At 37.1% G+C, this 90,686-nt stretch carries 88 protein-coding genes, 22 tRNA genes, 2 rRNA genes and 1 riboswitch; of the genes, 88 read left to right on the forward strand and 24 right to left on the reverse strand.

What is annotated here, in order from left to right; all coding sequences use genetic code 11:
* From DS745_RS08465 to DS745_RS08525, 13 genes are all read left to right on the forward strand, one after another.
* Positions 1–125: ribosomal RNA gene (locus tag DS745_RS08465) — 23S ribosomal RNA — on the forward strand; the annotation flags it as partial.
* A 216-nt stretch (positions 126–341) separates the two neighbouring features.
* A 5S ribosomal RNA gene (rrf, locus tag DS745_RS08470) occupies positions 342–457 on the forward strand.
* Between the two features lie 44 nt (positions 458–501).
* A tRNA-Asn gene (locus DS745_RS08475) sits at positions 502–576 on the forward strand.
* 1 nt (position 577) lies between these two features.
* A tRNA-Thr gene (locus DS745_RS08480) sits at positions 578–653 on the forward strand.
* A 12-nt stretch (positions 654–665) separates the two neighbouring features.
* Positions 666–740: transfer RNA gene (locus tag DS745_RS08485), tRNA-Glu, on the forward strand.
* A gap of 17 nt (positions 741–757) precedes the next feature.
* A tRNA-Val gene (locus DS745_RS08490) sits at positions 758–833 on the forward strand.
* A 32-nt stretch (positions 834–865) separates the two neighbouring features.
* A tRNA-Thr gene (locus DS745_RS08495) sits at positions 866–938 on the forward strand.
* A gap of 18 nt (positions 939–956) precedes the next feature.
* Positions 957–1,041: transfer RNA gene (locus tag DS745_RS08500), tRNA-Tyr, on the forward strand.
* A gap of 4 nt (positions 1,042–1,045) precedes the next feature.
* Positions 1,046–1,120 (forward strand) — tRNA-Gln (locus DS745_RS08505).
* Between the two features lie 6 nt (positions 1,121–1,126).
* A tRNA-Lys gene (locus DS745_RS08510) sits at positions 1,127–1,202 on the forward strand.
* 37 nt (positions 1,203–1,239) lie between these two features.
* Positions 1,240–1,314, forward strand: a tRNA-Gly gene (locus DS745_RS08515).
* A 95-nt stretch (positions 1,315–1,409) separates the two neighbouring features.
* Positions 1,410–1,483 (forward strand) — tRNA-Gly (locus tag DS745_RS08520).
* Between the two features lie 6 nt (positions 1,484–1,489).
* Positions 1,490–1,565: transfer RNA gene (locus DS745_RS08525), tRNA-Ala, on the forward strand.
* A gap of 36 nt (positions 1,566–1,601) precedes the next feature.
* On the opposite strand, the gene DS745_RS08530 is transcribed toward DS745_RS08525, so the two are convergent.
* Positions 1,602–1,772, reverse strand: coding sequence for an aspartyl-phosphate phosphatase Spo0E family protein (locus DS745_RS08530; protein WP_241657764.1), 171 nt, complete (start codon positions 1,770–1,772; stop codon positions 1,602–1,604).
* Between the two features lie 176 nt (positions 1,773–1,948).
* Between DS745_RS08530 and sigW the strand changes: the two genes are divergently transcribed.
* The 6 genes from sigW to glmS all read left to right on the forward strand — a co-directional run bounded on the left by sigW (position 1,949) and on the right by glmS (position 9,072).
* Positions 1,949–2,512 carry an RNA polymerase sigma factor SigW gene (gene sigW, locus DS745_RS08535; RefSeq protein WP_129077843.1) on the forward strand — a complete coding sequence of 188 codons (564 nt, stop codon included), beginning with the start codon at positions 1,949–1,951 and terminating at the stop codon, positions 2,510–2,512.
* 13 nt (positions 2,513–2,525) lie between these two features.
* The gene (locus DS745_RS08540) at positions 2,526–3,158 is read left to right on the forward strand and encodes an anti-sigma factor family protein (RefSeq protein WP_129077844.1); all 633 of its coding nucleotides are present in this window, start codon (positions 2,526–2,528) and stop codon (positions 3,156–3,158) included.
* A gap of 155 nt (positions 3,159–3,313) precedes the next feature.
* Entirely contained in the window at positions 3,314–4,138 is an 825-nt protein-coding gene (gene cdaA / locus DS745_RS08545) for a diadenylate cyclase CdaA (protein WP_421721807.1), read from the forward strand.
* Positions 4,131–5,405, forward strand: coding sequence for a CdaR family protein (locus DS745_RS08550; protein WP_129077845.1), 1,275 nt, complete (start codon positions 4,131–4,133; stop codon positions 5,403–5,405). Before cdaA ends, DS745_RS08550 begins: the two co-directional genes overlap by 8 nt.
* 56 nt (positions 5,406–5,461) lie before the next feature.
* Entirely contained in the window at positions 5,462–6,808 is a 1,347-nt protein-coding gene (gene glmM, locus DS745_RS08555) for a phosphoglucosamine mutase (RefSeq protein ID WP_129077846.1), read from the forward strand.
* Positions 6,809–7,269: 461 nt separating this feature from the next.
* Complete coding sequence (gene glmS / locus DS745_RS08560; RefSeq protein ID WP_129077847.1) at positions 7,270–9,072, forward strand: glutamine--fructose-6-phosphate transaminase (isomerizing); 1,803 nt, start codon at positions 7,270–7,272, stop codon at positions 9,070–9,072.
* Positions 9,073–9,106: 34 nt separating this feature from the next.
* On the opposite strand, the gene DS745_RS08565 is transcribed toward glmS, so the two are convergent.
* Positions 9,107–9,964: an MBL fold metallo-hydrolase gene (locus tag DS745_RS08565; protein WP_129077848.1), complete on the reverse strand. Its 858-nt coding sequence runs from the start codon at positions 9,962–9,964 to the stop codon at positions 9,107–9,109.
* A gap of 139 nt (positions 9,965–10,103) precedes the next feature.
* Here DS745_RS08565 and DS745_RS08570 point away from each other — a divergent pair, with 139 nt between their 5' ends.
* The gene (locus DS745_RS08570; RefSeq protein ID WP_129077849.1) at positions 10,104–10,673 is read left to right on the forward strand and encodes a hypothetical protein; all 570 of its coding nucleotides are present in this window, start codon (positions 10,104–10,106) and stop codon (positions 10,671–10,673) included.
* Between the two features lie 45 nt (positions 10,674–10,718).
* On the opposite strand, the gene DS745_RS08575 is transcribed toward DS745_RS08570, so the two are convergent.
* Positions 10,719–11,573, reverse strand: coding sequence for a manganese catalase (locus tag DS745_RS08575; protein WP_129077850.1), 855 nt, complete (start codon positions 11,571–11,573; stop codon positions 10,719–10,721).
* A gap of 181 nt (positions 11,574–11,754) precedes the next feature.
* Between DS745_RS08575 and DS745_RS08580 the strand changes: the two genes are divergently transcribed.
* Entirely contained in the window at positions 11,755–12,675 is a 921-nt protein-coding gene (locus DS745_RS08580; RefSeq protein WP_129077851.1) for an exopolyphosphatase, read from the forward strand.
* A 56-nt stretch (positions 12,676–12,731) separates the two neighbouring features.
* Here the strand turns inward: DS745_RS08580 and DS745_RS08585 are convergent, their stop codons facing one another.
* Both DS745_RS08585 and DS745_RS08590 read right to left on the reverse strand, forming a co-directional pair.
* A complete protein-coding gene (locus tag DS745_RS08585) occupies positions 12,732–13,289 on the reverse strand; it encodes a hypothetical protein (protein WP_129077852.1) in 558 nt (185 codons plus the stop codon).
* A gap of 45 nt (positions 13,290–13,334) precedes the next feature.
* Positions 13,335–13,544 (reverse strand): twin-arginine translocase TatA/TatE family subunit, encoded by a 210-nt coding sequence (locus tag DS745_RS08590; RefSeq protein ID WP_129077853.1) that lies wholly within the window; start codon positions 13,542–13,544, stop codon positions 13,335–13,337.
* Between the two features lie 290 nt (positions 13,545–13,834).
* On the opposite strand from DS745_RS08590, the gene fdhD reads away from it, so the two are divergent.
* The 17 genes from fdhD (at position 13,835) to DS745_RS08670 (ending at position 29,724) form a co-directional block, all read left to right on the forward strand.
* A complete protein-coding gene (gene fdhD / locus DS745_RS08595; RefSeq protein WP_129077854.1) occupies positions 13,835–14,575 on the forward strand; it encodes a formate dehydrogenase accessory sulfurtransferase FdhD in 741 nt (246 codons plus the stop codon).
* Between the two features lie 92 nt (positions 14,576–14,667).
* On the forward strand, positions 14,668–15,237 hold the full coding sequence (locus tag DS745_RS25565; protein ID WP_153188170.1) for a twin-arginine translocation signal domain-containing protein: 570 nt from the start codon (positions 14,668–14,670) through the stop codon (positions 15,235–15,237).
* A 12-nt stretch (positions 15,238–15,249) separates the two neighbouring features.
* The gene (fdnG, locus tag DS745_RS08600) at positions 15,250–17,814 is read left to right on the forward strand and encodes a formate dehydrogenase-N subunit alpha (RefSeq protein ID WP_153188171.1); all 2,565 of its coding nucleotides are present in this window, start codon (positions 15,250–15,252) and stop codon (positions 17,812–17,814) included.
* Between the two features lies 1 nt (position 17,815).
* Positions 17,816–18,625: a 4Fe-4S dicluster domain-containing protein gene (locus DS745_RS08605; RefSeq protein ID WP_129077856.1), complete on the forward strand. Its 810-nt coding sequence runs from the start codon at positions 17,816–17,818 to the stop codon at positions 18,623–18,625.
* Between the two features lie 16 nt (positions 18,626–18,641).
* Entirely contained in the window at positions 18,642–19,577 is a 936-nt protein-coding gene (gene nrfD, locus DS745_RS08610) for an NrfD/PsrC family molybdoenzyme membrane anchor subunit (protein WP_129077857.1), read from the forward strand.
* A gap of 363 nt (positions 19,578–19,940) precedes the next feature.
* Positions 19,941–20,801: a formate dehydrogenase accessory protein FdhE gene (locus tag DS745_RS08615; RefSeq protein ID WP_129077858.1), complete on the forward strand. Its 861-nt coding sequence runs from the start codon at positions 19,941–19,943 to the stop codon at positions 20,799–20,801.
* Between the two features lie 26 nt (positions 20,802–20,827).
* On the forward strand, positions 20,828–21,427 hold the full coding sequence (mobA, locus tag DS745_RS08620; protein WP_129077859.1) for a molybdenum cofactor guanylyltransferase: 600 nt from the start codon (positions 20,828–20,830) through the stop codon (positions 21,425–21,427).
* A gap of 356 nt (positions 21,428–21,783) precedes the next feature.
* Positions 21,784–21,870: riboswitch (cyclic di-GMP riboswitch) on the forward strand.
* A 127-nt stretch (positions 21,871–21,997) separates the two neighbouring features.
* Positions 21,998–22,375, forward strand: a complete 378-nt coding sequence (locus DS745_RS08625) for a DUF192 domain-containing protein (protein WP_241657765.1) — start codon at positions 21,998–22,000, stop codon at positions 22,373–22,375.
* Entirely contained in the window at positions 22,359–22,541 is a 183-nt protein-coding gene (locus DS745_RS08630; RefSeq protein WP_129077860.1) for a Flp family type IVb pilin, read from the forward strand. The genes DS745_RS08625 and DS745_RS08630 overlap by 17 nt, the downstream gene beginning before the upstream one ends.
* A 100-nt stretch (positions 22,542–22,641) precedes the next feature.
* The gene (locus tag DS745_RS08635) at positions 22,642–23,148 is read left to right on the forward strand and encodes an A24 family peptidase (RefSeq protein ID WP_129077861.1); all 507 of its coding nucleotides are present in this window, start codon (positions 22,642–22,644) and stop codon (positions 23,146–23,148) included.
* Positions 23,149–23,258: 110 nt separating this feature from the next.
* Entirely contained in the window at positions 23,259–23,642 is a 384-nt protein-coding gene (locus tag DS745_RS08640) for a TadE/TadG family type IV pilus assembly protein (RefSeq protein ID WP_129077862.1), read from the forward strand.
* 4 nt (positions 23,643–23,646) lie between these two features.
* On the forward strand, positions 23,647–24,600 hold the full coding sequence (locus DS745_RS08645; protein ID WP_129077863.1) for a TadE/TadG family type IV pilus assembly protein: 954 nt from the start codon (positions 23,647–23,649) through the stop codon (positions 24,598–24,600).
* Between the two features lie 71 nt (positions 24,601–24,671).
* Positions 24,672–25,364, forward strand: coding sequence for a Flp pilus assembly protein CpaB (cpaB, locus tag DS745_RS08650; protein WP_129077864.1), 693 nt, complete (start codon positions 24,672–24,674; stop codon positions 25,362–25,364).
* Positions 25,365–25,394: 30 nt separating this feature from the next.
* On the forward strand, positions 25,395–26,231 hold the full coding sequence (locus tag DS745_RS08655) for a CpaE/TadZ family protein (RefSeq protein WP_129077865.1): 837 nt from the start codon (positions 25,395–25,397) through the stop codon (positions 26,229–26,231).
* A 260-nt stretch (positions 26,232–26,491) separates the two neighbouring features.
* Entirely contained in the window at positions 26,492–27,829 is a 1,338-nt protein-coding gene (locus DS745_RS08660) for a TadA family conjugal transfer-associated ATPase (protein ID WP_129077922.1), read from the forward strand.
* Positions 27,829–28,794 (forward strand): type II secretion system F family protein, encoded by a 966-nt coding sequence (locus tag DS745_RS08665; protein WP_129077866.1) that lies wholly within the window; start codon positions 27,829–27,831, stop codon positions 28,792–28,794. The genes DS745_RS08660 and DS745_RS08665 overlap by 1 nt, the downstream gene beginning before the upstream one ends.
* A 3-nt stretch (positions 28,795–28,797) precedes the next feature.
* A complete protein-coding gene (locus DS745_RS08670; RefSeq protein ID WP_129077867.1) occupies positions 28,798–29,724 on the forward strand; it encodes a type II secretion system F family protein in 927 nt (308 codons plus the stop codon).
* 40 nt (positions 29,725–29,764) lie between these two features.
* On the opposite strand, the gene DS745_RS08675 is transcribed toward DS745_RS08670, so the two are convergent.
* From DS745_RS08675 to modA, 3 genes are read right to left on the reverse strand one after another with little or no spacing between them, the layout of a single operon-like run.
* Positions 29,765–30,796 (reverse strand): sulfate/molybdate ABC transporter ATP-binding protein, encoded by a 1,032-nt coding sequence (locus tag DS745_RS08675; protein WP_129077868.1) that lies wholly within the window; start codon positions 30,794–30,796, stop codon positions 29,765–29,767.
* Entirely contained in the window at positions 30,796–31,476 is a 681-nt protein-coding gene (modB, locus tag DS745_RS08680) for a molybdate ABC transporter permease subunit (RefSeq protein WP_129077869.1), read from the reverse strand. Before modB ends, DS745_RS08675 begins: the two co-directional genes overlap by 1 nt.
* 12 nt (positions 31,477–31,488) lie before the next feature.
* Positions 31,489–32,247, reverse strand: a complete 759-nt coding sequence (modA, locus tag DS745_RS08685; RefSeq protein ID WP_241657766.1) for a molybdate ABC transporter substrate-binding protein — start codon at positions 32,245–32,247, stop codon at positions 31,489–31,491.
* A 184-nt stretch (positions 32,248–32,431) separates the two neighbouring features.
* On the opposite strand from modA, the gene DS745_RS08690 reads away from it, so the two are divergent.
* The 7 genes from DS745_RS08690 (at position 32,432) to DS745_RS08720 (ending at position 41,562) form a co-directional block, all read left to right on the forward strand.
* Positions 32,432–34,042 (forward strand): response regulator, encoded by a 1,611-nt coding sequence (locus tag DS745_RS08690; RefSeq protein ID WP_129077870.1) that lies wholly within the window; start codon positions 32,432–32,434, stop codon positions 34,040–34,042.
* A gap of 3 nt (positions 34,043–34,045) precedes the next feature.
* Positions 34,046–35,101, forward strand: a complete 1,056-nt coding sequence (locus DS745_RS08695; protein ID WP_129077871.1) for a HEAT repeat domain-containing protein — start codon at positions 34,046–34,048, stop codon at positions 35,099–35,101.
* Positions 35,102–35,150: 49 nt separating this feature from the next.
* Positions 35,151–36,506, forward strand: coding sequence for a glycosyltransferase family 2 protein (locus DS745_RS08700; protein WP_129077872.1), 1,356 nt, complete (start codon positions 35,151–35,153; stop codon positions 36,504–36,506).
* Positions 36,507–36,615: 109 nt separating this feature from the next.
* Positions 36,616–36,981, forward strand: a complete 366-nt coding sequence (locus DS745_RS08705) for a response regulator (protein ID WP_129077873.1) — start codon at positions 36,616–36,618, stop codon at positions 36,979–36,981.
* The gene (locus tag DS745_RS08710) at positions 36,974–39,370 is read left to right on the forward strand and encodes an ATP-binding protein (protein ID WP_129077874.1); all 2,397 of its coding nucleotides are present in this window, start codon (positions 36,974–36,976) and stop codon (positions 39,368–39,370) included. Before DS745_RS08705 ends, DS745_RS08710 begins: the two co-directional genes overlap by 8 nt.
* A gap of 87 nt (positions 39,371–39,457) precedes the next feature.
* The gene (locus tag DS745_RS08715) at positions 39,458–40,156 is read left to right on the forward strand and encodes a response regulator transcription factor (RefSeq protein WP_129077875.1); all 699 of its coding nucleotides are present in this window, start codon (positions 39,458–39,460) and stop codon (positions 40,154–40,156) included.
* Between the two features lie 11 nt (positions 40,157–40,167).
* Positions 40,168–41,562 carry a sensor histidine kinase gene (locus DS745_RS08720; RefSeq protein WP_129077876.1) on the forward strand — a complete coding sequence of 465 codons (1,395 nt, stop codon included), beginning with the start codon at positions 40,168–40,170 and terminating at the stop codon, positions 41,560–41,562.
* 16 nt (positions 41,563–41,578) lie between these two features.
* Here the strand turns inward: DS745_RS08720 and DS745_RS08725 are convergent, their stop codons facing one another.
* Complete coding sequence (locus DS745_RS08725) at positions 41,579–42,136, reverse strand: flavin reductase family protein (RefSeq protein WP_129077877.1); 558 nt, start codon at positions 42,134–42,136, stop codon at positions 41,579–41,581.
* Between the two features lie 105 nt (positions 42,137–42,241).
* On the reverse strand, positions 42,242–42,865 hold the full coding sequence (locus DS745_RS08730; RefSeq protein ID WP_129077878.1) for a GerMN domain-containing protein: 624 nt from the start codon (positions 42,863–42,865) through the stop codon (positions 42,242–42,244).
* A 263-nt stretch (positions 42,866–43,128) separates the two neighbouring features.
* Here DS745_RS08730 and DS745_RS08735 point away from each other — a divergent pair, with 263 nt between their 5' ends.
* A complete protein-coding gene (locus tag DS745_RS08735) occupies positions 43,129–43,272 on the forward strand; it encodes a BH0509 family protein (RefSeq protein WP_129077879.1) in 144 nt (47 codons plus the stop codon).
* A gap of 121 nt (positions 43,273–43,393) precedes the next feature.
* On the opposite strand, the gene DS745_RS08740 is transcribed toward DS745_RS08735, so the two are convergent.
* The 4 genes from DS745_RS08740 to DS745_RS08755 all read right to left on the reverse strand — a co-directional run bounded on the left by DS745_RS08740 (position 43,394) and on the right by DS745_RS08755 (position 47,200).
* The gene (locus DS745_RS08740; protein WP_129077880.1) at positions 43,394–43,876 is read right to left on the reverse strand and encodes a DUF456 domain-containing protein; all 483 of its coding nucleotides are present in this window, start codon (positions 43,874–43,876) and stop codon (positions 43,394–43,396) included.
* A gap of 144 nt (positions 43,877–44,020) precedes the next feature.
* Positions 44,021–44,908, reverse strand: a complete 888-nt coding sequence (locus DS745_RS08745; RefSeq protein WP_129077881.1) for a glycine betaine ABC transporter substrate-binding protein — start codon at positions 44,906–44,908, stop codon at positions 44,021–44,023.
* 266 nt (positions 44,909–45,174) lie between these two features.
* A complete protein-coding gene (locus tag DS745_RS08750; RefSeq protein WP_129077882.1) occupies positions 45,175–46,017 on the reverse strand; it encodes an ABC transporter permease in 843 nt (280 codons plus the stop codon).
* Positions 45,986–47,200, reverse strand: a complete 1,215-nt coding sequence (locus DS745_RS08755; RefSeq protein WP_129077883.1) for a quaternary amine ABC transporter ATP-binding protein — start codon at positions 47,198–47,200, stop codon at positions 45,986–45,988. Before DS745_RS08755 ends, DS745_RS08750 begins: the two co-directional genes overlap by 32 nt.
* A gap of 290 nt (positions 47,201–47,490) precedes the next feature.
* Here DS745_RS08755 and DS745_RS08760 point away from each other — a divergent pair, with 290 nt between their 5' ends.
* From DS745_RS08760 to DS745_RS08780, 5 genes are all read left to right on the forward strand, one after another.
* Positions 47,491–48,042, forward strand: a complete 552-nt coding sequence (locus tag DS745_RS08760; RefSeq protein WP_338324533.1) for a GbsR/MarR family transcriptional regulator — start codon at positions 47,491–47,493, stop codon at positions 48,040–48,042.
* A gap of 187 nt (positions 48,043–48,229) precedes the next feature.
* The gene (sigX, locus tag DS745_RS08765; RefSeq protein ID WP_129077885.1) at positions 48,230–48,772 is read left to right on the forward strand and encodes an RNA polymerase sigma factor SigX; all 543 of its coding nucleotides are present in this window, start codon (positions 48,230–48,232) and stop codon (positions 48,770–48,772) included.
* Positions 48,769–49,980, forward strand: coding sequence for a hypothetical protein (locus tag DS745_RS08770; protein WP_129077886.1), 1,212 nt, complete (start codon positions 48,769–48,771; stop codon positions 49,978–49,980). Before sigX ends, DS745_RS08770 begins: the two co-directional genes overlap by 4 nt.
* A 197-nt stretch (positions 49,981–50,177) precedes the next feature.
* Positions 50,178–51,047, forward strand: a complete 870-nt coding sequence (locus DS745_RS08775) for a metal-dependent hydrolase (protein WP_129077887.1) — start codon at positions 50,178–50,180, stop codon at positions 51,045–51,047.
* 117 nt (positions 51,048–51,164) lie between these two features.
* On the forward strand, positions 51,165–52,883 hold the full coding sequence (locus tag DS745_RS08780; RefSeq protein WP_129077888.1) for a methyl-accepting chemotaxis protein: 1,719 nt from the start codon (positions 51,165–51,167) through the stop codon (positions 52,881–52,883).
* Between the two features lie 78 nt (positions 52,884–52,961).
* On the opposite strand, the gene DS745_RS08785 is transcribed toward DS745_RS08780, so the two are convergent.
* The 3 genes from DS745_RS08785 to DS745_RS08790 form a co-directional block, all read right to left on the reverse strand.
* Complete coding sequence (locus tag DS745_RS08785; protein ID WP_129077889.1) at positions 52,962–53,537, reverse strand: YitT family protein; 576 nt, start codon at positions 53,535–53,537, stop codon at positions 52,962–52,964.
* A gap of 130 nt (positions 53,538–53,667) precedes the next feature.
* On the reverse strand, positions 53,668–53,793 hold the full coding sequence (locus tag DS745_RS25360; RefSeq protein WP_277750909.1) for a hypothetical protein: 126 nt from the start codon (positions 53,791–53,793) through the stop codon (positions 53,668–53,670).
* A gap of 81 nt (positions 53,794–53,874) precedes the next feature.
* Entirely contained in the window at positions 53,875–55,281 is a 1,407-nt protein-coding gene (locus tag DS745_RS08790; RefSeq protein ID WP_129077890.1) for a sigma-54 interaction domain-containing protein, read from the reverse strand.
* Positions 55,282–55,500: 219 nt separating this feature from the next.
* On the opposite strand from DS745_RS08790, the gene pruA reads away from it, so the two are divergent.
* The 4 genes from pruA to rocF all read left to right on the forward strand — a co-directional run bounded on the left by pruA (position 55,501) and on the right by rocF (position 60,346).
* Complete coding sequence (gene pruA, locus DS745_RS08795; protein ID WP_129077891.1) at positions 55,501–57,048, forward strand: L-glutamate gamma-semialdehyde dehydrogenase; 1,548 nt, start codon at positions 55,501–55,503, stop codon at positions 57,046–57,048.
* 94 nt (positions 57,049–57,142) lie between these two features.
* A complete protein-coding gene (locus DS745_RS08800; RefSeq protein ID WP_129077892.1) occupies positions 57,143–58,336 on the forward strand; it encodes an ornithine--oxo-acid transaminase in 1,194 nt (397 codons plus the stop codon).
* Between the two features lie 173 nt (positions 58,337–58,509).
* A complete protein-coding gene (locus tag DS745_RS08805; RefSeq protein ID WP_129077924.1) occupies positions 58,510–59,412 on the forward strand; it encodes a proline dehydrogenase family protein in 903 nt (300 codons plus the stop codon).
* 31 nt (positions 59,413–59,443) lie between these two features.
* Positions 59,444–60,346 carry an arginase gene (gene rocF, locus DS745_RS08810; protein ID WP_129077893.1) on the forward strand — a complete coding sequence of 301 codons (903 nt, stop codon included), beginning with the start codon at positions 59,444–59,446 and terminating at the stop codon, positions 60,344–60,346.
* Between the two features lie 53 nt (positions 60,347–60,399).
* Here rocF and mgtE read toward each other — a convergent pair whose 3' ends face one another.
* Both mgtE and DS745_RS08820 read right to left on the reverse strand, forming a co-directional pair.
* On the reverse strand, positions 60,400–61,740 hold the full coding sequence (gene mgtE, locus DS745_RS08815; protein WP_129077894.1) for a magnesium transporter: 1,341 nt from the start codon (positions 61,738–61,740) through the stop codon (positions 60,400–60,402).
* A gap of 86 nt (positions 61,741–61,826) precedes the next feature.
* Positions 61,827–63,008 (reverse strand): MFS transporter, encoded by a 1,182-nt coding sequence (locus tag DS745_RS08820; RefSeq protein WP_129077895.1) that lies wholly within the window; start codon positions 63,006–63,008, stop codon positions 61,827–61,829.
* A 173-nt stretch (positions 63,009–63,181) separates the two neighbouring features.
* Between DS745_RS08820 and DS745_RS08825 the strand changes: the two genes are divergently transcribed.
* Entirely contained in the window at positions 63,182–63,586 is a 405-nt protein-coding gene (locus tag DS745_RS08825; RefSeq protein ID WP_241657767.1) for a rhodanese-like domain-containing protein, read from the forward strand.
* Between the two features lie 331 nt (positions 63,587–63,917).
* On the opposite strand, the gene DS745_RS08830 is transcribed toward DS745_RS08825, so the two are convergent.
* From DS745_RS08830 to DS745_RS08840, 3 genes are read right to left on the reverse strand one after another with little or no spacing between them, the layout of a single operon-like run.
* Positions 63,918–65,618 (reverse strand): b(o/a)3-type cytochrome-c oxidase subunit 1, encoded by a 1,701-nt coding sequence (locus tag DS745_RS08830; protein ID WP_129077896.1) that lies wholly within the window; start codon positions 65,616–65,618, stop codon positions 63,918–63,920.
* On the reverse strand, positions 65,618–66,085 hold the full coding sequence (locus DS745_RS08835; RefSeq protein WP_129077897.1) for a cytochrome c oxidase subunit II: 468 nt from the start codon (positions 66,083–66,085) through the stop codon (positions 65,618–65,620). Before DS745_RS08835 ends, DS745_RS08830 begins: the two co-directional genes overlap by 1 nt.
* 22 nt (positions 66,086–66,107) lie before the next feature.
* Positions 66,108–66,266 (reverse strand): cytochrome c oxidase subunit 2A, encoded by a 159-nt coding sequence (locus DS745_RS08840; RefSeq protein WP_129077898.1) that lies wholly within the window; start codon positions 66,264–66,266, stop codon positions 66,108–66,110.
* Positions 66,267–66,784: 518 nt separating this feature from the next.
* Between DS745_RS08840 and DS745_RS08845 the strand changes: the two genes are divergently transcribed.
* The 6 genes from DS745_RS08845 to DS745_RS08870 all read left to right on the forward strand — a co-directional run bounded on the left by DS745_RS08845 (position 66,785) and on the right by DS745_RS08870 (position 74,870).
* Positions 66,785–68,260 carry a spore germination protein gene (locus DS745_RS08845; RefSeq protein WP_129077899.1) on the forward strand — a complete coding sequence of 492 codons (1,476 nt, stop codon included), beginning with the start codon at positions 66,785–66,787 and terminating at the stop codon, positions 68,258–68,260.
* Positions 68,261–68,269: 9 nt separating this feature from the next.
* Positions 68,270–69,370 (forward strand): GerAB/ArcD/ProY family transporter, encoded by a 1,101-nt coding sequence (locus DS745_RS08850; RefSeq protein ID WP_129077900.1) that lies wholly within the window; start codon positions 68,270–68,272, stop codon positions 69,368–69,370.
* Entirely contained in the window at positions 69,357–70,523 is a 1,167-nt protein-coding gene (locus tag DS745_RS08855) for a Ger(x)C family spore germination protein (protein ID WP_129077901.1), read from the forward strand. The genes DS745_RS08850 and DS745_RS08855 overlap by 14 nt, the downstream gene beginning before the upstream one ends.
* Before the next feature lie 146 nt (positions 70,524–70,669).
* The gene (locus tag DS745_RS08860) at positions 70,670–71,728 is read left to right on the forward strand and encodes an ABC transporter ATP-binding protein (RefSeq protein WP_129077902.1); all 1,059 of its coding nucleotides are present in this window, start codon (positions 70,670–70,672) and stop codon (positions 71,726–71,728) included.
* Positions 71,729–71,945: 217 nt separating this feature from the next.
* Positions 71,946–73,058 (forward strand): Fe(3+) ABC transporter substrate-binding protein, encoded by a 1,113-nt coding sequence (locus DS745_RS08865; RefSeq protein ID WP_196121227.1) that lies wholly within the window; start codon positions 71,946–71,948, stop codon positions 73,056–73,058.
* Between the two features lie 168 nt (positions 73,059–73,226).
* Complete coding sequence (locus tag DS745_RS08870; protein ID WP_129077903.1) at positions 73,227–74,870, forward strand: ABC transporter permease; 1,644 nt, start codon at positions 73,227–73,229, stop codon at positions 74,868–74,870.
* A gap of 55 nt (positions 74,871–74,925) precedes the next feature.
* Here the strand turns inward: DS745_RS08870 and DS745_RS08875 are convergent, their stop codons facing one another.
* Positions 74,926–75,675, reverse strand: a complete 750-nt coding sequence (locus tag DS745_RS08875; RefSeq protein ID WP_129077904.1) for a rhomboid family intramembrane serine protease — start codon at positions 75,673–75,675, stop codon at positions 74,926–74,928.
* A 207-nt stretch (positions 75,676–75,882) separates the two neighbouring features.
* On the opposite strand from DS745_RS08875, the gene acpS reads away from it, so the two are divergent.
* The 14 genes from acpS (at position 75,883) to DS745_RS08945 (ending at position 88,329) form a co-directional block, all read left to right on the forward strand.
* Complete coding sequence (gene acpS / locus DS745_RS08880) at positions 75,883–76,236, forward strand: holo-ACP synthase (RefSeq protein WP_129077905.1); 354 nt, start codon at positions 75,883–75,885, stop codon at positions 76,234–76,236.
* 1,561 nt (positions 76,237–77,797) lie between these two features.
* Positions 77,798–78,823 carry an outer membrane lipoprotein-sorting protein gene (locus DS745_RS08885; protein WP_129077906.1) on the forward strand — a complete coding sequence of 342 codons (1,026 nt, stop codon included), beginning with the start codon at positions 77,798–77,800 and terminating at the stop codon, positions 78,821–78,823.
* 175 nt (positions 78,824–78,998) lie between these two features.
* Positions 78,999–80,159 (forward strand): alanine racemase, encoded by a 1,161-nt coding sequence (alr, locus tag DS745_RS08890; protein ID WP_129077927.1) that lies wholly within the window; start codon positions 78,999–79,001, stop codon positions 80,157–80,159.
* A 133-nt stretch (positions 80,160–80,292) separates the two neighbouring features.
* The gene (locus tag DS745_RS08895; RefSeq protein WP_129077907.1) at positions 80,293–80,592 is read left to right on the forward strand and encodes a CopG family ribbon-helix-helix protein; all 300 of its coding nucleotides are present in this window, start codon (positions 80,293–80,295) and stop codon (positions 80,590–80,592) included.
* 6 nt (positions 80,593–80,598) lie between these two features.
* Complete coding sequence (locus tag DS745_RS08900) at positions 80,599–80,949, forward strand: type II toxin-antitoxin system PemK/MazF family toxin (protein WP_071315458.1); 351 nt, start codon at positions 80,599–80,601, stop codon at positions 80,947–80,949.
* A 201-nt stretch (positions 80,950–81,150) separates the two neighbouring features.
* The gene (locus DS745_RS08905; RefSeq protein WP_129077908.1) at positions 81,151–81,978 is read left to right on the forward strand and encodes an STAS domain-containing protein; all 828 of its coding nucleotides are present in this window, start codon (positions 81,151–81,153) and stop codon (positions 81,976–81,978) included.
* 12 nt (positions 81,979–81,990) lie between these two features.
* On the forward strand, positions 81,991–82,347 hold the full coding sequence (locus tag DS745_RS08910; protein WP_129077909.1) for an STAS domain-containing protein: 357 nt from the start codon (positions 81,991–81,993) through the stop codon (positions 82,345–82,347).
* Complete coding sequence (locus tag DS745_RS08915; RefSeq protein WP_129077910.1) at positions 82,348–82,749, forward strand: anti-sigma regulatory factor; 402 nt, start codon at positions 82,348–82,350, stop codon at positions 82,747–82,749. It abuts the gene before it with no gap.
* Positions 82,750–82,762: 13 nt separating this feature from the next.
* Entirely contained in the window at positions 82,763–83,776 is a 1,014-nt protein-coding gene (locus DS745_RS08920) for a PP2C family protein-serine/threonine phosphatase (protein WP_129077911.1), read from the forward strand.
* 52 nt (positions 83,777–83,828) lie between these two features.
* Positions 83,829–84,161 (forward strand): STAS domain-containing protein, encoded by a 333-nt coding sequence (locus DS745_RS08925; RefSeq protein ID WP_129077912.1) that lies wholly within the window; start codon positions 83,829–83,831, stop codon positions 84,159–84,161.
* Positions 84,162–84,184: 23 nt separating this feature from the next.
* Entirely contained in the window at positions 84,185–84,646 is a 462-nt protein-coding gene (rsbW, locus tag DS745_RS08930) for an anti-sigma B factor RsbW (protein WP_421721808.1), read from the forward strand.
* Positions 84,606–85,391, forward strand: coding sequence for an RNA polymerase sigma factor SigB (sigB, locus tag DS745_RS08935; RefSeq protein WP_129077914.1), 786 nt, complete (start codon positions 84,606–84,608; stop codon positions 85,389–85,391). Before rsbW ends, sigB begins: the two co-directional genes overlap by 41 nt.
* A complete protein-coding gene (locus DS745_RS08940) occupies positions 85,392–85,997 on the forward strand; it encodes a PP2C family serine/threonine-protein phosphatase (protein WP_129077915.1) in 606 nt (201 codons plus the stop codon).
* Between the two features lie 157 nt (positions 85,998–86,154).
* Positions 86,155–88,329 (forward strand): Tex family protein, encoded by a 2,175-nt coding sequence (locus DS745_RS08945; protein WP_129077916.1) that lies wholly within the window; start codon positions 86,155–86,157, stop codon positions 88,327–88,329.
* Positions 88,330–88,355: 26 nt separating this feature from the next.
* Here DS745_RS08945 and cmpA read toward each other — a convergent pair whose 3' ends face one another.
* On the reverse strand, positions 88,356–88,496 hold the full coding sequence (gene cmpA, locus DS745_RS08950) for a cortex morphogenetic protein CmpA (RefSeq protein ID WP_129077917.1): 141 nt from the start codon (positions 88,494–88,496) through the stop codon (positions 88,356–88,358).
* A 136-nt stretch (positions 88,497–88,632) separates the two neighbouring features.
* Here cmpA and DS745_RS08955 point away from each other — a divergent pair, with 136 nt between their 5' ends.
* The 12 genes from DS745_RS08955 (at position 88,633) to DS745_RS09010 (ending at position 90,479) form a co-directional block, all read left to right on the forward strand.
* Positions 88,633–89,100, forward strand: coding sequence for a SprT family protein (locus DS745_RS08955; RefSeq protein WP_129077918.1), 468 nt, complete (start codon positions 88,633–88,635; stop codon positions 89,098–89,100).
* Between the two features lie 137 nt (positions 89,101–89,237).
* A tRNA-Asn gene (locus DS745_RS08960) sits at positions 89,238–89,312 on the forward strand.
* A gap of 2 nt (positions 89,313–89,314) precedes the next feature.
* Positions 89,315–89,406 (forward strand) — tRNA-Ser (locus DS745_RS08965).
* 12 nt (positions 89,407–89,418) lie between these two features.
* Positions 89,419–89,493 (forward strand) — tRNA-Glu (locus DS745_RS08970).
* An 18-nt stretch (positions 89,494–89,511) separates the two neighbouring features.
* Positions 89,512–89,587 (forward strand) — tRNA-Val (locus tag DS745_RS08975).
* Between the two features lie 8 nt (positions 89,588–89,595).
* A tRNA-Asp gene (locus DS745_RS08980) sits at positions 89,596–89,671 on the forward strand.
* Between the two features lie 20 nt (positions 89,672–89,691).
* Positions 89,692–89,775: transfer RNA gene (locus tag DS745_RS08985), tRNA-Leu, on the forward strand.
* Positions 89,776–89,819: 44 nt separating this feature from the next.
* Positions 89,820–89,902, forward strand: a tRNA-Leu gene (locus tag DS745_RS08990).
* A 174-nt stretch (positions 89,903–90,076) separates the two neighbouring features.
* Positions 90,077–90,153 (forward strand) — tRNA-Arg (locus DS745_RS08995).
* 85 nt (positions 90,154–90,238) lie between these two features.
* Positions 90,239–90,315, forward strand: a tRNA-Pro gene (locus DS745_RS09000).
* A gap of 9 nt (positions 90,316–90,324) precedes the next feature.
* A tRNA-Gly gene (locus tag DS745_RS09005) sits at positions 90,325–90,398 on the forward strand.
* Positions 90,399–90,402: 4 nt separating this feature from the next.
* Positions 90,403–90,479, forward strand: a tRNA-Ile gene (locus tag DS745_RS09010).
* Positions 90,480–90,686 lie beyond the last annotated feature (207 nt).

Here is a 90,686-nt window from a genome sequence, read left to right on the forward strand (position 1 = left end):
AGATGAGATTTCCCTTGGAGTTAATCCAGTAAGACCCCTTAAAGATGATGAGGTTGATAGGTCTCGGGTGGAAGCACGGCGACGTGTGGAGCTGAGAGATACTAATCGGTCGAGGACTTATCCTAAATAATGTAGAATGTAAAATTTAGAATGTAGAATGGTGAATGCTTTTTCAAAGAAGCAAAACTATATACAAACTAGCACATCTCTACTACGCGGATTGAATTATACTCAAGTCTTAAATGTGTGTTATCTAGTTTTCAGGGAATGAAAATTTTCTTGAACATCTTGACATAAATAATAAAATATATTAATATTTTTATTGTTATGTTACAGACAAGCTTGGTGGCGATAGCGAAGAGGTCACACTCGTTCCCATGCCGAACACGATCGTTAAGCTCTTCAGCGCCGATGGTAGTTGGGGGTTTCCCCCTGTGAGAGTAGGACGTTGCCAAGCGAACTTTTAAGTTCTATCTATATTGTTAATGGATTTACTAACATTCCACAGTAGCTCAGTGGTAGAGCAATCGGCTGTTAACCGATCGGTCGTAGGTTCGAGTCCTACCTGTGGAGCCATGCTTCCATAGCTCAGTAGGTAGAGCACTTCCATGGTAAGGAAGGGGTCGTCGGTTCAAATCCGGTTGGAAGCTCCATTTTTTACATCTGGCCCGTTGGTCAAGCGGTTAAGACACCGCCCTTTCACGGCGGTAACACGGGTTCGAATCCCGTACGGGTCACCAATTAAATTTACTTAAACGGAGGATTAGCTCAGCTGGGAGAGCACCTGCCTTACAAGCAGGGGGTCGGCGGTTCGAACCCGTCATCCTCCACCATTTTTCTCGTAAGAAAAACCTTATCTATATATGCCGGCCTAGCTCAATTGGTAGAGCAACTGACTTGTAATCAGTAGGTTGGGGGTTCAAGTCCTCTGGCCGGCACTCTTGAGGAATTTACGTGGAGGGGTAGCGAAGTGGCTAAACGCGGCGGACTGTAAATCCGCTCCCTCCGGGTTCGGCGGTTCGAATCCGTCCCCCTCCACCATTGTTGGGCTATAGCCAAGCGGTAAGGCAACGGACTTTGACTCCGTCATTCTCTGGTTCGAATCCAGATAGCCCAGCCATTTTAGGAGCCATTAGCTCAGTCGGTAGAGCATCTGACTTTTAATCAGAGGGTCGAAGGTTCGAATCCTTCATGGCTCACCATTTTTTTTAAACATTTAGCTTAGATAACTTTCCTTATGCGGAAGTAGTTCAGTGGTAGAACACCACCTTGCCAAGGTGGGGGTCGCGAGTTCGAGCCTCGTCTTCCGCTCCAAGTCTTCTACCTCGAATAGTCTTCCTCGCAGATTTGCGACGAGGATCGTTAGACCACAGGAGCAAATCACTAAGTAAATATGTAGCAAATATATTGCGGGTGTAGTTTAATGGTAAAACCTCAGCCTTCCAAGCTGATGTCGTCAGTTCGATTCTGATCACCCGCTCCAGACTATGGGGCCTTAGCTCAGCTGGGAGAGCGCCTGCCTTGCACGCAGGAGGTCAGCGGTTCGATCCCGCTAGGCTCCACCATACATACTATAAAGAAAAACCCTAGTATACTAGGGTTTATTTTCTGTATATGCAATTATTTATTGTATTTAGCAGCTTGTCCAACTTAGTACTAGCATCTATGACAACTTGAGAATTAAGGGGGTTTTCATAAGCTAGTTTGATCATATGCTTTCGTGCTTCTTCAATTTCCCCAAGTGTAGCACCCATATTTCCATATTTCTTCATGATATTCCCTCCTAAAATAGTATAGGAATTATATACCCTGGATAAAAAAAGTAAAACCTATTTTTTCAAATATGTGGAATTTTATTTTAATCGTGTTAAAATTAAATTTGTTTGAAACTTATTTCAGTGTTGTTCGTAAATAGAGTAACCGCATAGAAGCGGAGGTATAGAATAGTATGGACACATTAGTAGAGCGCATAATTAAAGATGTTAAAAAAGGCGATCAGCATGCCTTTGCCGAATTAGTTGAGCTGTATAAGGATAAAGTTTATCAAATTTCTTATCGGATGGTAGGAAACGTTCATGAAGCTCAAGACATTGCCCAAGAGGCATTTTTAAGGGCTTATATGAACATTGATTCATACGATACTAATCGAAAGTTTTCAACATGGTTATTTCGCATCGTAACAAATCTTTCAATTGATCGTCTTAGAAAGAAAAAGCCTGATTTTTACCTAGATCAAGAGGTTGGTGGGACAGAAGGCTTGACATTATCATCTCAAATTGCAGCAGCAGACGAGCTGCCAGAAGATATTATCATTACTCATGAATTACAAGATTGGATCCAAGGAGAAATCTTGAAGTTGCCAACCAAGTACCGGTCAGCTATTATTTTAAAGTACATTGAGGACTTATCGTTGAAGGAAATTAGCGAAATTTTAGATTTACCTATTGCAACTGTGAAAACTCGTATACACCGAGGTAGAGAAGCATTAAGAAAACGATTAAGTAATATATAAAGGAGAGAGAACAATGAACTGTGAAAAAGAAATAGTCTCCTTAATTCATAAGTATCTGGATGAAGAAATCACAGATAGCGAACGGAAGCAGCTAACGGTTCATTTAAAAAATTGTGAAAATTGCAGGACTCATATGAATGAATTGAAAAAATCAATTGCCTTCATTCAAAGTTCTTCTCATATCGAGGCACCTCCAAACTTTACTAGCCTTGTTATGAATAGTTTGCCCCAACAAAAGAAGTCGGTGAATTGGAAGCGTTGGATGAAGAACCACCCAATCTTAGTAGCTGCATCAATCTTCTTAGTATTTATGGCGATGAGTATATTTTCAAGTTGGGTGGATGTTGGAGAGCAGCTTTCAGTTTCGGGTCAAGCCAACGTAATCATTGACAAAGAGCGTAATGTGGTAGTGGTACCAGAGGGAGAAATTGTTGAAGGAGATATAGTAGTTAAAAACGCAAGTATTCAAGTAGATGGGCAAGTAAATGGTAATGTTACAGTTATAAATGGCCATAAATATATGGCATCTGCTGGTCAAGTGGCTGGAAATATTGAGGAAATTAATAAAGGATTGGATTGGATTTGGTATAATATAAAATCTTTCTTTTCTGAAGTTGTTAATATATTTGGAGAAGATAAGGATTAATGAGACTAAAGAAAGTGTCACTCTCAAGTGGGAGTAGACACTTTTTTAACCTATAAAAAATGATCCCAAGAGGTCTTGCTGATATACTAGTGCGGATATGTTATAATTAAAAAGTTATATACCCTCGTAATAAAGAAACTTTGTTTGGAGGAAAAATGATGCTGCCAGAAGATGTACAATTTCTTAACATATTAAGAATAGCTATAGATATATTACTTGTTACCTTTGTAATTTATAAAATTATAATGATCATTCGTGGCACAAAAGCAGTTCAGCTACTTAAAGGTATTACAGTTATATTAATTGTTTGGTTTTTAAGTGGGCAGTTAGGATTACATACGCTTAGATGGATAATGTCCCAAGCGGTTATATATGGATTATTAGCAATAATTATTCTTTTCCAACCGGAACTTAGAAGAGCACTCGAACAATTAGGGAGGGGGAAATTCCTTGCTAGAACGAGTTCCATAGATGACCAAGAAACAGAGAAAGCGATAGATGAAATTGTAAAAGCTTCTATCTACATGGGGAAGCGTCGTATTGGAGCGTTGATCTCAATCGAGAGAGAGACCGGTATGAATGACTATATTGAAACAGGAATTTCCGTAAGAGGAAAACTTTCATCTGAATTATTAATTAATATCTTTATACCGAATACCCCACTTCATGATGGAGCGGTTATCCTTAAAAATCATCAAATTATGGCTGCTGGTTGTTACTTACCTCTTTCGGAAGACCCTTTTATCTCTAAAGAATTAGGGACAAGGCATCGAGCAGCATTAGGCATTAGTGAAGTAACAGATAGTGTTACTTTGGTTGTTTCAGAAGAGACAGGAAGTATATCTGTAACCAAGAATGGAGAACTTCACCGTAATCTAGAGGAAGAAGCATTAAGAGAGTTATTAATGCAAGAGCTTGTTACAAATATAAAAACAAATTCAACTTCTCTTTGGCAGTGGGGGGGGAAGAAAAATGGATAAGTTATACAACAATTCATGGTTTGTTAAAGCAATTTCATTTTTTATAGCACTGATGTTATTTGCAATCGTTAACCTCGATAACGCAACTAATCAGCCCGGTGCTTTACAACCAATTACCAACGGTTCCTACACGATTGATGAAGTTCCTTTAACTGTCTATTATAACGAAGAGGAATTTGCTATTACTCAAATGGTTGAATATGTTCAGATTAACTTAAGAGGTCCACAAAATGTATTAACCTTATTTCAGTTTGCAAGACCTTCTTATGACGTATTTATAGACCTACGTAATTTAGGAGTAGGAACTCACGAAGTGGCTGTACAACATCGGAATTTTCCAAATGAGCTTACGGTGAATGTTCTACCCCAAACAGTCAAAGTTACGATTGAAGAAAAAAGAACAATTTCTATTCCAGTGGATATTGAAATTTTAAATAAAGCGGCCATAGCAGAGGGGTATACAGTTGGCACGCCAATTGTTGAACCTGTGAATGTGGAGATAACAGCTGCTGAAAGTATTATAAGTCAAGTAGGTTTTGCAAAGGGATTTGTCGATGTCAAAGATATGAATGAAACAGTAGAAAAGAGTGTACCAATTAAAGTATATGACCAACATGGGAATGAACTTTACATTGATGTAACTCCTACCATTGTCGATGTAAAAATACCTATTACTAGTCCTAATAAAGATGTTCCATTAAAAATTAGCCGTACTGGCGAGCTTCCAGAGGGATTAAGCATCAAAAGTATTAATTCTGAACCAAGTACTGTTAAGATTTTTGGACCTAGAACTATTATTAATCAAATTAATGTAATAGAGGGTATTAGTGTAGATCTAACTACCATCACTGAAAATACAATTCTCGAAGTGGAAGTTCCAGTTCCAGAGGGGGTTGAAAAAGTTACCCCGGCTACTGTAAGACTTATCATTGAGGTAGACGTCGAAGAGTCATTGGAGGTAACTGATATTCCAGTTGAAGTAGTTGGAATAGGGGAACAAATGGATGTGGCGTTTACCATACCTGAACAAGAAAGGATTACGTTAATTGTTAGGGGCTCGCCAGCAACAATTCAAAGAATACGTAATCAGGATATAAAAGTCTATATAGATGTAAGTGAGTTACCAATTGGTGAACATTCATTACCATTACAGATAACTGGCCCTCTAAATGTGAGATACACAAAGCCATTTAATGAATTATCAGTGACAATTTCTGAGGTACTAAGTGCTGAGGAAGAAGACAACGAGACTGAAACGAACGAGTAAAAAACACGTAACTAATAGTTTATAAATGCATGTAAAATTTAAGGAGAGATATTAAAATGGGTAAATACTTTGGAACAGATGGAGTCAGAGGTGTGGCTAATACTGAACTGACGCCGGAATTAGCATTTAAACTAGGAAGGTATGGCGGGTACGTCTTAACAAAGAGTTCTGAAAAACCAAAAGTTTTAATAGGACGTGACACACGTATTTCAGGTCACATGTTAGAAGGGGCATTAGTAGCTGGTTTGCTTTCCATTGGCGCTGAAGTAATGCGTTTAGGAGTGATTTCAACTCCAGGAGTAGCTTATTTAACAAAGGCAATTAGTGCTCAAGCGGGAGTTATGATTTCAGCTTCACATAACCCTGTTGAAGATAATGGAATTAAGTTTTTTGGACCAGATGGATTTAAATTATTAGATCATCAAGAAGAAGAAATTGAAAAGCTTTTAGATCAAGAGGAAGATAACCTCCCTCGTCCTGTTGGTGGAAACGTTGGACAAATAAATGATTACTTCGAAGGTGGTCAAAAGTATCTTCAATTTTTAAAGCAAACTGTTGAGGAAGACTTTACGGGTATTCATATTGCGCTTGACTGTGCAAATGGGGCAGCATCATCTTTAGCACCACATCTTTTTGCCGATTTAGAAGCAGATATTTCAACGATCGGAACAAATCCAAACGGCTTAAATATCAATGATGGTGTAGGTTCAACACATCCTGAAAAGTTAGCACAATTCGTCCTAGATAGAAAAGCTGATATTGGCTTAGCCTTTGATGGTGATGCAGATCGTTTAATTGCTATTGATGAAAATGGAACCATCGTTGATGGAGATCAAATTATGTTTATTTGTGCCAAGTACTTTAAAGAACAAGGCAGATTAAGACATCAAACTGTTGTTTCAACAGTCATGAGCAATTTAGGTTTTTATAAGGCGGTTGAAGAGGCAGGAATTGAAGCAAAACAAACAGCAGTTGGAGATCGTTATGTAATGGAAGAGATGAGAAAAGGTGGCTATAACCTAGGCGGAGAACAATCAGGCCATATCATTTTCTTAGACTATAATACTACTGGTGATGGATTGTTATCGGCGTTACAACTAGTTAATATTATGAAGGTAACGAAAAAGCCTTTATCCTTATTAGCTTCAGAAATGACAAAGTTCCCACAAAAGCTTGTAAACATTAGGGTGGAAGATAAACAAGCAATGCTAACCAATGAAGTTATTAATGATAAAATTCGCCGTGTAGAAGAAGCTATGGGTGGAGAAGGTCGTATCCTAGTTCGCCCTTCAGGAACAGAGCCTTTGGTACGTGTCATGGCAGAAGCTCCAACACAAGAACTATGCGATCAATATGTTCAAGAAATTGTTGATGTTGTAAAAAAAGAAATGGGTAACCAATAAGATTTTTATTTATATGCACGGAAGCACATGAAAAGTGTTCCGTGCATATCTTTGTATTAAGCAAACAATGCTGTTGGTTATAATTGTCTTACAAAAAAACGAAACAACAATTGACGTTTTTTGTAAGTATATAGTATGATTAAATTTGATTTTGGTAAATGAGAGGAGGATCGCGGGAAATATATTTTTGGAAAGCGCCTGAACTATTCAGACCGGGATAAAATGAATAGTTGACGAGGAAGAGGTTTATCGAAGAAATCGGCGGATGCCTCTCGGTTGAGACACCACAACCGCAAACTCTAGTAAGAAAACAAGAAGGTGACTTCTTGAACAAAGACTAAAGTAATGGTGCTCTGCGAAGACTAAAACGTAAAAGAGTGGGGGCAAGAATGCCCCAAGAAGCCTCTGCATAATGTATGCTTTTTATATTGCTTGCCCCCCATATGGGAGGAAATAATAATATGTGCGGAATCGTTGGATATGTAGGAAAAGAAGATGCAAAAGAAATTTTACTAAAAGGTTTAGAGAAATTAGAATATAGAGGATATGACTCAGCTGGTATCGCAATTGTAAATGACGAAGGCGTTCATCTTTTTAAAGAAAAAGGCCGTATTGCACAATTACGTGAGGTTGTAGATCAAAATGAAGCTGGTACAGTGGGAATTGGTCATACACGTTGGGCAACACATGGTGCTCCAAGTCGCGTAAATGCACATCCACATCAAAGTACTTCACATCGTTTTACGATTGTTCATAATGGTGTTATTGAAAATTACGAAGAAATTCAAAAAGAGTATCTTGCTGATGTTGAATTTGTTAGTGAAACTGACACAGAGGTTATCGTTCAATTAGTAGAACGTTCAATGGGAGAAGGAAATTCTGTGGAAAGAGCATTTAGACAGACTCTTTCTCTATTAAAAGGCTCTTATGCAATCGCCCTTTTAGATGAAACAGATCCAGATAAAATTTACGTTGGTAAAAATAAAAGCCCATTATTAGTAGGTCTAGGTGATGGTGTTAATGTTGTAGCGAGTGATGCGATGGCAATGCTGAACGTTACCAATGAGTTTGTTGAACTTATGGATAAGGAAATTGTTATTGTTACTCGTGACTCTGTAACGATTAAGAATTTAGCTGGAGTTACTGTCGCTAGAGATTCATTTATAGCTGAACTTGATGCAAGTGATATCGAAAAAGGCACGTATCCGCATTACATGTTAAAAGAAATTGATGAGCAGCCACTTGTTATTCGTAATATTATCTCAAAATATCAAGATGAAAATGGCGAAGTTACTTTAGATGATGAAATTCGTCACGCTATGAATGCTGCTGATCGAATTTATATTATTGCAGCTGGAACAAGTTATCACGCTGGTCTAGTAGGAAAACAATTGATTGAAACAATTGCTAAAAAACCAGTTGAAACGCATATTGCTAGTGAGTTCCTTTACAATATGCCGTTAATTTCAAACAACCCACTCTTTATTTTTATTTCACAAAGCGGTGAAACAGCAGATAGCCGCGGAGTATTGGTGAATGTAAAAAAATTAGGTCACCCTGCACTAACAATTACAAATGTTCCAGGGTCTACTCTTTCTCGTGAAGCTGATTTTACGCTTCACACTGTCGCTGGTCCTGAAATTGCAGTGGCATCAACAAAAGCTTACACAGCGCAAATGGCAGTTTTAGCATTGCTAGCAGTTGACACAGCCAAAGCTCAAGGTATAGCAGTAGAGTTTGATGCAATCAAAGAATTAAGTATTGTTGCTACAGTAATGGAAGCATTATGTGACCAAAAAGAAGCTCTTGAAAAAGTTGCTCGTGACTATTTAAGCACTACACGTAATTGTTTCTTTATCGGTCGTGCTTCTGACTACTATGTCGGTCTTGAAGGCGCCCTGAAGTTAAAAGAGATTTCATATATTCAAGCAGAAGGTTTTGCTGGTGGAGAATTAAAGCACGGAACAATTGCTTTGATTGAGGAAGGTACACCAGTTATTGCGTTAGCAACTCAAGAACATGTAAACTTAAGCATACGTGGAAATGTTAAGGAAGTAGCTGCACGTGGAGCTAATCCATGTATCATTAGCTTAGAGGGATTAAATTCAGAAAATGATCAATTTATTATTCCTAAAGTACATGACTATTTAACGCCACTTGTTGCAGTTATTCCACTACAACTTATTGCTTACTATGCTTCGTTACACAGAGGTTGTGACGTTGACAAACCAAGAAACTTAGCAAAAAGTGTAACTGTAGAATAGAGTGAAAACCCGAGAGATACTTCTCTCGGGTTTTTTAATGCAATTTAGCATCACCATTAACATATCGACCATAGTCAGGAATCGCTAATTTATCAAATTCGTTTACCAAGGTCTCTAAACTACTTGTAAGTAACTCTCCAGCCATAGGTAGACCATGGCCGGTAATTGCTACTGCTGGTTTAAGTGAAGCTAACCTTTTTACTGAGTCCCAGGCATCTTTCCAATCGGTTGTAAAGTATCTAGGTGGACCACTGATTTCTTGCTCTTGTGTCAAAACTTTGTAAAGAGAGTCTTGTTTTACTGTGACAAAGGCATCTCCAGCAATCAAAACACGATCATGTTCACGGAATAGCGAGATATGACCTGGTGTATGACCTGGAGTATGGTACCATTTCCAGCCAGTCATTGCAGGAATACTTCCATCTTCAGGAAGTGCTTTGACATGCTCTCCTAGATTTATCGCATCGTTCGGAAAAAGTGGTGATAATTTTGCTATTAAGCCGCCTTCAACAGTAGGATCAGGCTCTGGATAATCTGTTTTTCCTGTTAAGAACGGCAACTCTAACTGATGTGCATACACAGGAACCTTCCAATGTTCAATTAATTCGATAATAGCACCTACATGATCAAAATGGCCATGTGTTAAAATAATCGCTTCAGGTCTAGTGCCTTTACCATGAATTTCTTCAGTTACCTGAATGATTCCCTCGGCGGAATGAGGCATACCAGCATCTACTAGAACCCAACCTGAACTTTTACTAACGATACATATATTCACAACTTGAATGGTATGGCAAGTTACATCTGGCGCCACCACCTGCGTTACTCCACTACCAATTGAAGTAGTGGGGATGTATTTATAATCATCTCCGTATTGCATGTCTTTATCCATTTTCATCCCTCTTTTGCAATAATTCAGTACGGTCTTATCGTTTCACTTTTAGAGTGGTTTTATCAGAACATATTGAAACTTATGCAGAAATAAACCGACTATATGTAGGAGTAATGATCATAATGAGGAGAGATAGAATATGAAGAAAATTTTTTGTATCCTAGTAAGTTTTTTTATTCTTATAGGCTGTAATCAAGATGGTGAGACTCCCGTGAATGGAGAGGCTCAACCTATTAATGAAGAACTATTACACATGCAAGAAAAGCTATCTGCAGCTATTGAAAAAATCAAGGATATAGAGGGAATTATTGAAACAAATGTTCACAATACGAGACATGAACTTGATAGGTTGCACAGTGAAGTTCAAATGCTTAGCCATTTAATAAAAAACTCAAACCTTTTTCAAATTAAGCAAGCGTACATTAAAGATGTGATCATTACTGAGTCGGAAACACATTTAATAGTCGACTTCGCAGAATTCGTAATAGATGATACTATGCCAAACGGCTTTAGAATTGATAATGACGAAGTTGATTATGTAAAAGTTAGACTTGATAGTGATAGCGGTGTTTTTATACTTGATGATGTAAGTCTTCGCTATGCTAATGTTGAAGAACTAAAAATTCATCTCATTAGTCATGAACGTCTATTTAACTTTCATTATGCTGGTGAGCAGCTTGCGGCCATATCAGAACAATATCTTCCTTAAAAAAAAAAAGAACTGACGCATTTGTAAGCGTCAGTTCTTTCTATATTAGTACATGCTTGGTGGTGGATTATGTCGAGTTGTTTTTGGAAGCATTGTGTTATGTGTATACGGTGGTGGCGGATTTAATTTAGGTTTTTTTCCAAAAGGAAACGGTTCAGCAACATACGTAAATTGGCCCATACTGTCCATACTAGGTCCGCTTGCCCAACGCCCTTGACTACTTTCTTCGCCTCTTGATAAGTTGAAGAATGCATATGAAACCTCTTGCTTCTCTAATTGTCTAGGGAAAGTACTAGGTACAACGATATTCTCTTGTGCTTCTAGTTCTGCAATAGCTGCTTTCCACATGTTTTGATGCATCGTGTCTCTTGCAATTAACCATGAAAGCATATCCTTAACGCCACGGTCATTTGTCATTTCATAAAGTCTAACTGCTTGAAGTCTTCCGTGAGATTCATATGTTAAATTCATGCGAAAATCAGCTAATAAGTTACCGCTAGCATTAATGTAACTGGCTGTCCAGGGATTACCGACGCTATCAGCTGGCATTGCACCTAAGCCTGATACGATGGCATGCTGAGGATTCATTCCCCCTAAGATAGCCCCAATAACAGGATCTTTCGCAGCATCTTCTAGATCCCCAACAGGTGCACCATCAAGAAGACGTGCAATCATAGTTGATAACATTTCGATATGTGCTAATTCTTCAGTCCCCGTATCCATTAGAAGATCACGATATTTCTCATCACCACGGAAATTCCACCCTTGAAATAAATATTGAATGGCGACAGATATTTCTCCGAATTGTCCGCCAAGTATTTCTTGTAGCTTTCTTGCAAAAATTGGATCAGGCCTCTCAGGTTTTGCATGATATTGTAATTCTTTTACGTGATAAAACACATGTATCAATCCTCCTTTTCTCGCTACTACTATTAAATTCAGAGGATAAATTGTCTTATGACAACAATGATGATTTTTTTTGGAAATCTTAAAAAACATGACTAATTGCTAGATATAACATTTACAACCAAACGATTTAGATTCATAATAAAGTTAGCTTAAAATGTTGGAGGAAGATACGATGAGATTAGTAACAAGATCAGATTTTGATGGGCTAGTAACAGCAATGCTACTAAAAAAATTAGGTATGATAGAGGAAATGAAGTTTGTACATCCAAAAGATATGCAGGATGGAAAAGTTGAGATTACAAAAAATGATATCTTAACAAATGTACCATTCGTTGAAGGTTGTGGACTTTGGTTCGATCACCATGCAAGTGAGTTGCGTCGTTCTGAGGAAGAAGGGTTCGAATTTGAGGGTGAAGTTCGTATTGCTGATAGTGCAGCTAGAGTTGTTTATGAATATTACGGTGGACGAGAGAAGTTTGGTCCTAAATTAGACGACATTATGGAAGGCGTAGATAAAGCTGATGCAGCAAAATTCAGCAAGGAAGATATCTTAAATCCAAAGGGCTGGGATCTATTATCCTTTATTATGGATGCTAGAACAGGATTAGGCCGTTTTCATGATTACCGAATTAGCAACTACCAACTAATGGAGAAATTAGTTGACTTATGTTCTGATGCAACAGTTGAAGAGGTATTGGCTGACTATGACGTTCATGAACGTGTAAAGCGTTACTTTGAGCTTAATGAGCAGTTTAAAGATATGCTACTAGCACACACGAGAACTGAAGGTAATGTGATTATTACAGATGTTCGCGATGTTGAAACAATATTCCCGGGAAATAGATTTTTAATTTATGCATTATTTCCAGAACAAAATATTTCTTTGTGGGTCGTTGACGGCTTTCGTAAACAAAATTGTTCAATTGCATGTGGGCATAGCATTATTAATAAGACATCACAAACACATGTGGGCCATTTAATGAGAGAGTTCAATGGTGGTGGCCACCGTGCAGCTGGTACTTGTCAGGTTTCCTATGAAGATGCAGCAAATACAATTGAAACAATCGTCCAAACGATGAAACAGGACGGATAAGAAACGTAAAAAAGGTATGTGACTTACATAATGTCACATACCTTTTTTAATTAGGTCTAAATAAAAATAATGACCAAGTGAAGAATTAAAGACACTAAGAAAGTAAATGCAATCCATCGATGAACTTTTCTACTTAAAAATGGTGTTACCATTAAGCCAATTCCATCAATAGCCAAGATTAACAATGTAACTAAAGCAACAATTCCTGAAGCAATTAATACAGAGTTAAATACTCCGAACGTCATGTAGGCAAACCCATGAATAAACGCTAAACCTAACCCAACCATTCCCGTCATCATATGAAGTGGTTTTATTACTTTGATTGAGCTTGATAGGAACTGTTTTGTGCTCGAGCTTAAATTAAGTGATTGTCTTGTAATAACAAACCATAATAAGCCATGTAACGATGTAACACTAATTAAAACCACTGATGCCCAACCCATCATTTTTCCATTAACAGTCCAGCTAGGACTTGGGATCGGGGATACTAACCAAATACCAATAAGAATTAGTAGAAGTAATGTGTATAAAGCAATGCTATTTCCGTATTGTTCAGAGAAATTTACTAATTTCATATACTTAGGAGTTCTAATGTTTCTCTCATGATAACTCATTGTTCATCACAACCTTTTTTATATAGTCTCTAGTTCACAATATAATTATTGTTTTATATTTGTTGACTGAGTTTCATTCTGACTTTTTTGTTCTGTACTCTCATTATTGTTCATAATACCATTTACTGAATGTTTAAATTCTCTTAAAGTGCTTCCAATGGTTCTTCCTAACTCTGGTAATTTCTTGGGGCCAAAAATAAACAAAGCAATTACAATAATTAAAATTAGACCTGGCATGCCGATATTTGACAACATGTTTCAAGACCCCCTTTAATTTGCTAAAAAATGTTAGAACACTAGGATTTACCAAGATTTTTTATTCACAAACTCGTAACAATTTAGTTTACTAAATTTTAAAATGATGGTAATATACATTTGCACCTTGATTATATTATTAATTATATTAAACTTTTTCTAAATAAGAAACATTTTTGTTCTTCCTCATTTTTGAAATATTAACCATTTAAACTTTGAAACTTTTATAGCTGTTTTTTTGTGAAAGCGCTTAAGAAGGTTCTAAATATTCAAACTCTACGGGGGTAACTATGTTTAATAAAACGTGTCCAGAAGAGTATCCGATAAATTTGTATATAAATTCTCGTAATCTATTAACTATCCAATTAACAGAAGTTCATTTAGAGGATTGGGCTATTGGTTATATGTACGCTGAAGGTATTATCGATTCTCCAGATGAGGTTAAGTCAATAACCATTGATCCTTATCGAGGAAACATTCATGTTGATTTAGGTAATAGCATTGATATGGATGTCTTCTTACAAAAGAAAAAAACAATAACCGCTGGTTGTGGTAAAGGTGCTACCTTTCGATCAATAAAAGAAATGAGCAATTTCAAAAAGGTGCAGGAAGCGAGAAGTGTTTCTCCTGCTCTATTAAGACAGAAGATGAAAGAGATGTATAAATTAACGCCTCTTTATCATCAAACTGGTGGAATGCATGCTGCCTGTATTATTGACGAGCAAGGTGAAATGATTGTCAGAGAAGACATTGGAAGACATAATGCTGTCGATAAGGTTATTGGTGCGGCGTTGAAGAAAGGTCTAACTGGCAAGGAGTGTGTCATCATGACAACTGGCCGAATCTCCATGGAAATGTGCTCGAAAGTGGCTCGCTTTGGTATTGGAGTAGCTGCTTCAAGAACAGCTGCAACAAATCTTGCGGTGGCTTTGGCAAAAGAATTAAACGTTGATCTAGTAGGTTATGTAAGAGGTCAATCTGCATATGTTTATACTGATGGAAAGCGCATTCTTAAGTTAGTTAATGAGTAAATGTTGCAATAGCAACGATTTTCAGTATTTACTAAATAGCTCACACTATTTAGTTATATATATTCCTATCTAATCAATAAGGGGGAAAACAAATGATTACACGTCGCGACTTTCTGAAGCGTACTGGTGCTGTAACAGCTGGTGCAACAATTGCAGCTGTTGGTGGAATTAACGTAAAACCTGTTCAAGCACAAGTAACAAAAATTAAGCTTCAGGCGAAAGAAGGAAGACAGGTTCCTAGTGTATGTCCATACTGTTCAGTAGGCTGTGGTATGATCATCACTGAATCTGAAGGGAAAATCATCAACATTGAAGGAAACCCTGATAGCCCACTTAATTTAGGTTCTCTATGTCCAAAGGGAGCTGCAGCATTTCAGCTAGCAGTAAACGATGAAAGACCACAAAAGGTTTTATATCGTGCTCCACATGCCACGACTTGGGAAACTAAGCCACTTGACTGGGCAATGGAGCGTATCGCACAAAAGGTCAAAGAAGACCGAGATAACAGCTTTATCGAATCTCAAGATGGTAAGCTTGTAAACGTTAACCCGGCTTTAGCTTCTCTTGGTGGTTCAACATTAGAAAACGAATGGAACTACATTCATGCCAAATTAATGCGTGGTATTGGCGTCGTTAACGTTGAAAACCATGCCCGTATATGACACAGCTCTACAGTGCCCGGTCTGGGTGCAACGTATGGTCGCGGTGGTGCGACTTCAACAGCTAGAGACTTACAAGACGCTGACTGTATTGTTATTATGGGATCGAACTTTGCTGAGAACCATCCAGTAGCGTTCCGTTTTGTTTTAAGAGCACGTGATAAAGGTGCAAGAGTAATTCATATTGATCCACGTTTTACGCGTACTTCAGCAATGTCGTCTGAGTATGTACCAATGCGTTCAGGAACTGACATCGTGTTCTTAGGAGCTCTTATTAACTATGCGCTCCAAAATGATAAATATTTTAAAGAGTATGTTGTAAACTACACAAATGCCTCTTTCATAGTTAAAGACGAATTTAAAGATACTGAAGATCTAGACGGTATTTTCTCAGGGTTTGATCCAGAGAAGAAATCATATGACAATTCGAGTTGGGCATATGAGCGTGACGAAGTAGTTATGCCAGAAGGTGAACCTGCAAACCTATCAGAGCGTTTAGCTCGTGAAAAGTTAGTAGGAAGACCGAAGCGTGACGAATCACTTCAACATCCAAGAAGTGTCTTCCAAATCATGAAGAAACACTACTCTCGTTACACACCTGAAATGGTAGAAGATATCTGTGGGACTTCTAAAGAAGAATTCCTGATGGTTGCAGAAACAGTTACGGCTAACTCTAATCCAGAACGCACAACTTCATTCTGTTATGCAATGGGTTGGACTCAGCATACGTATGGTGTTCAATGTATCCGTGCTGGAGCAATTCTACAAGGATTACTTGGAAACATGGGACGTCCAGGTGGTGGTATCCTAGCTCTTCGTGGTCATGCGAACGTACAGGGAGCTACTGACTTATCAACATTATGGAACTCTTTACCAGGTTACTTAGATATGCCTGCTAAAGCTAGACCACATGACACGTTAGAGGATTTTTTACGTGCTCAGATGAGACCAACAAGCTTTTGGCAAAACTATCCTAAGTATTTAATCAGCTTATTAAAAGCTTGGTATGGTGATGCAGCTACACCTGCAAACAATTTTGGTTATGATGCGATTCCAAAAACACTTGGAAACCATTCACACTACAAAATGTTTGAGGATGCTTATAACGGGATCATCAAAGGTATGATCATTATGGGACAGAACCCTGCGGTTGGTGGCCAGAATGCTAGTTTCCATCGTAAAGCATTAGCAAATCTTGATTGGTTAGTAGTTAAGGATCCGTTCCTAATTGAAACAGCAACATTCTGGTATGAAGCTCCAGAAGTAAAGAATGGAACTGTTAAAGCTGAAGATATTGGTACAGAAGTATTCTATCTTCCTTCAAGCGTTTTTGCTGAAACAGAAGGAAGTTTCACAAATACTAGTCGTATTATACAGACAAAAGAAAAGGCTGCTGATCCTCCAGGAGACTGCCGTTCTGACCTTTGGTTTACGTATGAACTAGGTAAGAGATTAAAAGAATTATATAAAGATAGCACAGCGAAGCATGATTGGGGTATTAAGAACCTAACTTGGGATTATGAGCCAGATGTAAATCCCCGCTTTAAAATTCAAGAACCTAGTGAACATAAAATCATTAAAGAGATTAATGGTTATGATGTAGCAACTGGTGCACCATTAGGTGGTTTTGGAGCTTTACAAGATGATGGTTCAACAGCATGTGGATGCTGGATTTACACTGGAGTACTTCCTGAAGAGGATGTCAACCGTGGAGCAAATCGTCAAGGAGACGATTATCAAAGTTTAGATTGGGGCTTTGCATGGCCAGCTAACCGTCGTAACCTTTATAACCGTGCTTCAGCAAGACCAGATGGCCAACCTTGGTCTGAGCGTAAGAAATATGTATGGTGGGATGCAGCAGAGAAGAAGTGGACTGGATACGATGTTCCTGACTTCGCTGCAACAAAAGCACCAGATACACCGGCAGTACCTGGCGGAGTTGGTTTAGCATCTCAAAGTGGGAAAGATCCATTCTTAATGAATCCTGATGGTGTCATCCAACTATTTGCACCAACTGGTTTAGTAGATGGACCGCTTCCAACACACTATGAGCCACCAGATACACCTGTTTCAGGAAATAAATTATATCCAAAACACACTCACAGTCCAACAGCTGTTATCTTTGATAAAATTCCGAATAACAAAGTTCATGGTGCTAATAACTCAGACTATCCGTTTGTTATTACAACATACCGTGTAACAGAGCATCACTTAAGTGGAGCGATGACACGTTGGTTACCATGGCTGGCCGAGTTAATGCCTGAGTTATTCTTAGAAATAAGTCCAGAATTAGCTTCAGAACTAGGTGTTCAAAATAAGGACTTTGTAACAGTTGAAACAGCTCGTGGAAAAATTGAAGCGAAAGCACTTGTTACAAAACGCATGCGTCCATTAAAAATTGATGGCAAAGTGGTTCATACGGTTGGTATGCCAATTCACTGGGGTTACTCAGGAGTCTCAACAGGATCTGTACCAAACGATTTAAGTGCTATCGTAGCTGATCCTAACGTTTATATTCACTCTTCTAAAGCATTCACATGTAATGTGAAAAAAGGAAGATTACCAGGAGGGGTAGCATAATATGAGCCAATTTGAAAGTCAAAAAGGTATGTTTATTGATACAACCCTTTGTCACGGTTGTAAGGCTTGTGAAGTAGCATGTAAGCAGTGGAATGAAATCCCAGCAAACCCCGCTCCTTCGTTAACAGGTAATAGTTATGACAATACAGGTGGTCTTGATGGCCAAAACTGGCGTCATGTTAAATTTATTGAGGATATCTCTGATGATCGCTCAGATTCTCGTTGGTTATTCCTTTCTGACTCCTGTAAACACTGTACGTTAGCTGGATGTATGTCAGTATGTCCTACAAATGCAATTATTCGTACGGAGTTTGATACAGTTTACATTGACCACGATACTTGTATCGGCTGTAAATACTGTATTACAGGTTGTCCGTTTGGTGTAATCGGAATTGGCGACCTTAGCGGAACAGCTGAAAAATGTTCACTATGTTATGATCGTCTTCAAGTAGGTCAAGAGCCAGCATGTGCACAATCATGTCCAACTGACTCTATCGAATTCGGTGATGTAGAAGACTTAATGGTAATGGCTAGAAAAAGAGAAGAGTATCTACAATCAACTGGAAACTTTAAAGCAAAAGTTTATGGAGACTCCGACATTTTAGGTGGTTTAAATGTATTCTATTTACTTCAAGATACACCTGAAAAGTACGGACTTCCTAGCAACCCACAAATGCCGCAAAAAACAATGCTTGGTGGTTATTGGAGTAGTGTGTTCAGCTTATTTGCTGTAGGCCTAGTTTCCCTTCTAAGCTTCCGTTCGTATCGTGAACGCAAGTTGTTAGAAGAAAAAACCACGACAAGTGCGTAATTGGGGGGACTAAAAAATGTATAGTTATGAACTAACACAATTAAAAAGTCCAGATTTTCCTTTTATCATTATTTTCGACCTTTTCATTGGAGGTATCGCAGCAGGGGCATTCTTAATTACTGCCCTTCTGCTAGCCTTCGGTGGCAAAATAAATAAAGCAGGTTTACACCGTGCGTTTTACGTGACGATGGCTTTACTACCAGTATACGGGCTATTACTAATCCTTAAGCTAGATAAAAAAGAACGTTTCGTTAACGTTATGTGGCAATTTAGGGACGGAAATATCATGTTGAACTGGGAGTCGCCAATGTCACTAGGGGCTTGGGTATTAAATGGATTAGGTGTTTTCGCAGTATTCGGTGTTTTATATGCTCTTAAGAAAGACAACTTACTACAGCTTCCATGGGCTAAGAAATTATATGACTTAGCTACTTGGTTACATGAAGGACCAATTGCAAAAGCATACCTTTCTGTAGGTGCAATTGTTGCAGCATGGTTCTCAGTTTATTTAGGAGTTCTTGTAACAACGTCTCAACTTCCAGCTTGGAATGCTACACCATTAATTCCAACGTTATGGATCATTAGTGCAGTAATCACTGGCGTATCTGTTGTTATTTTATTACTTCTATTTACAAATCGTGGATCAATCCTTGATGAGTCAATTCAACGTTTAGATAACATTGTAAAATCAGTGATCGTTGTAAATGTTGCGATGATTATCGTGTTTGTTATCGCTTTAGGACAATGGAGCGAAACAGTAACAAGAGGAATGTTTGGAATTCTATTATGGGGTGGCGTAGTAGTGGTTGGATTATTAGTTCCACTATTGTTAAAACTAAAGCCAAATCTCCTTGGTGTTAAGAATTCTTTAATCTTCTCAAGTGTATTACTTTTAGTAGGTGGATTTATCCTACGTTACGTTGTAATGATGGGGCCAATGTCATTTTGGTAAAATGAAAGGTGTAGAGCGTCGGTTTAGCGGCGACAAGCAAATGTTCTGACAGAAAAAAGTGTGGTTTTTCACTTTTTCTCTGGCAGAACATTTGACCTCGAGCCGCTGACGCTCAGAACTAGACACAAAATTTCCATAAAAATCAAGGGAGATAGTGAGTCAATCTATTTGGCTTTCTTTCTCCTTTCTTTTACAATAAAACTGTAAACGTAAACATATTATACCTAATTGTGAATAAATGAACTTTTGTTATTTTTTGTAAAAGTTCATTTATTTTCAAAATGTTAAAAGAAAATAAAAAGAGTAAAATCGTAATGAAAATGAGCTTGAAGAATGCTATAAAAAAGAGGAAGAGGGGCGATTATGAGTAGTATTAGAGGAGTAAAAAACGTTTGGAGTCGCTTAATTGACAATAACAAAGATTTTAAAGCTGTTTCAAAAATTCATATTGATTTAGTTGAGAGACTAGAAAAAGTTGAGCCGTTAGTTGCAAGCTTAGAATTAAGTAATGATGACATTGCTGCTAAATTAGCAGAAGGGATTCCATACTTAGAAGGCCAAGAAGAGAAAATTGACCTACAGTTTGCGATGAAACATTTTCGTGAGCTATCTAATTGGACGGGACTAGGTGATTCGCGTTCTATCTTTAAGAAAATGGGTAAAAAGGCAACTGATAAAGAGGTAGAACAATTGTTAAGAGCGTGGTTAACTGGCGATAGCACAGTTATTGATCAATTCGCTAATCAATATAATCTACAGTTAGATGTTCTATTTGTGGTAGCTCGCTATAGCTTACTACCAACCCTAAACCAATACCGTTTAGAATTTGAAAAAACAAAAGTGTTCAATGAGGAAGAGTGGATGAAGGACTATTGCCCGGTATGTGGTGATCAACACGGTCTAGCTGAATATCGTGGTAGTGAAAGATTTCGTCACTTTAGATGCTTGTCCTGTGCGGGAGACTGGGTATTCTGGCGAATTGCTTGTCCACACTGTGACAACAAGGATCATAATAAACTAAGTACGTTAATGATTAAAGAAGAAAAGGCTTCATTTCAAATTGATACGTGTGAGGAATGTTATGGGTATGTGAAAGGAATAAACAAGTTAGATCCTTCTAGCCCGATGTTTTTGTTACTCGATGATTTTGCTACATTCCATTTAGATCTTCTAGCAAAAGAAAAAGGATATCACAGACAAGGTACCTCGACAACGCTGCAGTAGATAGAAAAAGAGGGAAGGGGATAAGCATGAATGCTGGGTTAATTTTATTATCAGGTGGAAAGTCAAGTAGAATGGGGACAAACAAAGCACTTTTACCTATTGAAGGAAAAGCAAATATCGAGCGTATTGTTGATAGCTTAGGTGATGAGTTTACTGATCGAGTGCTAGTAACAAATAGTCCAGATGAATATGCATTATTAAAAGAAAAAGTTAAAATTGTAACGGATATATATCCAGGCTTGGGACCACTTTCAGGCATACATGCTGGATTATTGGCTTCATCAGCAGAATATAATGTCGTTGTTGCTTGTGATATGCCGTTTGTCTCAAAAAAATTAGCACGACTATTAGTGGAGAAAAGCGTGGGATATCAAGCTGCCGTACCTCGTTTTAACGGTATGAGACAACCATTGTTTGCGGTATATCACAAGTCTATTGTTAGTGAAATTGAGCAGTTCCTTAAGGGGAATGATTTCCGAGTCAATAATTTATGGGGAAAAGTAAAGATGTTATGGGTTGAGGATGAAAGTTTACAGTCAATTCCGGAAGTCGAAAAAGCCTTTTTTAACATGAATTATCCAGAGGAATATGATCAGGTGAAAAAATGGGTGTCAAAAGAACTATAGTTATACAAATAAGAATATAATAGTTCGATTATCATTGGAGTTGATTACGATCAACTCTTTTTTTTATGGTATTGCTCTTACATAGTTAATTTAGAATGTATAATACCAATTTATTTTTCGCTACTTAGTATTTTGGTTGGAGAGAGTAGGAAGAGTGTACTGAATAAATAGTAGTATATAAAGTCATGTATGTTGGAGGAAACCGATTTAAGGACTTTCAGTTCTGAATTTTTTGATAGTATATAAGTCTCGATGTGAAAATTCAGAAAATGATATTTTTGTTGGATAGGCTAAAACAAACATTTTATTTAAGATAATGACATAACATCACAGATTACGACAAACTTTTCGCTGTATCACGATAAAGGCAAAGCTAATGAAAGTTAGTGACGCAAAGCTAAAGGGGCTAAGGTGGACCTCCACTACGCCAGCCAGTTTCCGAAAGAAATAGGGAGTTTGTTTTTACTATTGCTTATGCAAATAGTATATACATAGTACACCTATCATGGTGTTCAACCCCACTTTCGGTAAGGTGGGGTTATTTTATTTGAGGCAAGGGGCGTAAAAGTTATGGTGAAGCTTGTAAATGGTAGCAACGGCAAGATATTAGCGGAAGATCTAAAAGTTGCTGATACATTTTTATCGAGGCTTCGTGGATTAATGTTTACCGACACCTTACCTTCAAATTGTGCCTTGCACATTATACCCTGCCGATCAATTCATAGCTTTTTTATGAACTATGCAATTGATGTAGTGTATCTAAATGCAAATATGCAAATTGTGGCTATCGATGAAGCGGTAGCTCCAGGGAAAATTGGAAAATTGCACAAAGGCACTATCTCAGTTGTAGAGCTGCCAGCCGGAAAAGTTGCAGCTACAGAAACAAGAGTAGGAAACTACTTACAAAAAATCGAAAAGGGAGAGGATTTATATGTTAAACAAATTTAAACAATTAGTAGTTCAAGAAGAAGGACAAGGTATGACGGAGTATGGGTTGATTTTAGGGTTAATAGCAGTGGTTGTAATTGGTGCGTTATCCTTGTTGGGTGGAGAGGTTAAAGGAATTTTTAATGATATAGTTTTAAAGTTTAATCCTGAAGCTAAAGTAGATTAATTATAAGAAATTTTTAAGGCTTTACGTTTACTGCGTAAAGCCTTTTTAAAAGAAGTAAATTAATGGTACAGTGAAATTTTATACCTAGTGAGGGAAATATATGTTATGGATTAATCTATTATTACTAGTTTTACTTCTTATATGCTTAATCACAGATTTGAAAAGTAGAAAGATTTATAACAAGGTTTTGTTTCCGACTCTAGCTTTTGCCTTTGTTGCCAACATAACCATTAGTGGTTGGTCAGGACTTGGATCTGTCTTAGTAGGTTTTCTAGTTGGTTTAGCAATTCTACTTATCCCTTTTTTATTAGGTGGAATGGGAGCCGGAGATGTAAAGCTTTTAGCAGTGATAGGCGCTTTAAAAGGTTCTGAATTTGTATTTACGACAGCGCTTTATATGGCATTAGTCGGAGGGGTTATTGCTTTAATTATTATCTTGATGAAAAAAGGAAGAGCTAAAGGACTATTGTATTATCTTGCTGCAAGAAAACATGGAATTGAACTTCCCTATGAAAAAAGTGCCCTGGCTGCAAAATATCCTTATGGTGTTGCGATTGTTGCAGGTGCTTTATTTGCCTTATTTATTCAGGAAACAAATCCATTCTAGTAAAAATTATTACTCACCTTACTACCTCAGTAAAAAAGCTGGATAGTAGTGGGGATTTTCAGTTTTATAGAGATGTTTTCTTAATTAGATTTGGTAAAGGAGAGGATAGAGTGAAATCTGAAGATGGACAAGCTTTAGTAGAATTTGCACTTGTTTTTATGTTACTAATGTTGCTTCTCTGTGGAATTGTTGACTTTGGACGTGCGTTTCATGCCTATCTTGCTCTTGATCATGCAGGGCGAGAAGCAGCCAGAATCGCTAGTATTGGAGAAAATGATGTGAAGGTTAGAGACGCAGCTAAGGCGGCGGTTCGACACCTGTCCATTAATGATACAAATATTAGCATAATTCCTGCCGCTAATATTCGTAAGCAAGGAGATTTTGCAACTGTGACACTTACCTATGACCTTGAATTTATTACACCGTTAATTGGTCGATTATTTACAGATAATCTTCTTAGTATTGAAAGTCGAACTGTCATGAGAGTGGAGTGAAATTATGAGAAGCTGGTTGAAAATAACTTGTCGAAAGCTTTATCGAGACCAACAAGGTGGTGTACTTGTTCTTGTCGCACTGATGATGGTTGTTTTACTAGGGGTTACAGCACTAGTAGTGGATCTTGGTAGAGTTTATGCTGAACAGAGTTCATTACAAAAAGCGCTAGATGCATCAGTTTTAGCTGGTGCACAAGGCCTAATCAAGAAAGAGACGCAAACACAAACGCAAGCGGAAGCACAGGCGATTTCCTATGCAAAGGATATCTCGAAAAAAAATTCTTACATCCTTAATGATAGTGATATAAAAGTAACTAGTAGCTATATTAAAGTATCTAAGGAAGTTTCGGTGCCAATGACTTTCGCAAAAGTGATTGGTTTTAATGAAATTACTTTTTCAAAAGAAGCAACAGCTTTAATAGGACCATTAGGTTCTTCCATAGGTGTTACACCAATCGCGGTGGAGAAAAAAAACATCCCGGATGGTAAGGAATTAAAATGTTCTAATACAGGTAATCAAAGAGGAAATTGTGGATATTTGGATATCGTTGGGAGCGGAGCAACTACCCTAGCTGATGGGATCAGAAACGGAGTTAAAATTTACGTAAAGGATGAAGTTAAATTTGAATTTGATACCGAAACAGGACAAAAATGGGGTCCTGTTAAATCTGCATTCGAACACCTAATTGATCTGGATAAAAATAAACTGCACTGCCAAAGTAAAAGTACAGCCGATAAAAATTGTAAAAGAGTGATTACAGTTGCTGTTGTTGATACTTTTGATTATGTCCACGGAAAAGACACGATTGAGGTAGTTGGTTTTGCTGCTTATTGGCTTTCTTCAATTAATAACGGGCAAAAAAGTGTTAGAGGTGAATTTATCAATATGATAGGTTTAGGTGAAATATCAGAGAATGGTCAAAACTATGGTACGTACGTTGTAAAATTAACGGATTAAAACATTAGTTCTAGACCTGTTATGTTTACTGAGTCATAGTTTTTAATTTAGATCCTAGGTAGGTGTACTGAGTGAGTTCTAAGTCAATTTTTCTTCTCGCAATTATTATGGGTGGAATTACTACCCTTTTATTTAATAACTACCTTAAAAATTCAACAGCTCCTACTGCAGCAATCGTTACCGAAAATACGGTCGAGATTATCGTAGCAGCAGAGCCATTAAAGAAAAATGAACGAATAACAGCAGAGAAATTGGAATTTAAAACGATTCCTGAGAGTGCCCTTCATCCACAAACTCTTATGACTAAAGAGGAGTTAGAAGGACTTTTCGTAACTGCAGATATGCAAACAGGTGAGGCCTTTTTTAGTCACCGTGTTCAAAGTGAGGAAGATGAAAAGCTATTCATATCACGGAAAGTAAAACCAGGCTATCGTGCGGTATCGGTTTCTGTTAATTATGTAGAATCGGTCTCAACTTTAACGGAGCCAGAGGACCTAGTAGATATTATTTTTACAGAAACGATTGAAAAAGAAGATAAAGAAGAAATAGTAACGAAATTGCTTTTTGAAAAGGTTCGTGTGTTAGCTGTAGGTAGAAAGATGGTAGAACCAACTTCACCGGAAAGTTACTCCGAATATAGTACCGTAACGCTAGAATTAACGCCTGCTGATGCTATAAAAATAGTTAATGTTTCAGAACGAGGAAGTATTCATCTCATGCTAAATAGTCGAATTGATGAACCTTCTGATAATAGTAGTAAGTAAATCTTTTCTAAGAACTATGGGGGTGACGATATGTCTGAAAAAACTTTACAAGAACAAGGAGAGTTAATTGCAGTTTGTAGTGGTAAAGGTGGAGTTGGACGGACGTTGTTAACGGTAAACCTAGCCATAGCACTTAAGAAAAAAAATCTAAAAGTAAGCATCTTAGATGGAGATTTTCAATTTGGTGATGTAAACATGGCAATGGACCTTCAGTCAGCTTCAACCATCTATGAGCTTTTAAAAAACGAAACTAGAATTGATGAATTAGCACTAAATGAATTGTTAGTTACTCATCAAAGTGGAGTTAAGGTACTCCCAGCTCCTGACAGACCTGAATTTGCTGATTTAGTTACTCCTGAGGTTGTTGACCAAGTGGTTGACATTATGGTTAGTCAGAATGACTACGTGGTTGTAGATACAGAAGTAGGATTTCAAGAGAAAAGCTTAGCGATTATAGAGAAGGCAACACAGGTTTTACTAGTAACAAATTTAGAAATTGCTACATTAAAAAATACTAAGTTAATGTTAGAAACTTTTACCACTTTAGGCTTAAGGGAAAAGGTGAAAATTATTGTAAATCAGTCGACAAAAAAAGGATTCGTTAAATTAGAAGATTTACCGTCAATCCTTGATACAGATTTACTATATTATTTACCGGATAATGATAGTGTTGCTACAAAGTCTCTTAATCAAGGGATTCCTTTTGGCGTTAGTCGTGGTAAAACCGATTTGGCAAAGGCACTTTACAAATTAGCACATCAGCTCATTGAGAAAAAAGATGTGGCCAGTTTAAAACATAACTCTAAACCTATCTTTGCAAAATTATTTACGAAACAGAAGCACATGAAAAGGAGTGGGAGAATGTGAGTTTACTAAAAAGGATCCAAGCAAAACAACAAACTCAAGCCCAATCAGCTCCTAGCTTAAGTCCAATCTATAACGATTCCTTAGATAATGATAGCCTTCTAGAGGAAAAGGTAAAAAGAAAAATACAGTTACAAGTTCAGTTAGCGGAAAAAGAAACTAGTGCTACCGTGGCTGTTGAGGAACGATATATAAACGAGGAAGTAAGGCCCAGACTGTCACCTGTTTCAACATCCGTTTCAAGTGAAGAAAAACAGGATCTAATGAAGAGTTTTCGAGAGTTAACCGAAAAGAACACTACAAAACAGGTCAAAAGTAATCAAACGGAAGTCTTGCAAAGCTCTGATCTAGAAGATCGATTAAAGAATGAGATACATAAAAAGATCATTAATGAGTTTAAAAATTCCGATATTGATGAGATTGCTTCGAAACTAGAAAACATTATGTCTCAAATTCTTGATGAAGATAAATCATTTCGAGGAAATATTAATTCGCAAAAAGTTATCAATGAATTAACGAATGACTTAACTGGTTTTGGTCCAATTAATCCTCTTTTAATGGATTCAGCTGTCTCAGAGGTAATGGTCAATGGACCTGACCAGGTCTTTGCTGAGCGCAAAGGTAAGCTTGAACTAACAAATGTAAAGTTTCGAGATAATGATCATGTCTTGCAAGTGATTGAAAAGATAGTAGCTCCTATTGGGCGGCGAATTGATGAGAGTAGTCCAATGGTTGACGCTAGATTACCGGATGGTTCTCGTGTAAATGCAATTATTCCTCCTTTAGCTTTAAATGGACCAACAATTACAATACGAAAGTTTGCTGAAGATCCATTTAAAGTTTCTGATTTGGTTCGTTTTGGAACACTTACTGAAGAGATGGCAGTTTTCTTAGATGCTTGTGTAAAATCGGCTTTAAATATCTTTGTTAGTGGTGGAACAGGTTCGGGAAAAACGACGACACTTAATGTGTTATCTTCGTTTATTCCAGAAGATGAACGGATTATTACGATTGAAGATGCTGCAGAATTGCAACTTGGTCAGGACCATGTGATTTCTTTAGAAACAAGACCGCCCAATATTGAAGGGAAGGGTGCTATTTCAATTCGTGATCTCGTTCGAAATTCACTCAGGATGAGACCGGACCGGATTGTCATTGGTGAGGTGCGTGGTGCCGAGGCGTTGGATATGCTTCAAGCGATGAATACAGGTCATGATGGTTCACTAGCTACCGGCCACTCCAATAGTCCTAGGGACATGTTGTCTCGTTTAGAAACAATGGTTTTACTTGGAGGAGTTGACCTCCCAGTACGAGCAATCCGTGAGCAGATTGCTGGTGCCATCGACCTTATTATCCAACAGTCTAGATTAAAAGATGGTACTAGAAAAATCACGAATATAACTGAAGTGCAAGGATTAGAGGGTGACGTTATTGTCTTACAAGACCTTTTTGCCTTTCAGCAAAAAGGAGTAGATGATCAAGGGAAAATCATTGGCAAGCTTGTTCCTACAGGAGTTCGTCCTAAATTCTATAGTCGCCTAGAAAACACAGGTCTCTATATTCCACCGAGTGTATTCATCGAAGAGGAGGACGTAATGTAATGGAGCAGCTGTTACTATTCTTAATTCTTATTTCTTCTAGCTTATTGTTTGGAGCATTATTTAAAATGCTCCTTTTCTCAAAGAAAAAAACCAATCAACGTTTAGAGCATTACCTTAATCTAGAGACAAAAGAAGAGAGTCAAAATAAAAAGGAATTTACATTTGCTTTGAATTTGCGACTGGCAAATGAGGTGCTAAAAAAGAAACTTCTTCGTAAAACTAAAAATAAAAATTTAGAGCTGTTAATAAAAAGCTCTGGTATTCCGATTAAACCTGATGAGTTTACAGCTTTTCGAATAATTGGTGCTTTACTTATTGGCTTACTTTTAAATTTACTACTAGGAAATATGTTGTTTTTATTTCTAGGAATTATAATTGGTTATGTGTTGCCGGTCTTTTGGGTGAAAAAGAAACATGCACAACGGCTACGCCAATTTAATGAAGGGTTACCTGATATGATTGTAACCATTATTGGTTCATTACGGGCGGGATTTAGTTTTCAACAAGCCTTAAAGTCCGTTGTTGATGAGAGTGACTCACCAATTAAAGATGAGATGGATATTGTGATTAAGGAAATGCAGTACGGTCGGACAATTGAAGAGGCATTGAACGAATTAAAGGAAAGAATGCCAAGCGATGACTTAGATTTAATGATCCAAGCAATCTTAATTCAGCGTCAAGTTGGTGGAAACCTGGCAACAATCCTTGAAAAAATTGTTGAAACAATTCGGGACCGTACAAAAATCCAACAACAAATTCAAACCTTAACGGCGCAAGGAAGACTTTCTGGGATGGTAATTGGTTTTCTTCCAATCATTTTAGGTGTAGTTATATTTTTAATAAATCCAGGCTACATAAGTTCCCTTTTCACAAATCCAATTGGGCTAGTATTAGTAGGGCTAGGACTGTTTTTTGGCATTTTAGGGATTATCTTTATTCGAAAAGTAACGACAATTGAGGTGTAGGCAATGATGTATCTTACATTCTTTCTGACTATTACATTGCTTGTAGTAGCAGTACTTATATCAAAACAGCAAAAGCCCCCGAAAAAGAAAAATCATCGAATTGAACTACTGCTAAGTTCAATTCCTCAGGAAGATAATCCTGAAGAAAATCAACAAGAATCAAAAGACTCTTTATTTCGAAGGGTATTCCAACCGATAGTACATGACTATAAGAGAAGCTTTAAACAGCGGGTACCTGGAGAAAAGGTAGCCAAAATAGAACAGAAACTCTTACAGGCCGGGAGTCCTTTTAATATGACACCAGTTGAATTTCGATTGCTTCAGCTAGGTTTATTTATTTTACTACCAACCCTTTTTGGGCTCTATGGATTACTACTAAAAAATGAAGCAAGTGCGGTAATACTATTTGGGTTAATTGGATTAGTAGTCAGCTTAGTTCTTCCCAATTATTATTTAAAACAAAAAGCTAAAGCAAGAGGCAAACAAGCCTTAAAAGAACTTCCTGATACGCTTGACCTTCTTACAGTTAGCTTAGAAGCAGGTCTTGGCTTTGATGCAGCCCTAAGTAAAATCGTTGCCAAGAAAGACGGCGTCCTGTCAGATGAACTAACTAGATGCTTAGAAGAAATGCGACTTGGTAGAACAAGAAGAGAAGCTTTAACTGGAGTAAAAGAGCGAATAGTCGTACAAGAAATAAGTGTGTTAATTAATAGTATTCTTCAGGCAGAGAAACTTGGTATTGGTATGGTTCAAGTGTTAAGGGTACAATCGCAAGATGTTCGAGATCGTCGCAAACAACGGGCTGAAGAAGAGGCAATGAAGGCTCCAATTAAAATGTTATTTCCACTTGTTCTTTTTATCTTCCCAAGTTTATTTATCGTTCTTTTAGGACCTGCAATGATACAACTAATAGAAACATTCAGTAAGTGAAAACGAGTCTCAAGGAAAAATATTTCCTTAAGGCTCGTTTTTAGTCCATAAAAAGTATTTTATCAAAAGGGACATAAAGCAACAAATCACCTTTCATAATCCCCTCCAATGAAGATTTAGAAACAACCACATGGAAAGTGACATTTGCTACGACCACAGACACAGTAGCGCGATCTATCCCATCAACTACACTTGTAATTGCATATGGGAATGTATTGGCCCTATCATTACTAGCAACAAAGGAAAGGTCATAGCTGTGAATTCCTAGATACCTTTTAGTAGTCAAAACACAGTCTTCTAGTTCTAGCTCAATCCCGTCTAAAACAACAGAATTACCATTCATCCACCTAATTTCAAATACATTCTCACACCCAACAATCTTTGCAGCTGATTTGCTAATTGGTCGCTCTAGTACCTCTTGCTTTGTTCCAAACTGAATGTTTCTGCCGCTATCGTACAAACAAAGATAATCACAGATTCGGTATGCTTCCTCAATATTATGGGTAACAAAAAGAACGACCCCAGAGAAGTTCTTTTTAATAATCGCCAATAATTCTAATTCAAGCTGCTTTTTTACGTGTTGGTCAAGCGCTGAAAATGGTTCATCCAATAGAAGGATTTCAGGCTCTGTGACTAATGTTCTAGCAAGAGCTACTCGTTGCTGCTGCCCACCAGATAATTCATTAGGATAGCGATTTTCTAGTCCAGTAAGTTGAACCACTTCGAGCATCTCAGAAACTTTTTTAGTCTTTTCAATTCTGCTCATTCCGTTTAAGCCAAAACCAATGTTTTCCGAAACAGTTAGGTGGGGAAACAGGGCATAATTTTGAAAGACATAACCAACTTTTCTTTTTCTTGTCGGGATGTTTATCTTCTTTTTAGGATCGAAAACCACATGGTTACCGATTGATATGTTACCTGAGTCTGGGTTTAATAGGCCGGCTATCGCTTGTAGCGTTAAACTTTTACCACAACCAGAAGGGCCCAATATTCCGACAATCCCTTTTTCTACTTGGAAGGCAACATCGAGGTTAAATTCTCCCAGAGATTTCTTGATATTGATGTTTATCATTATCTTCTTCCCCCTATAGAAACTTTTTTCTCAAGGCGGTTTATTGTGAAAAGCACAATAAGGGCAACGACGGTCATGATAAAAACAAGGACATTAGCTAATTCGCGATTACCAGCGAGAAGTGCATCATAAATAGCAATGGGCATTGTCATTGTTTTATTTGGGATACTTCCAGCGACCATTAAGGTTGTACCAAAATCACCTAAAGCCCGAGCGAAGCCTAGAGTAATACCGGCAACAATTCCACGCCATGCTAATGGGATAATAACCGTAAAGAAAATATTGAGTTCCGTTCGCCCCAATACTCTAGCTGCATTGACAATATTAGGGTCAATGTTGGAGAATGCAGCCTTTGCAGATTTAATTAGAAACGGAATTGAAACAACCATTGCGGCTATAATCGCACCAGTTGGAGTAAATACTATCATAATTTGAAAGTTTTCCTCGAGAAATTTGCCAATTGTGCTTTGCCGACCTAACAGAACAAGTAAATAGTACCCTAAAACCGTTGGCGGTAATACGATTGGTAATGTAATCAAAGTATCAAGTACATCAGCAAATTTACTTTTAGAGCGACTTAAGAAAAATGCAATCGGTAAGCCAATAATAATAGTGAAAAGAGTTGCTGTTAAAGCAACTCTTAAAGATAAGAACAAGGGGAATAAATTAATTTGATCCATAGAAAAAACTCCTTAAGGAATGCTATACCCATACTTTTCTAAAATTATTTGGGCTTCTTCACTAAAGAGAAACTCAATGAACTGACGAGCTTCTTCTTGGTACTTGGTAGTAGAAAGAACGGAAATAGGTTGTTCCAATACTTCGTGCATATGATCATCAATAAGCATGAAATTAACTTTTTCATCTTTTAAAGATAGCGCAATAAAAGCAGCTTCCACATTTCCGGTCTCGAGCAGGGTGAATGTGTCAGAGATATTTCTCCCATAAACAAGTTTCTCCTCAATATCGTCCCATATTCCGGCTTGTTCTAGAGCTTGCTTTGCAGCTAATCCATATGGCGCGTGTTCTGGATTGGCTATTGCTACTTTAATAATTGCATCATCAAGAAGATCTTCTAATTTGGTTATCGTAAAATCTTGTTCTCTTAAGGTTGCTACACCAATTCTACCCAATGCAAAGACAGGTTGGTCATCTAATAGTGCTTCAGTGTGAAAGTTTCGATAGAAGCTTGGGCTTGCAGGTGCAAAAATATCAAATGGTGCACCATTTAAAATTTGTTCCGTTAATTGACCGGAAGAACCAAAGCTAAATACAATCTTCACGTTTGTTTCTTTTTCATATTCTTCTCCAAGCTCTGTAAAGGCTTGTACTAAGTTACTTGCAGCAGCAATATGTAATTCAGGTTTTTTCTCGACAGTTGCGCAACCGGAAATGATGACAACTAGACAAAATGCTACATATAAACCTATAAAGGATTTATTTTTCATCATATTTCTCCCACTAAAATTTGGACATAGATTACTTGTTATCCTAATTATAGTTTAACTATAAACCTAAAAAAAGAAAAAAGTAAGTTTTTACTAGTAATAAAAAGGGTATTAAATCATGATAAGAAATTATACAATAGAAGTAGATAAGTCAATTTTTGTCGAAATATATATTGAGGTGTCATAGATGGAAAAATATCAAAAGTTGTTTCTTGATCGAATGAAAAAAACATTTAAACAATGGGAAGAAAAAGGCTTTGTAGAAGAAGCTTCTCTGTACCGCTTTCTTCATACAGTAAAAGGAACAGCTGCCTCAATTGGACTAGTAGAGATATCGAATGAAGCGGAAAAGCGAATGGTCAACCTTGATGAGCATGGTGAAAGACAATGGACCCAAGAGGAATGGAAGTCATTACTAGTCTTTCTAGCTGACGTTGAGCTTGAAGAAAAGGCTGGAGTTCAACTAGAAACAGAGGATGTAGAAAAAGTTACTGAGAATGAAAAGCTAATCCTTGTTGTTGATGACGACATAACCATGGTAAATTACCTGAAGGAAAACCTGGAAAACCAAGGTTATATGGTATTAGCAGCTGTGACAGGAGAAAAGGCATTACAACTGTTTTATGATCATAAACCAGATTGTATATTATTAGATTTACATCTTCCAGACCAAAACGGCTTAGAACTGTTAGAAACTATTTTAGGGAAATCGCATTCCTACTTTATTCCGATCATTATCATAAGCTCTGATGACAGAAAAGAAACGAGGATTAAGGGCTATGAAATTGGAGCTGTTGACTTTCTGGCGAAACCGTTTGCCTTTGATGAGTTAAAGGCTCGGATTGAAAACCGAATTCGCTATAAAGAGTTAATTAGCAATGCCGTATTATTAGATGAATTGACTGGTGCTTTTAATCGCAAATTTTTTAATATGGAACTAAATCGTTATTTATATGAGTTAAATAGAAGAAAAGATATATTATCGTTAGTTATTCTAGATTTAGATCATTTTAAACGTGTGAATGACACCTATGGTCACAATATTGGAGATGTGGTTCTGAGGGGCTTTGCCCAATTTATTATGGCAAACAAACGAAGTTCTGATTACTTAATTAGGTATGGTGGTGAAGAGTTTATTTTGCTTTTGCCACACACCAAAAGAGAAGATGCTGAAATATTCATTAATCGCTTACTAGCGGACTTTGCTGCAGTATCTTTCCCAACAGACAAAGGTTCATTATCTATCACATTTTCAGCAGGTATTGTTGAGGTTGAAAATCCCAACATTCCTATTGAAGATTATGTAAAGATGGCAGACCAAGCATTGTATCAAGCAAAAGACCTTGGAAGAAACCAAGTGATTGTGTACGAAGATACTGTCAATGAAACGACGAGTCATAAAGTCATTCGAATTGCTGTTATTGATGATGATCCGGTCGTCCACCAGCTAGTGAATGACCGTTTAGGTAAACTTTCCTTTGGGAACATTGAAGTAGACATTAAGTCATACCGCGAGGGCGAGTCATTCTTTCAATCTAAATGGCATAATCAGGGCGGGAGAACGCTTGTTTTGCTTGATGGCATAATGCCTAGGATGGATGGATTAGAAGTTCTCCGAAAGCTAAGACAAGACTATGACGAAAATAGTTATGTTGTGCTTATGTTAACGGGAAGAAAAAGTGAGAAGGATATTGTTAAAGCATTAGAATTAGGTGCGGATGATTATCTAACAAAACCATTTAGTATGGCAGAGTTAGAAGCAAGAGTAAAACGATTAGTTAAAAGGATGATGATGTAACAAATGGTTGATATATCGTTAAAAACCTTAGTTATCATAAATATCATTTTATTTTTCACATTACTATTGCTATTCGGCTATTTGCTTTTGCAAAAACATAAAGACATAAAACGTAAACTGCGCAAGGCAAGGATAAAAGAGAAAATTCGTGATGGTATTTTTGAACATTTAAACGAAGGTCAAGAGGTTAAGACTCGATTATTTCAAAGGGATCCATTAAGTTATGAAGTTGTTCAAGAGTTATTGTTAGAATATGGTACGATGGTAAAAGGAGACGAAGAGCAAAAGAGACTTCAGCAATTTGCAGAATTTCATTTTTCTAGTTATTATCAAGAACTGCTTAGCCATCAAAATTGGAGTATCCGTATGAATACTCTTTATTCAATAGAGAATTTATCTATGAAATCAATGGAAACGGACGTCTGGAATCATTTTGCGGAAAGTACCTATGAAGAAACTGTTGAACAACAACAACAAATACGTGTTCTCGCAAAGCTTCAATCAGAAAAACTCGCCAGTCATTTATTTGTTGATAAAAATATCTACCCGTTACCTCTCTATAAAGAAGTGTTACGAACTTTTCAGACAGATTTATTTGATCAAATGGTTGGCCGTTATGATGAAGCAAATGAAACACTAAAAGTTGCAATCTTAGCAATCTTTGCTGAAAAGAACGATACTAGTTATTTACCTCTCGTTGAGCGCGAACTTGAAAATGGTCATACCGATATCAGACTTCAAGCCTTAAAAGTCATTCGGAGCTTTGGGTATGTCGGAAATATTGAACTATTTTCAACCTTTGCTACATCTTCCTTATGGCAGGAGCGAATGTTGTTTTGTAAAATTGCGGCTGTGATTACCAAGGAACGCTTTAAAGAGACATTAGTGAGGCTAATTGGAGATGAAAGTTGGTGGGTGCGTAACGCAGCTGGAGAAGCGTTAGCAAACTACCATGACGGAGACTTTATTTTAACTCACATATCTGAAGAAAACGAGGACTCATTTGCAAGAGATATGGCCAAGCAATGGTTAGGAGGCGAGGAAACTGCTAAATCATGAAATTATTACGTTAATCTTTCATTGGGCAGCCTACTTAATTATTGGCTATATGGGATTAATTATCTTCTTTTATTTTATTATCTTTTTCATTTCAGCAAAGCAGCTTAGAAAGCATTATTTCCTTGATGAGAAGGAACCTTATAAGCAATTGCTAACCTCTAAAGATACGAAACCTATATCGATTATTGTGCCAGCCTATAATGAAGAGATTGGGATCTATAACAGTGTTCGCTCCCTCTTAAGTATTAATTATCCGGAGTATGAAATTATCGTTGTAAATGACGGTTCGAAAGATAATACCGTTAAAGAAATGATCGATCGTTTTCAAATGGTAAAGGTTAATTTGGTAGTTCGAACTCGGTTAGCAACAGAAAAGGTTCGAGCTATTTATAAATCCGAAATCTATGATCAATTGTATCTGGTTGATAAAGAAAATGGTGGTAAATCAGATGCGCTTAATGCGGGGATGAATGTATCCCACTACCCCTACATCTGTTCGTTAGACGGTGATAGTGTCCTCGAACGCGATGCATTTTTGAAAGTGATGAAACCAATCATTGATTCAAATGGTGAGGTCATTGTTACCGGAGGCAGTATTCGAATTGCCAATGGTTGCGAAATTGAACGGGGCGAAATTATGAGGGTTGGTTTAGCTAAGAGCCCGATTGTAGTCATGCAAGTGGTTGAATACTTGCGAGCGTTTCTCATGGGAAGAGTTGGACTAAGTCGGCATAACTTACTGTTAATTGTTTCTGGTGCATTTGGTGTCTTTCATAAAGAATGGGTGATTAAAGCTGGAGGCTATCGTACAAAAACAGTAGGTGAAGATATGGAACTAATCGTTCGACTTCATCGCTTAATAAAAGAAGAGAAAAGTACTAAGAGAATTGAATATGTACCTGATCCAGTTTGTTGGACTGAAGCACCTGATTCCTTAAAAATATTAAGGAGACAACGGAGTAGATGGCATCGTGGTTTGTTTGAATCTCTATGGATCCATAAAAAAATGATTTTCAATCGTAAATATGGACTTGTTGGATTTATCTCCATGCCATACTTCTTATTTATTGAACTACTTAGTGCGGTGTTGGAATTCATTGGATATCTAATCTTGATTTTTGGACTACTCTTCTCACTAATTAACGTCAAAATAGCGCTACTATTGTTTTTGGTCTCATTTCTTTACGGTTCCATTCTCTCAATGAGTGCTGTGTTGCTTGAAGAATGGAGCTTGAGAAAATATGAAACAAAAAGAGAACTTGCTCGTCTCTTCTTTTACTCATTAACAGAAGCATTCTGGTATCGCCCATTAACAGTAATTTGGCGGTTTGAAGGCTTCGTTCAAGCCATCTTTAAACGAGAAGGAAAATGGGGCGAGATGACGAGGAAGGGAATATCGAAGTAATTAATTAGAATGTAGAATGTTGAATTATGAATTATGAATTATGAATTATGAATTTGAAAACCCAGACTGAGAAAATGGAAAACTCTTTTGGGTAGGGGAGGTAACTGGGTTGAAAAGGATCTTATTAGCGGAAGATGAAGAAGTTTTACGAATGTTGATTGTTGATACTTTAGAAGACGACGGATATGAAATTGATGAAGCTAGCGATGGTTTAGAAGCCTTAGAATTTATTGAGGAAAATGACTATGACTTAGTGATTGTTGATTACATGATGCCTGGCTTAACAGGTTTAGAAGTCATTGAAAAAGTTCGAACGATGCCAAATAAGACAGAACTAAAAATGATGATGTTAACTGCGAAAAGTCAGCAGAAAGACGAAGAAGCAGCTAAAAGAGCCGGGGCTAATTATTTTCTTGCTAAGCCATTTAGCCCCATTAAGCTTGCAGAGTTAGTAGGGGAAATTGTCAATGTTTAATTACTTTAAGAAAAGTATAACAAGGCAGTATGTGTACTATTTAATTATTGTTGTCGTAGCCGCTTTGGTAGGAGCCATTTTACTTACTGGAGTTAATTTATTTGTTCAAAATAATTATATAAAAGAGCGAGAAGAACTGAGGCAAAAGCACGAAATCGTCAATGAAATAGAGGATCATTTTATGCGGATGGTATTTCATGCGAGAGGTTATTTTTATCTTGGTGATGATAAGCAAGAGGAAGCTGCTGTCGACTTTCATCGAGATAAAGTCCAAGATAAAATAACAGAGTTTGGTGAGCTGGATTTAGACCTTGAAGAAAGCCAATTCTTAAGTGATTTTACTTATGGTTTTTCTGACTACAAAGAAAATATCTTAGAGCCTTCCATGGAACATGTGCGGAAACAGGAATTTGACGAATTAAAATCGCTAGCTTACTCAGGTGCTAGAGACCGAGTTACTGAATTAGTAGGGAATACTCAAGCCTTTGCGAAACAAATAGATGATAAGCTTGAAACAGTTAATAAAAGTCTTACAACAGTCGGCCAAATCTTCAGTACGCTCTACATTGCTTATATTCTTTTAATTCTCTTAGTAGTAGGAATTGTTATACGGAAAATGAGTAAGAATTTAGGGATTCCGTTGCTAGAGTTAACGAAGGCTTCAGAGCAACTCGTCAAAGGTGAATATACGAACCTCTCAATTGAGAAAAGAGAAGATGAGATTGGGACTTTGTCCAATGCCTTTCACGTAATGGCTCGGAGCATTCAGAATAAAGAAGAAGAACTGATGGCACAAAATGAAGAGCTCCTTGCCCAACAAGAAGATCTGGAAGAACACCAGTCGCGATTACAGGCTTCTTTTGAAGAAGCTGAAATTAGACGTCAGTTGAGTCAAGATATTATTGACAATGTTAATGAAGGCATAACGTTACTAGATCTTAATGGATCATTGCTTCAATACAACCATATGTTCTTGAATATAGTTGGTGGCGAAACAGAACTAGAAGTCAATAGTGGCATAGAGCAATGGTCGCAATTATTAGAAGATCGTGTAGATAACTTCGATGAGTTTATGGACTTTATTAAAACGGCTATCAAAAATAAGGAAGAGAAAGTTTTAAGTTATCGTTATGAAATCAAGTCACCTGTAAATAAGATCTACGATATTTATGCTGTTTCCATTCATAAAAATGAATTTCGCTTAGGAACACTGATCGTTCATCGCGATATTACTGCAGAGTATGAAGTAAATCAAATGAAATCAGAGTTAGTTAGTACAGTTAGTCATGAGCTACGAACACCTTTAGCTAGTGTCCTAGGATTTGCTGAACTCATGCTAACAAAAGAACTTAAACCAGAACGACAAAAAAAGTATTTGGAAACGATTCATAAAGAGGCTTCTCGATTGACGAATTTAATTAATGACTTCCTAGACATCCAAAGAATGGAATCGGGAAAACAAGTCTATGAGAAAAAAAGAATTGATTTGTTAGCAACCGTAAAAGAAGTCATGACTACTTTTAAAACGACGAATAAACTACATCATTTCTTAATGGAAACAGATAGAGATCAAATATTCATCTTAGGTGATGAAGAAAAACTTATTCAACTGTTTACAAACATATTCAGTAATGCAGTCAAGTTTTCACCTAGCGGAGGCAAGATTACTGTTCGGTTCGATTGTAAGAGTGGTGAATTGGTCTGCTCAATAGAAGATGAAGGTTTAGGAATACCAGAAGAGGAAGTATCGAAACTCTTCCAGAAGTTTTATCGAATTGATAATTCTGATCGACGAAAAATTGGAGGGACTGGATTAGGTTTAGCAATTTCCAAAAAAATAGTTGAAGCTCATAACGGTGAAATCTCCGTTTCCTCAATCTTAGGTCAAGGAAGTACATTTTATGTAAGACTACCGTTATTATCTGATAAACCTAAAAGAGTAGCGAATAGTGAATTGGGCCATCAGGATAAACCGTTAGTAATGATTGTTGAAGATGATGAAAGCCTTGGAATGTTGTTGCTAGATGAATTAAAAGAATTAGAGATCGAGGTTAAGCATTATGTAGATGGTGAAGGTGCTTTATTGTCCGTAAGGAACAGGCAACCAGATTTAATTATTTTAGATATTATGCTTGGTGACAAGATTGATGGCTGGGATATGATTGAAGAATTGAAAAAAACCAATAGTACAAAGGATATTCCAATTATTATTTCATCCGCACTAGATGAAAAAGAGCGCGGCATAACCTTAGGTGTCGGGCATTACTTAACGAAACCTTATCCTCATGGAAAGTTATCAGAAGTAGTGTTAGAGCTCCTTGAAATAGGCGGAAAGACAGGCGAAATCTTGATACCAGTAGATGAAAAAGAGGTAGAAGAGAATGAATAATTCTCTTCTCTTTTTTTTGCTTCATAGTTTTTTCACAAAAGTGTGGTACCTTACTAGTAGGTAGATTAGTTTTAAGGGGTGGTAGTTATGGGAAACAGAGTATTGATAGTAGACGATGAAAAAGAGATGCGCAAACTCTTAACCACGTGCCTAAAACCTTACGGATATATGATCGATGAAGCACAAGATGGTTTTGATGCTATTGAAAAAATATCGAATGAACATTATGACCTCGTATTATTAGACATCATGATGCCTACGTTAGATGGCTTTGGGGTGTTAACAAATATCCGAGAAGTTCTTCAACAAGATATTCCCATTGTCTTATTAACGGCGCTTGGTGATACCGATAGAGTAGTCAAAGGCTTAAAGCTAGGTGCCGATGATTATATTGTAAAACCATTTGAGCCAAGAGTGTTACAGGCAAGAATTGAATCGGTATTGAGAAGAGCGAAAAAGGAAGTTCCGTCTGAAGGCAAGAGGTTTAGTTTACATGAACTCTTCTTTGATGAAAATAAACTGAGAGTTTCTTATCTTGACCAACCTCTTCCATTAACAAAAAAAGAATACAAAATCTTTGTTCGCTTGGCGAAAAATCCAGGCAGAGTTTATTCTAGAGAGCAACTTGTGCAATTAGAGTGGGATGATTACTATGAAGGTGATGCCAGAACAGTTGATACTCATATAAAAAATGTGCGAGAGAAATTAAAGGCCGTTGGATTTACAAAACAGATTATTGAGACGGTTTGGGGAATTGGCTATCAAATCCTTGAAGATGACTCATAAGGGTGAATAACTTGAAGAAAAAACTTTCAAAGAAAATAGCACTATTCGTTATACTTATTTTATTAATTGTTATTAGTTCAATGGTGTTTTTTTCGTACCACTTATTTAAAAATTTTTATAAGGAACAATTAGCGCTAGATGTCTATGGAGAATTACGAACATATACGGCGATGATTGAAAAAGGCATTGACGAAGAGCTAATTTCTTACCTAGTTGCTGAAAAGCATCTTAAACGACATGTTTATATGGTGTTTTTTGATGAGGATCTTCAACCGATATACTTGTCTCACAATGTAAGTAGTGAATGGATACAAGAATACCAGAACTGGATAAGAGAGCGACATAGTAGTGGAGATAGTACGTTACAATATGTTGATACTGGAATTGATTTTCATATCCCGCACATATGGGCATATCAGCCCATTGAGAACGGCTTTTTCTTTATTGATCAAGATACAGGCGAGTTTGAAAAAGCAAAAGTACAACTATTTCTGTTGTTATTCGTAATGGGGTTATTTACTTTGCTAGTTGGCGTACTCTTAACGATATACTTAACAAATATTATCTCGAAACCATTAATTAAGATTGGAGCTACTACAAGAAAGATTGCAAAGGGAGATTTTGATAGTAAACTTTCAATTGAGAGTGATGATGAAGTAGGTCAACTTGCTCGGGATATCCACGCGATGACAAATCAACTTAGAGAGTATCGTGATTCTAGAAGGCAGTTTATCTCCCATATTTCTCATGATCTTCGAACGCCAATTACGTATATCAAAGGATATTCTGCAGTGATGAAAGACTTACCGACCTTTGATGAAAAAGAGTGGCGTCAAAATATAGATATTATCTACAAAGAAGCTACTCGAATGGAATCGTTAGTGAGTGATTTGTTTCAATTAACAAAGTTAGAAGAAGGAAAGATTACTCTTTATAAAGAAGAGGTCGATGTCCTTGAATGGCTTGAGTCAATCATTGCTACGAGACAGTTAATGCTTGATAGTCATGAGATTACCTGTGAAGTAAGAGGTGATCAAAGAGAAATAAAAGCTCATTTAGATCAACAACGATTAGGTCAAGCGATTATTAACCTTTTAGAAAATAGTATTCGCTATACAACGAAGGGTGGCTCTATTTTTATTAATGTCACAGAAGAGCAAAATGAAATTATCATTGAAATCAAAGATAATGGCATAGGAATTGGTCCAGAGGATTTACCACATGTTTGGGAAAGATTTTACCGAGTCGACAAATCTAGATCGCGTGAAAGTGGTGGTAGTGGATTAGGACTTGCCATTGTTAAAGAAATTGTAGAAGTTCATGGTGGAAGAGTAGAGGTTCAAAGCCAAGAAGGGGTAGGAACTAGTTTTTATGTTATTCTTCCAAAAGAAGAAGAGCCAGTCTAAAAAACTGGCTCTTTCGTTATTTTTTCAGTTCAATAGAAATTTTCTTTGTCTCCCTGTTTGCAATAACATACTGCGATTGACCAAGATATAAGGGGATTTCAAGCTTGTCCCAATTCGGTAAGCCATTTTCAAAACAAGTTTCATCTTTATGGAACATTGTAATATCGCCTACAAACCAATCGTGATCGCCATATCTTTGAACGTCCCTAACCTTACATTCATAAACAACATATGCTTCAGTTAGTATTGGACAATTTACTGTCTCACCTTGTTTATGAGAGATATTTAGAAGATCAAACTTGTTGCCATCACGTCCGGTATTCTTACCTGAACCTTCAATGTATTCCGCAAATTCTGCAGGAACAAATTGGATTGCAAACTCTCCTGAATTTTTTACAAGATGATGAGTGAAGCGTTCCTCTCCAATGGCTACGCCGTAAATTGGTGGGTCATAGGAGATGTAGGAATGCCAACCTGCAGCCATAATGTTCTTCGTCCCGTCCCATTCAGCTGTCACTAATGCAATTAACCCCGGATAACAATGGAGTACTGTCTTATTCGTACTTTTTAACATAGTAAGCCTCCTTATGTAGTATTTATTACTAGTATAGAATATTTCACATGCTAATAGTAGTAATACAAAATGAAAAAGGGTGACATTTCGTTGTCACCCAGCCAATTAATTAGTATAAATTTCGTAATCTTCAGGTGAATTTGCTATAAAAGGCTCATTCCAATCAAGATGTCCTAATAACGAATCGACTACTTCACCATCAATTAGAACAAAGACTTCTTTATATCCAAATTGCTCAACAACCATGGCGATTTGTTCAGCCATCATTCCTTCACCTGTTGACCCTAAGTTAGCTTCATAAAGCTCACGTGAAAATGATACATAAAGTGCACCATCAAACTCTTCTACAGACTGTACTAATACACCTTCAGGTACAAGTCCTTGAAGACCTTCTTCTTTAGGCCCAGTAACCCAGCTTTGTAAAGCATTTTTAATTCCTTCTTCATCTAATGTATAAGGTCCTTCAACTTCTACACGGTAGATTGTCATTAAATCATTGTCAGAGAAGTATAAATAAATCGTATCTAGAACTGGTATCTCAACCTCAGCCTCATTTGGCTCTTCAGCGGAAATCTCAGTTTGTTCAGCAGTTTTTTCTTGTTCCTCTACTTCAGGTTCAGCTCCTACGACAGGCTCTTGTTCTTCTGGTGGTTGAGTAGTACCTTGTCCACAAGCAGCTAAACCAAGCAATAATGCAAGTGTTAAGACCGTATATTTTATTTTTCTCACTATAACACCTTCCTTTAAACATAGTCAGTAGCCAAGCTATATACTAACAAGAATAGCATAAATCAGAACGTAATTGATAATAAAAGCAAAAAATATTGAAAAAAACTGTCACTGTAAAAAGTATTTATACAGTCGTAGGGCCCATTTTAGTGAAAATAAGAAATAAAATACCAAATATTGTTGACGCCTTTTTTTCTCTGTTATATAATACAATTAATAAATAACAACTGTATCAATACAATAACTTAAAGGGGGAAATTATCGTGAGCAGACAAGAGCGTAAAAACATGATTAACTTTATTGAGAAGATGAAAGGTTTGGACTCCAGTCAGTTAAAGAACATGACAGATCAAGAGGTTGAACATATCTATAACTCGCTTTACTTAAAGCTTGTAACTCAAGAATAAGTAGAGGGATTTGCAACATTGTTCCCCAGATTTGTGTTGCGAAGGTATTCCAGTTAATACGAAAGCAAGCTATGCCTAAATTCAGGCATAGCTTGCTTTCGTAATTACTCTTTAAAGCTCTTTAAAGGAAGATATCTAATAGGAATACAATAATCATTACACTCTGAATCATTGCTTTCGCAAAAGTACCACTTAAAAAAGCAATCAATGTTCCAGTCGCAACCTTTATCGACTCTCCAATAGTCTTTTTTTGAATGAGTTCTGTAACTAATACAAGAACAAACGGGACAATCAAAATGCCAAACGGTGGAATAACAAAACAGCCAATGATCACACCAATTGTTGCTGCGCGAAGGCCCCATTTTGAACCTCCATACCGTTTAACAAAGAAAATATTAGCTAAGTAGTCAGTTATAAATAGGAGAGTTGTTAAAAGAATAAACGTACTCCATGTCCACCATGAGACAGCTTCTGGCAGGATGAAGAAGTAATAAATGGCTACTCCGCCCCAAATCAAAACAACAGAAGGAATAATTGGGTATACTAATCCGACAAAGCTGATAATAAAAAGAACAATAATAACTAGCCATAAAACAATATCCATGTACACACCTCTAACATCATAATACTAAAATCATAGGTATCATTCCTGTAAAGTATACATGTTTGCCAGAATAATAAACATTAAAGCAGTCCCCTAAAATTAACAATCACAATTGAAAAAAGCTGCCTGAGCAGCTTTTTTCACCTAGTTATTTAAATCTTCAATTGATGTAATATCCATATAAGCTGGAACTACTAGACCAATTCCTGCACCCTCTAAGTTAACCCCAAGGTCAACAAAATCTTCTTTATAGTCTTCATAATAAACTGCGTGTGTACCTGGTAACCAAGCAGCAACGAGGGCATCAGCGCTTCCGGTTGCTACGGCAGTCCACATACCTGCAGCTTCAAGTGATAACAGTTCAACATCATATCCGATATCTTCTAATACTTGGCCAATCATATGAGTAGAAGCAATTTCAGAATCCCAAGCAACAAATACTAGTGTTAATTTGTCACCGTTAACTTCAGCAACACCGTCTGTCCACTGTGCTACCTTGTCTTGGTTATTTGCTACCCATTCAGCAGCAGCATCTGCAGGATCTGCACCTTCATTGATAGCAATCATGATTTCTCCCATGTCAGCTTGCTCCCAGTAGAAGTTATCCAATACTTGGTAAGCTGAAGGGTGGTCTGTTTCTAGTCCAACTCGGGCAATCGTATGAATACTTTCAGCTGCACCAAATACACCTTTAGGATCTTCTAGGTATTTTAAATCATATTTAGCAAACTTCCAATGAGGTGTCCAGCCTGTTACAACAATCGGTTCCTCTTTCTCGTAAGCTGCCGCAAGAGCTGCTGTCATAGCTGCTGATGAACTAGTTTGAAGGTTGTAGCCCTCTAGTCCGTAAGCTTCGATGGCCTCTTCAGTAGCAGCCATGATACCAGCACCGGCGTCAATTCCTGTAATTGTGTAGTTTAACTGGCTAGCAATAGAACCATCTCCGCTAGTTGTATCTGCACCACAGCCAGCAACAAATAATGTTAGCGATAATCCCACTGCGACACTAAGTCTTTTTAAGTATTTTTTCATGTTTTTGTTCCTCTCCTCTTATATATGTTTTTTATTTGGCTGTTTTCGCAAAGTTTGTTGCTTTCGTAAAAATCCCAAAATCCCGATTTTTACACAAATTACTAAGAATTCACCACTAACTTAGTAAGTAATGCTCTTTTCTTACATAATTTATTGGCTGATATCTTCATCTAGGGTACTTTTCCGATAATTTTAGGATAGAAAAGCCACAATGTTTACGAAAAGAGCCTTTTATTTAAACTCTCATTAAAAGAGTGAAAACCCAACTAGATTGTTCCCTTTTGTGTATTAAAACTTTGGGTTAAGCGATCTAATATGATGGCAACAATTACAAGAGCAATCCCTGCTTCAAAACCTCCACCTGCATCATTTCTTCCTACAGCATAATAAACCTTTGTTCCAAGCCCAGAAGCACCGATCATTGATGCAATAACTACCATCGATAAAGCCAGCATGATACTTTGATTAATTCCGGCCATAATCGTTTTCTTTGCCATTGGTAGCTGAACTTTATAAAGCTTTTGGAAAGGTGTCGACCCAAACGCATCAGCCGCTTCAATAAGCTCAGTTGAAACTTGTCGAATTCCTAAGTTTGTTAAACGGACGGTAGGGGGCATAGCAAATATAACCGAGGCGATTACCCCAGGAACCATACCAATTCCGAAAAATACAACCGCCGGAATTAAGTAAACGAAGGCTGGCATTGTTTGCATAAAATCTAAAATAGGCGTCATCACGTTTTCTGTTGTTTTACTCTTAGCCATCCAAATCCCTATCGGTACTCCGATGATGACAGATATACCTGCTGACGTTAAAACAAGTGAAAGTGTCAGTAACATATCATTCCAGTAACCGAGATTTTGAATGAGAAATAGTCCTACGAATACAAAGATCGGAAGTCCAAATCGCTTTTTTGTAGCAAAGAACGCCAATGCCGTAATAAGAAGAATAAATAACCATTCAGGAATGGAACTTAGGCCTTTGCTTAATAGCTCGACAAAAAATCGAATAAATGCGGTAACCCCTTTAAACAATCCATCAGCATTTTTTAACCAGTCTACAAATGCATCAACTCCATCAGCTAGCGGAAGCCTCGGTATCAGATTCATTTGTTTTCACCTCCGCTCCAGATGATAAAGCTGCTAACACAGCTCCTCGAATAATAATTCCTTTTAATTGCCCATCGTTAACGACAGCAACTGGGATCGGTGATGTAGAAACAATGTCAAACAAATCGTGCAATGGTGTTTCGGGTGGTACTGTTGGGACGTTTTGATCCATTATATCTACTAAGCTAGCATCTTTTGCAGCCTTTGAAACCTGTTCGGCACTAACCACACCGAGAAGTTCTTTTTTGCGATTCGTCACATAGATACTTGAAATTCCCATTTCCTTCATTCTCTGCATGGCTACTCTAAGACCATCTTTTTCCGCATTTACGGTTTCAGGACGTTTCATTACATGGCCGGCAGTAAACACTTTAGAGCGGTCTACATCTTCAACAAACCTTTCCACATAATCGTCTTCTGGATTAGTTAGTATTTCTTCAGGTGTCCCAATTTGAACAATGGAACCATCTTTCATAATCGTAATTCTGTCACCAATTCTCAGTGCTTCATCTAAATCATGAGTAATAAAAATAATAGTCTTTTGCATCTTTTGCTGCAAATCTAGTAATTCATCTTGCATATCTTTTCTAATTAATGGATCTAACGCTGAAAAAGCTTCATCCATTAATAACACATCTGGATCGTTCGCTAATGCTCTAGCCAATCCAACGCGCTGCTGCATTCCTCCAGATAATTCGCTTGGGTATTTGTCTTCATACCCTTTAAGTCCAACAAGTTCTAACGAAGTAAGTGCTTTTTCTTTTCTTTCTACTTTCTGAATGCCTTGTACTTCAAGACCATATTCGACATTTTCAAGGACAGTCCGAAAAGGAAATAAGCCAAATTTCTGAAATACCATACTGAGTTTCTTTCTGCGTACATCCCGAAGCTCTTTTTCGCCCATGGCTGCTAAGTCAACACCATCTATCCATACGCTTCCAGTAGTAGGCTCAATTAGTCGGTTTAAGAGGCGAACTAATGTTGACTTACCACTTCCGGAAAGGCCCATAATAACAAAGATCTCACCATTGTTCACTTCAAAGTTTGCCTGATTAACACCAACTGTCATTCCGGTCTGCTTTAATATTTCATCTTTTGATACGTTTTTGGCCAAAAGATCCAGTGCTTTTTTTGGTTTCTTACCAAAGACCTTCGTTAAGTTTTCAACTTTTATTTTGGACATAACAACACCTCTTTTCTTAGTTTGTTATTCGTTAGAAATAAACCTCAAAATACCAGTTGTATTAGCGTTGTTAATACTATATAATATTTTAATTATTTTTAACAAACTGTATATTCCTTGAAATTCTTACAAATCGTACGTACAGAAAAAACTGTACGTATAATACAAAGGGGATACTTAGAAATACTTCTATATCCTACCTGATCCTACCTTACTGTAAACTTTTAACTTTTTTTTCGCTTTGTTATACTACTAGTAATTCAATTACTTCTTTAATAGGGGGAGGAATGATGGATAATAATTACAAGAATGAGTTCAGAGAATTAAGTAAAGCGCGTGATCGCTTTGTTAGTGAAATAGCGAAAAATATCCATCTCTATGGGATCTCACAGTCGGTTGGTCGACTTTACGGCACAGTGTTTTTCTCTGAAGAGCCAATGACCCTTGATGAAATGAGTGATGAACTCGGAATGAGTAAAACAAGCATGAGTACCGGGATCCGAATGCTCCTTGATGCTCAGATGGTAGAGCGTGTTTGGGAAAAGGGTATAAGAAAGGATTTATATAAAACTGAAGAAGACTGGTATCGTTCATTTTCAAATGTTTTTATTACTCGTTGGAGACAAGCTACTGAACAGAATATGATCGCTATTCAAGAAACGAAGGTCATGTTAGAGTCCTTAAATAAGAAAACGACTAATGAGAAAATCGGGGAATTGATTGAATTAGATTTGAATAAGCTTACTCAAGCGGAGGCTTACTATAATTGGCTAGACGATGTCATATCATTATTTGAAACGGGAGAAATTTTTAAAATTGTTCCTAAGCAACCAACTTCATAAATCACCAAAGACTGTTGAATAAATTCAGCAGTCTTTTTATTTTTTTCAGTTATAATAGAAAGTAGTAAAATTTACAGTGGTAATTTAGCTTAAAAAGAGTTATAACCAAGATTGGATTAAGTTTTTAAATTTTATATGTAACTTTTCATAAAAAACAACGACTAGTTTAGTAGGGGGGAAAGAAGCAGTGAATGATGAATTTGAACGCTTGTACGAAACCTATCACCATTCATTATTTCAGTTTCTGTTTTACATGGTTCGGAATAGACAAATAGCTGAAGAGCTTGTACAAGAAGTATATATAAAGGTTTTTAACTCTTATTCTTCATTTAAAGGGGATAGTAGTGAAAAAACGTGGCTATATTCTATCGCTAGGCATGTTGGTGTCGACTGGATCAGAAGTCAAAATAGAAAGAAACGAAAATTTCTAGGTATTTTCGAGCTATCAGAAAAGGAGTTCCAAATTAGAGATGAAGAACCCCTACCTGATGAAATTATTGTGGAAAGAGAAGAAATGAAAGAAGTTTATCGTATGTTAGGTAAGTGTACACTGGATCAACAACAAGTGATTATTTTAAGATATGTTGAGTCACTCTCAATAAGTGAAACAGCATCAATATTAGGTTGGACAGAAAGTAAAGTAAAGACGACGCAACATCGTGCGATTAAAGCATTACAAGAGCTACTTGGCGGGAGCCATCATTCAGACTTAAAGGAGGTGGGAAGATGAAGCGGTCCTCTAACTGGGATGAAAAAACGATTGAAAATCAACTGAGAAAACTGCCTAAAATTGAGGATAAGCAAAGCAAAGAAGCGTTATTCGAGCGGATCCAGGAACGATTGCAGGAAGATCAAATAAAAGAGCGCAAAACTAAGAAACACTGGATTGTTCCTTCAATAGCTGCTGCCGCTGTTTTCTTTCTACTGTTATTAATAGTACCTTCTTTCTTAAGTGAGAGAAATGTTTCCATAGAGGATTCACAACCAGAATTCAGAATGGAGGTAGCAGAAGAAGCTGGTGATGTGGAAGTAGATATGAATGGCATTGCTAGCATTGATGCGCCAGGAATTACATCTGTTGATGAGTACTATACAATCTATTTTGGGGCAGTACAACCATATGAAGAAGAATTTTATCAAGATCAGCTTGTGAAGTTAGCAGTTCCGGTAAGTGGCCCGGCAGGAGAATTTGTTGTTCAGGTAACTCTTTTAGCCGAAGGGGCTAATGAGATTGAGCGATTTTTAGCAGTAAAAGAAAACTTTTCTGGAGAGCCTTGGGGGATAGGTAATTTTCCTTCAATTGAAATAAATTCAATCTTTGAAGGAAAAGGAGGGGTACTTATTATTGATGTTCCAACAGGGAGTTTAGAAAGTTTATCTACGGCAGAGAACTTCGCTTATAGTCAATCAATAATAGAAACCTTTTGGCCGCGCTTCCGAGAAGTTGAATTAAGTTCTGACGGTGAACCTAATGTCTTTTGGGGCCAATCAGGGCCAATATCAGGCTTTAGTTTAGAGGTGGAAAACAGAGGCTACTACCTTTTTGAAAGTCCTACTGGCCATTTATTCTTAGTCACTGGTAAGTCAATTGGTGCAAAAGGGAATGACTCTAGTGAGGACGTAAGTTTGCAAGAAACATTAGAATATATGAAGCAATACGAAAGTGTTGGGAACATGGGATACCTTCCTCCTATTGGAGATGAGTTTATAATTACTAACGTTGAGCAAAACGACGAGGTAGTTACAATTACGTTTGCTGACGGTACAATTTTTGAAAACAGTCCTCGTCATCAAGCAATGGTCGAAGCAATTCTTTTTACCGCTCGAGATTTCGGGCATTCATATGTCCAATTTGAAGGAATTCAACCAACCCAAGTTGGCCCATATTTTACAGGAGACCTGCTAGAAATTCCAAGGTATTTCAACTTCATACGTTAATAATGAAAGAATGGTTCTAACTATGGAGCCATTCTTTTTGCTTTGGCTTATGAACTAGAAGATGGATAATATTTGAAAAAGCCCACATTAAATTGCTATATTAAAAATAGTGATAGTTGTCTACGGGGCGATGTTTAACGTGCTGTTAACGATGAAAGCGATTAGTGGGGAAAATTTCACGGGAATTGAGGTCAGCTATGGATACAATTACACATACATTATTTGGTCTTACATTGTATGGGGCAATTAATAAACGAAACTATACAAAAGAGCAAAAGCGAGCACTACTGTTTACAACAGTAGTAGGTAGTCAAATACCAGATATTGATGTGGTTTCAAGACTCTGGGATACAGAAGGTCAATATCAAATGTGGCATCGGGGTATTACGCACTCCATTTTTTTGGTGCCGGTGTGGGCATTAGTAATAGCACTATTGTGCTACCTTTTTTGGAGAGTGAAGGATAGGCGAATATTCTTAATGGGCGTGTTAGCGGTCTTTATTCATAACACAAGCGACTTATTTAATGCATGGGGAACAGGGTATTTCGAGCCGTTCTCTAGTATTCGAATTACGTTTGGAACAATCCCGATAATAGACTTTGTAATTTGGGGTATCATTTTGAGTGGCTTCATCCTAAGTAAGAAATCAAAATGGCCATCCTATCGAATATATCAGTATGTATGGTTGGCCATTGTTTTACATATCGTTTTTCAAACGAGTCAGGGCTATCTCATCTATCAACAAACTAGTACTAACTATGAGCAAATGGCCTTATCTGCTAGTTTTGCTCCTTGGAACTATACGGTGATTGGAAAGAATGGAAATGTAGTAGAAATATCTCATCGCAATCTCTGGTCAGAACCTATCTTACACGTTAGTCTAACAAGTAGTGAGGATACAAACTTAGACGATTTATTCGCTCAAAAGCCTGAGGCAAGAACACTCTATGAGTGGTCACCCTTCGTCGTTGTCGTCGATGAAGATGATATAGTAGGTATTTATGATCCCCGCTTTTATCGGAATGGACAATCATTTTTGTTTGAGTATATCGAAAAAGAAGGCTGATTGTTCAGTCTTCTTTTTTGATAACAAGTCAAAAAAAAATTAGTACTTTTATTCGACAAGATAAGGTATAATTTTCTTGTTTTTACCAAACTTGCATTCTTAAAAGGAGATAGATCCGTGAAAAGTATTCAAACAAAAATTATCTTGTTTTTTTCTGTCTTTTTTATTATTACAGTATCATCACTTGGTTGGTATATGTTTAGTAGTGCCAAAGAACTTGTAGAACAATCAGTAGGGGAACAAGCGAAATCGATTGCTGAAAGCGCAGTGAAGATTATAGATCCAGTTCAATTTCAAGAGATTATTTCAAAAGGAGAAACTACCTATTACTTTCAGTTGCGTGAGGAACTAAATCAATTCCGAGAAATGAATGGCTTACTTTATTTGTACACAATGACAATTGGAGATGGAATGGATAGTAATGAATACATGTATGTCGTTGATGGGCTTCCATTAGGGGATGAAGAGGCATCTGAAATTGGTGAAACTGAATTAATTGATGAATATCCAATCATACTGGAAATCTATAAGGAAGGAACCTCAATGGTAGGCGAGTTAGTTACTACAGAAACTTACGGTTCATTAGTATATGCTTATGCACCGATTTTTAACTCTTCAGGTGAGGTCATCGGAATTGTTGGTGCTGACTTTGATGCCACTAATGTAATGATGAGACTCGATGAAGAAAGAAAAGTGGCCTTTTTAGTAACGTTAGGCACATCAGTGTTATCAATTGTTATCTTGTTTATTTTAACAAAACTATTAATAAATCCACTAAAAGTTCTTACAAAGCAAATGGAACGTGTAAAAGAAGGTGATTTGACTGTAAGCTTTACTACTAATCGAGAAGATGAGATTGGGAGCTTAGGTGTAGCGTTTCAGCATATGATAGATGAAATGAACTCAATAATTCAAAGTATTAATCAAAATGTAGGAACATTAACAGATAGTTCAGGGAAATTAGCTAATAGCTTCCATCATGCTGTTGATAATAATGACTTAATTATTCGTGACATGCTAGAAGTAAGTGAAGGAGCAACAACTACTGTAAAAAGCTCTGAAGAAAGCTCAAAAGCAATAGCTGATTTAACTGATGGAGTTCAATATATTTCAGAGACAGCATTGCAAGTGAATGTAGCTTCGAATACTACTGTAGATGACGCAAATCAAGGGATTGTAACTGTTGAGCAAGCTTCCGTACAAATGGATCTAATACATCGGTCTGTTCAAGAAACAACTATACTTGTAAATAATTTAGAGTTACACTCTCAAGAAATTAATCAAATTGTAGAAGTAATATCAGTTCTAGCTTCACAAACCAACCTACTTGCTCTTAATGCTGCTATCGAAGCAGCAAGAGCAGGTGAGCACGGTCGTGGTTTTGCAGTGGTAGCAGATGAGGTGAGGAAATTAGCGGAACAAACGAGTAGCTCGCTAAATGATATCTCCCAGATCACGGAGAAAATTCAGTTAGAGACGAAAAGATCTGTGCAAGCGATGGAAGAAGTCTCTGGTAAAGTGAACACAGGGGTTTCGGTAATACAAAAATCGGGTGAAGCTTTTAAGAATATCAAACAATCAGCCCAATATGTAGTAACTCAAGTAGACTTATTTACATCAACAGCTAAACAAATGAGTGCAGGAACTGAAGGTGTTAATGCCTCTTTTGAGGAGATGGCTTCAATTGCTAAGAGAGCAGCGATGCAAATAAATGAGGTTACTGCATCTGTAGAGCAACAAACTGCAGACCTTTCTGAGATCACGTCATTTGCAGATCATTTACTAGAAATGGCAACTGAACTGCAAAGTAAGATTAATAGGTTTAAAGTAGAATAAAAGACAAAAATCGAGCGGAATCTCGCTCGATTTTTGTCTTTTTCTAAAAAAATTGCTTTCCTGGGAAATATAGTGTCGTTACTTTTCCTTACACATGACGATTGCTGTCGTAGTAACTCCTGTAGCAGCAACAGCTATCGTTGAAAGGATCATTTCGTCAAAGGTAATGACTGAAAAACCTACGAATACAACAAGTAAATCTATTAGGAAGATAAAAATACCTACGTTTGTTTTAAATAGATCGGCAATCATTTGTGCTAGTAAATCAAGGCCACCTGTGCTTATGTCGTAAAGAAACATAAGGCCGACTCCTATACCAAGTAGAGAACCCCCGACTAATGCACCTAAAAGTGGGGAGAGATTTTCTACATTAACCGTCATCCAGTGGAAAAGATCAATAAATAGAGCTGATACCACAAAACCGACAATACTATTGTAGAAAAAGTCACGGTACCAAATCCAAGCTGCAGCATAAATAGGAACACTTAAAATTAAAATTGCTACTCCAACACTTACATCGTATTGATAATGTAGAATTAAACCTAGACCAATCATTCCTCCATCAAGAATGTGGAAAGGAACAAAAAAGTTATTAATTCCGATACTAATAATGAGACTACCAAATAGTATCGCTAGTATTTTTTTCTTTGCCATTTAACCAACCTCGCATAGAAGGACATGTAGTATTGTATGCGTGGTTCTAGACAAGATATGTTAATAACTTGATGAAAAAAACCAAACCTTCAATGTAAATTGAGGTTTGGTACATAGAGACAGAAACTAACTACACTCCGTTGCGATGGTTGTTTAACTCATTTTTAAAAGATAATAATGAACCAATTAGAAATAAAATTGACCCTAAGAGAAATAAGCTTTGGACGGATAGTGGAGAAAATTCTTGCTGAGCCATGTAATGATCACTCCTATCACCCTTGAGAGTTTTATCCATATGTTTAACCTATGAATAAAGGGGAGAGTATGTGCCCATTTCTTATTGAAACTTCTTTATTCGATATTGTAGGCTTTGCCGACTTAACCCTAATTGTTTCGCGGCTTGAGTGACGTTATTGTGATGTTGTTTGAGTACCTTTTGAATATAGAATTCTTCAAACTCCTCTAGTTGCTCTTTTAATGGCTTTGTAAAAGGTCGATAATCACTTTTTCTTTCTGTCATTTGAAACATCTCAGGGATTTCTACCTTAAATTGTGTTTTGTTTCGGAAGTGACTCGGTAAGTGAGTGTATTCAATCCGATCCTCATCAGTGATAAGGTTCATAGCTCCTTCGATCACGTGTTCAAGTTCTCTAACATTTCCTGGCCAATCGTACTGATAAAACAAACGAAAGATTTCTTCGTCAATTTTTCGAACGGCCATTTGAAATTTGCGGTTAAATTTATTAATAAATGCATTAACAAGTAAGGGGATGTCTTCTTTTCTTTTTCTTAAAGGAGGAATATGAAGAGACACAACACTAAGTCTGTAATATAAGTCGTTTCTTAAACGCCCTGCTTCAATTGCTTGGTAGGGATCTTCATTTATAGTAGCAATGATCCTGACATCCACTTGTGTGTCTTTTGTGTCACCCACTCTTCGTAAGCTTTTTTCTTGAATGACTCTTAAAAGTTTGGCTTGTAAATTAACACTTAGAGAATTCACCTCATCTAAAAGCAACGTCCCATGATTAGCCTGTTCGAAAAGGCCTGGTCGTTCTGTTGCACCAGTAAAAGCCCCTTTCTTTGTACCGAATAAAAGTCCTTCGATTAGGCTTTCTGGAATTGCTGCGCAATTTTGACTAATGAAGGGTTTGTCACTACGGTCACTCCCGTGATGAATACTTTGAGCAAATAATTCTTTTCCTGTGCCTGTTTCTCCTACAATGAGAACAGACGAAGAAGTTCGAGTTGCTCGTTTCGCTTGATCAATTACATCTTTTAGGGGCGAACTCTCGCCAATGATTAAGTCAAATGTATAGTAGGTTTGACCGTTGATAGAGCTATTTTCTCTCAGCAATTTTTCTAGTTTGGTAATGTCTTTTGCAATCTCAATAGCACCAATGGTCTTGCCGTTTTCAATGATTGGATGGGTGTTATTAATAGTAGTAATTTCTTGGCCTTTATTATTATAATAGGTTTGTTTTTTGTTCTTGGTAGTTTTCCCTTCGAAAAGAGCTTGTAAAAGAGTACTTTCTTGATCTTCATAAAACATAAAAACGTCACGTAAGTTTTTATTTATGACATCTTCTACATGCATTGCCTCAATTTCCATCATCTTTTGATTATAGATAATGGTCTTACCATGTTCGTCAATGACATGGATACCACTGTCAATTTCATTGATTGCATGTTGGTAGAACCTTGAAAATTTCTTTAGATGTTGGGGATCTTTGAAATCAACCACAGGAAAAGCACCTCCTGGTAATAATGATAGTTTAAGTTTACTATAAAAGGTCTAAAGAGCAAATTTTTTTTGCGTTAATGTGCAAATACAATTTGCATAGCAAAAAAAATTTGCTATTTTGAACGTTTCCGTACTCTTTAAATAACATTGTTAAGTTGGCACGATAATTGCAATAATATAATTGTAAAAAGAAGCTATTTAGAAGAGGAGAGGATATTCATGGTAGTACCATACAAACATGAACCATTTACAGATTTTACAGTAGAAATAAATCGTCAAGAATTTGAGGCTGCGCTTGCTAAAGTAGAAGCTGAGCTTGGAAAGAACTACGATCTTATCATTAATGGTGAAAGAATTGCTACAGAAGACAAAATTGTCTCTCTTAATCCTTCAAATAAAGAACAAATTATCGGTACAGTTTCTAGAGCTAATATTGACTTAGCTGAAAAGGCTATGCAAGTAGCTGATGAAACATTTACTACATGGAAGAAATGGAAGCCTGAAGTTCGTGCAGATATTCTATTTAAAGCTGCGGCAATTATTCGCCGTCGTAAGCATGAATTCTCTGCGTACTTAGTACTAGAGGCTGGTAAGCCTTGGAATGAAGCAGATGCAGACACAGCAGAAGGAATTGATTTCCTTGAATATTATGCACGTCAAATGCTTCAATTAAGCAAAGGTTTTGCTGTTGAAAGTCGCCCGTTTGAACATAACAAACTATCGTATATCCCTCTAGGAGTTGGAGTTGTTATCCCACCTTGGAACTTTGCTTTTGCAATTATGGCTGGAATGACAGCAGCAGCATTAGTAACAGGAAACACTGTATTATTAAAACCTGCTGAAACAACATCTGTTATTGCTTATAAATTTATGGAAGTATTAGAAGAAGCTGGTCTACCAAATGGAGTAGTGAACTATACTCCAGGATACGGATCAGAAATTGGTGACTACTTAGTAGATCACAAGCGCACTCGCTTTATCTCATTTACAGGTTCTAAAGCAGTTGGTGTTCGCATCTATGAGCGTGCTGCAAAAGTTCACCCAGGTCAACTGTGGTTAAAACGCGTAGTAGCTGAAATGGGTGGGAAAGATGCGGTTATCGTTGATAAAGATGCTGATTTAGAATTAGCTGCACAATCAATCGTGAAATCAGCATTTGGTTTCTCAGGACAAAAGTGCTCTGCTTGTTCAAGAGCGATCATCCACCAAGATGTATACGATGAAGTATTAGAAAGAGCTGTAGAGTTAACAAAAGAGTTAACGATTGGTGCTCCTGCTGATTTCAATAACTTTATGGGTCCAGTAACTGATCAAAAAGCATTTGATAAAATCATGAGCTATATTGAAATTGGTAAAGAAGAAGGAAGATTAATGGTAGGTGGAACTGGAGATAACTCCAAAGGTTTCTTTATCCAGCCAACAATTTTTGCTGATGTAAATGAAGATGCTCGCATTATGCATGAAGAAGTATTCGGTCCATTCGTTGCGTTCTGTAAGGCAAATGATTTTGATCATGCGTTAGAAATTGCTAATAATACTGAATACGGTTTAACTGGTGCGGTACTTACTAGAAATAGAGAAAATCTTGAAAAAGCACGTGAGGACTTCCATGTTGGAAACCTATACTTTAATAGAGGTTGTACAGGTGCAATTGTAGGTTACCATCCATTTGGTGGCTTTAACATGTCAGGTACAGATTCTAAAGCTGGTGGACCTGATTATTTATTACTATTTACACAAGCGAAATTAGTATCTGAGCAACTATAATTCACATTAACTAAGCCATGGCGACTGACTTTATTAAGTAAGAGAGGTCGCCAAGGCAATTTAGATCTCAAGTCTATTGGACGGAGGTAATACAATGAGTAAAACAAACGAAATTATTCAACAAACAGAGAAGTTTGGAGCGCGCAACTATCATCCGCTTCCAATTGTTATTTCAAGAGCTGAAGGTGTTTGGGTAGAAGACCCAGAAGGGAATAAGTATATTGATATGTTAAGTGCTTATTCTGCAGTAAATCAAGGTCACAGACATCCAAAGATTATTCAAGCATTAAAAGATCAAGCTGATCGCATTACACTAACTTCGAGAGCATTTCATAATGATCAACTAGGTGAATTTTATGAAAAGGTTTCCGCGTTAACTGGAAAAAGCATGGTATTACCAATGAACACAGGTGCTGAAGCTGTTGAAACGGCTGTGAAAGCAGTTCGCCGCTGGGCGTATGACGTAAAAGGTGTGGAAGCCAACCGAGCTGAGATTATTGTTTGTGAAGATAACTTTCATGGACGAACGATGACGGCTGTTTCTCTTTCTTCTAATGAAGAATATAAACGAGGATTTGGTCCAATGCTTCCGGGAATTAAAATCATTCCTTATGGTGATCTTGAAGCGCTAAAAGGAGCCATTACTGAAAACACAGCAGCGTTTATGCTTGAACCAATTCAAGGTGAAGCTGGGATTATTATTCCTCCTGAAGGCTTCCTAAAAGATGCATATGAAGTTTGTAAACAAAATAATGTGCTACTCGTTGCTGATGAAATTCAATCAGGTTTAGGACGTACAGGTAAGACCTTTGCGTGTGACTGGGATCAAGTTGTGCCTGATATGTACATTCTTGGAAAAGCACTTGGGGGTGGCGTCATGCCAATCTCTGCAGTAGCTGCAAATGAAGATGTACTAGGCGTATTTGAACCAGGGTCACATGGTTCAACCTTTGGTGGGAATCCGTTATCATGTGCTGTATCTGTCGCTTCTTTGCAAGTTTTAGAAGAGGAAAAATTAGCAGAGCGTTCGTTGGAACTAGGTCATTATTTTCAAGAAAAGTTAAAAGAGATTAACAGCTCTGTAATCAAAGAAGTTCGTGGTAAAGGTTTGTTTATTGGAGTTGAGTTAACAGAACCGGCTCGTAAATATTGCGAACAGTTAAAAGAAAAAGGATTACTATGTAAAGAAACGCATGTAAACGTTATTCGTTTTGCGCCACCGCTTGTTATTTCAAAAGAAGATTTGGATTGGGCGTTGGAGCATATTACTAGTGTCTTAGAAGTTTAATTATTGCTTTGAAGAGAAAAGGGGGGCTAATAGCTCCCTTCTATTAGAAAAGGCGAATTTGTGCTAAAAAAAAAAATTCCTTTGAAGTGCAAGATTATTAGATTGCTAAAATCAACAACTTTAATAGGACAACTACATTATTTATGACAACAAAAGGGGTTTTTGCAATGGAAATGGTTTTAAGAAATTTTTTCCTCTTTCTATCGAAAAATAAGACACTAAATAAAGGTGCCAAAAAATGGGGACTTAAGCTTGGTGCTAAACAAGTAATCCCTGGGGTAACAATAGAAAGTGCTATGGATGCAGTTAAACAGTTAAATTCTCAAGGTCTTGCTTGTACTGTCGATCATTTAGGCGAATTTGTCTTTAATCGTGAGGAAGCAATTGAGGCTGCTGATTACTGTGTGAGAACATTAGAGGCTATAGCAGAGACGGGTGTAAACTGCAATCTTTCATTAAAGCTTACGCAGTTAGGTCTTGATATTGATCGTAACCTATGTCGAGACAATATGAGAAGTATTTTAGCGACAGCACAAAAGCATAATATTTTTGTGAGAATTGATATGGAAGACTACTCTCATTTAGATGCTACGCTAGACTTATTAGCAGAATTACGTCGAGAGTATTCAAACGTTGGAACGGTAATTCAAGCATATCTATACCGAGCAGCACGTGATATTGAAGATTTAAAGGGTGTATCTCTTCGTTTGGTAAAAGGAGCTTATAAAGAGTCTCCTGAAGTTGCTTTACAAGATAAAGCAGAAATCGATGAAAATTACCTTAAAATCATTAAACAGCACTTATTAAATGGAAGTTATACGGCTATTGCATCTCATGACCATAATATTATTGCCAAAGTAAAGCAGTTTGCCAAAGAAAATGATATCCCGAAAACTCAATTTGAGTTTCAAATGTTATATGGCTTCCGTACAGATATGCAACAAGATATTGCTAATGAAGGTTATACAATGCGTATCTACGTGCCATTTGGAAACGACTGGTACGGCTATTTTATGAGAAGACTTGCGGAAAGACCACAGAATGTCGCTTTTGCATTACGAGGACTTTTAAAATAAAAATCTATGAAACTGAAAAGAGGTAGTTTCTATGAAGAAGAAAATATCGATTATTGGAGTGCCGATGGATTTAGGTCAACGACGCCGTGGTGTTGATATGGGCCCTAGTGCCATCCGTTATGCAAATGTTGTTGAACGTCTACAATCCCTTGATTACGAAGTAAATGATATTGGTGACATAGAAATCGGCAGACCTAATCGTTTTGATATAATAGATGAAGAAAATTTAAAAGATTTAAAAGAAGTAGTGAAAGCAAATCAAAAACTTGCATCAGCAGTATCTGATATCGTTGCTATGGATCAATTTCCATTAGTTTTAGGAGGAGATCATAGTATTGCAATTGGAACTCTTGCTGGTGTTGCAGAACACCATAAGAACTTAGGGGTTATTTGGTTTGATGCTCATGGTGACTTAAATACAGGTGATACCTCACCTTCTGGAAATATTCACGGGATGTCCTTGGCAGTTAGTTTAGGGATAGGTCACCCGTATTTAACTGGTATTAATGGTTTTGCTCCAAAAATCAAACCAGAAAATGTAGTCATTATTGGTGCACGGGCCCTTGATCCGGGTGAAAAAGAGCTTATTAAAGAAAAAGGGATTAAAGTATACACAATGCACGAAATTGACCGTCTAGGTATGACAAAAGTGATGGAAGAAGCGATTGCGCACGTCTCTAATGGTACAGATGGTGTTCATTTAAGTCTTGATTTAGATGCCATTGATCCACACGATGCCCCGGGTGTAGGAACTCCAGTACTAGGTGGTACATCATACCGTGAAACGCACTTGGCAATGGAGATGTTAGCGGAAGCTGGAATTGTTACCTCAGCTGAGTTCGTTGAAGTTAATCCGATTTTAGATGACAAAAATAATACTGCAACAGTGGCTGTAGCCTTAATGGGATCACTGTTCGGTGAAAAGCTTCTATAACTAAAAGAGTGTAATGTGGTGAGTTGGTTGCTCAGAACGTTACACTCTTTATTTTATAGATAAGATAGAAATGCAGTTGCAAAGCTAAAATAAACAATTAATGAAAATATATCATTTAATGTTGTGATAAGTGGACCGGAGGCAACTGCAGGATCGATGTTAAATCTGTACAGTAACAAAGGTATGATCGTCCCTGCCATTGTTCCGATGATTAAGGTTAAAATTAATGAACCGCCCACTATTAAGGAGTAAATTGGACCTAACCATACATAAGCAATAATTGCGATTAGTGCTCCGCATGTAATACCTATAATTAAACCCACTCCTAATTCCCGTGTGACTAACTTTACTACTGTTTTTCTATCTAGATCATGGCTAATAAGTCCGCGGACAACAACAGCTAGAGATTGAGTACCCGTATTTCCAGTCATTCCAGCAATCATTGGCATGAAAAACACTAAGGCAACAACTTGTTCTAAAGTATCTTCAAATCCACTAATAATACTACCTGAGATTAAACCGATGAATAATAATAAGATTAGCCATGGTAAACGGCGGAAAGAGGCAGTCGTTGCCTTTGTATTAAAATCGATATCCTTACCAGATGCAGATAATTTCTCGATATCTTCATTTGCCTCTTGAATGACAACGTCAATCACGTCATCGACAGTTACAATTCCAAGTAATTTGTTTTTTTCGTCAACAACTGGTACAGCAACGAAGTCATAGCGTTGAATGAGTTGTGCCACTTCTTCTTGGTCAAGATCAACAGGTACCGAGATAACTCGGTTAAACATAATATCGCTAATTTTCTCGTCAATATTACTAAGAAGCATGTCTCGATACGAAACTACACCGACAAGTTCTTTATTATCATTAATGACATAAAGGTAATAAATTGTATGGTTCATCTCCGCAAATGACTTTAGCTTGTCCACAGCATCTCGAACAGTATAATCATTCTTAATCCAAACAAACTGATTGGTCATCAATCCGCCGGCTGTTTCTGGCGAATAGGTCATTAAATTCTGAACGTAAGTAGAATCCTCCGATTTCATCGCAGCCAAATATTCTTGGATTTTTTCAACAGAAAGCTCACTTAATAAGTCTGCTAAGTCATCATTTTCCATTAAGTCCATAACTTTAGATGACTTTTCGATACCAAGGCGATGAAGAATTTCAATTTGCAAATCACTATCCAACTCCTGGATGAGATCAGCAATTTGTTGAGGTGATAAATACAATAAAAATTTAAAATGGTGTTTGCCAGGTAGGTTTTGATACAGTTGGGCGATGTCGTAAGGTTGAAGTTCATCAATAACCTTTTCGAGGGCGCCTTTTTTATTTTCTTTTAGGTACTTAATAATAAGTACGGTTAATTGATCAGCATTCATAGAAACACTTCCTTACTTGATAGTGTTTTGGGGAAAACCCCTAGGTACTACACTATAAAAAAACTCACAAATAGTAAATACAATTCTTACGTTTTTTTTATGTTTGAGCCACTTTTCTCGATAAGAATAATAATGAAGGAACCAAATAACAAAGTAGCTAAGGTAAAAAGCTGAATGAAGTAGCTTGAGAAAACAGTAATGCCACTTCCGAAGCTTGCTCCCAATAGCAAAATGAAGCTATACATAGAAATTGTTAGACTCCGGTCATGCCCGCCTTTGTAACCGATAAGTTGAATAAGGGAAGGAATAATGATTGCAACCCCTGCAACGAAAACGATAGAACCAAAAGCGATGAGGTAGACATTTATTGTGCCACTAAATAGTAAACCTATGAGCTTTAAAGTAAGACCGAAAAGAATTGTATTCTCATAGCCGAAGCGTGTGCCAATCTTAGTAGAATAAATAGTTATAATTAACCCAATTAGGCCAAACCCACGGACCATTAACGTCGTCGAAGGAGTAGCATCCGTATTCGTTGAAAAGAAATTTTCTAGCGCTGTATAGTAGGCTACAAATGCTAGTAAAGTTGTAAATGTAATGAAGTAAAGTCTTTTTAAATCTTGTCGAAAAGGAATTGATATTATGGTCCTTAATAATGTTGGGATAGACCTTGATTGTTTTTGTTTCCTTGGTCGTGGAAGCTTATTTAGAGAGTAAATTAGAAGAAATGAATACAAAATTGCTAAAGTAAGAAAAATGCTCTGCCAACCATAAACGATGTTTACTGAAGAGCTTAGTAATTGACCGATGACTCCAGCTGATAAAAACCCTGTATTAATAACTCCGATTGCTATCCCGCGATGTTCTATATTTAATACATTCAATACATATATAAATGATACAGGTGCGAATGAAGCTGCCCAAAACCCTTGTAGCGCTCTTAGGAGAAGAAGAGTAGAGAAGTTAGTCATGAAAAAGCCTGCTGCCATTAGGATGATTAGAACGAATAAGCCTGTGCAAATGGTCTCTTTTAGACCAAACCGTTCTGATAAGGGACCGAAAAAAATTAATCCACATGCGTAAAAGAATGAAAATACACTAATAGAAAGGCTAGCTTCTGAAGTTGAAATAGAAAAAGTAGTTGCTACATTTCCTAAGAGAGGGATCATGATGTAAAGATTAGAGACAATCAAAATAGCCAACATTGCAAAAATAATTAATATATGACTTAGAGTATAAGGTATATTGTTTTCTTTAGGGTTTTCCATAGCAAATCACCTTACTTGTTAAGATTAGGGTATCAATATAGATTATGTATATGTAAAATCGTCATTAATTGCCTTTAAACATTCATAACTTGCCAGGTAGTAATAACACTATATGTAATATAATTATAGGAGTTATAGATGTACTATTTAAGAGAATAAGGTGGGCGATTTAAATGAACAATTTTATCAGATTTTTATTCTTAGGAATCTTGATGATCGTTTTTCTTACCGGTTGTAATGAAGAGGCTCTTACAGGAGTTAAGCAATTGGAGGTTAGTGATCTAAGCTATCGTATGGCGGACTCGATAAAAAACAATGATGAAGCTTTTTACATTGATGTAAGGGAAGATTATGAATTTAATGAAGCGTATATCGAGGGCTTCGTGAATTACCCTTTGAGTTCCTTTGAACAAACCTATCAGGATCTACCTAAAGATAAAGAAATTATTGTTATTTGTAGAAGTGGAAATAGAAGTATGAAGGCAGCGGCGTTTTTAAAAGAGCAAGGCTATGAAAATGTAACCAATATAAAGGGTGCTATGCTCGATTGGAAAGGTGAGACGAAGTCAGCCAATTAAAACGTAGAGTGATGAACTTCATCGCTCTACGTTTTTTGTTTATGTAAAAGACTGTTTTCGAAAAGTTTGTTGCTTTCGTAAAAATCTCAAAAGCCGGAGTTTTACACAAATTACTAAGAATTGACCACTAATTTAGTAAGTAATGCTCTTTTCTTACATAATTTATTGGCTGATATCTTCATCTGGGGTATTTTTCCAATAATTTCAGGATAGAAAAGCCACAATGTTTACGGAAAGAGCCATGCAAAAAAGACAGAACTGGTAACGAATGAGGTGACTTCAGCCTCTAAACATAAGCAAAACCACTAGGGAAGCCCTAGTGGTTTGTTCATTATTTAATTAGATAGTTAAATACAGGTGAACCTGGTGGTGCATTAACAATCATATCGTAAACCGGAATGGTGTAAGCGAAAAGGATGAGTAATACGACAATGCCGATCCAGAGTTTCCAGTTTTCAAAAATTGCAGGTGTAGTGGATGCATCACTTGCAGGTTCACTTACAGGGAACGCTGTTTCTCCTTTTGGAGCTAACCAAACCATGTAAATAAAGTTATAGAACATTAATAGTGCAGCAGCTGTTAAGATAACAGCACCAATAGCGACTGTTATATAATTCGTAAACATTCCTTCAAACCAAGCCATTGCTGTAGGGTGGTCTTGGTAAGTTGTATACGCAGTACGACGTGGTGCTCCAAGAAGACCCATTAAATGCATCGCACCTGACATGAAGAACATTCCGATTGTCCATAACCAAGTTTGCACCATACCTAAACGGTTGATATATGGCGTAAACTTTCTGCCAGTTAAATGTGGAATTAACCAGTATGAAATTCCAAAGAATGTTAGAACGATCGTTGAGCCTACGGTCAAGTGGAAATGCCCAACAACCCAAAGTGTGTTATGAACAACAGCGTTCATTTGATTAGATGCGTTAATAATTCCACCAGCACCAGCTGGGATAAAGATTAACATCCCCATAAATGGAGCGAAGAAACGTACATCTTTCCAAGGTAGGATACCTAACCAGCTAAGTGATCCACGTCCACCTTGAGAACGGGCAGTTTGCTCAAACGTACCAAAGATTGAGAATGCGGTCATTAATGATGGAACGATAACAACGAACGTTAATACTGTTTGAACGAACTTCCAAAACTCTGAAACGCCAGACTCCATTAACTGATGGTGGAACCCAACAGGTATTGAAAATAACAAGAATAAAATAAAGGCCAAACGAGCAAGTGAGTCACTAAACAATTTTCCGCCAATGATTTTTGGAATACAAACGTACCAAGCCATGTAAGCAGGTAGTAACCAGAAGTAGACTAGTGGATGCCCGAAATACCAGAAAAGTGTACGGCTTAGTAATATGTTCATCTTATCCGTAAGACCAAATGCCCAAGGGATCATTTGTAATAATACTGTAGCTGCTACCCCTAAACATGCTACAATCCAGAGTATAAGTGTTGCTGTAGCCATAAATCCGAATAGAGGTGTTTTTTGTCCTTTATTTGCTTTTTTCCAATTAAAGTAATGAGCAAGAACTGCAGCACTTGCAATCCAAGTCCCTACGACAAAAAGTGTTAAAGCTACATAATAGAACGGATGAGCTGCAAGTGGAGCGTAGAATGTATATAGAACAGAGGCTTCCCCTGCCAGAATAAGTACAGCAGCCATTAGCGTACCAATCGTGGTTACCCAAAAACCAGCCCAGCCTAGCTTTCGAAGGCCATTTGGAAATGCCCCGAGAGTACGACTAGCCCCGGCAAATAAAAAACCAAAAATAAAGTAAGTAGTAAAAACAAGTGCAAGTAAAACTCCATGGACAGTTAAAATTTGGTAGTAACCAAGCCAACTCGGAAGCTCAATCATGCCTCCGCGGACAAGTCCTTGTAAAAGTCCCATAAGTGCCCCGATAATGAAAGCAAAAAATGCTACGTGTATGTGTGCCATACTTAGAGAAGCGTCTTTTGGTGCTACTCTAACTTCTGTGTCTGAAACAAATTCATCGACTCTTAATGCTGAATTTCTCATTATTTCACCTCAATCGCCATTTGCATGTAGTGGTGTCCGGTACCGCAGTATTCGTTACAAAGAACGAGGTAAGTACCAGGCTCGGTAAATGTGTGTTCGGCCATGTTCACATGACCAGGTGTAACCATGAAGTTCACATTTGTCATTGGAATAGTAAATGAGTGAACAACATCAGAACTAGTTACTTGAAATCGTACGGTTGATCCAACTGGAACTTCAATTTTATTTGGTGAATATCCAAAAGCCATTGCAATGATTGTGGCTTGATACGTATTTTCGTCAATTTGGCGTAACCCCGGCTCATTGAAAGGTGCTTCATTACTTAAATTTTGTGGATCGACTGTAGCCATGTGGCTAGGTGGTTGTTGCCCGAATGCGAATGCACTAACTCCTAATACTGCTAAAAAAACGAATAAAGACCCAATACCAAATGTTAACCATATTTTTTCATAACGATGTAAATGCATTTAAGTTCCCCCTTTCACAAAATTACATTCTATTTAAGAATAAGTAGAAAATAGCTGACCAAGATCCAACAATAAATAATCCTACTAACATGGTGAATATTAAGGTTCCTTTTAAAGATGAATCTGATTCTGTTGGTACATAACCCTTTTTTGTCTCTAGGTTTGTGTTGTTTTTAGCCATAAATAACCCTCCTCTTATGATAATTAAGACCCCCACGATTACATAATATAGGAAAAACATTACAAAATTTTTCCGCAAATGTGAAAAAATAATGACACTTACAACATAATATAGTTAATAAACATAACAGTAGTTCATATAGTGGAAACTACTCTATCGCAATTATAAAGTTTTTGAGAATAACTACTGTGAGAAAAATCACATATAAACAGGCTGTAATAAGCTCTGAAATGGCATTGTTAAAATATTGACACATTTTAGGATAGAGACAGTAGTAATCAATAAATTAATTAGGTAGCTCAAGCTGCCATAAGTTAGGGGATGGACAAGTAGAAAATGGCGAAGGAACAGAGGAAACAAGTAAAGAAATAATATTTTATTAGTAAAAAGCCGCTATTTGTTTAAAAGATCGCCATTCTGGTTCTTTTTTTATGGGAAAAATAGTGGTTGGTGGGAATAAATAGAATGTTCCGTTACAAACTACTCTTATCTAAGTTTGAATGTAAGAGAGGTTCTATATGAACAAGAATACTACGATAAGACAAGATAAATATGAGGAATATCTTAGAAGCCTAAATATCTCGGAAGAACCACCGCAAGTTAGTAGCTTGTTTGATATAGAGATGAAAGAAATATTTAAAGCTTGTGACGACTTTACCTATAGAGAGATCGTGCTCTCACGAGGAGAGAAGGGGATTATCTATTTTCTCCAGGGAATCGTTGATCTTGAATTTCTACATATGAGTGTAATAAAGCCTTTAGTTGAATCGATGAAAGACCAATTCGAAGAAGTTGATCATCGTCAACAGATTAATAATCCTAAAAATATCTCTCTTAAAAATTGGAACGAGATTATTTTTGCATTATTTAACGGAGGAGCTATTTGTCACATTGATGGGCAGCTCCCAATTGAAGTTAAAGTACCTGGGAAAGAAAAGAGAAATATATCTGAACCTACCACACAATACCAAGTATTCGGTCCGAAGATAGGATTTATTGAGGATATACAAACGAACATTTCTATCGTAAGGAAGTTTCTGAAGGATCCTCGTGTAAAGACCGTAAATTACGAAATTGGTTCACTTTCACATACAAAGGTATCTGTCATGTACATTGATGGTTATGCAGATAAAAAGGATATTGAGCAGATTGACAAAAGAATGCAAAATGTGAAAATTGATCAACTGATTACTCTAGGACAATTAAATAAGCAGATTATTGATCATCCAACGTCTATTTTCCCACAAGTGTTTGGTACAGAGCGACCAGACAATGTTGCGTTGGCATTAGGGGAAGGAAAGATTGCTATTTTTATTGACAATGTAACATTCGTTTCAATTCTTCCTGTTACGTTGTTTGATTTATATTTGGTTGGTGATGACCTTAGTTTTAGTTCGTTTTATAATGCCCTATTTGTAAGAGCTATCCGATATTTGTGTATGATTTTATCTACAGCTTTACCAGCTCTTTATGTAGCATTAGTCGCATTCCATCCAGAACTAATTCCAGAAACTCTCGCATTAACAATTGCAGAGTCGAGATCACAAATACCTTTTCCGGCAGCTGCAGAAGCACTAATAATGATGATTGCCTTAGATGTTTTAGTGGAGGCTAGTATACGTCTTCCTAGCTTTGTTGGCCAAACAATCGGTATTGTTGGAGGTTTAGTTATTGGAACAGCAGCTGTTGAAGCAGGGGTTGTTAGTAGTCTAATGGTCATTGTTATTTCGTTTACCGCAATAGCATCTTTTACTTCTCCTACTTGGGAATTAGTATCGTCACTACGCGTTCTTCGTTATGGTTTGTTGATCATATCATCAATTTTTGGTTTGTATGGGTTCGTGCTAGGCTTTTGTGTTATTTTTATTCATATTTGTAACTTAGAGTCTCTTTCAACACCATACATATCGCCATTATCAACATTTAAAATGCAGCAGTTGTTAGGTAGAATGCAGCAAATAAAAACGCAGTATTTTGAGAAAAAAGGAGGGTGATTTTGACTAATGGAGGTGGTAAGGAAATTCAAGGGTATTGATCTTTTTGCAGTTACTTGTTGTTCAACAATTACTCTAGGAGTCACTTTCTTACCTTATGTGGGTGGGGATGAGGTAAGAAGTGCGTGGTTAAAGGTTTTGGTAGCTGTCATTCCTTACTTTGTTCTTTTTTACTTGTTAAAAAAATTTAGCTCTAAATACGAAAGTTACGATTTCTTTTATGAGATGAAAGTCTCTACTTGGAACTGGGTGTTCCACTTGATCGTGTTGTATTTCATTGTCAGTACTTTGTTTGCTATTGTTTATGGTTTGGAGGCATTGACATTAATAACAAAAGTATATTTGCTTCCTAACACTGACCAGTGGATTGTTCTACTTCTCTTTTTATTAGTGGCTGCGGTGGGCTTAGGTTATGGAATTACAGCGATTAGCCGTTTTGTTGTTTCCTTAATACTTGTTGAGTTTATCCTGCTTTTTTCAATTGTAGGTTTAGGCTTTACTGAATATTTTCGCTGGATGTATATTGCCCCTGTTTGGACGACGGATGTTATCACATTTTTGAAGAGTTCTATCAGTGATATGGCCCGGTATACGGGAGTAATAGCTCTACTAGGTTATTTGCCATTTTTGAAAAAAGATGCCGCAGTCTTTAGACCGATGAGTTATGGTCTACTTTTGGTTGTTTCTATCTATGTTGGTATTTGTCTTGTGGTAGTAGGGACCTTTGGTTTCGAACAATCTTTAACGCTTTTATCACCTTTTACGGCATTGGTTCAGTCTTTGTCAACGAGAACAGGAGTAATAGAGAGAGTAGATTTATTTTTCTTGGGGGTATGGCTGATTGCTTATTATAAAATCATGCTAGTTCAGTCATGGTTTATGGTGTTTTTAATGCAACGTATATTTCCGATAAGAAGAAACTACATCTATATACTTCTTTCGTTAGTTTTATTATTTGTGATAACTATGTTCATGCCAAACTTTGTTGAACAAATTTGGATACCTATACATTTTAATAACATCATTTATTCCTTTTGCGTGCCAGCTTTACTATTAGGTTTCTTATTAATGAAACGAAAAGAAGGAGCTCAACAAAGTGAAACTAGTTAAGCTATCGCTTGTCCCACTTGCCATAATTCTAATGCTAACTGGGTGCATTGATGATGCTAGGGAAATTGATCATAGATCAATGATTGTGGGTATGGGCATTGACGTGGAAGAAAATAATGACAATGAGATTTTATATAGTGTAACGTTACAAATCCCAATACTTTTAACTGGAGGACGAGAAGGATCCCCTGCTGGCTCGGTAAAAGAGTTCGAGACGTTTACTGCCACTGGAAAGACAATTTTAGATGCGGTTGCCCATATAGAAGCAATGACACCGACAGTTCTCTTTTTTGGCCACTTAAAAGTAGTGACGGTCAGTGAACATGTCGCTAGTCATGGACTAGACAGAGTGATCGATTTCTTTGATCGACTTCCTCAAGTTGCCAACCAAATTTTTTTACTAGTCATTGAAGATGGAAAGGTTGAAGAATTTATTAACCAAGAGTCGCCGTTAGTAAATTTGCCTGCTCTTTATTTAAATCGATTTTTCCAAGCTGAACAGAAAATATCGCGAACAAAGGATGTGAAGCTCTTTGAGTATCGTAGAGATACCAATATGATCTCTGGTGCAGCGACACTCCCATTAGCTAAAATTTTAGACAAAAAAATACTCATTGAAGGGATGGCGGTCCTTCATAATCATAAATTAGTGGCAAAATTAGAAAGAGATGAAGTTGGTATTAGTGAACTATTAAAGAACAATCGAGTGGATAATGTAAATTACACAATAACGCTAGAAACCAATGTCGGGGAAGAAGAAGTTTCGATCACAAGAGGAAACTTACAAGCTAAATTTCATTACGAGGAAACAACCCCACTTACAGTAAATATTAGTGTCAAGGGTAAAGGTGAAATTGCTGAAGTAGGAACGCCTGAAGTAAGGGTGACTAATGATTTAGTAAAGGAAGCCAATGATAAGATGGAGAAAGAAATTAAGGAGTTAGTAACAAAAACAATCAAAAGGATGCAGGCAGAAAATGTTGAGCCTTGGTTGATTGGTCATCGGCTTTGGGTAAAAGACCCAGATTTTTTTGACACATTACATTGGGAAGAGTCAGGCTGGCGCGAAACTGTTGTAAACGTATCGGTAGATTTTAAGATGGAACACACAGGGCAGAAAGGGTATTTAGGGAAAAGAAAGATAGGCAGATAGAAAGAAAACACCTTCATATTTTTGTGACAACTGTCTGAACCTCGTTGACTGTGAAAAAAAGCCTATGCTATAATAAACTACAATGAAAATCATTATCATTAAACGTAGGTTTTTATAGATGAAGTCTTTTTTAGGGGGAGAGTTTCATGAGTTTTATACAGTTAGAGCAAGTAACAAAGCTTTTTTCTGGTACGCAAAAACCTGCAGTTGACGCTATAAATTTAAACATAGAACGTGGAGAAATTATCACATTACTAGGCCCAAGTGGTTGTGGAAAAACAACAACATTACGAATGCTTGCTGGGTTTGAGCAACCATCAACAGGAAAAATAACCATTGGTGAACAAGTGGTTTATGACAATTCTAACGCAATTCCACCTGAGAAAAGGGGAATAGGCATGGTATTTCAGGATTATGCATTATTCCCACACTTAACAATTGAGAAAAATGTCATGTTTGGGTTAAATAAGTGGAAATCAAAAGATAGAAAAGCACGTGCGAGAGAAGTATTAGAACTTGTTGGTTTAGGCGACTTTGCCCAACGTTTTCCAAGTGAAATATCAGGCGGACAGCAACAACGAGTTGCCTTAGCAAGGGCCTTAGCGCCTCGACCACATGTTGTTTTAATGGATGAACCATTTAGTAATCTAGATGCTGGTCTCAGAGAAAAAATGCGTTATGATGTAACTAATATCCTAAGAAAAGCAAACACCACGGCAATTATCGTTACTCATGATCAAAAGGATGCTTTTGCTGTTTCTGATCGTGTAGTCGTCATGAAGGACGGTGTGATCCAACAGGTGGCATCACCTAGAGAAATGTACCGTTGTCCAAAAAACTGCTTTGTTGCTCAATTTGTTGGAAAGACAAACTTACTTACAGGTGAATTAGATAAAGATCTCAAACACGTTAGAACAAGTATAGGGAAAGTCTGTTTACCAGTGGCTTTAAATGAGATCTCTGATAATATTAAGGTTTCGATTCGCCCGGAAGGTTGTCAAATCGTTGCTGCTGGAGCTGGGAATTATTCAGGACATGTGGAAAGAGTTACATACAGTGGTGAATACCAAGAACTTTATGTAAACTTTCAACAGAATAAAACCTCAGAACCTATGGTAATCTATGCGCCAATTGAAGAAAATATTGAAGTAGGTTCAGTAGTGTCATTTAATATTAAAACAGATTTAGTTTGTGTAGTGGAATAATTGAAAGCTCTCTCTTAAAAGAGGGCTTTTTTGCTTTTGGAGGAAGAAACATCGAAGGGATTTTTGACATTCCTGTGAATTCGGAAATTTACCTATAAAATTTTTTGTAAATTCCATTGACAATGATTATCAATAGCAATATAATTCAAAATGTAAGTTCTAAATGAGAATGAATTTCATTCTTTAGAACAAAAAAGTTACATAGGGGGAAACAAACATGAACAAAGCGTTAAAAATGATCTTATTTACAATCCTTTCTTTAGGATTAGTTATGTTAGCAGCTTGCGGTGGTAAAGAAGAACCACAAACAGCAGCTCCTGCGGAACCAGAAGTACAAGCGGAAACAGAAGAGCAACAACCTGAAGAAGTGAAAGAAGCTGGTGAAGTTAACCTGTATACGAGCCGTCATTATGACACAGATCGTCAATTATATGATCTTTTCGAAGCTGAAACAGGAATTAAAGTTAACGTAATTGAAGGTAAGGGCGATGAGTTAATAGCTCGTCTTAATTCTGAAGGCGAAAACACTGAGGCTGATCTATTCTTAACAGCTGATGCTGGTAATTTATATGTTGCAAAACAAGACGGTTTATTCCAAGAAATTCAAAGTGATGAATTATTTAAGAACATCCCTGCAAACTTACGTGACGATGAAAATATGTGGGTTGGATTAACTAAACGTGCACGTGTAATCGTTTATGCAAAAGACAGAGTTGATCCATCTGAACTATCAACATATGAAGCATTAACTGGTCCAGAGTGGGCAGGTAGAGTATTATCTCGTACTTCAAGTAACATGTATAACTTATCTCTTTTAGCTTCTTTCATTGAATTAAATGGTGCAGAGGCAGCAGAAGAGTGGGCGAAAGGTATTGCGGCTAACTTAGCTAGAGAACCCCAAGGTGGAGACACTGATCAAATTAGAGCTGTAGTTGCTGGTGAAGGTGACGTTGCTATCTCTAACACCTACTATGTTGGTCGTTTATTAAATTCTGCTGATAAAGGTGATGTTGAAGTTGGGGAAGCGGTAGGAGTTTTCTTCCCGAACCAAGATACAACTGGAACTCACGTAAACATCAGTGGTGTTGGCATAATTAAACACTCTAAAAATGTTGAAAATGCAATTAAATTCTTAGAGTTCTTATCTAGTGTAGAGGCTCAAAAAGTATTTGCTGAAGGTAACAATGAGTACCCAGTTAACCCAGATGTTGATTGGTCAGAAACTGTGAAGTCTTGGGGAGAATTTAAAGAGCAAAATATTCCTTTATCAATCTTAGGAAAAAACCAACTAGAAGCTATCAAAATCTTCGACCGCTCTGGTTGGAAATAAATAAAACTACATGTACCGGAATACTTTAACAGTTTCCGGTACTTTATTTTTGTTAGACAAACATTTATTTTTAAACTTCATTTCTGTATAATTAATAGAGTCACTAATTTTATTCTACTAAAATAATTTTTTCCTTTTGTTATTAAAGTAAGTTAGGATGTGCCAACCATGAGACTTATACAGAAAGTAGAGCAACATTTCAACATGTGGGCAATATTAAGTCTAGTATTTATTTTTATAATCTTAATTCCCAATTTATTAATAGGATATAATCTTTTTACTGAACCTACTGATAACTGGGCTCATATTAAAGAGTATCTTTTAAAAGATTATATATATAATACGTTAGTACTTATCACTTTTACAGCTTTGTTCACAATGATTATCGGTACTAGCTTGGCTTGGATCATTATTAATTATCGGTTCCCATTGCGTAATTTTTTTAAATGGGGATTAATTTTGCCATTAGCTATACCTGCTTATATTGGTGCCTACACGTATCAAGGGATGTTAAATTATTCTGGTACAATCCAATATACCCTTCGAAATACATTTGATATTCATGTTTCAAGCCAAAAGTTCTTTAACATTATGGGTATACCTGGTGCAATTTTCATTTTTACAATATTTTTATATCCATACGTGTATGTAATCACAAAAGGCTTTTTAGAAAACCAATCTGCTTCATTGTTTGAAAATGCAAGATTACTAGGCGGTGGCCCTTTCACGATCTTTTTCCGTGCCGGTTTGCCCCTTTCTAGAGCAGCCATTACTGGTGGTGTTGTCCTTGTTATTTTAGAGGTTCTTAATGACTTTGGAGTTGTTAGCTATTTTGGAGTTCAAACGTTTAGTATAGCTATCTTTCGAACATGGTACGGAATGAAGGATCTTGATTCTGCATTAAAACTAGCTGGTATTCTTATGTTTATCGTTATTGTCGTTTTAGTCTTAGAAAGGATTATTCGAGGGAGGAAAACATACAGCTATTCTTCCGCAAATTTTAGACCGATTGAAGCTCAACCGCTAAAAGGTACTAGCAAATGGCTTGCCTTTAGCTATTGTTCGGTTATCTTTATGATCGCATTTATAGTTCCAGTTACACAATTAGTACACTGGAGTATAATGACTTGGGATCGCATTTTTAGTCCGGAATTTGCAAAGTTAATTTACAACTCTATATTTGTTGCATCTATTGCATCATCGATTATCGTATTTATTGCTCTCATTGTTGGGAACTATACCCGATTGCATAAAGGGTTGTTTCCAAAGGTCGCATCAAGAGTGATTGCTCTAGGATACTCTATTCCTGGGGCGGCAATAGCTATCTCGATAATAACGCTATTTGTAGCCTTTGATGGAGTTATGAAATCAGTTGCAGATTATTTAAATCTAAATTCAGCTCTCGTATTAAGAACAACACTCGTTATGCTAACTTCTGCATATATTATTCGTTTCTTAGCGGTTGGTTACAATGCTATTGAAGCTGGTTTTGAAAAAATCGGGACTACCTTTACTGAGGCATCCCGGGGTTTAGGTTCTTCTACTTTAAAAACATTTTTTAGAGTGGATATTCCAATGTTAAGAGGAGCTATTTTTGGGGGCTTTATTCTAGTATTTGTTGACATATTGAAGGAGTTACCTTTAACTTTATTTTTACAACCTTTTAACTTCTCCACACTTGCCACACAAGCTTTTCGATATGCAAGTGACGAAATGGTCCAAGAGGCAGCATTAGCATCAATCTTAATTATCATCGTTAGTGCTATCTGTATTTTTTACTTCCATAAAGTATTGGATAAAGAGAAATCATAATCACAACGAAAAAACTGAGCTTGGAGTAAATCCAGGCTCAGTTTTTTCGTTGTGATTATCGGAATATAAGGCCGAAAATAACTAAAACAGCAAACACAATCCATAAGATCTTCTTTTTCGTATTTGGATGGAGTCTACGTTTTCTCCAGCGGTTAGGATTAAAGGATATTTCGTCATTATCAAAAACATGGCGGTATTCTGGTGTGTATCGTCTAATCTTTGTTAAGAAAATAGGGGCAAGTGCCGCACCAGCAATAAAGCCAAAGATATGCGCGTAAACATTAATGCGAACATTTACAAATGTCATGATTAAACCAATGACGAGAATAGTCATGACCAATTGCGAATTATCGCGATCAATTAAATCTTTGCGGTACAAAGACATATAAAGATAAACACCGAATAAGCCAAAGATGGCACCTGATGCACCTAAATGAGGTGAATAACCTAAACCACCTAAATAAAAAGTTGCAATGTTTGCTAATATACCAGAGAGTAGATAAATACCTATGAAACGTCCTTTGCCCAGTAATTTTTCTAGGGCGGGACCAAACAACACTAAGGAAAACGAATTAAAGATGAAATGCCCCGGTGAAACATGCATGAAAATTGGCGTAACTAATCGCCAAAGTTCCCCTTGAGCGACAGATAAGTTATGACCGATCCCTAATACATAAATAAGATTTCCTCCGAGTGAAGGGAATAAAAACATCCATAAAAATAGGATCAGATGGATAGCTACTATTCCAGAAATAACGGGATAGGAACGCAGAAACGATCCGAAATCTTCATTTCTCACAAACATTGATATCACCTAATTTCTATAAGAGTTAAAAGAGGTAACTACTTTTTTGATTTTGTTTAATAGTCAATTTGTCTATATATTGTAGCATAAAACGACCCGTTTACTGAAATAATTGAGATATTGAAATGCTTAGCTTATTCTATTTTATGACCAAACATATGATAAAATGTTAGAAAAAGCTTGATACGATTGGGGTTTAAATAATATATGATCATTGGTACAGGTATTGATATTGTGGAGTTAAAGAGAATTTCAGATGTCATGAATAGAAATCTTTCCTTTGTTAGCCGGATCCTAACTGAAAAAGAACGAGCCTTATTTAATCCACTTACAGAACGTAGGAAGGTCGAATTTTTGGCAGGACGGTTTGCTTCGAAAGAGGCATTTGCTAAAGCTGTAGGAACAGGAATTGGCAAACACCTTTCTTGGCAGGATATAGAGGTGATCCCAGACCCAAATGGAAAACCGATGATACTTTCAAAAATTGAGTACGGTAAAATTCATTTATCGATTTCTCATAGTAAAGAATATGCATTAGCAAATGTCATCATTGAAAAATAAATTATGAATTATGAATTATGAATTATGAATTATAAGTGATCTTTAGGTGTTGCTACGAAGCCCTTTGTAACTGAAAAATTGGCATTCACAATTCATAATTGACAATTATTTTTCAAACGCTTGTCATGCTAGTCTGCATATTATGTGGGACAGTCTCATATAGTGATAGTGCGGATAGGAGGGAACTATTTTGACTGTGGTAACGGGTGTTGAAATTACCCAATTTTAAACGTTATACCACTGAAGAAGGCTATAGAGTTACTAGTTAAAAGCGCTGGCAAGCATGTAAATCACTTCAAAAGTTTACTAGATAATAAGATAGCGAAAGTCGTTGTTCTCTTAGGTGTGGTGATGGTTTTGTTATCTCTAGGTCTTTGTTAGAAAAAGGCTATCATGTTGAAATGGCTTGTACCACCTGTACATTATGTGACAGGCATGCACGCTACTATATAGAAGTTTTATATTGAAATCCTAATATGTTGAGTAGGTTTGAGTCAGGGCTAAAAAAAGTCCTTTTAAAGCAGTTGACGACTTACTAGGATAATATTGATTAAGTCTCAAGAATAATCAAAAGTCCTAAGCTAAGTGTTTCGTGTGCTTTTTTGAGAGTATTTGGGGAACTCTCGATTGTAGCAAGTGAAATACTTAGCCCACCATATAACAAATTTCAAATGAGTACTTCAATTTGAGTCATTAGCGTTGCTGGTAATAAAGCTATCATCACATAAAGGAAGTCGTGGTAAGGAGCTAGTGTATGCAAACTTCCATACTATGACAGGACATGGATTTTAAACGCCAAAGCTTGCCATCGTTAAGGCGTGGGGTTGATGGGGTAGCAGTACCGACACAGACCATCAAGCTTTTGCAAGTCAGTTAATTTAAGCTACAATTCACCTGTGATTATCAGAAATGGCGAAATTGCTGCTGCTTTGGGTTTTTCTAATGATATTCTAGATAAACATATCACTCCGATTTCAGTAGGACCTAGTTCTTGGTAGGGATAAATAGTGAGTTTAAACTATTCACTCTTGGGTTATTAACAGGCTTTAATAAGCCATAAATTACTGATGCGGTGGACTGCATTAGTTAGAGATTAGTAATCTTGTTGGAGTCCCTCTCCGACGTGAGGGTGTTTCCTATCTTATGGATAAGTCCGAGAAAAACCGTTGAGCTAGCAAAGGAATACGCTAAACATTATTGAGTTTATCTCGTTTAAAAAGGGCCTTATACCATTGTTACTACATCTAGAAGGAAATAACTTTATTATACAAGTGGAAATGCTTCTTTAGCGAAGGGTGAACAGGTGACGTTTAAACAAGGCTGGTAATAGTGTTAAATATGCAGCTTTACTGACGAGCAAATTTTTTTAGTAATATAGTCTTTCTTCATGGTAAAACAGCGGTTTGCTTTTGCTTAACTGTATCTTCGATTAGTCCATATGTTGGATTCAATGGTGATTCAGGGAAAGCCGCAAGTTTGGGGCAACATCAAGAAAGTTACCGCAGCTATCGATAGAATTCCCTCCTTTGTCGTCTAAATGAGACAAAGGGGTTGAGAATGAATGAAAAAAATCACTTCAATTATCTTCTCGTGTATAGTACTTCTTGGATTACTAGCAGCTTGTGGCGAGAAAACTCAAGAGGATATCATCGAAGAACTTGGTGCTAAAATACAAAACATGACAGGCTACAAATCAGATGCATCAATGACATTAGAAACTGGTAAAGATCCTCAAAGCTATGAAGTGGAAATTTGGTATAAAAAACCAACATATTATCGTGTTGCCTTAAGCAATGCGAAAAAAGATCAAAGTCAAATTATTTTAAGAAATGACGAAGGGGTATTCGTTCTAACTCCAGCGTTAAATAAAAGTTTCCGTTTCCAAAGTGATTGGCCAGAGAACAACAGCCAAGTATATCTATATGAATCTCTAGTGAATGATATCTTAATGGATCCTGAGAGATCATTTACTGCAACTGACGATCACTATATTTTCCAAACAAAAACAAATTATGCAAATAAGAATTTACAACAACAAGAGATTACATTGAATAAGAAAGACTTAACACCAGTTTCTGTAAAAATTATGGATGTCGAGCTGAATGTTTTAGTTACTGTTCAATTTACAAACTTTGAACTAAATGCTAACTTCAACGATGGAGATTTCGATATGGACCGTAACATGACAGGAGCTCAATTAGAAAGTCTTCCAGCAATGGCACAGGAAAGCGGAGAGCCACTAGTTCCGACATTCCCGATGTATGTGCCTGATGGAACAATGTTAAACGACTCTAAGGAAGTTAGTATTGAAGAAGGAACACGTATTATTCTTTCTTATACTGGACCTAAAAACTTTACGCTAATCCAACAAAAGAGCCGTGTTCAGCAAGCGAGCATCGCAATGCACGTAACAGATGGCGAGCCTGTTGATCTAGATTTCACTATCGGTGCTCTTTCTAGTGAAGGGCAAACAATGTCTTTAAATTGGTCTTACGATGGAGTTGACTTCTTCTTAGCTTCAAAAGATCTAAGTCAAGAAGAAATGATTTCAATTGCAAGATCAGTTTATGGAACTCATGTTAAGTAAATAAGTATATCAAGAAGGCAGACCCAGGGTGAAGAAACTATGGTGTCTGCCTTTTTTATGTAGAATGAAAAAAAAGAACCAATTGACATTTTGTCATCTATCATTAATATCATATATAATAAAAGTTTAAAGAAACAATCGCGCTTATTAAAAGGGGAGCACTAAGGTGGAGAACTTGAACGGTTTTTATCGTGATACGTGGGTAGAGGTTAATCTCGATGCGATCGAACATAACGTGAAATCAATAAAGAAGAATTTAGATCATGGTGTGAAGTTAATGGCTGCTGTAAAAGCCAATGGTTATGGTCATGGGGCAGTTCAAGTTGCTAAAACAGCGATTCAAGCTGGTGCCGACTATCTAGGGGTAGCCATATTAGATGAAGCCATTGCACTAAGAAAAGCAGGAATTACTGAGCCTATTTTAGTACTTGGTTGGGTAAGACCTAGTGATGTAAACCTAGCGTGCAAAAACAATATTGCATTAACGGTATTTCAACAAGAATGGTTAGAGCAAGCTAACGAGATCCTTAAACCTAATTTACATTGCACACTTCATTTGAAAATTGACACAGGTATGGGCAGGATTGGAATAAGAACAAAAAATGAAGGAAAAGCTGTAATTGATTACATTAATAAGCACCAGAAATTTTCTTTAGAAGGTGTATATACTCATTTTGCGACGTCAGATGAGCAAAATTTAGATTATTTTAACTTACAATATCAACGTTTTCTGGAAATGCTTGACTGGCTAGAAACACTTGGCATGAATATTCCATATATTCATTGTGGAAATAGTGCAGCGACGATTAGGTTTCCATCAAAGATGTTTTCAATGACAAGAGTAGGGATTGCAATGTATGGTTTAGCGCCCTCAAAGGAAATGGAAGCTGATATACCATTTCAATTAGAGGAAGCATTTTCTCTCCATAGCAAAATTATTCATGTAAAAGAAGTTAGTAGTAATGAAGGAATAAGTTATGGGGCAACATATAAAACGGAAGATACAGAATTAATTGCCACCATTCCAATTGGGTACGCCGATGGGTGGATCCGACAACATAGTTCTAAAGGATATGTCCTTGTAGATGGAGAAAGGTGTCCGATTGTTGGTAGGGTTTGTATGGACCAAATGATGGTTAAACTGAGTAAAAAGGTACCAGTTGGGACAAAGGTAACATTGATTGGAAAACAATTGCAAGAGATGATTTCCATCGATGAAGTAGCCGAGCAGCTCGGCACCATTAACTACGAAATACCGTGTATGATTAGTTATCGCGTACCAAGGGTTTTTCTAAATAATGGGGAAATAATTACAGTAAATAATAAGGTTTTTTAAAAAGTAGCTTTATTAGCAGGAATAATGCCTAATTTTAGCGAAATTTTAATTATCTATTTGTAAGATATGTCTTTGCAAAATCTTAATTCTAATGCTATGATTATTCATGGATATAATTATTAGTTGTAGGTGTATGTACGTTGGAGGTGTTTTTGTGTCAGCAAACACAAAGAGGATCACGGTTAGCTTACCACAACATTTATTAAATGAGGTTGATGGCTTGATTAAACGCGAAAATGTAAACCGCAGTGAATTTATTTCCCAAGCTACAAAAGCATACCTTCGTGAAAAGAAGAAGCGTCAAATTCGCGAGACAATGCAACAAGGTTATATGGAAATGGCTAAAATTAATTTGAATATTGCTGCAGAAGCTTTTCTTGCTGAAGAAGAAGCAGAACACACACGCACACTAGACTTAGTTAGCGGGGTGTAAATTTTGATTGTTGTAAAACGTGGCGATGTTTATTTTGCCGATCTTTCCCCTGTGGTAGGTTCTGAACAGGGAGGAGTAAGGCCAGTTCTCATCATTCAAAATGATATTGGAAATCGGTTTAGCCCAACAGTCATCGTCGCAGCAATTACAGCTCAGATTCAGAAGGCCAAACTACCAACACATGTGGAAATTAATGCAAAGCGCTATGGCTTTGATCGGGATTCTGTTATCTTATTAGAACAAGTTCGTACAATTGATAAACAACGTTTAACTGACAAAATCACTCATCTTGATGATGATATGATGTCTCGAGTCAATGAGGCATTACAAATTAGTTTAGGACTCATTGATTTTTAATTTTATTCTATCATTTATATCGATTTTACGTGCCTATTAAGGAAAGTTGCTTTTATAAAAAGCAACTTTTTTTATGTTTAATTTTAAATTCTAGTATGGTATTTACCACATCCTTCCCTAATACAAAACCTATAAATCTTTGCATCCATTTCTTATAAATGAAATAATAGTAGAAATAGCCGAAAAGGAGTGGATGAAGAGATGAAGCCATCTGTAGTAAAGCTTATAGAGGCAAAACGAGAGACGATCTTTGAAAATTGGTTAAGAGAAATTGAAATAGTAAAAAGAGAGGATTTAGATAATATCTCTGATTACGTCTATACAAACACAAATAAGGAATTCGTAGAAATAATCTTAACGTCAATTAGTCACGGACAAGAACTATTCGATGACCATTTTAGCCAGTTTACTGAAGGGTTAATACAGGTTGGGTGGCCATTGTCTTATTTAACAACAGGACTTCAAACGTTTAGAAAAGTTGTCTTAGATACATTGTACGATGGAGAGGAAACCTCTTCAGTAAATATGGAAGTATACTCCGAAGTTAGTATCTGGGTGGATAAACTTGTTAATATCTTAGTCAATGAATACGCTGGTTCTTGGGAAAATACGGTGTTTTTACAAAAGATGGCTTTAAAAGAGTTGTCTGCTCCTTTAATACCAGTGTTTGAGAATATTAGTGTCATGCCTTTAATTGGGACAATTGATACAGAGAGAGCGAAGCTTGTAATGGAAAATCTCTTAAATGGAGTAATCGAACATCGATCAGAGGTAGTTCTCATAGATATTACAGGGGTGCCGGTGGTTGATACTATGGTAGCCAATCATATTATACAAGCTTCTGAAGCAGTACGTTTGGTAGGTGCAAAATGTATATTGGTAGGTATAAGGCCAGAGATCGCACAAACAATTGTCAATCTAGGAATCGATTTATCGAGCTTTCCAACAAAGAACACATTAAAAAAAGGTATTGAAACTGCTTTAGAAATAACCAATAAGAAGATTGTACCAGTTACAGGTGTAGAATAGGGAGGGTGTAAGATGAGAATTCCTATTTTAAAACTCAATGAATTTCTATTAGTGTCAGTTCAAATTGAATTAGATGATCAGACTGCCCTACAATTTCAAGAGGATATTTTAAATAAAATTCACGAGGTTGGCGCTAGGGGTGTAGTTATTGATCTTACCTCAGTAGACTTTATCGACTCTTTTATTGCGAAGGTTTTAGGCGATGTAGTAGATATGTCAACTTTAATGGGAGCAAAGGTAGTACTTACGGGGATCCGTCCTGCTGTTGCTATTACTTTAGTAGATATGGGGATTGTATTAAAAGGTGTCCCGACAGCGTTGGACTTGGAACAAGGTCTAGAAAAATTACAGCAGGAATTGGAGGGATAGATGATGTCCCAAACCTGTGTTGAGGTTAAAAGTGAGTGGAGTATCGTAGCGGCAAGACAAGCAGGCAGAACAATAGCTAAAGATATTGGCTTTGGTTCAGTTGATCAAGCAAGAATTACCACTGCTATCTCAGAGCTTGCTAGGAATATTTATTTATATGCCAAAAGAGGACAAATATGTATCGAGAAAGTAGTTCTTCTTAATAAAGTTGGAATTAAAGTAACAGCTTTGGATAAAGGACCGGGAATAAAAGATATCCGTAAGGTAATGGAAGATGGCTTTACAACATCCGGAGGTTTAGGGGCGGGATTACCAGGTGTGAAGCGACTCATGGATGAATTTACGATCGACTCAACAGTTGGAGAGGGAACTACGATTGATGCCGTAAAATGGCTCCGATAGGAGGAGAAGAATTATGGATAAATTCGATATTGGTTTACATGAGACATATAAGTCAATTTTAGCTGAATACTTAGTAACTAATAGTGAACATTCTCTATATAAAGCTGGCAAGTTTTCTAGAGAGTTAATTAAGAATAATATGTCGCCAGAGGATATGATAAATCTACATGTATCAGTTGTACAAACTCTAATTAAAAACCTTCCAAAAGAGGTTTCCGATACAAATGATTTACTCCTTGAAGTTATGGTGGGGTACGGACTTGCCTATCTTGAGCATCAAAGCCTTCGAGATAGACAAAAGCAAATAAATTCTGAATTTGCTGTTGCTGCTAAGATGCAAAAACAACTTTTGCCAATTGAAATTCCTGATCCGATAACCCTTGATGTAGGGATAAAAGCTGTTGCTGCAGGTCCGGTAAGCGGAGATTACTATCATTTACAGGAAGATGAAAACGGGTATTTAAGCATTGCGGTAGCTGATATTATTGGGAAAGGCATTCCTGCTGCTTTATGTATGTCAATGATTAAATATGGTTTAGATAGCTTACCTGAGCAGAGACTTCGGCCGGGGGCTCTTTTAGAAAATTTAAACAGAGTCATCGAACAGAATATTAGTACAAATATGTTTATAACGATGATATACGGTTCATATGATTTACAGAACCACATCTTTCATTACGCTGGGGCTGGTCATGAGCCAGGTTTTTATTATCAGTCTGGTACAAATAACTTTCAAGATTTAACGACAAAAGGTCTAGTTCTTGGATTAAAAAGAACAGCAAGATTTCAAGAGTATGAACTAAAGATAGAAGCTGGTGACTTTCTGGTTTTGCTCTCCGATGGTGTCACGGAATGCCGAACAGAAGATGGTTTTATTACTAGGGCTGAGGTAACAACTATAATAAAGAAATATCTTCATTTACCAGCTCAAAAAATTGTTGATAATGTTTATGATGAATTAGAAAAACTACAAGATTTTCAACTACAGGATGATTTTACACTAATGATTATTAGAAGAGAAGTTTAGAAACTTTCAATTGGTGGTATATAAACATTATTAATGTAAGGAGGGTAAATAAATGAATTTAGAAATAAACCACATAGCAAAAGATGGAGAAGACTACCTATTATTAAATGGAGAAATTGATATTTACACTTCAGATAAACTGAAATATTCTTTATTACCTCTAACAGAAAAAAAGGGTAATAAGGTAACGGTTGATTTTTCTAATGTTAATTATATAGATAGTACTGGTTTAGGGATTTTTATAGGTGCCTTAAAGGCAACCCATAAGTATGAAAGTTCGATTAAATTAGTAGGAATGATTGAAAGAGTTAGACGATTGTTTAATATAACTGGGCTAGATGAAGTTATAAACATCGAAGAAAGCGCGAGGGAGGAAGCAAAGTGAATCAAACATCCGATTTCTTAGAAATGAAGGTTCCTGCAAAGCCTGAATATGTTGGTGTCGTTCGCCTAACGATCTCTGGAATCGCTAATCGGCTAGGGTATACCTACGATGATATTGAAGATATCAAAATTGCTGTAGCTGAAGCTTGTACAAACGTCGTTAATCATGCTTACAGAGATGGTGATGGTCAAATGACGATTGGTTGTGGTGTTTACCAAGACCGTTTAGAAATTATGGTAGCAGATCGAGGTAAGAGTTTTTCAGTCGATGAAATACAAGGGAGTTTAGGACCGGTTAGCGCGGATAAACCTATCTCGCAGCTTAAAGAGGGCGGACTTGGTTTATTTCTAATTGATACACTTATGGATAAAGTTGAAATTAGTAATGCTGCGGGTGTAATTATTATTATGACTAAGTTCCTACACAGGGGTGAGGTGGAACAGAATGTCGGAAGGATTTCAGCAACATTCTCAGATCGACAGTAACCTTTTAGAATTAATAAAAGAATACCAAACGAGTCAAACCGAAGAAGTGCAAACAGAACTAGTTAAAAGGTACGAATCGTTAGTTCATTCACTAGCTAAGAAGTTCTCTAAAGGTAGAGATTATGACGAGGACCTTATTCAGGTAGGGATGATCGGGTTATTAGGAGCATTACAAAGATTTGATTTATCGGTAGGGCGTAGCTTTGAGTCATTTGCTGTCCCTACGATTATTGGCGAGATAAAAAGGTTTATAAGAGATAAAACGTGGAGTGTTCATGTCCCAAGAAGGATAAAAGAGCTGGGACCCAAAATAAAAAATGCCGTAGAAAAGTTAACCACAGAGTTACAACGTTCACCTAAAATTGCGGAAATTGCTAACTATTTAGATGTAACAGAAGAAGAAGTGTTAGAAACGATGGAAATGTCGAGAAGTTATCAAGCTCTTTCTGTAGATCGATCAATAGAAGCAGATCAAGAAGGAGGGGCTGTTACGTTACTAGATTTAGTGGGGGCTACAGATGTTGGTTTTGAAAAAACGGATCAACAACTATTTATTGAAAAGGCCTTTTCGGTACTAGCTGAACGAGAGCAGCAAATATTATTTTGTACATTTTACGAAGGATTAAGCCAAAAAGAAACCGGTGAAAAGTTAGGAATATCGCAAATGCACGTATCTCGTCTACAACGACGTGCGATTGAAAAGTTGAAGGCTTCATTGCCTACGAAAGTCATGGAGATCTTATAGATGGGGAACACGCAAACATTCAACAATGTAAAGCTTGGAGTATTTCAGTTAGCTAAAAACGATAGCTCGTTGAATGGAGATGCTTATTTTTGTACGGAAAGTAATGATTATTTCATCTGTGCTGTAGCAGACGGACTAGGTAGCGGACTTTATGCCTATGAAGCTTCTAAAGTAGTGATGGATTATATTCGAAAAAATCACCATGAACAGTTACCCTATCTGATGGAAAATTGTAATCGATTAGTAGTAAATAAACGTGGAGTTGTTCTTTCGATTTTGAAAGTTGATTATATAAATAAAGAAGTGCTATATAGCAACACCGGTAATATAACATGTAGTTTTTATTCTCCAGACGGATTGCTTACAAGAACAATACCTAAACGTGGCTTCCTTTCTGGGAGAAAAACTAGTTATCCGATACAACGTCTTCCGTATAAGCCAGGCCTAAGATTTATCATGTACACAGATGGAGTTGTACTTAAATCTAGCTGGCAAAGAGCTATTGCTAAGGAAAGCTGTGTTGGAGAAGTTATAAGTATTGTAAAAAAACTAGTTCCACAGCATGAAGATGATCTTACATTTTTGGTAGGAGATGTTTCGAGCTGAATTAGTTATACTAGAAAGGGTACAGGGGCGGCTACTCAAGGCCGCCTTATTTATATTTCATCCTAAATAAAGGAGTTAGCTCATATGTTTCCTTTATTTTCTTGATGGCTTTCTATAGAATAGATAAATATGACGAAAGAAAGTTGGTGCATAGGATATGGAAGAGAAAAAACAAAGTATGCTTCAATTACTGATGAAAGAAACTTCATTTTCAAAGAAAGCGATTGAGAATGTAGTCTCGTTAATTGAAGAGGGAAACACAGTTCCATTTATAGCTCGTTATCGTAAGGAGTTAACTGGTTCACTTGATGAGGTGCAAATTAGGACAATCGTTGAAAGATGGACATACATAAATAATTTAGAAAATAGAAAAGAAGAAGTTATTCGCCTTATTCAAGAACAAGATAAATTAACAGAAGAACTTCAACAATCAATTGTAAAAGCTACGAAGCTTCAAGAAGTAGAAGATTTATATCGACCTTATAAACAGAAACGTCGAACAAGAGCAACTGTTGCAAAAGAAAAAGGCTTAGAACCTCTAGCTACATGGTTATTCACATTTCCAGCTCAAGGTAATGTTGAAGAGGTAGCTGCACAATATCTATCTGAAGAGAAGGAAGTACAAACAGTCGAAGACGCCCTTCAAGGAGCAAAAGACATTATTGCGGAATGGATTTCTGACGACCCTGAGATGCGTAAGCTAATTAGGCAGCTTACATTTAAAGAAGGAAGGCTCGTTTCAACTTCCAAAGATGTTGAAAAAGATGAAAAGGCTGTCTATGAAATGTACTATGAGTATGAGGAGCAAGTTGGGAAAATCGTACCTCATCGAATTTTAGCATTAAATAGAGGAGAAAAAGAAGGGATAGTAAAAGTTGCTCTTACGACACCGGTGGACAAAATACATGCAATTATTAATAAAAAGTACATAAAGTCAACACATTCGCCAGTCACTCCTTATGTTGAAGATGCGGTTGTTGATAGTTACAAACGCTTAATTGAGCCGTCAATTGAAAGAGAAATTCGTAAAGAGTTATCTGAAAAAGCAGAGGACCAAGCAATTCATATTTTTTCGGAGAACCTACGAAATCTGTTGTTACAACCACCGTTAAAGGGAAGAATTGTATTAGGGGTAGACCCGGCCTTTCGAACAGGCTGTAAATTGGCTGTTGTAGATGATACTGGTAAGGTCCTACATATTTCAGTTATCTATCCGACACCACCGAAAAACGAAATTGAAAAAGGAACACAAATTGTTAAAGGACTAATAAAAGAGTTTGGAATTGAGGTCATAGCTGTTGGGAACGGAACTGCTTCTAGAGAAACAGAGCAATTTATTGCTAATGTTATTAAGGAAGTAGATAAAGAAGTTTACTACTTAATTGTAAATGAAGCAGGAGCGAGTGTTTACTCTGCTTCCCCTCTTGGGCGTGAAGAGTTTCCTGAGTTACAAGTAGAAGAGCGTAGTGCAATTTCAATTGCGCGTAGATTACAGGATCCGTTAGCTGAACTAGTGAAGATTGATCCAAAATCTGTAGGAGTCGGTCAATATCAACATGATGTGACACAAACAAAACTGAACGACTCGTTGACGTTTGTTGTCGAAACGGTAGTTAACCAAGTTGGGGTTAATGTAAATACAGCTTCGAGTTCTTTATTGCAATATGTTTCGGGGTTATCAAAGTCCGTTGCAAATAATATTGTAAAAAAACGAGAAGAGGAAGGTAAGTTTGTTAATCGTGGGCAGTTGAAGAAAATTCCTCGTCTAGGTGCCAAAACGTATGAACAATGTATAGGGTTTTTACGTGTCATTGATGGAGAAGATCCATTGGATCAAACGGGTATTCACCCAGAAAGCTATAAAGAGACGAAGAAGTTATTAAAGCGTGTAGGTGCTACACCAGAACAAATTGGTTCACCTGAATTAAGTGAGAAGTTAAAACAAATAAATATAGATGAAATTGCTACGGAGCTAGAAATTGGTGTTCCGACCCTAAGGGATATTATTGACGCTCTTATACGTCCTCTTCGTGATCCGCGTGATGAGGTTCCGACACCATTATTGAAAAAAGATGTCTTGCAGCTTGAGGACTTACAAACTGGAATGGAATTACAAGGTACTATTCGAAACGTTGTCGACTTTGGTGCATTTGTAGATATTGGCGTAAAACAAGATGGCCTTGTTCATATCTCCAAATTAACAAATCGTTTCGTGAAGCATCCGATGGAAGTAGTTTCTGTTGGTGACGTTGTAACAGTTTGGGTAGATTCTGTTGATATGAAAAAGCAGCGTGTCGCATTAACGATGTTGAAGCCAGAAAATCAAATGTAAATAAGAAACAGAGCTTGAGATAAGACTCAAGCTCTGTTTTTATTTTGCGTCTTTTCTGGTTCATACCTCCGATGGTAGTAGTACCAGCATTGGTTTAATAAACGAATTTGTTGACGGTTTTTTTCGAGGAATGCATTTTTAAGCTGCTTTTGAAGCCAGTCAGGCACCGGAAGTCCCCCTTCCTGTAAGTTATTAAAAGATGCTCCTACTATTTAAGTGTGGTAGTATGTATAGTATATGAATGGATGGTTGTCATTGTTGAAGGTTTTTTTTGAAAAATATTCAAAGGGGTTTGTGTGAAAGATGAATGATCTAGAGCTTCAAAAATTAGTAGAAGATACCTCTTCGGAATTTTTCAAATGGCCATTTAAACATAGAGCTATTTTCAATCCAAGATTAAGAACAACGGGTGGTAGGTACCTATTAGGTTCTCATAATATTGAAATAAATCCGAAGCAGTTTGAACACTTTGGATTGGATGCCTTAATTGGAATCATTAAGCATGAGTTATGTCATTACCATTTACACCTACAAAAAAGAGGGTACCGTCATCAAGATAAGGACTTTAAAGACTTGCTAGCTAAAGTAGATGGCTCGAAGTACTGTGGTGCGATCCCGGGAATGAGAAGGACAAGCCAGACTCTACACATCTATAGTTGTACTGACTGTGGTACTGTCTTTAACAGGAAAAGAGCAATAGATACAAAGAGATATGTTTGTGGGAAATGCAAAGGAAAAATAAGTAAGACAAAAACTTTTAAAAAAAGTTGACTTATTCATTTTGAATATGTTAAATTATAAAAGTCGCTGAAACGAGCGAAGGCAATCGGAGCTTGTCGCTCAGAGAAAAAACAGTATTGACAAAATGACGTAAACAAGTTAGACTTGTCTAAGTCACACGAAATTATTCCGCAGTAGCTCAGTGGTAGAGCAATCGGCTGTTAACCGATTGGTCGTAGGTTCGAGTCCTACCTGCGGAGCCAATGGAGAAGTACCCAAGTGGCTATAAGGGGCTCCCCTGCTAAGGGAGTAGGCTGCGAAAGCGGTGCGCGGGTTCGAATCCCGCCTTCTCCGCCACTTTAACAAAATGGCCCGTTGGTCAAGCGGTTAAGACACCGCCCTTTCACGGCGGTAACACGGGTTCGAATCCCGTACGGGTCACCAACTAAAAGAATACTATTTGGAGGATTAGCTCAGCTGGGAGAGCACCTGCCTTACAAGCAGGGGGTCGGCGGTTCGAACCCGTCATCCTCCACCAAATAATATGGACCCGTGGTGTAGCGGTTAACATGCCTGCCTGTCACGCAGGAGATCGCCGGTTCGATCCCGGTCGGGTCCGCCATCTTTATAAAAATAAAAAATGCGGGTGTGGCGGAATTGGCAGACGCGCTAGACTTAGGATCTAGTGTCTTTGACGTGGGGGTTCGAGTCCCTTCACCCGCACCATTTTTTATTTTCTAGAAGAACTTCATTGTCTACTGTTTATATATGCGGTCGTGGCGGAATGGCAGACGCGCTAGCTTGAGGGGCTAGTGGGGGTATCCTCGTGGAGGTTCGAGTCCTCTCGACCGCATTGAAATATTACAACATGCGCCCTTAGCTCAGCAACGAGCAAAGCGTCGTTGAATAAGCTGCGAGTTGTTTCGACGCATCAGCTTCGAAGCGGAACTAGTAGAGGAAGAAACAGGATCTACGAAGCGATACATCGTCCGTAACCCTCATGAAAGACTTCATTGAAATACAACATGCGCCCTTAGCTCAGCTGGATAGAGTGTTTGACTACGAATCAAAAGGTCGGGAGTTCGAATCTCTCAGGGCGCACCATTGCTACAACGTCGAGTACGCTTCTTAGCAGCAATGCGACGAGGACCAACTGGACCGCAGGAGCAAATATATTAATAAATTATCTCGGGAAGTGGCTCAGCTTGGTAGAGCACCTGGTTTGGGACCAGGGGGTCGCAGGTTCAAATCCTGTCTTCCCGACCATTGTTTTATGCGGGTGTAGTTTAGTGGTAAAACCTCAGCCTTCCAAGCTGATGTTGTGAGTTCGATTCTCATCACCCGCTCCAATTTGGGCCTATAGCTCAGCTGGTTAGAGCGCACGCCTGATAAGCGTGAGGTCGGTGGTTCGAGTCCACTTAGGCCCACCATATTATCGAAAAAAAGAAAGTGTTGACACATTCTTGTAACGGTGGTATGATAATGAAGTTGCTGTTTGAGACAGCGATACAAATTGTTCTTTGAAAACTGAACACACAGCCAAGCGAATTAAAGAGATAGTAAATATCTCGTCAATGAATTATTATTTTTGAGCTATATCAAACACTTTTATGGAGAGTTTGATCCTGGCTCAGGAC

It is taken from the genome of Anaerobacillus alkaliphilus, from assembly GCF_004116265.1.
Taxonomy (GTDB): domain Bacteria; phylum Bacillota; class Bacilli; order Bacillales; family Anaerobacillaceae; genus Anaerobacillus; species Anaerobacillus alkaliphilus.

Bases quoted from the DNA above. Each gene is read 5' to 3' on its own strand.
- DS745_RS08530 (WP_241657764.1), bottom strand. From the start codon at position 1,772: ATGAAGAAATATGGAAATATGGGTGCTACACTTGGGGAAATTGAAGAA.
- sigW (WP_129077843.1), top strand. From the start codon at position 1,949: ATGGACACATTAGTAGAGCGCATAATTAAAGATGTTAAAAAAGGCGAT.
- DS745_RS08540 (WP_129077844.1), top strand. From the start codon at position 2,526: ATGAACTGTGAAAAAGAAATAGTCTCCTTAATTCATAAGTATCTGGAT.
- cdaA (WP_421721807.1), top strand. From the start codon at position 3,314: ATGATGCTGCCAGAAGATGTACAATTTCTTAACATATTAAGAATAGCT.
- DS745_RS08550 (WP_129077845.1), top strand. From the start codon at position 4,131: ATGGATAAGTTATACAACAATTCATGGTTTGTTAAAGCAATTTCATTT.
- glmM (WP_129077846.1), top strand. From the start codon at position 5,462: ATGGGTAAATACTTTGGAACAGATGGAGTCAGAGGTGTGGCTAATACT.
- glmS (WP_129077847.1), top strand. From the start codon at position 7,270: ATGTGCGGAATCGTTGGATATGTAGGAAAAGAAGATGCAAAAGAAATT.
- DS745_RS08565 (WP_129077848.1), bottom strand. From the start codon at position 9,964: ATGGATAAAGACATGCAATACGGAGATGATTATAAATACATCCCCACT.
- DS745_RS08570 (WP_129077849.1), top strand. From the start codon at position 10,104: ATGAAGAAAATTTTTTGTATCCTAGTAAGTTTTTTTATTCTTATAGGC.
- DS745_RS08580 (WP_129077851.1), top strand. From the start codon at position 11,755: ATGAGATTAGTAACAAGATCAGATTTTGATGGGCTAGTAACAGCAATG.
- DS745_RS08585 (WP_129077852.1), bottom strand. From the start codon at position 13,289: ATGAGTTATCATGAGAGAAACATTAGAACTCCTAAGTATATGAAATTA.
- DS745_RS08590 (WP_129077853.1), bottom strand. From the start codon at position 13,544: ATGTTGTCAAATATCGGCATGCCAGGTCTAATTTTAATTATTGTAATT.
- fdhD (WP_129077854.1), top strand. From the start codon at position 13,835: ATGTTTAATAAAACGTGTCCAGAAGAGTATCCGATAAATTTGTATATA.
- DS745_RS25565 (WP_153188170.1), top strand. From the start codon at position 14,668: ATGATTACACGTCGCGACTTTCTGAAGCGTACTGGTGCTGTAACAGCT.
- DS745_RS08605 (WP_129077856.1), top strand. From the start codon at position 17,816: ATGAGCCAATTTGAAAGTCAAAAAGGTATGTTTATTGATACAACCCTT.
- nrfD (WP_129077857.1), top strand. From the start codon at position 18,642: ATGTATAGTTATGAACTAACACAATTAAAAAGTCCAGATTTTCCTTTT.
- DS745_RS08615 (WP_129077858.1), top strand. From the start codon at position 19,941: ATGAGTAGTATTAGAGGAGTAAAAAACGTTTGGAGTCGCTTAATTGAC.
- mobA (WP_129077859.1), top strand. From the start codon at position 20,828: ATGAATGCTGGGTTAATTTTATTATCAGGTGGAAAGTCAAGTAGAATG.
- DS745_RS08625 (WP_241657765.1), top strand. From the start codon at position 21,998: ATGGTGAAGCTTGTAAATGGTAGCAACGGCAAGATATTAGCGGAAGAT.
- DS745_RS08630 (WP_129077860.1), top strand. From the start codon at position 22,359: ATGTTAAACAAATTTAAACAATTAGTAGTTCAAGAAGAAGGACAAGGT.
- DS745_RS08635 (WP_129077861.1), top strand. From the start codon at position 22,642: ATGTTATGGATTAATCTATTATTACTAGTTTTACTTCTTATATGCTTA.
- DS745_RS08645 (WP_129077863.1), top strand. From the start codon at position 23,647: ATGAGAAGCTGGTTGAAAATAACTTGTCGAAAGCTTTATCGAGACCAA.
- DS745_RS08655 (WP_129077865.1), top strand. From the start codon at position 25,395: ATGTCTGAAAAAACTTTACAAGAACAAGGAGAGTTAATTGCAGTTTGT.
- DS745_RS08660 (WP_129077922.1), top strand. From the start codon at position 26,492: ATGAAGAGTTTTCGAGAGTTAACCGAAAAGAACACTACAAAACAGGTC.
- DS745_RS08665 (WP_129077866.1), top strand. From the start codon at position 27,829: ATGGAGCAGCTGTTACTATTCTTAATTCTTATTTCTTCTAGCTTATTG.
- DS745_RS08670 (WP_129077867.1), top strand. From the start codon at position 28,798: ATGATGTATCTTACATTCTTTCTGACTATTACATTGCTTGTAGTAGCA.
- DS745_RS08675 (WP_129077868.1), bottom strand. From the start codon at position 30,796: ATGATAAACATCAATATCAAGAAATCTCTGGGAGAATTTAACCTCGAT.
- modB (WP_129077869.1), bottom strand. From the start codon at position 31,476: ATGGATCAAATTAATTTATTCCCCTTGTTCTTATCTTTAAGAGTTGCT.
- modA (WP_241657766.1), bottom strand. From the start codon at position 32,247: ATGATGAAAAATAAATCCTTTATAGGTTTATATGTAGCATTTTGTCTA.
- DS745_RS08690 (WP_129077870.1), top strand. From the start codon at position 32,432: ATGGAAAAATATCAAAAGTTGTTTCTTGATCGAATGAAAAAAACATTT.
- DS745_RS08695 (WP_129077871.1), top strand. From the start codon at position 34,046: ATGGTTGATATATCGTTAAAAACCTTAGTTATCATAAATATCATTTTA.
- DS745_RS08700 (WP_129077872.1), top strand. From the start codon at position 35,151: ATGGGATTAATTATCTTCTTTTATTTTATTATCTTTTTCATTTCAGCA.
- DS745_RS08710 (WP_129077874.1), top strand. From the start codon at position 36,974: ATGTTTAATTACTTTAAGAAAAGTATAACAAGGCAGTATGTGTACTAT.
- DS745_RS08715 (WP_129077875.1), top strand. From the start codon at position 39,458: ATGGGAAACAGAGTATTGATAGTAGACGATGAAAAAGAGATGCGCAAA.
- DS745_RS08725 (WP_129077877.1), bottom strand. From the start codon at position 42,136: ATGTTAAAAAGTACGAATAAGACAGTACTCCATTGTTATCCGGGGTTA.
- DS745_RS08740 (WP_129077880.1), bottom strand. From the start codon at position 43,876: ATGGATATTGTTTTATGGCTAGTTATTATTGTTCTTTTTATTATCAGC.
- DS745_RS08745 (WP_129077881.1), bottom strand. From the start codon at position 44,908: ATGAAAAAATACTTAAAAAGACTTAGTGTCGCAGTGGGATTATCGCTA.
- DS745_RS08750 (WP_129077882.1), bottom strand. From the start codon at position 46,017: ATGAATCTGATACCGAGGCTTCCGCTAGCTGATGGAGTTGATGCATTT.
- DS745_RS08755 (WP_129077883.1), bottom strand. From the start codon at position 47,200: ATGTCCAAAATAAAAGTTGAAAACTTAACGAAGGTCTTTGGTAAGAAA.
- DS745_RS08760 (WP_338324533.1), top strand. From the start codon at position 47,491: ATGGATAATAATTACAAGAATGAGTTCAGAGAATTAAGTAAAGCGCGT.
- DS745_RS08770 (WP_129077886.1), top strand. From the start codon at position 48,769: ATGAAGCGGTCCTCTAACTGGGATGAAAAAACGATTGAAAATCAACTG.
- DS745_RS08775 (WP_129077887.1), top strand. From the start codon at position 50,178: ATGGATACAATTACACATACATTATTTGGTCTTACATTGTATGGGGCA.
- DS745_RS08785 (WP_129077889.1), bottom strand. From the start codon at position 53,537: ATGGCAAAGAAAAAAATACTAGCGATACTATTTGGTAGTCTCATTATT.
- DS745_RS25360 (WP_277750909.1), bottom strand. From the start codon at position 53,793: ATGGCTCAGCAAGAATTTTCTCCACTATCCGTCCAAAGCTTATTTCTC.
- pruA (WP_129077891.1), top strand. From the start codon at position 55,501: ATGGTAGTACCATACAAACATGAACCATTTACAGATTTTACAGTAGAA.
- DS745_RS08800 (WP_129077892.1), top strand. From the start codon at position 57,143: ATGAGTAAAACAAACGAAATTATTCAACAAACAGAGAAGTTTGGAGCG.
- DS745_RS08805 (WP_129077924.1), top strand. From the start codon at position 58,510: ATGGTTTTAAGAAATTTTTTCCTCTTTCTATCGAAAAATAAGACACTA.
- rocF (WP_129077893.1), top strand. From the start codon at position 59,444: ATGAAGAAGAAAATATCGATTATTGGAGTGCCGATGGATTTAGGTCAA.
- mgtE (WP_129077894.1), bottom strand. From the start codon at position 61,740: ATGAATGCTGATCAATTAACCGTACTTATTATTAAGTACCTAAAAGAA.
- DS745_RS08820 (WP_129077895.1), bottom strand. From the start codon at position 63,008: ATGGAAAACCCTAAAGAAAACAATATACCTTATACTCTAAGTCATATA.
- DS745_RS08825 (WP_241657767.1), top strand. From the start codon at position 63,182: ATGAACAATTTTATCAGATTTTTATTCTTAGGAATCTTGATGATCGTT.
- DS745_RS08830 (WP_129077896.1), bottom strand. From the start codon at position 65,618: ATGAGAAATTCAGCATTAAGAGTCGATGAATTTGTTTCAGACACAGAA.
- DS745_RS08835 (WP_129077897.1), bottom strand. From the start codon at position 66,085: ATGCATTTACATCGTTATGAAAAAATATGGTTAACATTTGGTATTGGG.
- DS745_RS08840 (WP_129077898.1), bottom strand. From the start codon at position 66,266: ATGGCTAAAAACAACACAAACCTAGAGACAAAAAAGGGTTATGTACCA.
- DS745_RS08845 (WP_129077899.1), top strand. From the start codon at position 66,785: ATGAACAAGAATACTACGATAAGACAAGATAAATATGAGGAATATCTT.
- DS745_RS08850 (WP_129077900.1), top strand. From the start codon at position 68,270: ATGGAGGTGGTAAGGAAATTCAAGGGTATTGATCTTTTTGCAGTTACT.
- DS745_RS08860 (WP_129077902.1), top strand. From the start codon at position 70,670: ATGAGTTTTATACAGTTAGAGCAAGTAACAAAGCTTTTTTCTGGTACG.
- DS745_RS08865 (WP_196121227.1), top strand. From the start codon at position 71,946: ATGAACAAAGCGTTAAAAATGATCTTATTTACAATCCTTTCTTTAGGA.
- DS745_RS08870 (WP_129077903.1), top strand. From the start codon at position 73,227: ATGAGACTTATACAGAAAGTAGAGCAACATTTCAACATGTGGGCAATA.
- DS745_RS08875 (WP_129077904.1), bottom strand. From the start codon at position 75,675: ATGTTTGTGAGAAATGAAGATTTCGGATCGTTTCTGCGTTCCTATCCC.
- acpS (WP_129077905.1), top strand. From the start codon at position 75,883: ATGATCATTGGTACAGGTATTGATATTGTGGAGTTAAAGAGAATTTCA.
- DS745_RS08885 (WP_129077906.1), top strand. From the start codon at position 77,798: ATGAAAAAAATCACTTCAATTATCTTCTCGTGTATAGTACTTCTTGGA.
- DS745_RS08895 (WP_129077907.1), top strand. From the start codon at position 80,293: ATGTACGTTGGAGGTGTTTTTGTGTCAGCAAACACAAAGAGGATCACG.
- DS745_RS08905 (WP_129077908.1), top strand. From the start codon at position 81,151: ATGAAGCCATCTGTAGTAAAGCTTATAGAGGCAAAACGAGAGACGATC.
- DS745_RS08910 (WP_129077909.1), top strand. From the start codon at position 81,991: ATGAGAATTCCTATTTTAAAACTCAATGAATTTCTATTAGTGTCAGTT.
- DS745_RS08915 (WP_129077910.1), top strand. From the start codon at position 82,348: ATGATGTCCCAAACCTGTGTTGAGGTTAAAAGTGAGTGGAGTATCGTA.
- DS745_RS08920 (WP_129077911.1), top strand. From the start codon at position 82,763: ATGGATAAATTCGATATTGGTTTACATGAGACATATAAGTCAATTTTA.
- DS745_RS08925 (WP_129077912.1), top strand. From the start codon at position 83,829: ATGAATTTAGAAATAAACCACATAGCAAAAGATGGAGAAGACTACCTA.
- rsbW (WP_421721808.1), top strand. From the start codon at position 84,185: ATGAAGGTTCCTGCAAAGCCTGAATATGTTGGTGTCGTTCGCCTAACG.
- sigB (WP_129077914.1), top strand. From the start codon at position 84,606: ATGTCGGAAGGATTTCAGCAACATTCTCAGATCGACAGTAACCTTTTA.
- DS745_RS08940 (WP_129077915.1), top strand. From the start codon at position 85,392: ATGGGGAACACGCAAACATTCAACAATGTAAAGCTTGGAGTATTTCAG.
- DS745_RS08945 (WP_129077916.1), top strand. From the start codon at position 86,155: ATGGAAGAGAAAAAACAAAGTATGCTTCAATTACTGATGAAAGAAACT.
- DS745_RS08955 (WP_129077918.1), top strand. From the start codon at position 88,633: ATGAATGATCTAGAGCTTCAAAAATTAGTAGAAGATACCTCTTCGGAA.